General features: G+C 47.0%; 85 protein-coding genes (2 of these 85 cut by a window edge). 53 read left to right on the top strand and 32 right to left on the bottom strand.

Features of this window, described 5'->3' with window-relative positions; all coding sequences use genetic code 11:
* Window positions 1-726, bottom strand: partial view of a polysaccharide deacetylase family protein gene (locus tag NFI80_RS08740; protein WP_235163394.1) — the 5' portion only. It extends 210 nt beyond the left edge of the window; the window shows 726 of its 936 coding nt (coding positions 1-726); it begins with the start codon at window positions 724-726; its stop codon lies beyond the left edge, outside the window.
* 32 nt (window positions 727-758) lie between these two features.
* On the opposite strand from NFI80_RS08740, the gene NFI80_RS25690 reads away from it, so the two are divergent.
* From NFI80_RS25690 to NFI80_RS08710, 7 genes are all read left to right on the top strand, one after another.
* Window positions 759-1079 carry a DinB family protein gene (locus NFI80_RS25690; RefSeq protein WP_374760343.1) on the top strand — a complete coding sequence of 107 codons (321 nt, stop codon included), beginning with the start codon at window positions 759-761 and terminating at the stop codon, window positions 1077-1079.
* 133 nt (window positions 1080-1212) lie between these two features.
* The gene (locus NFI80_RS08735; RefSeq protein WP_235163395.1) at window positions 1213-7110 is read left to right on the top strand and encodes an Ig-like domain-containing protein; all 5898 of its coding nucleotides are present in this window, start codon (window positions 1213-1215) and stop codon (window positions 7108-7110) included.
* A 372-nt stretch (window positions 7111-7482) separates the two neighbouring features.
* Window positions 7483-8142 (top strand): RNA polymerase sigma-70 factor, encoded by a 660-nt coding sequence (locus NFI80_RS08730; protein WP_235163396.1) that lies wholly within the window; start codon window positions 7483-7485, stop codon window positions 8140-8142.
* Window positions 8143-8241: 99 nt separating this feature from the next.
* Entirely contained in the window at window positions 8242-9252 is a 1011-nt protein-coding gene (locus NFI80_RS08725) for a FecR family protein (RefSeq protein WP_235163397.1), read from the top strand.
* Window positions 9245-12766 (top strand): SusC/RagA family TonB-linked outer membrane protein, encoded by a 3522-nt coding sequence (locus NFI80_RS08720; protein WP_235163398.1) that lies wholly within the window; start codon window positions 9245-9247, stop codon window positions 12764-12766. Before NFI80_RS08725 ends, NFI80_RS08720 begins: the two co-directional genes overlap by 8 nt.
* Window positions 12767-12796: 30 nt before the next feature.
* Window positions 12797-14380, top strand: a complete 1584-nt coding sequence (locus NFI80_RS08715; protein ID WP_252172109.1) for a RagB/SusD family nutrient uptake outer membrane protein — start codon at window positions 12797-12799, stop codon at window positions 14378-14380.
* A 176-nt stretch (window positions 14381-14556) separates the two neighbouring features.
* Window positions 14557-14751 carry a hypothetical protein gene (locus NFI80_RS08710; RefSeq protein WP_235163400.1) on the top strand — a complete coding sequence of 65 codons (195 nt, stop codon included), beginning with the start codon at window positions 14557-14559 and terminating at the stop codon, window positions 14749-14751.
* On the opposite strand, the gene NFI80_RS08705 is transcribed toward NFI80_RS08710, so the two are convergent.
* Window positions 14741-15169 (bottom strand): response regulator, encoded by a 429-nt coding sequence (locus NFI80_RS08705; protein ID WP_235159135.1) that lies wholly within the window; start codon window positions 15167-15169, stop codon window positions 14741-14743. The two genes, NFI80_RS08710 and NFI80_RS08705, sit on opposite strands and share 11 nt — an antisense overlap.
* Before the next feature lie 204 nt (window positions 15170-15373).
* Here NFI80_RS08705 and NFI80_RS08700 point away from each other — a divergent pair, with 204 nt between their 5' ends.
* Window positions 15374-16855, top strand: coding sequence for a glycoside hydrolase family 130 protein (locus NFI80_RS08700; protein WP_235159134.1), 1482 nt, complete (start codon window positions 15374-15376; stop codon window positions 16853-16855).
* Here the strand turns inward: NFI80_RS08700 and NFI80_RS08695 are convergent.
* Both NFI80_RS08695 and NFI80_RS08690 read right to left on the bottom strand, forming a co-directional pair.
* Window positions 16844-17854 carry a glycosyltransferase family 4 protein gene (locus NFI80_RS08695; protein WP_235163401.1) on the bottom strand — a complete coding sequence of 337 codons (1011 nt, stop codon included), beginning with the start codon at window positions 17852-17854 and terminating at the stop codon, window positions 16844-16846. The genes NFI80_RS08700 and NFI80_RS08695 overlap by 12 nt on opposite strands.
* Window positions 17851-20094, bottom strand: a complete 2244-nt coding sequence (locus NFI80_RS08690; RefSeq protein WP_235163402.1) for a glycosyltransferase family 4 protein — start codon at window positions 20092-20094, stop codon at window positions 17851-17853. Before NFI80_RS08690 ends, NFI80_RS08695 begins: the two co-directional genes overlap by 4 nt.
* 215 nt (window positions 20095-20309) lie before the next feature.
* Here NFI80_RS08690 and NFI80_RS08685 point away from each other — a divergent pair, with 215 nt between their 5' ends.
* Complete coding sequence (locus tag NFI80_RS08685) at window positions 20310-21242, top strand: heme-binding domain-containing protein (RefSeq protein WP_235163403.1); 933 nt, start codon at window positions 20310-20312, stop codon at window positions 21240-21242.
* Window positions 21243-21253: 11 nt separating this feature from the next.
* Window positions 21254-21715 carry a hypothetical protein gene (locus NFI80_RS08680; RefSeq protein ID WP_235163404.1) on the top strand — a complete coding sequence of 154 codons (462 nt, stop codon included), beginning with the start codon at window positions 21254-21256 and terminating at the stop codon, window positions 21713-21715.
* A gap of 247 nt (window positions 21716-21962) precedes the next feature.
* Here the strand turns inward: NFI80_RS08680 and NFI80_RS08675 are convergent, their stop codons facing one another.
* The 3 genes from NFI80_RS08675 to NFI80_RS08665 form a co-directional block, all read right to left on the bottom strand.
* Window positions 21963-23552, bottom strand: a complete 1590-nt coding sequence (locus NFI80_RS08675) for a M12 family metallopeptidase (RefSeq protein ID WP_235163405.1) — start codon at window positions 23550-23552, stop codon at window positions 21963-21965.
* A 186-nt stretch (window positions 23553-23738) separates the two neighbouring features.
* Entirely contained in the window at window positions 23739-24293 is a 555-nt protein-coding gene (locus tag NFI80_RS08670) for an alpha/beta hydrolase (RefSeq protein WP_235163406.1), read from the bottom strand.
* A 107-nt stretch (window positions 24294-24400) separates the two neighbouring features.
* Window positions 24401-24901, bottom strand: a complete 501-nt coding sequence (locus NFI80_RS08665; protein ID WP_235163407.1) for a DUF3291 domain-containing protein — start codon at window positions 24899-24901, stop codon at window positions 24401-24403.
* A gap of 243 nt (window positions 24902-25144) precedes the next feature.
* On the opposite strand from NFI80_RS08665, the gene NFI80_RS08660 reads away from it, so the two are divergent.
* On the top strand, window positions 25145-25540 hold the full coding sequence (locus tag NFI80_RS08660) for a DUF4406 domain-containing protein (RefSeq protein ID WP_235163408.1): 396 nt from the start codon (window positions 25145-25147) through the stop codon (window positions 25538-25540).
* Window positions 25541-25555: 15 nt separating this feature from the next.
* Here NFI80_RS08660 and NFI80_RS08655 read toward each other — a convergent pair whose 3' ends face one another.
* The 4 genes from NFI80_RS08655 to NFI80_RS08640 all read right to left on the bottom strand — a co-directional run bounded on the left by NFI80_RS08655 (window position 25556) and on the right by NFI80_RS08640 (window position 29497).
* On the bottom strand, window positions 25556-26287 hold the full coding sequence (locus NFI80_RS08655; RefSeq protein WP_235163409.1) for a DUF2490 domain-containing protein: 732 nt from the start codon (window positions 26285-26287) through the stop codon (window positions 25556-25558).
* A gap of 19 nt (window positions 26288-26306) precedes the next feature.
* Complete coding sequence (locus NFI80_RS08650) at window positions 26307-27494, bottom strand: chromate transporter (RefSeq protein WP_235163410.1); 1188 nt, start codon at window positions 27492-27494, stop codon at window positions 26307-26309.
* A gap of 121 nt (window positions 27495-27615) precedes the next feature.
* Window positions 27616-28461, bottom strand: a complete 846-nt coding sequence (locus NFI80_RS08645) for a chromate resistance protein ChrB domain-containing protein (protein ID WP_235159121.1) — start codon at window positions 28459-28461, stop codon at window positions 27616-27618.
* A gap of 154 nt (window positions 28462-28615) precedes the next feature.
* Window positions 28616-29497 carry an SDR family oxidoreductase gene (locus NFI80_RS08640; protein ID WP_235163411.1) on the bottom strand — a complete coding sequence of 294 codons (882 nt, stop codon included), beginning with the start codon at window positions 29495-29497 and terminating at the stop codon, window positions 28616-28618.
* A gap of 74 nt (window positions 29498-29571) precedes the next feature.
* Between NFI80_RS08640 and NFI80_RS08635 the strand changes: the two genes are divergently transcribed.
* Window positions 29572-30414 carry an AraC family transcriptional regulator gene (locus NFI80_RS08635; protein ID WP_235163412.1) on the top strand — a complete coding sequence of 281 codons (843 nt, stop codon included), beginning with the start codon at window positions 29572-29574 and terminating at the stop codon, window positions 30412-30414.
* An 11-nt stretch (window positions 30415-30425) separates the two neighbouring features.
* On the opposite strand, the gene NFI80_RS08630 is transcribed toward NFI80_RS08635, so the two are convergent.
* Genes NFI80_RS08630 through NFI80_RS08620 form a run of 3 tightly spaced genes read right to left on the bottom strand, consistent with a single transcriptional unit; the run spans window position 30426 to window position 34252 of the window.
* A complete protein-coding gene (locus tag NFI80_RS08630) occupies window positions 30426-31874 on the bottom strand; it encodes a TolC family protein (protein ID WP_235163413.1) in 1449 nt (482 codons plus the stop codon).
* Between the two features lies 1 nt (window position 31875).
* A complete protein-coding gene (locus NFI80_RS08625; RefSeq protein WP_233798786.1) occupies window positions 31876-33255 on the bottom strand; it encodes an HlyD family secretion protein in 1380 nt (459 codons plus the stop codon).
* Entirely contained in the window at window positions 33248-34252 is a 1005-nt protein-coding gene (locus tag NFI80_RS08620; RefSeq protein ID WP_026629139.1) for an ABC transporter transmembrane domain-containing protein, read from the bottom strand. The genes NFI80_RS08625 and NFI80_RS08620 overlap by 8 nt, the downstream gene beginning before the upstream one ends.
* Before the next feature lie 414 nt (window positions 34253-34666).
* Between NFI80_RS08620 and NFI80_RS08615 the strand changes: the two genes are divergently transcribed.
* The 4 genes from NFI80_RS08615 to NFI80_RS08600 all read left to right on the top strand — a co-directional run bounded on the left by NFI80_RS08615 (window position 34667) and on the right by NFI80_RS08600 (window position 41924).
* Window positions 34667-35551 (top strand): DUF1684 domain-containing protein, encoded by an 885-nt coding sequence (locus NFI80_RS08615; RefSeq protein ID WP_235159117.1) that lies wholly within the window; start codon window positions 34667-34669, stop codon window positions 35549-35551.
* 124 nt (window positions 35552-35675) lie between these two features.
* Window positions 35676-38786, top strand: coding sequence for a SusC/RagA family TonB-linked outer membrane protein (locus NFI80_RS08610; RefSeq protein WP_235163414.1), 3111 nt, complete (start codon window positions 35676-35678; stop codon window positions 38784-38786).
* Between the two features lie 17 nt (window positions 38787-38803).
* Window positions 38804-40168, top strand: coding sequence for a RagB/SusD family nutrient uptake outer membrane protein (locus NFI80_RS08605; protein WP_235163415.1), 1365 nt, complete (start codon window positions 38804-38806; stop codon window positions 40166-40168).
* 25 nt (window positions 40169-40193) lie between these two features.
* Window positions 40194-41924, top strand: coding sequence for a tetratricopeptide repeat protein (locus tag NFI80_RS08600; protein WP_235163416.1), 1731 nt, complete (start codon window positions 40194-40196; stop codon window positions 41922-41924).
* 50 nt (window positions 41925-41974) lie between these two features.
* On the opposite strand, the gene NFI80_RS08595 is transcribed toward NFI80_RS08600, so the two are convergent.
* Together NFI80_RS08595 and NFI80_RS08590 are read right to left on the bottom strand one after the other, a co-directional pair.
* Window positions 41975-42697, bottom strand: a complete 723-nt coding sequence (locus NFI80_RS08595) for a LytR/AlgR family response regulator transcription factor (protein ID WP_235163417.1) — start codon at window positions 42695-42697, stop codon at window positions 41975-41977.
* 63 nt (window positions 42698-42760) lie between these two features.
* On the bottom strand, window positions 42761-43393 hold the full coding sequence (locus NFI80_RS08590) for a hypothetical protein (RefSeq protein WP_235163418.1): 633 nt from the start codon (window positions 43391-43393) through the stop codon (window positions 42761-42763).
* Between the two features lie 224 nt (window positions 43394-43617).
* Between NFI80_RS08590 and NFI80_RS08585 the strand changes: the two genes are divergently transcribed.
* Window positions 43618-45819, top strand: coding sequence for a tetratricopeptide repeat-containing sensor histidine kinase (locus tag NFI80_RS08585; protein ID WP_235163419.1), 2202 nt, complete (start codon window positions 43618-43620; stop codon window positions 45817-45819).
* Between the two features lie 124 nt (window positions 45820-45943).
* Here NFI80_RS08585 and NFI80_RS08580 read toward each other — a convergent pair whose 3' ends face one another.
* A complete protein-coding gene (locus NFI80_RS08580) occupies window positions 45944-47980 on the bottom strand; it encodes a BspA family leucine-rich repeat surface protein (RefSeq protein ID WP_235163420.1) in 2037 nt (678 codons plus the stop codon).
* A gap of 282 nt (window positions 47981-48262) precedes the next feature.
* Here NFI80_RS08580 and NFI80_RS08575 point away from each other — a divergent pair, with 282 nt between their 5' ends.
* The 9 genes from NFI80_RS08575 to NFI80_RS08535 all read left to right on the top strand — a co-directional run bounded on the left by NFI80_RS08575 (window position 48263) and on the right by NFI80_RS08535 (window position 59261).
* Window positions 48263-48787, top strand: coding sequence for an RNA polymerase sigma-70 factor (locus NFI80_RS08575; protein ID WP_235159109.1), 525 nt, complete (start codon window positions 48263-48265; stop codon window positions 48785-48787).
* A 74-nt stretch (window positions 48788-48861) separates the two neighbouring features.
* Window positions 48862-49533 (top strand): hypothetical protein, encoded by a 672-nt coding sequence (locus NFI80_RS08570; protein ID WP_235163421.1) that lies wholly within the window; start codon window positions 48862-48864, stop codon window positions 49531-49533.
* 6 nt (window positions 49534-49539) lie between these two features.
* On the top strand, window positions 49540-50751 hold the full coding sequence (locus tag NFI80_RS08565) for a DUF4374 domain-containing protein (RefSeq protein WP_235163422.1): 1212 nt from the start codon (window positions 49540-49542) through the stop codon (window positions 50749-50751).
* Between the two features lie 83 nt (window positions 50752-50834).
* Window positions 50835-53228 carry a TonB-dependent receptor gene (locus tag NFI80_RS08560; protein ID WP_235163423.1) on the top strand — a complete coding sequence of 798 codons (2394 nt, stop codon included), beginning with the start codon at window positions 50835-50837 and terminating at the stop codon, window positions 53226-53228.
* A gap of 32 nt (window positions 53229-53260) precedes the next feature.
* Window positions 53261-54487: a DUF4374 domain-containing protein gene (locus tag NFI80_RS08555; protein ID WP_235163424.1), complete on the top strand. Its 1227-nt coding sequence runs from the start codon at window positions 53261-53263 to the stop codon at window positions 54485-54487.
* On the top strand, window positions 54487-55617 hold the full coding sequence (locus NFI80_RS08550) for a PepSY-associated TM helix domain-containing protein (protein WP_235163425.1): 1131 nt from the start codon (window positions 54487-54489) through the stop codon (window positions 55615-55617). The genes NFI80_RS08555 and NFI80_RS08550 overlap by 1 nt, the downstream gene beginning before the upstream one ends.
* The gene (locus NFI80_RS08545; RefSeq protein WP_235163426.1) at window positions 55607-58048 is read left to right on the top strand and encodes a TonB-dependent receptor; all 2442 of its coding nucleotides are present in this window, start codon (window positions 55607-55609) and stop codon (window positions 58046-58048) included. Before NFI80_RS08550 ends, NFI80_RS08545 begins: the two co-directional genes overlap by 11 nt.
* Before the next feature lie 157 nt (window positions 58049-58205).
* On the top strand, window positions 58206-58841 hold the full coding sequence (locus NFI80_RS08540; RefSeq protein WP_235163427.1) for a hypothetical protein: 636 nt from the start codon (window positions 58206-58208) through the stop codon (window positions 58839-58841).
* Window positions 58842-58883: 42 nt separating this feature from the next.
* A complete protein-coding gene (locus NFI80_RS08535) occupies window positions 58884-59261 on the top strand; it encodes a DUF3253 domain-containing protein (RefSeq protein WP_235163428.1) in 378 nt (125 codons plus the stop codon).
* 10 nt (window positions 59262-59271) lie between these two features.
* Here NFI80_RS08535 and NFI80_RS08530 read toward each other — a convergent pair whose 3' ends face one another.
* The gene (locus tag NFI80_RS08530) at window positions 59272-60537 is read right to left on the bottom strand and encodes an erythromycin esterase family protein (protein WP_235163429.1); all 1266 of its coding nucleotides are present in this window, start codon (window positions 60535-60537) and stop codon (window positions 59272-59274) included.
* Between the two features lie 365 nt (window positions 60538-60902).
* Here NFI80_RS08530 and NFI80_RS08525 point away from each other — a divergent pair, with 365 nt between their 5' ends.
* Window positions 60903-62900, top strand: a complete 1998-nt coding sequence (locus NFI80_RS08525) for a sensor histidine kinase (protein ID WP_235163430.1) — start codon at window positions 60903-60905, stop codon at window positions 62898-62900.
* A 15-nt stretch (window positions 62901-62915) separates the two neighbouring features.
* On the opposite strand, the gene NFI80_RS08520 is transcribed toward NFI80_RS08525, so the two are convergent.
* From NFI80_RS08520 to NFI80_RS08510, 3 genes are all read right to left on the bottom strand, one after another.
* Window positions 62916-64283, bottom strand: coding sequence for an MATE family efflux transporter (locus NFI80_RS08520; RefSeq protein WP_235163431.1), 1368 nt, complete (start codon window positions 64281-64283; stop codon window positions 62916-62918).
* Between the two features lie 85 nt (window positions 64284-64368).
* The gene (locus NFI80_RS08515) at window positions 64369-64794 is read right to left on the bottom strand and encodes a helix-turn-helix domain-containing protein (RefSeq protein WP_233798772.1); all 426 of its coding nucleotides are present in this window, start codon (window positions 64792-64794) and stop codon (window positions 64369-64371) included.
* Window positions 64795-65028: 234 nt separating this feature from the next.
* Window positions 65029-65466 (bottom strand): PH domain-containing protein, encoded by a 438-nt coding sequence (locus NFI80_RS08510; protein WP_235163432.1) that lies wholly within the window; start codon window positions 65464-65466, stop codon window positions 65029-65031.
* A 429-nt stretch (window positions 65467-65895) separates the two neighbouring features.
* On the opposite strand from NFI80_RS08510, the gene NFI80_RS08505 reads away from it, so the two are divergent.
* Window positions 65896-66249 (top strand): SdpI family protein, encoded by a 354-nt coding sequence (locus NFI80_RS08505; protein ID WP_235163433.1) that lies wholly within the window; start codon window positions 65896-65898, stop codon window positions 66247-66249.
* A 205-nt stretch (window positions 66250-66454) separates the two neighbouring features.
* Here the strand turns inward: NFI80_RS08505 and NFI80_RS08500 are convergent, their stop codons facing one another.
* Together NFI80_RS08500 and NFI80_RS08495 are read right to left on the bottom strand one after the other, a co-directional pair.
* Complete coding sequence (locus NFI80_RS08500; protein ID WP_235163434.1) at window positions 66455-67636, bottom strand: hypothetical protein; 1182 nt, start codon at window positions 67634-67636, stop codon at window positions 66455-66457.
* Window positions 67637-67722: 86 nt separating this feature from the next.
* Window positions 67723-68061 (bottom strand): winged helix-turn-helix transcriptional regulator, encoded by a 339-nt coding sequence (locus NFI80_RS08495; protein ID WP_235163435.1) that lies wholly within the window; start codon window positions 68059-68061, stop codon window positions 67723-67725.
* 119 nt (window positions 68062-68180) lie between these two features.
* On the opposite strand from NFI80_RS08495, the gene NFI80_RS08490 reads away from it, so the two are divergent.
* From NFI80_RS08490 to NFI80_RS08435, 12 genes are all read left to right on the top strand, one after another.
* Window positions 68181-68591 (top strand): DoxX family protein, encoded by a 411-nt coding sequence (locus NFI80_RS08490; RefSeq protein WP_235163436.1) that lies wholly within the window; start codon window positions 68181-68183, stop codon window positions 68589-68591.
* Between the two features lie 67 nt (window positions 68592-68658).
* Window positions 68659-69993, top strand: a complete 1335-nt coding sequence (locus tag NFI80_RS08485) for a hypothetical protein (RefSeq protein ID WP_235163437.1) — start codon at window positions 68659-68661, stop codon at window positions 69991-69993.
* A gap of 81 nt (window positions 69994-70074) precedes the next feature.
* Window positions 70075-70500, top strand: a complete 426-nt coding sequence (locus tag NFI80_RS08480; RefSeq protein WP_252172108.1) for a hypothetical protein — start codon at window positions 70075-70077, stop codon at window positions 70498-70500.
* 290 nt (window positions 70501-70790) lie between these two features.
* Window positions 70791-71750, top strand: a complete 960-nt coding sequence (locus NFI80_RS08475) for a phytanoyl-CoA dioxygenase family protein (RefSeq protein ID WP_235163439.1) — start codon at window positions 70791-70793, stop codon at window positions 71748-71750.
* Between the two features lie 15 nt (window positions 71751-71765).
* Window positions 71766-72683, top strand: coding sequence for a beta-1,6-N-acetylglucosaminyltransferase (locus NFI80_RS08470; protein ID WP_235163440.1), 918 nt, complete (start codon window positions 71766-71768; stop codon window positions 72681-72683).
* Complete coding sequence (locus tag NFI80_RS08465) at window positions 72683-72832, top strand: hypothetical protein (RefSeq protein WP_233798835.1); 150 nt, start codon at window positions 72683-72685, stop codon at window positions 72830-72832. Before NFI80_RS08470 ends, NFI80_RS08465 begins: the two co-directional genes overlap by 1 nt.
* Before the next feature lie 80 nt (window positions 72833-72912).
* A complete protein-coding gene (locus NFI80_RS08460; RefSeq protein ID WP_233798759.1) occupies window positions 72913-73719 on the top strand; it encodes a DUF4198 domain-containing protein in 807 nt (268 codons plus the stop codon).
* Window positions 73720-73773: 54 nt separating this feature from the next.
* On the top strand, window positions 73774-74331 hold the full coding sequence (locus NFI80_RS08455; RefSeq protein WP_235163441.1) for an RNA polymerase sigma-70 factor: 558 nt from the start codon (window positions 73774-73776) through the stop codon (window positions 74329-74331).
* A gap of 82 nt (window positions 74332-74413) precedes the next feature.
* Window positions 74414-75388, top strand: coding sequence for a FecR family protein (locus NFI80_RS08450; protein WP_235163442.1), 975 nt, complete (start codon window positions 74414-74416; stop codon window positions 75386-75388).
* Between the two features lie 152 nt (window positions 75389-75540).
* On the top strand, window positions 75541-79038 hold the full coding sequence (locus tag NFI80_RS08445) for a SusC/RagA family TonB-linked outer membrane protein (protein ID WP_235163443.1): 3498 nt from the start codon (window positions 75541-75543) through the stop codon (window positions 79036-79038).
* Window positions 79039-79080: 42 nt separating this feature from the next.
* Window positions 79081-80682 carry a RagB/SusD family nutrient uptake outer membrane protein gene (locus NFI80_RS08440; RefSeq protein ID WP_235163444.1) on the top strand — a complete coding sequence of 534 codons (1602 nt, stop codon included), beginning with the start codon at window positions 79081-79083 and terminating at the stop codon, window positions 80680-80682.
* A 104-nt stretch (window positions 80683-80786) separates the two neighbouring features.
* Entirely contained in the window at window positions 80787-83483 is a 2697-nt protein-coding gene (locus NFI80_RS08435) for a PQQ-dependent sugar dehydrogenase (RefSeq protein ID WP_235163445.1), read from the top strand.
* A gap of 38 nt (window positions 83484-83521) precedes the next feature.
* On the opposite strand, the gene NFI80_RS08430 is transcribed toward NFI80_RS08435, so the two are convergent.
* The gene (locus tag NFI80_RS08430; RefSeq protein ID WP_235163446.1) at window positions 83522-84130 is read right to left on the bottom strand and encodes a DedA family protein; all 609 of its coding nucleotides are present in this window, start codon (window positions 84128-84130) and stop codon (window positions 83522-83524) included.
* A 274-nt stretch (window positions 84131-84404) separates the two neighbouring features.
* Here NFI80_RS08430 and NFI80_RS08425 point away from each other — a divergent pair, with 274 nt between their 5' ends.
* From NFI80_RS08425 to NFI80_RS08415, 3 genes are all read left to right on the top strand, one after another.
* The gene (locus tag NFI80_RS08425; protein WP_235163447.1) at window positions 84405-84959 is read left to right on the top strand and encodes a dihydrofolate reductase family protein; all 555 of its coding nucleotides are present in this window, start codon (window positions 84405-84407) and stop codon (window positions 84957-84959) included.
* 84 nt (window positions 84960-85043) lie between these two features.
* Complete coding sequence (locus NFI80_RS08420) at window positions 85044-86039, top strand: TolB family protein (RefSeq protein WP_235163448.1); 996 nt, start codon at window positions 85044-85046, stop codon at window positions 86037-86039.
* 131 nt (window positions 86040-86170) lie between these two features.
* Window positions 86171-87988 (top strand): response regulator, encoded by a 1818-nt coding sequence (locus NFI80_RS08415; protein ID WP_235163449.1) that lies wholly within the window; start codon window positions 86171-86173, stop codon window positions 87986-87988.
* Window positions 87989-88001: 13 nt separating this feature from the next.
* On the opposite strand, the gene NFI80_RS08410 is transcribed toward NFI80_RS08415, so the two are convergent.
* Together NFI80_RS08410 and NFI80_RS08405 are read right to left on the bottom strand one after the other, a co-directional pair.
* Entirely contained in the window at window positions 88002-88373 is a 372-nt protein-coding gene (locus NFI80_RS08410) for a VOC family protein (protein WP_235163450.1), read from the bottom strand.
* 38 nt (window positions 88374-88411) lie between these two features.
* Complete coding sequence (locus NFI80_RS08405) at window positions 88412-90853, bottom strand: T9SS type A sorting domain-containing protein (protein WP_235163451.1); 2442 nt, start codon at window positions 90851-90853, stop codon at window positions 88412-88414.
* Window positions 90854-91229: 376 nt separating this feature from the next.
* Between NFI80_RS08405 and NFI80_RS08400 the strand changes: the two genes are divergently transcribed.
* The 6 genes from NFI80_RS08400 (at window position 91230) to NFI80_RS08375 (ending at window position 98044) form a co-directional block, all read left to right on the top strand.
* Window positions 91230-93164, top strand: coding sequence for a KUP/HAK/KT family potassium transporter (locus tag NFI80_RS08400; protein WP_235163452.1), 1935 nt, complete (start codon window positions 91230-91232; stop codon window positions 93162-93164).
* 194 nt (window positions 93165-93358) lie between these two features.
* Window positions 93359-94255, top strand: a complete 897-nt coding sequence (locus tag NFI80_RS08395) for a carboxypeptidase regulatory-like domain-containing protein (RefSeq protein WP_235163453.1) — start codon at window positions 93359-93361, stop codon at window positions 94253-94255.
* A 44-nt stretch (window positions 94256-94299) separates the two neighbouring features.
* Window positions 94300-94632: an outer membrane beta-barrel protein gene (locus tag NFI80_RS08390; RefSeq protein WP_235159068.1), complete on the top strand. Its 333-nt coding sequence runs from the start codon at window positions 94300-94302 to the stop codon at window positions 94630-94632.
* Window positions 94633-94734: 102 nt separating this feature from the next.
* Window positions 94735-95907, top strand: coding sequence for a glycosyltransferase family 4 protein (locus tag NFI80_RS08385; RefSeq protein ID WP_235163454.1), 1173 nt, complete (start codon window positions 94735-94737; stop codon window positions 95905-95907).
* Entirely contained in the window at window positions 95904-96887 is a 984-nt protein-coding gene (locus tag NFI80_RS08380; RefSeq protein ID WP_235163455.1) for a lysylphosphatidylglycerol synthase transmembrane domain-containing protein, read from the top strand. Before NFI80_RS08385 ends, NFI80_RS08380 begins: the two co-directional genes overlap by 4 nt.
* A gap of 50 nt (window positions 96888-96937) precedes the next feature.
* The gene (locus NFI80_RS08375) at window positions 96938-98044 is read left to right on the top strand and encodes a glycosyltransferase family 4 protein (protein ID WP_235163456.1); all 1107 of its coding nucleotides are present in this window, start codon (window positions 96938-96940) and stop codon (window positions 98042-98044) included.
* Here the strand turns inward: NFI80_RS08375 and NFI80_RS08370 are convergent.
* Window positions 98023-99024: an exonuclease/endonuclease/phosphatase family protein gene (locus NFI80_RS08370; RefSeq protein WP_235163457.1), complete on the bottom strand. Its 1002-nt coding sequence runs from the start codon at window positions 99022-99024 to the stop codon at window positions 98023-98025. The two genes, NFI80_RS08375 and NFI80_RS08370, sit on opposite strands and share 22 nt — an antisense overlap.
* Before the next feature lie 203 nt (window positions 99025-99227).
* Between NFI80_RS08370 and NFI80_RS08365 the strand changes: the two genes are divergently transcribed.
* The 4 genes from NFI80_RS08365 to NFI80_RS08350 all read left to right on the top strand — a co-directional run bounded on the left by NFI80_RS08365 (window position 99228) and on the right by NFI80_RS08350 (window position 106354).
* Complete coding sequence (locus NFI80_RS08365; RefSeq protein ID WP_235163458.1) at window positions 99228-100871, top strand: tetratricopeptide repeat protein; 1644 nt, start codon at window positions 99228-99230, stop codon at window positions 100869-100871.
* A 259-nt stretch (window positions 100872-101130) separates the two neighbouring features.
* Window positions 101131-103890: a TonB-dependent receptor gene (locus NFI80_RS08360; RefSeq protein WP_235163459.1), complete on the top strand. Its 2760-nt coding sequence runs from the start codon at window positions 101131-101133 to the stop codon at window positions 103888-103890.
* A gap of 39 nt (window positions 103891-103929) precedes the next feature.
* Entirely contained in the window at window positions 103930-105189 is a 1260-nt protein-coding gene (locus NFI80_RS08355; RefSeq protein WP_235163460.1) for a right-handed parallel beta-helix repeat-containing protein, read from the top strand.
* 70 nt (window positions 105190-105259) lie between these two features.
* The gene (locus NFI80_RS08350; RefSeq protein ID WP_235163461.1) at window positions 105260-106354 is read left to right on the top strand and encodes a phytase; all 1095 of its coding nucleotides are present in this window, start codon (window positions 105260-105262) and stop codon (window positions 106352-106354) included.
* Window positions 106355-106483: 129 nt separating this feature from the next.
* Here NFI80_RS08350 and NFI80_RS08345 read toward each other — a convergent pair whose 3' ends face one another.
* The 5 genes from NFI80_RS08345 to NFI80_RS08325 all read right to left on the bottom strand — a co-directional run.
* Window positions 106484-108022, bottom strand: a complete 1539-nt coding sequence (locus tag NFI80_RS08345; RefSeq protein WP_235163462.1) for a RagB/SusD family nutrient uptake outer membrane protein — start codon at window positions 108020-108022, stop codon at window positions 106484-106486.
* 10 nt (window positions 108023-108032) lie between these two features.
* Window positions 108033-111392 carry a SusC/RagA family TonB-linked outer membrane protein gene (locus tag NFI80_RS08340; RefSeq protein ID WP_235163463.1) on the bottom strand — a complete coding sequence of 1120 codons (3360 nt, stop codon included), beginning with the start codon at window positions 111390-111392 and terminating at the stop codon, window positions 108033-108035.
* A gap of 153 nt (window positions 111393-111545) precedes the next feature.
* A complete protein-coding gene (locus NFI80_RS08335; RefSeq protein WP_235163464.1) occupies window positions 111546-112940 on the bottom strand; it encodes an alkaline phosphatase in 1395 nt (464 codons plus the stop codon).
* Window positions 112941-113038: 98 nt separating this feature from the next.
* Window positions 113039-114595 (bottom strand): alkaline phosphatase family protein, encoded by a 1557-nt coding sequence (locus NFI80_RS08330; RefSeq protein ID WP_235163465.1) that lies wholly within the window; start codon window positions 114593-114595, stop codon window positions 113039-113041.
* A 30-nt stretch (window positions 114596-114625) separates the two neighbouring features.
* On the bottom strand, window positions 114626-115343 hold the 3' portion of the coding sequence (locus tag NFI80_RS08325; RefSeq protein ID WP_235163466.1) for a SusD/RagB family nutrient-binding outer membrane lipoprotein. The gene runs 761 nt beyond the window's last position; the window shows 718 of its 1479 coding nt (coding positions 762-1479); its start codon lies off the right edge, out of view; it ends in the stop codon at window positions 114626-114628.

Here is a 115343-nt window from a genome sequence, read left to right as displayed (position 1 = left end):
GCCAAGTGCTTTGCTATTGAGCAGGTTAGCATGCATCAGCAGAATGTGCGGAATGCGCCGGTGGAACAGCGAGTCGGCCTGGGACTCATAGTAATGGACATAATCCATCATATAGTTGACATATGTCTTCGAGATAGAATCGGCCAGGAGCTGGTTTTTGCCGCCCATCGCCTTGTCAAAGGCAGCGGCAAAAAGGTATTCGTCGTTATCGACCGTCACGGGTGCCTGGATGTATTTGTGTTTGGCCAGTATCATTTCCAGCGAATCCCGTTTCTCAGCCGTATTTCCTCTGTGGAGATAAGGGTGCCGGAAATATTTGAGTTCAGCGCCTTCTTTATGGAGAAAACCTCGAAGCAGTGTATCGGCACCGAGCACATCCGCTTCATAGGCGGCTGCCGAAATATTGTTGATGCCTAAGTGTCCGAAAGTGTGGTTTCCGAGTGAATGGCCGGCTTTCAGCCATTTTCTTAGTAAACCGTATTGGGCGGGAATGATTTTTCCGTCTTTAACAAGTTTCTCCCCGATGACATACCCCGTCGCCTGGACTTTATGTTGTTTCAAATGGCCTAACAGCTGATCTGTCAATTCCGCTCTCAAGGCATCGGTATTCATGATTCTGCTGACCGTTGGCAAGTCGTCAATGGTAATGGCAATTTGCTTTTGAGCGAAGACTTGTTTTGCAAAAGATTGAAGAATAATTAGTAGCAGCAGTATATGCAATTTCATGAGGGGCTCAGGTTTAGTATAAAATTAAAAATATGCGTTCAATGATGTTCATTTGTATTTATTTCATAGCCAACACATTCGAATGGATACGTTTAATAAAGACACTGCTTGAAATCGACCGGGCAAATAGCGAAGCGACATTGGCGGCACTCGAACGCTTTAGCACTCAGCAGCCCGTTACTTATAAAACTGGTTCCGGTACCACCTTTACCCACTCCGTTCAGGAAATATTCTTTCAAATCATTACTCATTCCACTTATCATAGAGGACAAATTGCTACTGAACTTCGAAGCATTGGCATTCAGCCTCCGATGACTGATTTTATATACTACAAAATGATATCAGGCACCTAGTATGCGCACCTCATTGATTTAATAATATTCATAGCTTTAATGGTAAAAAAATAAGTTTAGTGTATGGGGATTTTCCTGACCTACTTGTCTGTACGAAGATGTCAAAAACTACTTCTTACCAAAATCTTCAAGTATGAAAGGATTATTCCGAATGCTGCTGCTGTTGATTGCACTGACAGGAGCCCTGAATTTTGTCGCAAAAGCACAGACCTACAACTGGAAACCGGTTAGAATTGGCGGCGGAGGTAATGTAACCAGTATCAAAGCGCATCCCAAAGTGCCTAATCTTTACTTTATCACCACGGACGTAGGCACACCTTACCGCTGGAACCACGCCGCCCAGAAATGGGAGGATATGATGTGGTCCGGTAAGATTCCGACCACCTACTGGAACTGGGAAGCTGCCGCCAAGAGCGGTGATATTGCTTTTGACCCCAGCGACGTAACGGGTAACATTCTTTACGCAACACATCAGACGGGCATGGGCACGGTGCCGGGAGGTGGCACTTCGCCGGGAACGGTCATGAAGTCGGTGGACAGGGGCAATACCTGGACCGACTGCCAGCTTCGCATAACAGTTTTGCCAAATAGTGACCAGACTTACACAGACCGCATCGCTGTTGACCCAAACAACAGTAATGTAGTATATGTAACAAGCCGGGCAAATGGTACCCACAAAAGTACAGCCGCGGGCGCAGTAGGGTCATGGACGAAAGTGAATACTACTTTGCCGGATTCGGTATCAGGCAGATTTATCTTTTTTGACAAAAGCGGTGGAGTAGTCAATGGCGTGACCCGGAACATTTTCCTGGGTGGCAAGGCCGGCGTATACCGCAGTACGGACGGAGGAAATACCTTTGCCTTAATGCCTGGAAGTCCGGCCGAACCGCGTCGTGCGAGCATCAGCAACGACGGTACCTTTTTCGTAAGCCGGCTGCCGAAAGCCGATTACCGTCCATCAGGTGGGCATTCTTTGCATAAATGGAATGGAAGCAGCTGGATCGATATCACACCGGTGGCTGGCAAGGAGTTTAGCGGCGTGGGCGTCAACCCGTCCAATAGCAACGAAGTGATCGTATCAACAACGAGTACGTGGAACCATGATGTGGCTTACCGCAGCACTTCGGGTGGGAGCCAGGGTAGCTGGACGTCGATGGCACCGGCAACCCGCGATGTCTCGGAAGCGCCGCATTCAGCCGGAGATGGAGCGAATGGAAATATCGGCCATAATGTCAATGGTTTTGCCTGGGATCCTTTTAATGCAGGTCACGTCTGGTTTTCGGATATGCTCGATGTGGGCCAGACGACCAATGTGTGGGCAAGCCGGGTAACCTGGAAATTGCGCGATAACGGACTGGAAGAAATTGTCGTAGCCGGCCCAATGGTCTGCCCGCCGTCGGGCCCCAATTATTTGGTTTCGACAACAGGCGACGTAGGTGGTTTCGACCACAAATCGCTGGATTCACCACCTTTGAAAGGAATATCCGCCTGGTTTGCAACCCAAACCGGTTGCAATACATCCGGAGGCGCCATTCAGTATTCAGATCCCAATTTTATAGCACGGGTAGGAAGCGATGGCTGGAATGGTACGGGAATAGGAGGCTATTCGACCAATGGCGGGGGATCTTATGTGAAATTTCCTTCGATTCCGGGAGCAAGAGGCAGGATCGCAGTTTCTGCGACCAGCCGCAAAATGGTCTGGGTTACGCAGGGCGGGCTCACTTATTATTCCGACAACCTGGGTACCACTTGGACAGCCTGCAATGGTGTTCCTAATGCGGTTTTAAAGCCTGGTGATATTTACCAGATCTGGGCAGGAATGCAGCCATTAGCCGCTGATAAAGTGAATGGTAATGTCTTTTACATTTATGCCAATGGTAAGATTTACAAGAGCACCGATGGAGGGGTCAATTTTGCGCCGACTGCGGCAAGCAATCTGCCTAATGTTGGAAATGTGGCGCAAATGAGTGTGGAAACTACACCGGGCGTGGAAGGAGATATCTGGATTTCGTTCTCCGGTGACGGCCTGTTCCATTCCACAGATGCTGGCCAGAGCTTTACCAAAATCAATCCGGATGTGATCAAAAAGCCGAAATGGGTTGCGGTTGGCAAGGCAGATACAACTGCATCTGCCAGTCCAGTGATCTTTGTAAGTTCGGAAGGCACAGGGATCAATGGCGTTTCGTATGGTGTTTTCCGGTCCGATGATAATGGTGTTACCTGGACAACGATCGCTAACCCGGTTCCGGGTATTGTGAGTAATATGGCTGCTGATTTGCATGGAAGAGTGTATTTGGGCATTGGCGGCAATGGCATTTTTGTGGGTGAGCCCGCAGGCGGCCCGGTTGTTTCTGTGGCCGTAACACCAGCTGCTGACTCTGTCATTGTTGGTTTTACAAAACAATTAAAAGCTGCACTTACCCCGACTTATCCCACCAATAATGCCATCAGCTGGGCATCATCTGACGAGGCCATTGCAACTGTGAATGCAACAGGATTGGTTACCGGAGTCGCTCCCGGCGTTGCTACCATTACGGTAACGACGCAGGATGGTGGAAAAACGGCCCAAAGCAGCATCAAAGTTACGCCTACCACCGGTGTGACGAGTGTTACCCTTGACCCGGCCATCAACATAGGATTAGGCACGAGCCGAAATCTGACTGCAACTGTCCTTCCTGCCATCGCAACCAATAAAAAGGTAAGCTGGGCTTCGTCGGATACAACGGTTGCCAGGATAAATTCCAGTGGCTTGGTAACCGGCTTAAAGCTGGGTACAACCACCATTACCGTCACCACGGAAGATGCAGCAAAAACAGCGACCTCGGTGCTGACCGTGGGTACTGTCGTGGTTGCAAACAACTGCGGAGGGCCTACGATTGGAAATTTTGTTGCCGACTCACCGCAGTCGGGCTACCAATGGACTACCTCTACAACAACAGCTATTGATTTGAGCGCCATCAGCTCTCCTGCTCCGGCGGATGTATACAGATCACAGCGCCACAGCGGTCATCCGCTTATTTATTCCTATGGAAATCTGGTGCCAAATAGTCTGTATACAGTCAGAATTCATTTTGCTGAGATCACTACAACCGTTACTGCTGGAAAAAGGAAATTTAATGTGACCGGCACCAGTGTAGCTGACACATTGCTTAAAAACTTTGATATTATCGCGCAGGCCGGTGGAAGATTTAAGGGTATTGTAAGAGAATTTTCGGTCCGTTCCAATGCGTCAGGATTACTTAATGTTGTTTTCAGGCCTATACCGAATTTTGAGTTTCCTGTCGTTAGTGGTATCGAAGTAGGACTCACACCTGTTGCTTCTGTGGCCGTAACTCCGTCCAATGCTGCTGTGGGTGTAGGCGACACAACACGGTTGTCGGCTACGATACTACCCGCCATTGCTACCAATCAAAAAGTCGTTTGGAGCTCCTCCAATACTTCTGTTGTAAGCGTGGACGGAACAGGGCTGGTGAGAGGCGTATCACCTGGCACTGCCACTATCACAGTTACCACGAATGAGAGCCAGAAAACAGCCTCAGCGACTATAACTGCTTCCAATATCGCTGTGAGTGGTGTTTCGCTCACACCTACAACTTCGGTTGGCGTGAATAACTCAGTTACGATTGTTGCTACTGTACAACCCGCCAATGCTACTGATAAAACGCTTACCTGGTCTACATCCGATGCGGGCATTGTTTCAGTGAGTCAAAGTGGTGTATTAACCGGCGTTTCCCCTGGAACTGCAAATGTTACCGTCACTACGCAGGATGGGAACAAAACCGCTAGCAGTGTAGTGACGGTTTCCAATGTTCTGATCACATCGGTTACATTAAATAAAACGTCAGCCACTGTGGGCGTGGGGGATACAACTTCCATTAAAGCAGCGATTGCGCCTGCCAATGCAAGCAACAAAACGGTGGTATGGAGCTCATCCAATCCAAGTGTCGCTACGGTAAGTGCAACCGGAATTGTAACAGCTGTCGCCGTCGGTAATGCTACGATTAATGCCACAGCACAGGATGCAGGCGGTGTTTCTTCCGGTTCGGCGGTAACGGTTGTCAGCGCGGGTTCATGCGGTGTGCTTACCAACAATGGTTTTGAAAGTGGTTTTGTAAACTGGATTAGGAACCCGAATGCAGCGGCTGCGACCATTGGTACATCAGCGCAAAGCGGATTGAAAAGTGCCGTGATCACAGCGGATCAGGGAGCCATTAATTATGGAAAAACAATTCCGGTAACCGGAGGCAGAGAGATCACTTTTGAGGTTTGGGCCAAAGTAGAAGCGACGCCAAATCCCTCAAACGCATCGCAATTTATCCTGCCATGGTGGGCTGGGATAGGAATCGATTTCTATGATGCGCAGGGAGTAAAAATTACGAGTGGTACCACGCAGTTCCAGGTTCACCCATTTGATCCGGCAAAAACGGTTTATACCAAATATTCAGTAACCAAATTAGCACCTGCAAATGCCGTAACGATCGGCATATGGGCATCAAAAGCCGGCCCTAGCGGAAAGCTAATACTGGATGATTTCTGTCTGACGATAGCAGCTCCTCCGGTCGTTGCACAAACGGTTTCACTGGATAGCTTGGTGCGCAAAACAGTGGGCGATGCCGACTTCGATCCGGGCGCAGTAGCATCATCTGGTTTGCCGGTAACGTATGCAAGTTCAGACACTTCTGTGGCCCTTATAGCCAATGGAAAAATCAAAGTTGTTGCGCCCGGAACCACAGTAATCACCGCTTCTCAGAGTGGGAACGAAACGTTTAGTCCTGCGGAGCCATCGAGCCGGACACTGGTCGTTTCTTCCGGTTTGAAAGTGCTTTACATGGATGGCGACAATGGACAGGTGAACAACAATCACATCAAACCATACCTAACCATTGCCAACGAAAGCACCGTTGCAGTTCCGTACAGCGAACTTACTGCCCGCTACTGGGTTACTGCCGAGAATTTTGCGGGCATTAACAAATGGGTGGATTTCGCTGAAATGGGAAACAGCAAGGTTTCTATGAACTATGTGGAACTGACCAAACCGCGCAATGGCGCATTGGGTTATGTTGAAATCGCTTTCAATGTTTCTGCGGGGAATTTGAATCCGTCGGCCAATTCGGGAGCTATCCAAACCAGATTTGCCAACACGAACTGGGCCGATCTTTCGGAAAGCGACGACTACTCTTTCAAAAACGCTTCTGCCTACGTTGCCAACGATCACATCACGCTGTATCGCAACGGCAAACTCTGGTGGGGCGTGGAACCCGACACGGCAACGTCGGTTATGGACTTGAAAGTTTATTCGGAAAACAAAAATACCAATGCGTCGCCAGCCTCGCTGAGCACGTGGATCAAAGTAGAGAACAAAGGCAATGTACCTGTAGACTACGCTGATCTTGCGATACGCTACTGGTTCACATCAGACGGCACTGCCAGTCTGAACCATTGGATAGACTTCGCCGCACTGGGTGCTGCAAACGTGAGCGGCCAGTTCGCTGGCAACCAGCAGAAAGTGAATGCGGACACCTATTTCGAACTGAAAGGTGCGCCTTCGCTCGGAAAATTGTATCCACTAAGCAGCACCGGCAATATTCAGTACAGGATCGCGAAGTCAAATTGGTCAGCATTTGATGAAAGCAACGACTATTCCTTCAAAGCAGCCGCGCCATTTGCTGAAAACAGCAAGATAACGGTTTACTACAAAGGACAGCTCGTGTACGGCGAGGAACCTGCTGCGCAGACTAACGGCCGGTTCGGAATAGTCGAAAATGAAGTGGAACCAGCCAAACTAACCGCCACACTAATGGGAAATCCCGTTAGCAGCGACCAGGCCGAGGTTGTCATCACCGGTGCAAATGCATTGCCTCTCAACGTAACGGTTATCGACGTGAATGGCCGTTCTTTGTTCAGCAAATCAATCCCAAAACCAGCCGACCAAGAGCGTCACACATTGCCGCTCGGCAAAACAGCAGGGCTTTACCTGATCAGGGTAGGTTCTTCACGGGAAGCGGTTGTATTGAAGGTTGTGAGGCGGTAGGAATACTGATTGAATCCCGTAGGGATGAAATATCGGCCGCCGCCGCGCGGTAGCAAAAAGATGATTGTTGAAATTTTAAAATCCCGTAGGGATGAAACGGCGTGTATGTTGTTTCATCCCTACGGGATTTTAATGTTACTACCCATATTTCTCTGCCGCGGCGCGGCTACCAATATTACATCCCTCCGGGATTTTTAAACTCAATCCGCATAAACCATTGCGGTAGGCAGAGCTATATTGTTATGCACCTCAGAAATGGATCAAATAGAATTATTTTCTGAAAAAAAAATATTATTTATAGTATGGGGATAGAGCTTGTGGTTTTGTCTGTGTGAGAGAACTGCAAATTTGCAGCCGCGTTAATGAAACGATATGGCAATAAATTCTATCAACAAACTACCGTCAGCCGAAAAGGACGTAGCGGATATGTCTGCGCAGGATAACGGCCCCATGATGCTCGACGACGAATACCTGATCCGCAAGACGTTCAGCCTGGACCCGCAGAAAGGTTGCGAGCTGCTGTTTAAAAAGTATTACACCAATTTATGCAACCACGCGATCCGGTTTGTGCATTCCAGCGAAGTCGCGGAAGATATTGTGTCAGAGGTATTTGCAGCTTTCTGGCAAAGCCGGACTTTTGAACTCATCAACACTTCCTACCGCGCTTACCTGTACAAATCTGTCCGAAATCGGTCCTACAATTACCTGAAATGGGACCTGAACCGTACGTCCCCGATGGACGGAATGACCACGCCTTTCGAGGCCCATACGCTCAATCCGTGTGACGCTTTGTTATACAGCGAGTTGCACCAGCAGGTCGAGCGCATTGTACAGGATATGCCGTCGCAATGCCGGAAAGCCTATCTGCTTAAACGCGTTGAAGGCAAGTCGCTAGAAGAAATTGCAGCTGAGCTTCAGATTACGCCCAAGTCGGTGGAAGCGCTCATTACCCGCGCCATCGCAAGGCTTCGCACGGGCTTGAAAGACAGCTGGTTTATCTGCCTCGCGCTGATGATTTCAATTAAAGTATAAACCCGACATGGGGTTCGGGCCACTGCACTTGTCTGTTGTTGACTGCCGCGAATCATCCAAGACAGCCCTCACAGGACTGTAAAAGCTAAAAAATATAAAATGAAAGAATCCCTATCCAAAGACGTCCTCTTCGATTTTTTTGACGGAAGGACCACATCCATTCAGCGTAAGCTCGTCGAAGACTGGCTGGCTGACCCGCGGAATGAAGAGCTTTATTATCAGTATCTCGACGAATGGGAAAGCCGCCATCCGCAGTTTTCACCGCAGGTGGAAAGCGCTCTCTCTGAATTTGTTGCGCTGGTCAACGATCAGGATGCAGCCCGGGAAATCCCTTTGCAACAAATAGAACAAACGCATTTCAGCATCTGGAAAAGTGCATGGGCTTACAGTGCCGTGGCTGCTTGTTTCCTGGTGGTGGGCGGCTTTGTTTTCAATCAGGAATTGATGTACAAATCATTAACATCCGATAACGGCCGTATATCTGCCTTTGAACTCTCGGACGGAACGAAAGTCGTGCTTAATGCCAATTCAGTTTTACGCGTTCCGAGGCTCGGTTTCGGATCGGGCAACCGGGAAGTAGTGCTGGAAGGTGAGGCAGAGTTCAAAGTCGTTCATACCGAGCAGGATAGCCGGTTCATTGTGAAAATGGATAAAGATTATTCTATCGAAGTCCTTGGTACTGAGTTTGTTGCTTACTCTCGTGAGCGTGGTACGAAGGTTTTTCTAACAAAAGGAAAGGTAAAGCTAAGCCTGCCGAAAGGAAAGCAGCTTTATATGAAACCCGGCAATCTGTTTTCAACCGAAAAAGACGGAAAATTCACGCTTACATCTTCATCGACACCAGCAAAGTTCGTGGCCTGGAAGCAGGATATGTTTTACTTCGACAATACGCTCTTGTCAGAGGCGGTGCAACAGCTGAACGAACGCTTCAAAGTGGATGTGCGTATACTTGACCCCGTTCTTGGTAACCGTCGGATCGGCGGCGTCTACAAAGCGAGGCAAGCCGACGACCTCCTGGCCATCTTATCTGAACTGCTTCATTTGGAAGTGGTAAAACACAACGAATTTATTGAATTGAGAACATCAGTAACCAACCCTAATCATGAGTAGCAGATTTCTACAAAAAACCCGTATCGTGCTGACCATGTTATTTGTTCAGCAGCTTTGCACGGCGCAGGCTATTTCATTTGCAAGTCGACCGACTCAGCAGAATGCCGCCCAACGGAATGCCGTCCAACGGAATCTTTCCCAACGCGAAGAAAGCAGCGCCAAAAACCTGAAAGATTTGTTGGTAGATTTGGGCAAGCAGCACCAAGTAAGCATATTGTTTGAAGAAGAAACCGTTAAAAATATCACCATTACCGGCGCGGATTTCCGTCAGGAAGGCGGCAAGCTGGAAAAGCAGCTGACAGATCTGCTCAAACCGTTCAATCTTCGTTTCAAAAAAGCAGGAAAAGAAGCATATGTGATCGTTTCACGATTTGAGAAAAAAGTATCTGAGGCCGGAATAGCCACGATTGAGAGCGCTACCATCGCCCCAAGTGCGGCTCCTGAATCGTTGAGCCGGACTGAAATTACTGTTTCCAAAATAACAAAGGAAAATCCAGCGGAAGAGACAATCAAGGGAAGGGTTACAGATGAGCGAGGCAATGGACTTCCGGGAGTGAATGTGGTGATCAAAGGTTCGCAACGTGGCGTTACGACGGACATTGCGGGCAAATATGAGCTGACAGCAGCAGGTCCCAACGATGTTCTGATATTTTCTTTTGTAGGATATCTGCCAAAGGAAGAGATCGTTGGGAATCGTTCTGTCGTGGATATTTCGCTTTCGGTGGATACAAAAGCATTGGAAGAAGTGGTGGTTATCGGTTACGGAACGGCCAAGAAAAAAGACCTGACCGGCGCAGTTGCCGTGGTTGGGCGCAAGGAATTCGGGGATGTATCGGCTACATCTGCCCAGCAACTTTTGCAGGGTAAAATCGCCGGTGTACAGATCGTGAATACAGGCGGATTACCGGGCTCGAATGCCAAAATCATCATTCGTGGCGTTGGTTCGCTCACCAATTCCGATCCGCTTTATGTGATCGATGGGATCCAGGGCGGCGATATCAATTCAGTAAGTCCTTATGATATTCAGGACATTACGGTGCTGAAAGATGCTGCTTCCGTGGCGATTTATGGCGCATCGGCAGCCAATGGAGTTGTGTTGATTACTACCAAAAAAGGCAAAGCCGGAACGCCAAAAGTGACTTACAATGGCTATGTAGGCGTGGCACAGGCCTGGAAAAGGCTCGATATGCTGGATGCGGCGCAGTATGTGCAGTTGGTAAAAGACATTGATGCAGTACAGGGAAACAAAGTGCCCGATAAACTCAACACGCCCGACGTGCTGGTAACCCGGACCGACTGGCAGAAAGAGATTTTTAGGAATGGAAAAATCACCGAGCACCACGTGAACGTAACAGGCGGAAGTGATAAAGCGACCTATAACTTCTCGGCTGGTTATACCAATCAGGAGGGTATTATGCGGGATTATGGTTACCAGCGGATCAATTTACGCACGCAGCTCGAAGAGCAGATCGGCAAAAGAATTCGACTTGGACAAACCATTAACTTTAAATACAACAGGACAACGGGCAATGCAGCCAGCTTTGTAGAGGCGCTCCGGATGCCACCCTACGCACCGACAATGGACCCAGCCAACCTGGGAGGATATAGTAAAGTGACGACGATCATCGACCAGAACGATGCGCTCAATCCGCTACCAGGCATTTATCTCACGGAAAAACTAGGAAGAGGCGTCTCGAATCTGTTTCAATTATGGGGTGAAGTGGACATTATCAATGGCCTCAAATTCAGGACACAGGCGAACATCGGCCTTTCCAATGGCAACAGCTATAATTACACAGGCGAATATCTGAACGGAAATACCAAAATTGACCGCAAGATCGAGGAAAGCTATTCATTCTCAGTGTCGCCGATCATTGAAAATATCCTGAGCTACACGAAAACAATAGGCCGTCATGATTTTTCACTCATGGCCGGTAACACCTACAATGAAGGCACCAGGAGCCGGAGCGTGAATATGACCGGTTCGGGTTTTACCAATGACCTCATCAAGCAAATCGGTGTTTCCAAATCCAACAGCATTACCGGCACTGGATCGAGTATTTATGCTTCCCGCTCGTATTTTGGCCGTCTTACCTACGCTTTTCATGACAGGTATCTCGTAAATGCATCGATCCGTCAGGACATTAACCCTGCATTTGGAAAGGCTTACCGCAAAGGGAATTTCCCGTCAGTTGGGGTGGCTTGGAAGGTTGCGAATGAAGATTTTATGAAAAATATCTCCTTTATCTCCGACCTTAAACTGCGCGGCAGCTGGGGCATTACCGGCAATGCGAATATCGGCTTGTTCCTCACTGACCCGACCGTTTACCGAGGCTATGGAAATAACAACATTGTCTATTCTTTTGGCGAAAACAAAGCATTCCAACAAGGAGCGACCGTTACCCGCGTGCCTAACCCTTTCCTAAAATGGGAAGAAACCACGCAGATCGACTTTGGAGTTGATTTCGGCCTTTTGCAAAACAGACTTCAGGTGAGTCTGGATTACTACAAACGCGATAGCAAGGATTTACTGCTGGATGTGAAACTGCCCGTTTCCACAGGTTTGGGAGATGTTTATAATGATGCGAGCATGGTTCAGAATGCGGCTAATGCAGTTAATAAAGGTTTTGAAGCCGCATTATCTTATGCAGGGCAGTCAGGAGATTTCAGTTACAGCATTTCGGCCAATACGGGTTATAATAAGAACAATGTAGTGTCACTTGGCAATGGCGCGCCGATCGTGAGTGGCAGCACCAATGGTGGAATTAATATCACCAAAACGGATGTAGGCGCGGCGATTGGTTCATTCTACGGATACAAGGTGGATCATGTGGTGTCCAGCGCTGCGGATGTGGCCAGGTATAATGAGCAGGCGGTTGCGAAGGGGTTTGCAAGTTATCAGGACGGTTTAAAGGCGGGTGACATTGTTTATCAAGATCTGAATGGCGACGGACGCATTACCGATGCAGACCAGTCGTTCCTCGGCTCGGCGATCCCCGTCTGGACTTATGGTGGCTCGGTCAATTTATCCTACAAAGCTTTTGACCTTTCGATGGGTTTGGCGGGGATCGGCGATGTGAAAGTTTACAATGCATTGCGTTACTGGACAGAAGGCACAACGCGCCCATTCAACTCTTCAACGGCTGTACTCAATGCCTGGAAAAAGGATGGAGACGTTACCGATATGCCAAGATCCGGCCAGAATACACCTTCCAACCTGCGTGCTTCCGACCGCTTTCTGGAAAACGGCTCGTTCATGCGGTTGCGCAACCTCACCCTTGGATTCTCGGTCCCGAAAACAATTTTGAATTCCACAGGCGGAAAAGTGTTTTCGAGCTTCCGCATTTATGCCACCGCGATGAACCTGCTCACATTGACCAAATACAAAGGATATGATCCCGAAGTAAGCGCGAGTGTGAACGATGCCAAGTCTTTTATTTTCACCAAAGGCGTCGATACAGGTCAGTATCCACAGCCGAGGACGTTCCTCGTCGGATTGCAGGTCGGGTTTTAATTTTCTCTATTCAAATTCATTTTCATCATGATGAAAAAGCAAATACTTTCGCTGGGAACGCTGGCCTGCCTTACCCTTGCCGGCTGCGACAACTCACTGGATAATGTCAAAAATCAGTCGAGCTACAACGACGATACTTACTTCACAACGCCCGCCACGATTTCAGAAGCTGTTACAGCGACTTATGGGCTGCTACTTTACAAGGGGTTGTATTCCAGGGATTTCTATTATTTAATGGATCTTACCGGGAATGAAGCCGAGGCAGATGCGCCGTTGCTGGGGGACGTTTTGCAGCTGCACGATTACAGTTATGCACCCAATCATGCGCAGATCAATGACCTTTGGTCTACCACTTACAAAATGACTTTCCGGGCGAATCTGGTGATCGATAAAGCTGCGAAAATAACACCTGCAAACGATGCAGAGAAGTTAAAACTGGCCCAATATGTGTCCGAAGCCTATTTTTTGAAGGCTTATGCTGAGTTTTTGCTTGTAACGCTTTGGGGCAGGGTGCCGATCCGCAAGGATTACAGTGGTAACGACGAATTTTATCTTCCAAGGGCGAGTACTGAGGAAAGCTGGAAAATGGTTGAATCGGATCTCACCAATGCAATCAGCGGACTGCCTGTCACGTACGCCAGTGCGGGCGACCTGGGCCGGGTTACCAAAGGTGCGGCCATTGCATTATTGGGCAAAACCTATTTATACCAAAAGAAATACGCCGAAGCTGCCGCGCAATTTGAGCTACTGACCAAGGCGCCTTACACGTATGATCTGGTCAAAAACCTCGACGAGCTCTTCACTAAATCGCCTGTGAAAAACGCAGAATCGGTTTTCGACGTTCCGCACAAAGAATGGGGGGGCTGGGCCGAAGGAAGTCCATACTATATGTTTGGATCTCAGGAAGGATCGGGAAGCGGTAAAAATACATTGACCGGCCGCGCCATGGAATACGGCTGGAACGACTGGCGAAACGTGTTTATCTCAGACGCAGCCGTGAAAGCATTCACTTATAAAGATGAAGCCGGCAAGGCTTATGTCGATCCGAGAGCCCAAAACACATTCTACGGAGATAAAGCCAGCGGAGGCGACGTAACCTATTGCGACAAATGCGCTGCCGGGGTAAAAACGTATCCGTTCGCAGAGAATGGCAATGGCTACCGGTGGAGGAAATACGAACCTTACGAATACAAGGAAAAAGGCGAACTACCCCAATCGGACATCAATTCCCAGATCATCCGCTATGCCGATGTACTGCTGATGCTCGCCGAAGCGCAGATCCAGGTCGGAAAAATAGGTGAAGCTTTGCCATTGATCAACAAAGTGCGCGCCCGCTCCGGCGCATTTGCCTACACTGCGCTGGGTAGCAAGGACGAGGCAATGAAAAAGCTCATGTTGGAACGCCAACTGGAACTCGTCGGTGAGCAAGTGCGCTGGTTTGACCTCATCCGCTGGGGCATTGCCAAAGAAACCTTGAATGCTGAAAAGAAAGCGAAGTATCCGGCGTCAAGTCAGTCTTTCTTCCAGGACAAACACGTATTATTTCCTATTCCCTTAACTGAGAAAAACACCAATCCGCTAGTCGCGAAAGACATTACCAACGACTGGAATTAAATGAAACGAAATCCAGCATGCTGGCTCTCACACTATTTTCAGCGCTTTTCAGGCGCGTAGCAAAAGACGAATGGCGCAAAACTGCATTATACCGTTGATCCCGGAAAAGTAACCATAACGGACAAACTATACGGAATATAAGAAGGTTTTGCGCCTGAATAAGGCTACCTTAGCATATGAAAATCAAGATATTAGGAAAAAAGGATCTCCCGCCGTCAAATTCGACACTAAAATTCAGGATCAAAAATACAACCAACTGGCGCGTTGGCTTTACAGATGGTGAAACCGGTGACTTTGTACAGGAAGTATCCGGAATTACTTACAGCTATTCCTGGAACCAGATTGATGAATACTATCTGATTACGACTTAAAATTATTCGGAGCGGCACATCGCTTCCAGTATTCGACGATGGATTTCAAAGTTTGTTTGATTTCATTGAAGTCTGACGGTTTTACAAAGAAACCCTGCGCTGATGTGCTGTAAGCTTCAATGACCACATCCTGATTCAGCGCAGTCGTAAAGAACAAATAGGGGATGCACTTTAAGTTTAGCGATGCATTCTCTCGCAACCTTCTTCTTAGTTGGATCCCATCCAACCTGGGGAGGTTGATATCAGATAAGATGATAAATGGCAACGGTGTTTCACTATTTAAATATGCCAACGCCTCGAGCCCGTCGGGAAAATAAATTCTTTTGTTTGCATAACCCAGCTCTTGAAAAGCTTGTTCAATTAACAGTTGGTCATCTGGATCATCTTCAATAATGATGATATCGCCACCTTTATTCATTTTGGCAAAACATTAAATTTTATAGCAAGCAAAAGAATGCAACCTTTTCTTTGACATGATCTTTTCGTTTTATGTAAGATACCCTTTAATAATGGACATTCAACACCATTAGTCGCGGGACTCCTGCGAGGGGCCTCAGGGATGGACTTTGGACAAAGGCATTGACATTCCGGATTAAAGGCTCACCTTGCTGCAAAACTTCAAATGTCAATCAACATAACCAGGAAGGACATTGTCTTTCAACCAGATTCAAGCCGCGTAATTGCCCGTTTTATGTTTAGCAGTGAAGAAAGGGCCAGGCAATTGATCACAATGATCCTGAACCTTTCCCAGGAGCAGCAAAAACAGGAGTTAAGCAATGTCCTGCGCAAATATGCCAAGCGGCACCGCAATATTCTGAGAATTTTTGAACGGCATTTTCACCGGCTCCACCACGTGCTCAGCTCGATGGACATTGATTTGAAACAATTAGGAACCACAGCGGAAATGTTGATAGGTTCTTTTTTTACAATGGAATATTCTATTGAAGCTGCTGCCTTCTTTAATCCATCGATTGTTGAAGATCCGGACCAGTCACGGATAGGTTTTGGGGAGCGCAGGGTTATCCTGAGTTTCCGGGCAACGGGCGAGGGCCATATTTCTTCGATTGTTTTCAGATCGGCCATCATTGACCGGGATAACCTGATCACTGTCGAGCCTCCTGGCCGAATGCTTGATTCGCCTGCACATGTGCGTAACCATGTGTACAAAAAGAAGACTTTCCTGGCAAAACTGGGCGAAATGCAGAACCTGGAAAACGCTGCTTACCCGGTTATTGAACAAAAACTGACCGAAACCTTTACATATGAGGAGTTGAAACGCTACGTCGATGAAACAAACAGGGTCATTGAAATGGACGAGCCTAGCCGCATTTTTCTGAGGGAAATGATGTGGCTGGCATCATCGCATTACGAAATGGATTTTTCCCTGGACACTGATATTTCCGAACGCGTGATCTTTCCCATTGCTGACACAGAAAAACGGGGCATTGAAGATGCCCGGTTTGTTAAATTCATGCAGGGAGACAACGAGCCGGTGTACTATGCAACTTACACCGCATATGACGGAATTTCGATCCTGCCCAAAATCCTGATGACAAAGGATTTTTATCACTTCAAAGTGTTGCCCATTCATGGCGAAATCGCTCAAAATAAAGGCATGGCGCTTTTTCCCAGGAAAATCAATGGCAAATACGCCATGCTTTGCCGGATCGACGGGGTTAATAATTACATTGCTTTTTCTGACAACATCAGTGTTTGGAGACAGGCGACCATGATCCAGTCGCCCAAATTCCCCTGGGAATTCGTGCAGATTGGAAACTGCGGATCGCCGTTGGAGACAGAGGCTGGCTGGCTGGTCCTGACCCATGGCGTTGGTCCTATGCGTGAATACGTTCTGGGAGCGTCCCTTTTTGAGCTGGATAATCCTGAAAAAGAAATTGGAAGACTGAGCCAGCCATTGTTGATCCCAAATCGCAAGGAACGGGAAGGCTATGTTCCTAATGTCGTGTATTCCTGCGGCGCGCTTATTCACAACGAGAGCCTGATTATTCCATACGCGATGTCAGATTACGCATCGACTTATGTAGTTGTGGATCTTAAAGATTTATTAAAAGAGCTGACACAAAATGCGGGATTATCTGTTTAAAATTGATTCATAAACCGCTAGATAGCCATCCACCATCTTATCCTTGGTAAACATGGACTGTGCCCATTCGGCGCAGTCCTTTCTGTTAATCGTTTTTACAAGCCCCACGGCCTCTACTGCCTCGGACACCGTACTTACTAAAAATCCTGTTTGACCGTGCTTGATCAATTCGGACATTGATCCGCGATTAAAAGCGATTACGGGCGTTCCGCAAAGCATCGACTCAGCCACACTGAGTCCAAAAGGTTCTTCAAAACTGATTGGATGCAGCATTGCATAAGCCATGCCGAGCAGCGTGCTCCTCCTTTCTGGCCCGACATTCCCGCAATAAAAGACATTTTCAGAGTCGATATGCGGCTCCACTTCTCGCTTGAAATACCCCTCATCCTGGACCAATCCTGCTATAAGAAGCTTCCTTCCACTTTTCCGAGCGATCTGAATAGCTTCACTTGCACCTTTGTCGGGGTGGATCCTTCCAAAAAAAAGCAGATAATCGTTCGGAAAAGTAATGTAGGGAAATGCTTCTTCGTCGATACCATTATAGACCGTGGCCGTATAACTCAGAGTCTCATCCCGATCCGCATTACTGATTGAAACGTAATGTGTGTCATCATTATATTTCCGGTAAACCTCCCTGATCTTGTCCGACGAAAAACCGTGTATAGTAGTCAACATTGGCGTTTTGATCAGCCTGGAATACGTCAGTGGCAGGAAATCAAAATGATTGTGAATTAAATCAAATTGATCTGCTTTTTCCATTACATTACTGATATGCAAGCATTCAACCACCTTAGGGTCAACGTTCTGATCTTCCGCATAAGGGACAGGACAAGTAGCATCCAATTTCCCTTTGGTAACTGAATCGGCAGTAGCAAATAATGTTACATTGATTCCTTTTGCTACCAAACCTTCTGCCAGATGGGACGCAACTTGCTCCCAGGGCCCGTAATTGCGTGGCGGCGTGCGCCAGGCAATGGATGATAAGATCGCGACTCTCATGGGTGAGCCGCTTTTAACTTGGTCAGCTCTTCAAATGCTTCCAAAACGCTTAGATGAGAAATCAAATAAGCCAATGTGCTCTCTGCTCCCTGGTTCCTGTTTACGCCATATCTTTCCAGACCATCACAGCAGCCCTTGGTTTCAAAGTCATAAAGACTGATACGGAGATCGTTTTCACCTAAAAACCACATAAAACATGTATTAAGCTGTTGGACATAAGCGGGATCGCTCGTCAGCCGGAACGCCTGGTGGAACATGAGCACCATAGCCAATGCATCCAGTGGCTGCTGGGCAAACATTGAACTTTCGCCATCTTTAAGATACCACTTTTCATTACCTACAATAGAAAGATAGCCGTTGTTTAAAGTGATTTTCGAAAGAAATTCCATGCTCTCCAAAGCAATTTGATTGACTCTTTCATCATTCAAAAACTCGGCAGCGTGCAGCATTGCGAGAGGCAAAAAAGCATTATCATAAGCCAGAAGCGATTCATACCAATGCCAGTCATCCGTCCGGTTCAGTTCATAATCCACCATGAGCCGGTTTGTCAACTGCCGCAAAACCTCAATCATTCCTTCGTCCCCTGAGTTGCTTTTCAGATAATGACATATGCCTACGATGGTGTTGGCAATGCTCCGGATGGATTGCAGCTTCACGAAATTGGGTGAAGCGTCAAAGAAAATATCCCGCCCGGTTTGATAATAAGCGTCATTAGGTGCATTTCCTAACAGATAGCCCAATGCCCATATTGTCCTGCCAAACGAATCTTCTGAACCCACTTCATCCAGGAAATTACGGTTGAAACTCAGGAAATTCCGGAACGCGCCGTCCGGGTTTTGCATGTAATTGATATAGCTCAGGTAAGTAGGGGATAATTTGAGTGCCAGCGGGTTTTTATTCCTTTTATAGGTCATCAGCACCATCAAAAGCGCCCTCGCATTATCATCCAGGCAATAACCTTCTTTCAAATTCGGAATGCCGTATTTGGCGTGTTGAATGATTCCCGTATCGTCGGTGAGCCGTTGTACATGGTCCAGCAAAAATGGAGGCAAGGCCAGCAAATCCAGGATTGTTTCCGTTTCTGCCTGCACATCCGGCTGTTCCGACACAATTTTTTCAGCAAGCTTCGCATATTTTGCACCGATCTTGGGCCAGGTAATCTCTCGTCCGTAATTAAATGCGTTACTACGCAATTGCATCATTGTATCCGGGTGATCAAGCAAATCAAGAAATACTTCACTTAGAGCCTGGACATCGTTGAACGGAAACAATCTGCCGCGGCCTTCGGAAAGCAATTCGGCAGCATGCCAGTAGGGCGTAGAAATCACGGCAGATCCTGCACCAATGGCATAGGACAATGTTCCGCTTGTGATCTGTGCCTCATTGGTGTAAGGTGTAATGTAAATGTCAGAGGCGGAGAGATATTTAAAAAGCTCAGTCTGGTCAACAAACTCGTTCATGAAAATGACATGCTTTTCAATGCCTAGCTTTTTAACCAATCCTAGCAGGAAAATCCGGTATTCTTCACCTGAATGCCGGATCACGTTCGGGTGCGTTTTGCCTAGAACGATATAAACCAGCTGCGGATACTTTGCAACCACCGCAGGCAGGGCTTTCAGCGCAATTTCAATGCCTTTGTTTCTCCCGATAAATCCAAATGTGAGAAGGACTTTTCTGGATAGAAGCTTGAATTCTTTTTTGACAGACTGTTGGTCAAATTGTATATCCGGAACGCCGTGCGCAATTTGCTCGATTTTACTTTCGGCAACACCATATTCTTCCATCAGCATATCAACCGCCTTCCTGGTCATTACGACGACCCTTTGGGCGATTTTGCAGATCTCAATCATCACAGCCCGCTCATTATAGGAAGGGTTTTTCAGCACTGTGTGCAAAGTGACGATCAACGGAATTTTCAGACGGTAAAGGAACGGGAGTATATAAATGCCGTTTTGCCCCCCGAAAATCCCGAACTCATGCTGCAAAACGCAGATGTCGGCCCCGCTGATATTGATAAAACTTGCGGCTTCCAGGTAATCAGCTTGTTCTTCTTGCCGGATGGTCAGTTTCACCTCTTTTGGATAGTCATAATGCTGCCCGTTGTCATCCATCGCTACCACTAGCGCAGTATTTGGGCCATCTGCCCCTGGTGCGGAGTTGACAGCATCATACAGATTTTTGGTAAAGGTGCCAATTCCGCATTCCCGTGGCGGGAATGTGCCTACAAACGAAATCTTCATAAAGTGCGGAGTTGATTTCTTCTAAGTTAACCCTATTATCCCGCATTGTTAGGGTTGAAAGCGGATCACCTGTCACACTCGGTGCCGTTTACTGTCCGGTTCGCCTTCGTCGATGTCTGGTTTACGGTCAAGTTTGCCTGGTACGAGGGCCTGTTGCTCGGAAACAGGGATGAACAGAGCTATATTTGAGCTATGAGAATCAGATATTATACAGAATGAAAAAGCCAGGGTTAACATTTTACAAAAGTGCGGCGATCGTGCTCATCATCATTTTTGTAGCATTGCAAATCGGCTCTCCAGCCATTAAAAATCCGCCGGTGACCAGCGAAATTGTGGTTCCAAAGGAGGTAAAGCAGATCTTGGAGCGGGCTTGTTATGACTGCCATTCCAATGAAGCCAAAGTAGAATGGTTTGATAGGATCGCCCCAGCATCCTTCCTGGTGGCGCATGATGTGAATGAGGCGCGGTCGCGGTTTAATTTTTCGGAATGGGACAGAAACCCGCCTGCTGTGCAGGAGTTGTTGCTTTGGGAAATGGTGAACGCAATCGATCAGCAGAAAATGCCTCTACAACGTTATCAGCTGGCACATCCCGGCAGCAAAGTGTCTGCATCCGAACTGACGGTTTTGAAACAATATGTCAATACACTTCCGGGAAGGCATAAAGTGGACACCGCCAGGATCGTTGCCCGATCTTTAACAAATGATAAATTTTTGACTCAAAAAACGCCGGTCTCCTTGAATGGCATTCCCTATTCTGCGGAGTACAAAAACTGGAAGATCATCAGCGTGACCGATAAGTTTGACGGGGGCAGCATGCGGATCGTTTACGGAAATGATGTTTTGGTGAAGGCTCTTAAAAACCATCAACTTCCTTTCCCCGACGGATCCAGGGTGGTAAAGGTCGTTTGGGGTAAACAGGCGGAGGATAAAGACGGCAATGTGCTGCCAGGCAATTTTCAAAATGCACAGTTTATGATCAAAGACAGCAAAAAATACAGCTCAACCGAAGGCTGGGGATTTGCGAAATTTGACGGACTCGATCTGAAACCAGCAGGCAAAACGGTCCTTTTTGAACAGACTTGCGCGAATTGCCACCGGCTGCTTGCACCTGAAAACGATTTTGTATTCAACATTCCGACCAAATAAATAGCACCAAAATGAAGTCAACTATTTCACTATATATCACAGCGCTGGCACTTTTTGTAATGTCCTGCAACGATCGCAACACTGCCGATCTTGCACCTGAATACCTGTACGATGCGGGAAATGAAAAGGTGATCAAATCCATCATTAATAACAAGAAAGGCACGATTGCAATGCTTTACGGCAATGACATTGCGCTGCAAACGGCTCAGGATTCTTTGCTCAAACTAAGCCCAGGAGCACAGTATACCCTGGTAACCTGGAAACAAAAACCAATGCCGCAATGGTATGGGACCAATATAAATGCCGAGATTTATTCCGTAGAGCACGTGAATGTTGCTCATAGAAATGTGTCAGGATTGGCATTTGACTATGATTTCAAAACCGGGGAAGGCTTTAAGCCCGGTGACGCCAGGCCCGGAAAGGATCAGCAGATCGAATTCATAACTTCCCAGCGAGCTGCCGTTTTTCCATGATAAAATGCGGAATCGCACCTGGACAGAATGAATATGGTAACAGAAGTGCCGTTTGATGCATCGTTTCACCATCATAATACTGGCCATTAATGAATAATGTTCGTCGATCAAATCAGGATGCCAGCTTATTCTGTTTTCATACAATTATAAGGTTAGCAAAAGGCGCATTCGTGTGTGGATCGCTAGCAAAAAAAATCTCTGCACAATGAAAAGTGTGCAGAGATTTTTGTCATTTGCTATGTAGACATTAAGGTTGATCTTCTGAATTGACGGCTGAAATATCGGTTACATTGGCCCAGCCGCCTGAAATTGGTTTTGTAATCCCTGCTTCATCTACGCTGTATAATGTGCCCTGGCTAACAACCAGCAGATTTTTACCCGTGCATGTCAATTGGGCATTGGACGAAAAAGTTGTGGTTCCGTGTTGGACAATGTCGCCGTTGGTCGGGTTTACTTTATAGAGCTTGCCGCTCGGTTTGATGACATAAAGCCAGGCTTTCCAGCCCACCATTTCGGTAACCCCGCTGTATCCGTATGCCATGACACTATTGTTTTTACCATCAATTGAAATAATGTGGAGCCTGTCGCCAACCACCGCGTAGGGAAGCCCGAATGCGTAGGCCAATGCGGTTCCGCCGGTGAAAAATGGCCCTGTGTATTGCTGTCTAACACAATTTGTAGCTTCGGTTTTCCATACGCTCCCATCTTGCAATGTGAATATATTTCCTTTGTAGTAAGTCATGCCATTTACGGGTCCTGTGCCTGATGTTACATTATAAGCCCAGCCAGATTTCGATCTGATCTGCGTCACCTTATTGCCTTGTGACAGAAAGAATTGATCTTTCAACGCATAAATCTCACCTGCTCCGGTGTAAAGCGTTGCCAATGGTGCATTTTTGCCCGTTGCCGCGTCTCCCGCCAGAATGCCGGTAGGCGTAACAGCAAACACATTGGAATACATAGCAGTAATGCACTGGGCATCGCCTACTGACAGTTGGCTTCGCTGCACGGTAAATGCCTTGTTATCCAGCGTTGTCATGACAGGCTGGCCGTTTTGTGAGTATGCGTACGAGTCGAGCATCATAATAGAGCCGAAATCGAAGGAGCCGTATTTTCTGTTGTCATATCCCTCATTATCGAGGATTGTAAAGTTCGGTTTTGCGGCTTCGGCAACATTGTTGAGATTAACCTTAACATTAGCGTTCCGGTCGTAGCGTGTATGCTCGTGCAGCAGGCCCGCTGTGTGTCCGATCTCATGCAGAATACCACCTTTGGTCGGGAAAAACGGAATCCCTATAAACTGCTGGCCGCCTATGCGGCCAATAGAAGATGAGTAGCCCCGGCTGCGTGTAAATGTCACATAACTTGTCTGTGCAAATTGATAACCCGGAATCTCAGCAAGAGAACGACGACGTATAAAACGCAATGGCGTAGCAGCTTCCACATCAGCAATCGCTGCGAGAATGGCACTGTCATCCGAAATGCTTGGGTCCACGATATACTGGATGAAGTTGTTGGGCCAGAGTGAATGTATCTTGGTGAAAGCCTGGGTCCTTGCACCAGTGTTTTGGCCCAGTTGTTCCGGTGTCAGGATGATATCGCCTTCGAAAACCGCCTTTCCATCGATTTCTGAATAGGTTATTTCTTTGCCAAAAAGCTTTCCTCGTTTTGTGATGCCATCTTCTCCGGGATAAGCCGTTTCCGGCGCCACGACATTCACTTTCGCTTCTGCCGACGCGCCTACCGCTTTTTCAGGCTCCATTTCCTGGCACGAAGTAAGATAAAGTGTCGCACACAATGCAATTGTTGTCTTGGCTAATAAATGGTTTGTTTTCATGATTGCCCGATTTTAAAATGATTTGGTTTCAATGAATGTTTCCCACATTCGAATGATCAAAACTAAATCTGGTTCGGGCAGCAAGCCTGAGATAATCGGTGAAGGGAGGGTTAAAATCGCTAAACGTAAGGCATTACTTTTCCTGCGAAGCAATTTGCTAATAGTCGCTATCGGATATATGCCTGATTACGCCAGTTTGAGCGATAGAAGATCTTTTGCTACGACATGAAGGTCATTATTCAACTGGTGCCCTCCGGATGGAATTTCTCGGAATGTCGCCCATGGAAGTTCCCGCTGATAATTAGCAAGTTGAATAAACGGAACTTCCTCATCGTCCTGGCAATGATACAAGAAGAGCGGAATATTCTTATCGATTGTTTCTGCAAAGTCCTGACGCAATTTAAAAGGCACCACCCAGTCTTCGCTTCCTGCCCAGAAAGGTGTCGCAATCAGAAAAATGCCTGCAATCCTTCGCTCAATGTTGAATTCGGAAAGGCATGCCAGTAACATGGACGCACCTAGGGAGTGGGCAACTAAGATGACCCCATCTTCACTTTCTGAAATTGCTTCCTTAATTTGGTTTCGCCTCCCCAGATCCGGTGATCCGTCATTGGGTAAGAAAGGATAATGGATGGAGTAGGGAGCCCCCAGGCTGTCTTCCAGTGATTCGACCAGTTTTTTGTCGGCGTCATAATCTTCTTTCGACCCGCCACCGTGAAAGAATATAATGCGATTTGCCATAAGCTTTTATAGTTTGAAATCAGACTTTAATTATCAACCCATCAAAGTTATTCAAATGATATCTCTGCCAGGCAGGCAAAACCGGACATATGCAGGGGGAATGTCGGTCAGCATTGACTGGGATAACTACTACTCAGTACGATCTGTTCAGCGCCGTATAATGGTGCTGGAAAGGGATGTTTAAAGCTAAAAGCATAAAAAGAAGGGCCATTTGTCGTCAGATAATCAAGCCGCTCAATGGCTTGTTCCATCGTAGTCAATGCTCCTGCGGGAACCCACCACATTGCCATGGATACCTTTCCGTAGTTCAAAAACCACTCGCGCCGTCTTTTTAAAAATTCAGCATGAAAAGAGCGGTAGGTAAATGCCTGTAAAGTCGGTATATCCCGCCAAACAGAAACATTGGTGATAATGGTCAGGTCTTGAAAGGGATCAAGCCCGGTTGCGTTGTTATTCTCTGCTTTCAAACGCCACACAAAACCTTCACTTACTTCTGCAAGTGCATTAACTGCATCGAGATTGTCTACAAACTCTTTCATCACAGGATCATTGATATCAATTCCCTTCATCTTGGCCACATTAATTTGGGCCAGTTGGTATTGCTGCATTGCTATGGATTTTATCAGTTTTATTTCAAAGCACTTATAGGTATTGATCAGAAATGATCTAACTTGCGCAAAAGTAATCAGAATTAGGCGTCGAGTTATCGGATAGGGAAAAGATAATAGGGAAGTTCGTGAACGGCTATTGATCTGGTTAGCCGGGCCTGGTCAGCGGCCGAACTGGATTTTCTGCTCACATTTTCATGAGAAACACATATTAATTAACATAATAACAGAGGTATGAATCAAATGATGATCTTAGTAGCCGGCCCTTATCGTTCGGGAACAGGTGATAATCCGGAGCTGATTGAGGCAAATGTAGATGCTATGACAAAGGCGGCTTTGGAGGTTTATAATAAAGGCCACCTACCGGTAATGGGGGAATGGTTTGCATTGCCATTGATCGAAGCCGCAGGTTCGCAAACCATGGGGGACGAAATATTCAATAGGATCTTTCATCCTGTGGCTGTTGATCTAATTGCTAAATGTGATGCAGTTCTCAGGATTGGAGGCCCTTCTGCCGGGGCAGATGAAATGGTGACTACGGGAGCGAATCAAGGAAAAGCCATTTTTAGAGGCATCAATGAAATCCCTGGATTGGTAAATAAGAGAGCCCTTTCCAATTTAGCCGACCGTCGAGCATAGCAAAGGGGAAAACTATTACTTTTTGGCCCGGATATCCAGGTTGTGAAACACAAAAATCCTTAGCACATTGTTGCTGTTAAAATGGTTGCCGGAAGGAAGTTGCTGAAACTGGTTCATATAACCGACTTGTAAATTGAGCCCTTTGGTAAACTGGTAACCCAGGCCCACGAAAAGGCGGTTCTGGTCAAAAAGATTATAAGTAATCTGCTTGCCGGCATTGATATGAATTTCATCATTGAATGCAAAGAACACTGTCCCCGGCTCGATGAAATCACTGTTTAGGGGAACCATCAGATTGAGCAGATACCTGAACCGGAAGTTGAAATTGTAACCTTCCTGCAAAGCGTCATTGGCAATCTTGCGGTTAAATCGCTCTTCCACCCGGATCCACTGCTGGGTTTGCAGCCGCTTCTGACGGCTCGTCCAAAGCACCTGCTGCCAAAGCCTGTTCTCGGGCCGAACAGTGTGCAGGCCAGCCGCGGGATAGCTGCGCGCATAGGCATAACCGGCCGTGAACCTGAGGTGGTCGTTGGCATAATAAGTAATTCCTGGCCGAATGATCTGTGTGGACCAGCGGTCTAAAAAATCAGTTCTTCTTGCATGCAAATCCAGCCAGATACCCCATTTATCTGTTATTCTGGTCTGGTTGAAATAACCTAACCACACGCCATTGAGCTTATTGACTTGTTTTTGTGCTTGGGACGGAACTGAAAACAGGACAAGCAGTAGTAAAGCTAATCTTTTCATAAAAGCAATTAATCAGAATTTATAGGTACGTTTTCAGGCAAAAACCAATGAGCGCCGCAGCCACGATAATGTAAGGTTCTTGCAGTTTCTTAAAATAAATAAGTGCAAGTATGGTCACAACTGCGAGGATGGCCGATGCAATATCAACAATTGAGCGGGTCGCAATTACAATGACCGACCCGACCAGCGCGCCGACCACAGCCGCTGTAATCCCATCGACAAATGCTTTGATACTGGCATTCTTGGAGATTTTTTTGAAGTAAGGTGCGGGCAAAACTGTGAAAACAAAGCAGGGAAGAAAGACGCCCAAGGCAGCGACAGCCGCCCCGGCAAACCCGGAAACCAGGAAGCCGATAAAGCCAACGGTTATCACAACCGGTCCGGGCGTGATCATGGCAACCGCTACGGAATCCAGGAACTGCTGCTCATTGAGCCATCCCATTTCGCCAACGACACCTGCCTGCAAAAATGGAATAATTGCCAGGCCGCTTCCAAAAACAAAGGCGCCTGCCTGAGTGAAAAATAATCCGAGTTTGACGAGCTCGCCAGGCTCATATTGCCAGAAGCCCGTGCCAGCCAGGAGGATGACAGACAAAGATGTATCCCTTCGCTGCAGCCATTCGGGCGGCGCTTTCACGACCATATAAATGAAGCCCAGAAGAATGAAAAGCCACACTTCTTCCCGCTGCGTGATCGCAGTAACGAGGGCCATTGTAAAAAAGAAAATCCAGAGGATCCATCTGCTTTTGATCGCTTGTAGCTCTATTTTACTGATTGATTTGATAGTGAGTTTGTAACAACTTAGCGTAATGATACCGATCACCGCTGCGCCAACGCCATAAAACACAGATTGCATCCAGGGAAGCCCGCCGTAAAGTTTGTAAGCCATCCCCAACAAAACTACCATGACAAAGGACGGTAGCACAAAGGCAAGTCCGGTAAGGGTAGCGCCCCAAATCCCGTGATGCACATAGCCCAGGTAAATGCCGAGCTGGGCAGCAAGCGGGCCAGGAGCCAGTTGGGCAAGGGCCAGGCCCTCGCGGTATTCATCTTCACTAATCCACCTTTTGTCTTCCACCAAATCGCGGTGCATGTAGCCGATCAGGGCAACGGGACCGCCAAAGCCCAGCGTACCGAGTTTCAGAAAATAGCTGGTCAGCTCCGCCAGGCTGTATTTAGTTGTTTGTGGCTGCGTCAGGGTTTCCATACATGTTTTTTCTTCGAAGACATGAATGTCTCTAAGTTTACACTCGTATTTGCTTTACAATGCAATACTAGCGCAGCCAGTGACCAAATGATAGAATGGAAATGACGGATTTGTACGGAGATTACTTTTTTGGCAAATTTTTCCGGAAATCCGACGGATTTTGTCCCGTTTGAGCTTTGAAGATCCTGTTGAAATGGCTTTGATCTGAGAACCCTGTCAGATAAGCAATCTCGGATAAGGTATGGTCGGGGTTTGCAAGCAAATCGACGGCTTTTTCGATGCGCAGCTTGCGAATGTATTCACCAAAGGACAGGTTGCTGAAATACTTCGAAAACTCCCGGGACACGTAGGAAGGATGTATTTGTAAACCCTCCGAAATCTCTTTCAGGCTTAAACTTAGGTTGGTATCGATCTGGTCCTGAATGATTTCTTTGAGTTCTTTTGCCCATTTAGGGGTTTTAAGATGCTCAGATTTCTGTTTATCCAGGTAAGTATTAAAAACAGCCAGCAGCAGCTTCTCGGTTGGGTTTTGGGTGTGCTTTTGTTTCTGAAGGTGCGTTGCCCAGCTATAAAGCGCATCATAAATCAGCATTCCTTTTTCAAGCAGTTCCTGATCATCATTGATATTATAAGCGAGGCCAGCCGATATTGCCCAGAGTCCGGATGACTGAGCAGCCAGCGAATGGTCGTCAGTATCAGCCCCGCGGATGATGACAGCCATATCCTTTAATGCAGGATCTTCGATCTCATATCTTTCGAGAAAAAAGTCGAAAGTGCAGCGGTCTTCATAATGAGTAAATTCGGTGTCCGGAATATCGAAGGGCGTAGCGCCCAGTTCCGCTGCTTTGGCTTTAACCTGATCAAATGGGAAGAAAAAGATCTGTGCATCCGGATCAATGAACCGTTTGATCAGCCAGGGACAGGCGATGCGGTCAATTTTTGGGCGTTCGCGGGTGATCCATTTCATTCTGACTATACAAACTGACTATACAAAAATGTTTTGTCCGTCAAAGGTAACGATTGACACTTGACAAAACTTCGGAATATAATGAGCAGTATGTGATTGAGGTCCAAAATTCACTTTTCTGCTCTATAAACATACATCAGCATTCACACAACCGCTACGGTCGGAACAGCGCCGCGTGATCTTTTGCAAAATCGCTAAATGTGCGCGGTGCTGTTCCGGTTGCATCCATAATGCCCGGAGCCACTTCCGAAGCTTCGCCTTTCTTATAATGCGCATAGTCTTCCACAAGTCCCTCAGCCTGCCAGGTTGGGAAGCCGACCTTCAAGAGCATTTCTTCAAGCATTTCAGAAGTAAGGTCTATAAATGTAACGGAGTAGCCGAGGACAGCAGAAAGCGTATCCGCCAATTCGTGGTGCGACAATGCTTCCGGACCGGTTAATGCATAAACCTGATTTTCGTGCCGTGGATCGGTGAGCGCTGCTGCTGCGGCGGCGGCTATGTCACGTACGTCCACAATGCTGATTTTAGCATCGCCAATGGCACCGTAAAACTGTCCCTGAAAACGAATCGAATCCCGGAAACCGAGCAGTCCTTGCATGAAAAGGTTGGGTCTTAGGAAGGTATATAGCATGCCTGACTTGTGGATATGTGCTTCAACCGCAGCATGGTAACGCAAAAAGCGCACCGGTGACTCAGCGTCTGCGGCCCATTGAGACAGCTTAACAATGTGCTTAACACCAGCTTCTTGCGCTATGTCAACAAATCTAATCTGCTGCTGTTCTGCCTGCTCCGATGAGTTCGTCAGCAAAAATGCCCGTTCGACTCCGGTTAATGCTGACTTTAATGATTCGGAATCATTGAAATCGCCGGTTACAAGTTCGGCTCCGGCCAGATCGTCCATGTTCTGCGCACGAGCGACCGAACGAACCATGGCTTTGTAGGGTACGCCTTTGGCTGACAATATTTTGCATAATTCTTTTCCAATCGTTCCCGTTGCACCGGTTACCAATAATTTTGTTAATTCTGATGTTGCCATTTTGGATAAAGTTTTTGTTTTATTTTAGGTCAAAATTAAGCGAGCTATGGTCGGTAAAATTGTAAGAAAACGAAATGACTAAGCGATCCATTGGTACGCACTTTGACGCTCCGTCTGCATTGGCTGACGTGATCAAGCACTTTTACTGTATTCAAACAGACCTCAATTTTGAACGGACGCCACAGAACTTGTCGCCAAGTTTAGAAATCATGCTGATATTTAATTTTGGTGTTCCTTTACCATTGTCGTTTGGTAATGGCGCGTTTCAGGAGCACGAAACGAGAAAAGTTGTAATGCTGGGCCCGTTGCGGAAAATGCTGCATTACGAGGTGTTGCCGGAAACGGACATCATTGTAATCACATTCAACCACAATGGCTTTTACAGGCTTTTCAACATTCCGGCGGAACAAATGGAAACCGAAAAAATCTATGATCCCGACCAGTTGCTGGGCATTGCCGGATTCGACGCGTTATGGAACGCACTTGCAGGAATGCCCACAACCGAAGACCGCATTGGGTTGCTGATCGCACACGGTCATGCATTTATCAAAGCACCTGAAAAAGAAAGCATTCCCTTGCTGGCAGGTTTTGAAGATAGCAACATTGATTTTGCAAAACCTTCAAAAGCAATTGCCGCTGACGCCAATCTATCCGAGCGGATGGTGCAAATGCGTTTCAAAAAATACATGGGATTTTCTACCAAAGAACTTACCCGCTTGCTTCGTTTCAAACAGGTTATCGAATTTATTCAAAAACAAGAAGACGAAGTGGACTGGCTAACCCTCGTCGCCCAGTTCGGCTATCACGACCAGAGTCACCTCATTAAAGACTTCAGGTATTACCTCGCTACCACACCCAGGAAATTTGTTCAGGAGTTTTTGGGAAAAACCTTTTGCGTAAGCCGGGCGCGAGCATAAGCGACAACCAATCAATCCTGATTCACCCCGGCTTCGTAGTAGAGGTCTGCCAGGGCTTGCTGGTATTTGGTTACAAGTTCTGCTTGTTTCATCATCATGTCGATGAGCTTGGATTCGCGGCTGTTGATTAGAAATAATGTGCTTTCGCCCAGATCAAATTTTTGAAGTTCACCGCGAACCAGGAATTTTTGATTCACAATGCTTTGCGTCTGGATAGTGAGTTGCGCCTGGTATGCTTTCAGGTTGTTGAACGAGCTGCGGATGTTGGTTTGAATGGTTCGTGCTTCGTTTTGAACATCGAGGTTCAGGTCCATTTGCTTCACTTTGATCTCACTCAGTTTACCCCGTGCCGAGCGCAGGAACAGCGGGAACGAGAAATCAAAACCGACTTTATAGTTATTCCATCCAATGTCGTAGTAATCAGGTACATAAGAATTAAAATCCCTGCGTGTAGTCAGCAGCGAGCCGCTGACATTGAGTTTTGGTTTCAGCATTTCGCGCAGGTAATTGCGTTCAATAGCGAGCTGGACTCCCTTATTGCGAAGCATTTGAAGCTTGGGGTGGTTGTCTTCGGCACGGTTCAGCAAATCATCGAGGTGGTTGGCCGATACAATAGCCACAGCGGAGTCGGCGTTGACGGGAACGGCGTCTTCCGGCAATTCGAGCGGATTTCCTTTTTCGTCCCAGATGTGATTGGAAACAAGCAATCTGGAATTCTGGATCTCGATTTCAATCTTAGCCAGCTGGATCGATCTTTCCTGCACCGTAATAAATGCTTCTACGGAGTCAATTGCAGGCTTTTCGCCCAGTAATGCCTGATTACGCGTGGCGGTGTAGCGCGTGGTTGCCAACTCGACGCCACGACGGATGAGCTGGTATTGCTGATGCGCATAAAACCAGTTCCAGTAATCTTTCACAGCCTGAAACCAAACTTTGTTGATCTCATTGACCCTTTCTGCTTCGGCATACGCTACCATGACGCGCGATTGACGCAGGGTATTTCGGCGAGCGTCAATCAGCAGCCCCTGGCCAATCGGCACACTAATGCCCACGCCACCCAGACCTGTCAGCGGCGTGGTAGTTTCTGGATTAGTGTAACTGCCCACATTTCTGTCAAACCCGATCTTTAAATCAGCTCCTGCCAGCCACAATGGCACTTTTAGTTCACTCGTCCAATGGTTATAGTAATTTTTTCCACCAAATTGTTTCTGGTCGAATGATGCTTTAAGGTTTGGGTCAAAACTGCCAAGCGCCTGGGTTACCCTCGCCCGCGCGGCATCGCTCAGTAACCCGGCTTGTTTAACGACCGGATTGTTCTGCATCACTAACTCACGCAGGTCTGCTATCGAAAATATTTTTGTAGAGTCGGGGACAGATGTTACGCTTGCAAACACACTCTGGACAAACAGCAAGAGGCTTAGCCAAAGTGCAAGCATGACCCGTCTTATTGTCATGTTCATTTTAGTTCGCTTTATCCTTTTTTCCACCACCATCTGCTTTATCAGGCTCATTTTCCAGACTGGGCGGGAAGCCGTTCAATAACCGCCATATTTCGTACCATATAGGCACAGAGCGCAAGATCACCCTCCCGTACACGCCAGAGCCTTGTCGCAGCTGTTTCGGCCACGGCTCGTCATTGTAAGGTGCCGGATTTGAAGGGGTTACCAGTATGCGATATTTACCATTATTGCTGCTTACCAGGTCTATGACCGTCACTTTGCCGGCAAATGTGCCCACCGCCACCGATGGCCAGCCTGCAAATTGCACGGAAGGCCACCCTTCGAACTGGAGGCGAACCTCGCTGCTGTCCAGGATTAGCGGCACGTCCATGGCATCCACATATAATTCCACCGCTACGCTCGGTTTCGTGGGTTGCAGCGTGGCGATGGATTCACCCTCCTTGATGTTTTCACCAATACCGGCTTTCAGTGTTTTTACCACAAAGCCGCTCTGCGGGGCACGCACCACATACAGCCCGCGCCGAATGTTAATATTGGAAATCTCATTCTGCAGCTTTGCAATTTCTCCCTGCGCGCTCACCCGGCTGGACAATGCAGAACTTAAATCGGAACGTGCTTTGGCAACGGATTCCATGTATTTGGCGCGAATGTTATCCAGTTCAATGCGCGCATTCAGAAGCGACTGCTGCGAGTTATTCAGCTTGTTGACCTGGCTTACCACTTTGGCATTATCCTCCTGTAACTTCAAACGGCGGCTTTCTATGTCGGTCAGTGAAAAAAGGCCGTTCCGATAACCCGCTTCGTAACGTTCGAGCCGGGATTTACTGATTTCATAAAACTTCTGGATTGCTACCAGGTCCGCGCTGTCAGCCTGCACATAATTGACAGCCTGGTCTACCTTATTTTCTGCCGCCGTCAGCTGAAATTTCAAGCCATTTGTCATGGCAGCGATTTGGTCGTTGGTAGCATCCATTTTTTGGGCTGCAGCAATCTCGGATCCTTCTTTTGCTCTCAGTTGTTCCTGCAAACGCTGAGGCAGATTGGGATCAAAGTAAGACTGACTTGTTTCTGAAAGCACCAGTATCGTATCTCCTTTCTGGACCTGCTGCCCCTCGCGAACGGCCCAATGCTCAATGCGGCCACCGATCTGGTTCTGAACCGTTTGCGGCCGGTCTTCCGGGGTCAACGCTGTTACTGTGCCACGCCCGGGGATCGTTTGCCGCCAGGGCAGAAAGAGCACAATGATGAACAAAAACAGGAGGATCAGCATAACGCGGCCGAGCAATCTTGGCCCGCGCGTTTTCAAAATCTGTTTGTCTGAGAGCACGCCGAGTTCCTCCCAGTCAACCCGGCTGGTGACGTCAATTCCATATCTAGCCATGGTGCACCTCACTTTCTACCAATTCCAGATCAGTTACAGCGGCAATTTTTTCGCTTCCCGTCACCATATCAAAAATGGTATCCAGACTGGTCATAAATTTCTCAATGGCGTAGCTGATCTGTACAATGATCACTTCTGCGGCAACAAACTGCCCGAGTGTCATTTGTCTTTGCACTACATAATAAGATCCTAAAAAAAGCAAACCGCCCATCAGCAAGGTTCTCAGGATAACCGAGCTGGCAAAAAATTTGCGAAGCACCCAGAAATGATCGTTTCTTGCCTGTAAATAGTCTGCTGTAATGCGGTCGGTATTCACAATCACTTGTCTCATCTTGTCGGGTTGTCCGCGGTAAAGATCGAGGTCACCCGCCACAGATTCGAGGTAAGCCACCACTTCATACTTATAATGCGACTCCTCAATGCTGGTTTGGACGCCTCTTTTGTAATAGAGGAAAAGTACCAAAATGGTAGCCATCACTGTCAACAGTCCGAAAGTCATAAATATGGGGTGATAAAATGAAAGCAAAATCGCAGACAGCGCAATCTGAACACCGGCTGCTACAATATCCACAAGAAGTTTTGTCAGTCCCTTTTGAATGGTAATTACATCAAAAAATCGGTTTACCAGTTCCGGCGGACTTTCACCCTCCAACTCCGATTTTTTGATCCGCGGAAATCTGTAAGCAAATTCGAGCGTGGCTTTGGTAAATATTTTTTGCTCGATGAGTTCCACCAACGTCAGCTGCCCGATGAGCAAAATCCCGCCGACTATGATTCCGATCAGGACAACGCCGATCAGCACGTATGTCGAACTGTATAATGCACCATTGGAAAGCAGGTTGAAAACTGCCGTAGTCCCGAGTGGAAGTGTGAGTCCGATCAAGCCGATCAGGATGGCGTAAATAAATATGTAATTGATTGTCGAGCGTTCGACATAAAGCATTCCCATGAGCCTTTGCCAGGGGGTTGGCACTTCGACCTTAAATTTTTTACCCATTAATATGCAAATGTGATAGAGACGGCTATTTACGGTTTCCGTAAAGGACAGTATATCACTGAACCGGATTAATAACGAAAACACGCATGTCACAATTCTCTAAAACCATTCCAAAACCATCACTTTCTTTATGTTGTACATCACATTTACGATATAATACCAAAAATTTATACACTGGAAACGAGTCACCGATAGTCACCAAACGTTGTTCTAATCTCATTCTAATCAAATTCCAATTCCATTTTAATGAGTGGGTATTTTGGTCAGCGAAGGTATCTTAAAAAAATAACTCTATTAAGTTGATAGATTAAACTGATTGTTTACATTTGTACCACAGCCACCATTTAGTTTTTGCCAGCGGACTGGACGTCATTGCGCGCCAGGCGTTAGCGTTCATTTTAATTTATCCAAAAAATGATGAAAAAGTACTCCTATTATTTACTCTTGCTGGCTGGCATTTACTTATTGCCTGCATTCACATTCAACGACACGGCTTACGAAGAACAGATCCAGCAATGGCATCAGAAACGGATCGAAAGCCTCAAAGCGGAATCGGGCTGGCTCAATCTGGCCGGTTTGTTCTGGCTTGATGAAGGAAAGAACACTTTCGGCGGAGATAGTAAGAACAATGTTGTGTTCCCGGCAGATAAAAGCAACCCTTTCCTGGGTGAAATCTGGCTGGATAAGGGAAAGGTCATACTCAAAGCAAGTCCAGATGCAGCCGTTTTCAATGGCGATGAGCCTGTGACGGAGCTGGATATTTTTCCGGATGAAAAGCCTGTAACGCTCAAACACAAGTCGTTGCGGTGGTTCATTATCAAGCGCGGCGACAAATATGCGGTGCGGTTACGCGACCTCGAAAGCGAATATCTGAAAGGGTTTACAGGCATTGAGCGCTATCCTGTTCAGGAAAAATGGCTCGTCAAAGCACGCTTTGAAGCCACCACCGGTAAGAAAGTTTCGATCACAGACATTACCGGCCGCACCGCAGATCAGGAATCTCCCGGAACATTGATTTTTTCTGTAAATGGCAAGGAATACCGTCTGGACGCCGTGGGATCGACTAAAAATCTGTTTATCATCTTCGCCGACCAAACCAATAAAAAGGAAACATATGGCGCCGGACGTTTTCTCTACACTTCCGTGGAAGAAGACGGGACAGCCTGGCTGGACTTCAATAAATCCATTAATCCACCCTGTGCGTTTTCGCCTTTTGCAACCTGTCCGCTTCCTCCCAAGCAAAATAAGCTTGCCCTGGCCGTCTCCGCAGGTGAGAAACGCTACGGCGATCACGAATAGCAGATGCCATTCCTGAATCCATAACCGCATTATTTCATTCTGATTTCTTCGGAGGCGCCTTGTCTCCGGAAGAAATCGTCTGCTCCAATCACTCCACTTATCACTCATTTAATTCTCTTTTACCATGAAACACTACTACGCATGGCTTTCGCGTATATTGTATTACGTTAATGAGGTGCCAGTCGTCACATTGATTTTTATTTCCCTTTTTCTGCTGCCGACGGCCAACAGTATTTCGGCAGACTTAACTTTTGCATTGCAGACCGAGAGATCGGTTTCCGGTAAGATCACAGACGACAAGGGCGATGGCATTCCCGAGGTGAACATTGTTTTAAAAGGCACCAGCACGGGTACATCCACCAATCTGGAAGGCGGTTTTCAATTAAATGTGCCGGAGCCTGCGCCGGGAGAGAATCCGGTACTTGTGTTTTCGTTCGTAGGCTTCAAAACGCAGGAAATCCCGCTCGCCGGCCGCAAATTCTTTGAAGTGCAACTCGAATCCTCGGACAAGCAGCTGAACGAAATTGTGGTGGTAGGATACACCCAACTGAAAAAAGGGGCCGGAACCGGTGCGGTTTCCAACATTAAATCCGGCGAGATCGCCAACCAGCATGGGGTTAGTTTTAGTGAAAAAATCCAGGGACTGACACCGGGGCTCCAGATATCCTCCAACTCGGGCGTAGAAGGCGGGAGCGTGCTTGTACGCTTGCGCGGGGCGACGTCTATCAATGCTGGAAATGATCCTTTGTATGTGATTGACGGTGTTTTTATAAACAGCCAGTCGTTACAAGGCGTACGCACCGGCGGGCAAACGACCAATCCGCTGGCCGACATTAACCCGGCTGATATCGAGAACATTGAGGTGCTTAAAGATGCTAATGCCACAGCCATTTACGGCGCGCGGGGTGCCAATGGCGTAATCCTGATCACCACCAAACGCGGTGCAAAAGGTGGGAAGACTAAGATTTCGTTCAACACTTCCCTCGGCATTGCCAAGGCACCCAAATTATGGGACCTTACCACCGGCCCGCAACACGCGCAGATCATGAATGAGCAGTGGATCAATGATGGAAACCCTTCGGCGACGCGGCCATTCCGGCCGGTAAGCGAAGGAGGGCAGGGTAACCCCGAAGACCAGGGAACCTACGACCGGTTGAGCCTCGTTTTCCGCACGGCTGTTCAGCAATCCAACAATTTGTCCGTAACAGGCGGCAATGAAAAAACGCAATTTTACCTCGGCGGCGAGGTTACGAATCAGAACTCCATCCTGAAATTACAGGATTTCCGCCGGCTGGGTTTCCGCATTAATGTGGACCATAATATCAACAGCAAAGTGCAGGTAGGGGTGAGCACTTCTTACAGCGCCACCAAACGCCAGCTCGCACGCACGGGGGATACGGGCGGGATCCTGAATACCGGTTTACATACGCCCACATTGACGCCGATCTTCGCCGCCGATGGCTCCTACAACCGCGGCGAGCGATTCAATAACCCTTATGTGTTGCTCGAAAACAGCAATAATCACGCGTATGGAAAACATTTGATCGCCAACGGTTATTTCAAATGGAACCTGACGGACGACCTGACATTCAAAAGCTCATGGAGCCTGGACGACAATTATTACAAGGAAGCGGTCTACTACAATGCTAACCTCACCGAAGGAAAGGCTTCCAACGGCAGCGCAACGGACGCCACTACGCTCGACCGCACCTGGATCGCCGAGCAGCTTTTGAACTACAATGCACCGCTGGGTGAGCGTCATTTCCTGTCGGTGTTCCTGGGTAACACATTGCAGAAAAACGAATTTCAGCGTTCGGTGATCACGGGCACGAACTTCCCGGGCACGCAATTCACAACCATTTCGGCAGCTGCGATTACCACCGGCACCACCACCGGCGTGACGAACTCGGGACTACTTTCTTATTTTGGAGGTGCAAATTATAGTTTTGATAACAAGTATAGCGTGGATGTGAACGTCCGCACGGATGCTTCATCGCGCTTCGGCGCGGACTACCGCTGGGGCACATTTCCGTCGGTGGGCGCTTCGTGGCGCATCGGTCAGGAAGGTTTTGTAAAAGATCATTTCGCTTTCCTGAACGATCTCAAACTCAAAGCGAGCATAGGCTGGACTGGTAACCAAAGCATTCCTGACTTTGCATCGCTGGGTCTCTGGTCGGGCGGGAATAATTACCTCGACAAGCCAGGCGTAGCACCGGCACAGTTGGGTAATGGCGGTCTGAAATGGGAAACGACGCGCCAATGGAATGTAGGGCTCGAAGGCGGCGTGGCCAACAACCGGCTGATATTTGAATTCAATATTTACAACAAATACACCACGGACCTGCTGCTCTCTGTGCCGACGCCTGCTAAAACCGGATTCTCATCCTCCTATCAGAACCTCGGCGAAATGAGCAACAAGGGTTTCGAATTCCAGGTCACTTCCACCAATCTTTCCAATAAGGATTGGGAATGGACAACGAGCTTTAATCTCGCCCACAATGCCAACCGCATCGAGAAACTCCCCATTTCATTTACCCAATACAACCGCGATTGGGTGCGGCTGGAACAAGGCTCGCCGATGTATTCTTTCTGGCTCTACAAACAGCTTTATGTGGATCCGCAAAATGGCAATGCCGTGTACGACGATTCCCGCACCGGCGATGGCCGCATTACCACCGCCGACCGGCAGATTGTGGGCAATGCATGGCCAGCCTACTACGGCAGCCTCAGGAATGCGGTGCGTTTCAAAAACTTCGATTTTTCGCTCAATTTCTATTTCTCTCAGGGCAACAAAGTGTTTAATATGAACCGATATTTTCAGGAGCACGCAGGTTCGCGCGGAACTTCCTGGTCGATGCTGGCGAGCATGATGGACCGCTGGGAAAAACCGGGCGATGTGACGGACATCCCCCGCGTTACCATTCTGCCTAATGAAGACGGCAGCAACAACCACAATTTCGAAAGCAGCCGCTTTTTGGAAGACGGCTCATTTATCCGCCTCCGCAGCGCCTACCTGGGTTATTCATTGCCAAAAAACTGGCTGTCGAAGATCCGGATCGATAATGCCAAGGTATACGTGAATGCAACCAACCTGCTCACCTGGACTAAATATTCCGGCCCGGACCCGGAGATCAACACTGCCCAGGACACTGCTAATGCCACTGTACAGGGTCTCGACTTTTCGATGCCTCCGCATCCGCGTACGGTAGAGTTCGGTATCAATCTTACTTTTTAATCATTGCCTGAAATATCATGCGAAAGTTCACTTCTTATTTCCGATACAACATTGCGCTGCTGGCGCTTACCGGCCTGCTGGCCAGTTCCTGCGAGTCGTACTTTCTGGACGCGGAACCGCAGCAATCCATTTCCGACGGTTCGGTGATCATTGATGCTGCCACTGCTGAAACTGCCTTGCTGGGTGTGTATGACAAGGTTCAGAGCAGTAACTATTACGGCGGCGACGGCTATCAAGCCGCGGCTTATCTTGCCGGGGGCGATAATATCTGGGTAGGGACATTGAATTACTATGCGACCTTCATTACCCACACTTACCGGTCTGATAATACGCTTCTGAACAACGTCTGGTCCACCATTTTCACCGTGGTCAACGGCGCGAACAATGTGATCGATAAAGTTGAAAAGCTTGATTCCAAGACCATTACCGACGCACAACGCAAGCAAATTTCGGGCGAGGCTTATTTTCTGCGGTCACTTGCCTACTTCGACCTGGCCCGTGCGTGGGGCAATGTGCCTGTTGTGCTCAAACCAACCACCGCACCGGACGATTTTGATGGGGTAAAACAAAGCACCCAGGAGCAAGTATACAGGCAAGTGCTGGAAGATCTTACGAAAGCCGAAGGTTTGCTGGGCAATACAGTGGATCGCAACCGGGTCACGCAAAAGACTGTTTCGGCGTTCAAGGCGCGGCTGCATTTGTATTTGGGAGAATATGAAAACGCTGAGGAATATGCTACCAAGCTGATTTCCGACAGTAATTACGAATTGATCAGCTGGGCCTCATTTATAAATAGTAAAAATTCCAGGGAATCCATTTTTGAGCTGGCATACAGCACGGCCGACAGAAGCGCACATTATGGCGCATGGTCGAGCGACGGTTACCGCAACCAGTTTGGGCCCGGGCCTGCACTTTTCAAGCTTTTGCAAGATCCCGCAACAGGCGGCGACCGCAAAGCGCTGATCAAGGATATGTCCACGCCGGCCATTTTGAACTATTATGTGCAATTGCTTTACTGGCGCGCTACAAACGACAATCCGACTTACCTGTTCCGCATAGCCGAGCAATACCTGATCCGCGCCGAAGCCAGGGCCAAAAAAGCGACGCCCGATCTCGCAGGCGCAGTAGCCGATCTGAATGCAGTAAAAACCCGAGCAAAAGTTCCTGTTTTTACTTCTACTAACAAAGCAGCTATCGAGCGCGCTATCGAAGATGAGCGCCGTGCCGAATTTGCATTGGAACCGCACCGCTGGTTTGACCTCGTTCGCACGGGCAGGGCAGGGGCAGTGTTGGGCGTAGGCAATGCAGACAAATGGATTTTCCCAATCCCATTCAACGACCTGGCCGCAGATAAGGACCTGGTTCAGAATAAAGGTTATTGATTATCATTGTTTTAAATAAAAAAATATGAGATTTTCTTTTGTATTGTGTTGTCTGATCTCCGTTTCCACATTTGCCCAGCGTGACCGGCAGGGACAGACAAAAAGCAGCGGCCATGACCACGCGAACCACGTGGACGAAAACGAATTTGCCCATAACCACCTTGACCATATTCAGGCTTATCGCAAGGAAACCGCCTATGTGCACAACCTCCCGCCCGCGCAGTTCCTGGAAGGCATTGGCACTTCCACCATGAAGATCAGCACGAAATCGGATCAGGCACAGAAATATTTTGCCCAGGGCGTGGCGCTGCTGCATGATTTCTGGGATTTTGAAGCATATCGATCATTCAAAGAGGCGATCCGGCTGGATTCTTCGGCTGTAATGCCCTATTGGGGGCTGTACAGCGCTATCGGCGCCACAGAAGGGCCGGATTTTGATGATGATAAAAAGCTTGCTGTCAGAAAGCTCAAAGCGTTGAAGGATAAGGCAAGCGACCATGAAAAGCTGTATGCAGAAGCGATTCTTCTCCGCGACGCACCTGGCGACGGCAGCCGGAAGCTATATCAGCAAAAGCTCGAAATCATCGTGCATAAGTATCCCGGCGATGTAGATGCAAAGCTCTTTTTGGCATTAAGTAAAATGAGCGGCTATGACGTGGAACTAAACCCTCGTGACGGTCAGATTTACAGTGAATATCTGCTCCGGGACGTGCTGAAAAATGATCCGGACAATGCTGGCGCACACCATTACTGGATCCATCTGATGGAGAACTGCTGCCCGGAAGAAGCAATTAAAAGTTCAGAAAAAATGAAACAGCTCACACCTGGGGCGGCACATATGGTGCATATGCCAGGCCATGTGTATTTCAAACTCGGACAGTATCAGAAGGCGCACGAGGCGTTTGTGGAAGCTGTTGCTGTGGATTCTATTTACATGAAAAAACAGGGCATCCCCGAAGTGGATACCTGGAATTATATTCACAATATCAATTACCTGCTTTCTAACAGTGCAGAGAACGGCCATTACAAAACTGCTCTCTATTACGCCGAAAAGTTGCAAAATATGCCGGTTACCAAGGAGCGCAAAGCTAAATATGAAGGTCGTTTTTTTTACCAGGGAATTGTTGCTCCCGCGAAAATGGAGCTCTGTTTTGGCTATTACAAAAAAGCCGCTGACCGCCTGCAACTGATCAACGGCAAAGACAGCATCTTTACCACAAAGGCCATTGCATATAAGGACGGCCTGTATCTTTTTGCGTTGGGGATGGATGCCGTAAAAAGAGGCAAAGCCGCAGAAGCCAAAAAATATTCCGACGCGCTCGACGCGCATTTGTACCGCAATGGCAACCAATCTCCGGCCGACGACGCCATAGCAGCGCGAAGGCTGGGCGACCTGAATGTGGCATCACTGGAATTGCAGGGCTTAATCCAAAACCTTGAAAATAACAATGCGGAAGCCATCCGCCTGCTTAAAATTGCACAAAAAAAGGAACATGATCTCGGTTACAGCGAACCGCCTTCATACGCAAGGCCCGTATTGATCAGCCTGGGAGAGGTTTATTTGAAGGCCGGGAAATACGATCTGGCAATACAGGCATATGAAGACCTGGCTAAAAAACGTCCCAACAGTGCAAATGCGCTTTGGGGACTTTACAAAGTATATCAGAAAAAAGGGGATCTGGGGAAGGCAAAAGAGCTTGCTGCACAACTGAGCGAAGTGATCAAAGAAGGAGAAAAGTCGTTGTACCCGCTGTAACTCACAGAGAATTTACCTTAGCCTGTCAACAGAAGCTGCGATCGTAGTTTTCAAAACAACCAAGCCAGCAGCGCTTCCTTTTTTTGTGGAGAAACCTCGATTTCAGAACCGTCGGACAATTCCAGTGTGCCCCCGTCGCCTTTGCGATATTTAACCGCAAAGTCCAGATTGACGATAACGGATCTGTTAATTCTCATGAATTGAGCGTCGTTTAAAACGGGCTCAAACTCTTTAAGGGTTTTCGAGACGACGATCTTTTTCGCTTCGGTAAGCAAAAAAACACTGTAATTGCTCATGGCCTCCACCCTGATAATGTTGGCCTTGTCAACAATGTAAACACCCTCCGCAGTGGGTAATGCCAGGCGGTTATTCGATTTCTTTTCTGCTTTAACTGTTTTATAGCTTGCTTTCTCATTTACCCGCTTTTTCAAGCGGGTAAATGCAGTTTGCAGTTCTTCTTCGTCAATTGGTTTGAGCAAGTAATCCACGGCACTTAATCTGAGGGCTTCCAATGTATAACTATCGTAGGCGGTAGTAAAAATCACCTCGAAATCAAAACTTCCTAACCGCTCCAAAAATTGGAATCCATTCAGGACGGGCATTTCAACGTCCAGGAAAAGTACATCTATGCCCAGTCCTGTAATGGCCTCGGCCGCCGGGACCGGTTCATTAAACACGCCGACCACGTGAAGCTCGCTTTCAAAAACTGCTAATTTTTGGGCAAGTAATTTACTTCCCCTGATCTCGTCGTCTAAAATTGCGGCTTTCAACATAATCGGGTTTTTATAACTCAATTTGGCTATTTTATTCGATGCTGGCAACTCCCGGTTTACTGGTCATTCCTTTTCTGCGATCCAAATCTTATCTTCCTGTTCAATCAACATAACCGGTTTGGCTATTCCTCGCCAGTTTGGAACTGCTGCACCCATTAATTCATCCTGATTTGATTTGAATCCCACATTAGCCAACTTGTAAACAAGGTAACTTCTTCCCAACCACCACAATGTCTCCGCATCGTTGTCTTTAATGAATTTGAGACGTTCCGAGTTTACTTTAAAGGAACTATTGTCAAATGAAAATGCATCCGATTTTTTGGCCAGCACTGCATAGCTTAGTTGGTTGCCTTCACCATTATATATAAAATCGTAGGATTTCAATTTCAGGCTTCCATCAGCATTCTTTTCCAGTTCGAAAGAATATATCGATTGCCCGTTGGAGTGAAAATCCAGACTGAGCGTTGAACCTTGCAAGGTTCCTTCCAGTATTCTCAACATGCCCTGTAAATGTATATCCGCCTTTACTACATCCCCATCTTTGGCAAAAGATATGATTGTTAATTTGTTTCCGCCCGTTTTGTGTTCGGCTACCAGGTAATAATCGGTAAGGTCGCTCATGGTTATGGGCGTATTTTGCGGATCCGGCGATTTGGTCTTGCAGCTCCCAAGCACCAATACAAGTATCGGGAGCATTTTGCAGATGTTAAGTAAGTTTCTCATGATCTTGTTTTTATTGTGACTGTTTAGTTGAGATTAAGATGTCCCAAACTTATGGTCGTTTCCGGTGGTATTTTATGACAATGAGCGAAGCAGGCTTTCAGGTTAGCAGAGCTGGGTGATGGCCTAGCGGCAGCATCATGTTACTTAGCAGATTATACATAACTTTATTGATCCGCCAGTTGCTTAACCCGCACAAAATGTTTAATTCAAAATCCTGCTTATTAAGAATTCTTTTTGCATCAATAGGCTTGACCATTATAGGTATGGTGCCCGGCAATGCGCAAACAGGTAAGATAGATTCGCTCACACAGCTTCTGAAAACTCACACGCAAAAGGATCAAAAAAGGGCTCAGATACTTTTGAATCTTGGCTCGGAAAATATGAGATTGAGTCCGAAACTTGCCTTGCCGTATGCGGAAGAAGTTTTATCCTTTCAAGACAATATGAAGGACAAAACATACATTTCCAATGCGCACCGTATGAAGGGAATTAGCCAGTTCTACCTGTCGATGTATCCCGAAGCACTGGAATCTTTAAATAAGGCCCTAAGCATTGATAACGCAGTGAATAATGCGGTGGGGACTGCCGCCGACCTGAGCAATATCGGATTGGTTTACATGACACAATCCAAATTTGCTGAGGCACTTAAATATTATCTGGAAGCGCTTCAAAAACACGAAGTTTTGAAGAATGAGCTCAATGTTGCGATCACACTGACAAACATTGGAACTGTTCACAATGAAATGAGCGACTATAAAGTGGCTATGCAGAATTACCAGAGAGCACTTCCCATTTTCAGAAAATACAAACATGCTGTGGGTCAATCCAGCACGCTCACTAATATCGGGACAATTCATTTCAAGAATAATAATATTGATGAAGCGATTAAGTATAGCAAAATGTCATTGGCGATAACCGATTCAATAGGGGATACGCGCGGAAGTGCGCGTGAAAATGGGAATCTGTCGGCATACTATTCCAAATTGCGTCAATCAGATCTGGCTTTAAAATATGGTTTTAAAGCAATCGAAGGAAATGAAAAGCTTAGCAATACAAAGAGCCTTGGATTCAATATGCAGAATATTTCAGACGCTTTTTATCAGCAGCAGGATTATGCAAAGGCAAAAACCTACGGCCTTAATGCTTTGAAAATTGCCAGGGATCTCGACGTAGCTGAAATTAAAAGGGACGCAAGCCTGGGATTGAGTGAAATTTATAATGCTTTGAAAGCGCCGGATAGTACGCTGTTTTATTATAAGCTTTTTAAAGAATACGGAGATAGCATTAGTAATGACAAAAAGAAAAATGAGATCACCCGAATGGGAATGAAATATGAATTTGACAAAACCGAAGCCATTTATAAGCAGAAACAAGTTTTAGCTGAGGGACAACTCAAACAAAATCAATTACAACTTGCCCTTAATAATGCGGAACTACAACGAGGTTTGCAACTAAGGAATTTGCAAAATGCGCTTTTAGAAAATGAAAAACTCGTAAGAAGGGAAAAAGAAAGGCAGTTGCTGATCTCTAAAAATAACGAAAAACTGCAATCCAGTAAGTTAAATGCCCTCTCTCAGGAGCAGAAACTTAACCAGCTGGAAATCAGGCAGCTCTGGCTTTACGGAATTCTGGCGATTATCACGTTGGCTTCTGTTTTGATTTATATTTTAAACCTTAACAGGATCAGAAGATTAAGGTTTGCCAATATTCTGCAGCGGCAGGAGGCCGAACAAAGCACATTAAAATTAGAATATCAATATCAATTATCAGAAAGTGAATTAAGAGCAATTCGCTCCCAGATGAATCCGCATTTTATTTTTAATGTATTGAATTCAATTGAGTCTTACATTATGGATAATGACAAAAGAACAGCTTCCAGGCTGATTCAAAAATTCGCTTCTTTAAGCAGGTTAATCCTGGAAAATTCGACTAAAAGTTTGGTTCCGGCCGATAAAGAATGGAAATCGCTGCAATTGTATACAGAACTGGAAGCAATGCGTTATAATAATTCTTTCACTTACAGTTTTGTGCTTTCGGCCGATATTTCGCTACCCACAATCCTTTTACCGCCCATGCTGATTCAACCCTTGATAGAAAATTCGATTTTGCACGGGATCATCGGTGCGGGTATCCCGGACGCTTATATTGCCGTTGCCATGCAGCGATCAGATCAAACGCTGCTTATTACCGTAACAGATAATGGAATTGGGCTGCATGGCAAGACAAACCGGACAGTAATTAATGTTAACAAAGAAAAATCAATTGGCTTAAAGTCTATTAAAGAGAGAATCGACTTGATTAATACGCAATATCCCGGTTCAGCCAGCTTTTCAATTGAACAAAGGACCGATCAGCAAGGAACCATTGCCCATATTTCGTTGCCATTGCTGAGCCAGTAGCAGGGAAAGCGTTAAGACTATTTCGCTCTCCATAACATTTTTTCACTGCATTGTTACATAGGAAATTCTTCTTTTCCAGGTGCCGGGCCAACAATCTGCCCCTGGTGATGAGTGATAAGGCAAGTCATTTCCGAATGATAATTTTCTGGCTTTTGGAAGAACCATTTTTTTGAAACATTGTGATCAGGTAAACGCCGGATGGTAAGTGAGTCGTCGAAATTTCCTCTCCACTGAGATTATTGTTTGTAGTGCTTTTTTTCAACATGGTACGGCCAGTTACGTCCGTAATGCTCAGCGAATGGATAGTGCCGCTGTTATTTTTAATATAAAGTTTGTCTGAGGCAGGGTTAGGATAGACGAAATCCGCATCGGTTATTATCTCAGATTTTGAGAATTCGTCAAGATCTTGCTCGTTGGAAATTGCTGCCACATCACCGGATTCTGTACGACATCCTGAACAATCCGAACAGTCCTTTTTGTCTCCAAGTATCACCCAACCATACCGGTAAACAATCAGATTACGAAATGTGGAGCCTTTGCAATACGTGAGCGTAGTTGCACCGAGAACCACGCGGGGCTGCAATGTCTGACGTTCCCAATTGATAAACATCTGATCATAGTTATCCTTTGACATATCGGTGGAATCCAGCATCATGTACATGCTTTGGACATTACCAACCTGCCAGTTTCCCAAATGTTGATCAAAGGCGAATGCACTACGAAACATATAGGCCATACTGGTAACGGCAGCCGTATTCCAGTTCTTTACCGGTTGATTAAAGGAAGTGGCATGATCAAACATATTTGACATATCTGCAACACGGGATGTATTCCAATTTTCCAGAGATTGATTAAAGGACGCGTTACCATAAAACATATAGGCCATGTTTGTAACAGCAGCCGTATTCCAGTTTCCTAACGGTTGATTAAAAACCTTATTTCCGTAAAACATGGAACGCATATTAGTTACTTTCCCCGTATCCCATCCTCCAATGGGCTGATTGAATGCGGACGCCATAGAAAACATCAGGTTCATATCTGTAACATTTCGGGTATTCCAGTTTCCAATGGGCTGGTTAAACACGTGATTATAGCAAAACATGGCTGTCATGTTGGTCACGTTACCTGTATCCCAACTGCCCATGGGCTGGTTAAATGCCATGGCAAAATAAAACAGGGAATGCATGTCTGTTATCTTTGAGGTATTCCAGCTGTTAATCGGCTGGTTGAACAGCTTCGTAGAAGAAAACATATTATTGATATCCAGCGCATTTGCTGTATTCCAATTTCCAATGGGTTGGTTGAAAGCCTGCGCACTTTCAAACATGTGCGACATATTGGTAACATTTGCTGTATTCCAGTTTCCAATGGGCTGATCAAAAGCATTGGTGTAAGCAAACATGTAGGACATATTGATAACTTTTCCGGTGTTCCAGTTTCCTATTGGCTTATTGAATCTCCAGGCAAACTGAAACATATTGCTCATATCGGTAACATTGCCTGTATTCCAATTCGAAATAGGCTGGTTAAATAGCTTCGCAGTATTAAATAAACCCTTCATTGTTTTCACATTGGCAGTATTCCAGTCGTTAAAACGCGCATTGCCGGTAAGAACGAGACAGGCTTCGAACATGCTACTCATATCAATCACCTGCGAAAGGTCCGGGATGTCGGTTGCCACGACGTCCATATTGTGGCAATTTTTGAAAGCCGAGCCCATAGATGACCAGACCACACTTCCCCACTGATCCACCCGAAGGAGTTTAGTCCTTTCACTTTCATGCATCATGAACCGATAGAAGGTGCCGCTGCCAGGACCCACCCGGACCTGGTAAGTGCCCGGTGCAGGAAAGTCTATTCTAGTTGCACCATTCCCCGCTAATTGGCCATACACCGTTCGTCCGCCGACACGGCCGGTCCAGAATATCGTATAGTTCCGGCCCCAGCCTGGAAAGATAATGTGTTTGGAAGTCGGGTTTTCCCGCGTGGTTGTTTGCCAGGTAGTGATAAAAGGCAACGGTATGCGTGGGGGTTTTTGCGCATGAACCGTAGTAATCTGTAACAGTAATAATGCCATAATGAAAATCGCAGCGCTGCCATGCAGCCGCTTGACCGCAAATACAGTCAGTTTAATAATTGAAATGCTCCATTTATTTCTCATGATCTCGCGCATTTAAGTATCCCTTATGAATTTTAAACTTGAACTTACCGGAGCATACTGGCACTGGTCGCGCCCGGGCCGACGATTGTGTTAGTTCAAACATACAGTGCTCTTGTGAGGGATTTTAAGGCATTGATTGAATGGGCCTTATTAGTTAGTCAACAGGGCAGGGCAATGAGGGAAGCTTAAGGGAACACGGCAAAGAATTTATTTAGAATTATTCCACATAATACAAGAAGGTTATTATATTTGCGCAATTGCAGACTTAAATAGCCCTTTTTAGTGCAGCTTCAAACCATTCGCATTGACGAAATAACTTTCAAAGAGCTATATCAGCTCCATTGGGAAAGGGTGTTTGCGGTTTGTTATAATAACCTGCAAGATGTAGAAGTGGCGAAGGGAATGGTGCAGGAAATTTTTAAATCACTCTGGGAGCGCCGCCAGGAGCTTGAAATTACAGTATCGGTGGAACGATATCTGCTTCGCGCTGCCAAGTTGAAGGTATTCGAGCATCTGAGAAACACAAAGGTGCGCCGCGAACACATTCAGCACATTCGCATGCTGGAATGCGGCTCGGCGCATTGTACGGAAAACGATGTGATGTACAACAGTCTCAAAGAAAAGGTCTCCGGACTTGTTGATACGCTGCCCAATCAGTGCCGGAAAGTATTTAAATTGAGCCGGGAACAGGGTCTTTCCAATAGAGAAATTTCGCAATCGCTGCTGATATCAGAGCGCGCAGTGGAGTATCACATTACCCGCGCGCTCTCTACCCTCAAGGCCAATCTGACCGAATACCTGGCATAGATTCCTGCCGATACTTACGGTTAAAGGTTATTTATGCTACTTTTACCAAAAGCAATATTTGGTAAAAGTGCACCATGAACATTACAAAGGAAGTAATTGAAAGATATCACCAGGGGCTGTGCACGCCTGAGGAGGAGCAGGCTGTGGAGAAATGGCTGGAAGACGATGAGGAGGGTGTCTCTGAAATCGCCCCGCTTCCTTCCGGTGAAAGCAAATTCAAGATACAGGATGATATGTGGGCAGATATTTCCGCTTCGCTGCCACAACCCAAACAGTCCCCTTTTACAAGTTTTTTCAAACCGCTTTGGCGTCAGGTTGCTGCCGTTTTACTTGTGACTATTGCTGCCGCGCTGACTATTTTTACAAAAAACCGCTCTGCACACCAAAATGTCATCGTTGTTAACAATAGGTCTGAAATTTTCAACCAGGACCTGCACGAGCGTGCCTATTCTATCTCCATCGGCCCGAAAAGCAATGTTGAGATCAACAATGAAACCGGACAATTTGATTTTTGCGGAGCGGTTTTGATCAACCCCAAACGCGACATTGAGCTCACGATCCATGGCAGCTGCGCGCGGCCTGATGCGAAACGCGGCAAAATGGTTCTGAAAAAGGGGCTTCAGTACATCGCGCTGAACTACGGCAGCGCATCGCAGCCCGGCGAGGTGGTCATCTTGCCTGAAACTTCCCTTACCGGCCTGCCGCCTTTGATGCAGCGCCAGCTTATGTCGCAGTTCGATATCTAAAAGCGTATGAAGGAAAGTTTTTTGAAATGTTTATTTACATTCGCGCTCTTTTCGGCTTTCTGGCTTTCTGGTTGTGACGGTTCAGGCGACAATTCTTTAAGAAAAAAATACAGCCTTTACCTGATGATGAAAGACGGTTCCGAATACATTGTTCAGACCGACACAATCATGTCCGGGGAGATGCTCAATCCTGAGAAGTCAGGCACAAAAGTAATCCCGCCGCGTATTTTTTATGATTTGATCGTCCGCGAAAACAACTATTATCGGCTCAACTGGAAAGACACCCGCTTTGTACGCAACACAATTGAAAATCAGGAGTTCAAAGAAACCGGCTCCATTCAGTTACCCGGGCAATGGAGCGTTGACACTTATGCCTGGCAGGGTGACACGCTTTGCATTTTCGGGTATGATACGAAAAAAGGTGTGGCACGCTTTGCAAAAATCACATTGGATAATCTGAAAGCACAGCAAAGTGTTGTAAGTCTTCCTAAACCGGTGGCGCCATTTAATTCCATGTCCATCGGCTTTGCGAATTTCATGAATGGTAATTTGTATCTCGGCTACACGTATCACAAAACGGACTTGAAAAGCTATACAACAAGCGATACATTATACGTTTCACAGCTCAGTTACCCGGACATGAAAGTAGTGCGGACGTTTAAGGATACCCGCTCAACTTATCCTGGCGGGGTCAACACCCGGCAATCGCATTTTTTTAATGATGAAAAAGGGGATTTCTATTTTATCGCATGTCCCGGTATTGCGTTGGGGGACAATCGTTTCAAACCTACCGGCATTTTCCGCATCAATAAATTGACGGGCGAGCTTGATAAGGATTACTTTTTCAACCTCTCTGCATCGCAAATCCAAAATCATGGTTATGGTTTCTGGTATTTAGGAAATGGAAAAGCAATTGTCCGCACGGAGCGAAAAGGTGTGTTCAAAGGCATGGAAGACCACTGGCTCGTCCCGCATTTCGATTTTTATGTGATTGATCTTGAAAAACAAACTACGACAAGGCTAAACCTGCCGCTCGACAAAGGGACCGCGCGAAATTGTGTGCTCGTTGAAAATGGATTGGCTTATATTACCGTCAACCCCAATAAAGGCGGGAATTACGTCTGGATTTATAATCCGGAAACAGGTGCTCTTAAAAAAGGACTACATTTCAGCGACGAGGTTGACTACATTTTGCGCCTCGAAACGCTAAATCCTTAATAAATTCTAATTTTTTTCGAAAGGCACCTTCGGGTAAAGCTTTTTGCCGCTACTAGGTGAATGGTATCTCATTTCCATCATCCATGCTTTCCTGCAAAAACCTTTACCTACTTCTCATTACAATCATTTTCATTTCCAATGTCGCCATCGCCCAGAAAGCGGCGCAGCTGTCCGGCTATGTCCGCACACAAAACGGCGACGCGATTCCCGGTGCAACCGTTTCGGTGAAAAACGGCACTTTCGGGACAACGACCGATGGAAGCGGTTTTTTTGAACTTACCATTAACAGGTCCGGAACGTATATGCTGGAAGCGTCGGCACTGGGTTATATGCTTTTTTCCAAAGAAGTAACCGTCAAATCCGGCAGCAAAACCGACCTGAATTTTGATCTGAAAGAAAACCAGCGAGAGCTGAACGAAGTCAGCGTTTTCGGTAAAACGGAAGTGCAGGAGGTAAAAGAACAACCGTTCACAGTCAATGCGATCGAAACGCGGCAATTTGCCAATACTACTGCCGACCTGAACCAGGTCCTGAACCGAAGTGCAGGTGTCAGAATACGCGAGCAGGGTGGGCTGGGTTCTAATTTTAACTTTTCGATTAATGGACTTTCAGGTAAAGCAGTCAAATACTTCATCGACGGTGTGCCGCTCGAAATACTTGGCAGCGCGGTTTCGCTGAACAACATTCCGGTGAATCTGGCCGAACGCATTGAAGTGTATAAAGGTGTGGTGCCGGTGCAGCTCGGCTCCGATGCGATGGGCGGCGCGGTGAATGTAATCACTAACCAAAACCAGCGCAACTACCTCGATCTGAGTCACAGTTATGGTTCCTTCAACACCCACCGTTCTTCGGCTAGTGGCCAGTATGTGCACAAGCCGACGGGTATTACTGTGAAAGCCAGCGGTTTTTACAACTACTCGGATAACAATTACAAAATGAAAGGCGTAGAAATACTGGAAGGCGGCACGCGTGTCGGCAACCAGATCACCGACCTTTCGGGCGCAGCATTTACGACTGCCGATGTGCGCCGTTTTCACGACCATTACCAATCGGCGATGGGCCAGCTGGAAGTGGGTATCTCGAACAAACGCTTGGCCGATGTGCTCTACGCGGGTATTGGCTATTCCGAAGGCCGGCAGGATTTGCAGACCGGCTTTGAGCAGGCGATTGTCTACGGCAATGTGACCCGAAAAAGCAAAGCTACCACAGCGACGCTGCGTTATAAGAAAAGCGATTTGTTCGTCAAAGGTTTGGAGCTGAGCCTGTTTGGCTCTTTGTCAAAAGATAGCTTCGTTACCGCCGACACACTTTTCCGGCAATACTATTGGGATGGTGCCTGGACGGTCAAGAGCGCCAGCGAGATGGGCGGGATCAAATCGGTTTCGAACATTATCCGCCCGCGCAGCTTCATGCGCGCCAATGTGAGTTACCTGTTGAATGACAAGCACTCTTTCAATGTAAACTACACATTTGACCACCTTAAAAATGAGAACTTCAATGCATTGCAGACGTCGTTTGACGATATGCCCGGTTTTCTAAATAAGCAGATCCTGGGCGTGGCTTACCAGCAGGAGTTTTTTAACAAAAGATTAACAAATACCTTTTTTAGCAAATATTACGGACTGGGACTGGAAAGGAAAAAGTATGTCGATAATGCCTATCAATCTTTCAATACACAGTTTGACATGTTTGGTTACGGGGTTGCGTCACGCTTTAAACTGCTGGCGGATCTGGGCGTGAAAATATCGCTTGAGCGGGCCTACCGTTTACAAGAAGTGGAGGAGGTTTTCGGTGACGGCCTGAATATCAATCCAAACCCCGACTTGAAACCAGAAAGCAGCTACAATGCGAACCTGGGCGGATATTATGGTTTTAGGTTAAATAAACACCGCTTTTTTGTGGAAGCTGCTACTTTCTACCGCAATGCGCAGGACTTCATTTTCGCGGTACCCGACCAGCGTTCCAAAGCGTTAAAGAACGAGAACAAATCCAGCGTACGTGTGACCGGCTTTGAAGCGGAGGCACGCTACGATTACGGCGACCTGCTTTCGTTTAATATTAATGCGACTTATCAGAGTGCGGTGAATATGACCCGGTTCGGCAGCACCGAATCGACTACGCCGGAAGCCACTTACAAAAACAAGATCCCAAACCAACCCTGGCTATTTGGCAATGCTAACCTGAGTATTGGTAAAAACAATGTGTTCGGGAAGGATACCCGCCTGCAATTCAGCTGGTATACCCAATATGTGCACTGGTTTTACCTGACCTGGGAGGCTTTCGGCAATGTGAATGGAAAATCAACCATTCCCAACCAGTTGCTGCACAATGCAACGCTCAGTTATTCATTCAAAAACGGGCGCTACAACATCTCCGGTGAGTGCCGCAACCTGACGGACGCGCTCGCATTCGACAACTTCCGTTTGCAGAAACCGGGCCGCGCCTTTTCGGTGAAACTGCGCTATTTCCTCAAATAAAAACACCAACTAACTTTCAATAACCTAATCCAATGAGCAAATTTTTCAACCTCCCTGTAAAAACATTAATGGTGGCTTTGGCCGCGTTCGTATTAAACGGTTGCAGCGACGACCCAGGCGGGAATGCGCCTGTGGAAGAGTCGGGCAAATATTCGGCAGTGGTCTGCGTAGGCAGCTGGCCGAACACAGCCTACTACATTGCCGACGTGCCTTCCCTGACTTCGGGACAGATCAGCCTGCAAGGCAATGGCGCCGAAATGACGGGCAAAGTGTATGCGCAGGACATTATCCAACGTGACGGATTTTATTATCATGCTAATGCAGGCAGTGGCCGTTTTGGTAAATATCATGTTGAAAAAGGCGCACTGGTAGTTGACAAAGAAGTGCCTTTCACGCACCTGGATTGGAGCTCTTTTGTATGGATCGACGATGCTACATTGGTCGTTTTCGGTTCAGGCGAAAATGCGGCTGGGGTAAATGAGGCGCGTTATGCGATCGTCAAAGTGGCGGATATGTCGGTAACCTTGGGAAAACTTGCATTCCAGGCTTTCCCAAGCAAAACGATGGACGGCTTCGCAATTGGTTTTGCTGAATACCGCGACGGGAAAATTTTTGTAGGTTACAGCTTCGCAACTTCCGATTTCTCCAAATGGCCGGTTGTAGAAAGTATTCAGAACTTCAATGTAGCTGTTGTGAACGCTTCCGACATGGCGGTGGAAAGCAACATTTTCGAATCCCGTTCCTCCGTACCGGGCGGCCCGATTGTGTACGCGCCGGTATCGTTCCAGGACGAAAGCGGCGACATTTATTTCATCACTGATCCGGTCTATAACTACGATTACAAATCGCATTCGGCTGTATACCGCATTAAAAAAGGTGCAACCACGCTCGATAACTCTTATTACCTCGATTTTTCAGCCAAAACCAGCAATGGAATGGGCGCAGCGATGTGGTACATCGGCAATGGCAAAGCCATCGTCCGCACCCGTGTAGCCGGCGAAAGCATTGACGCCGAACATTCATTTTCGATCATTGATGCTAAAAACGGCACTTTCCTGAAAAAGCTCGACCTGCCCGCCGACAAAGGCGAACGTATGGTAAATGCCGTCGTGCTTGAAGATGACAAGGTTTACATCGCGGTAAATGCTGCGGATAAAGATTACATATGGGAATACGACACTGCTACCGAAAAGCTGACACCGGGGGCGGAGTTTGTTGGGGGGATTGATTATATACTCAGGCTGGAAAAGACGAAGTAATGCTTAAAAAAATAAATGCCTGGCTGCATCTGTGGCTGGGCCTTGCCTCCGGGATTGTCGTTTTTATCGTCTCCATTACCGGCTGTGTGCTGGTTTTCGAGCAGGAATTAAAGTCGCTGACCCGCCCGTGGTCCCATGCGAAGCGGGTTAATAATGAAGCCTATCTCCCGCCGTCGCAGATTGCCGGGCGGTTGAAAACGGCACTTCCCGGGCGAGAAACGCACAGTATCTGGTACTATGGGCACGAGCAGGCCGCGAAGGTGACGATTGATGCCGATTCGATGGTTTTTGTTAACCCGTACACGGCCGAGGTGCAGGCCATTGTGGCAGGAGATGATTTCTTTCACTTTATTCTCGACGGGCACGTAGGAGTTTGGATTGAAGGAGAAGTCGGGCATCAGATTGTGGCTTGGGCTACGCTGATTTTCTTCATTTTACTGGTGACCGGACTCATTTTGTGGTGGCCAAAAAAATGGACGAAAAGCGAAAAGAAAAAGGCGTTCAGCATTAAGTGGAAAGCTAAATTCAGACGCGTAAACTATGATCTGCACAATGTGCTGGGGTTTTATTCGCTTATTTTGGCGATGATCCTGATATTAACAGGACTGATCATGGGTTTTGCGTGGATCAATGATGGCGTTTACTGGCTGGCGTCGGGGGGCAGCGAGCCGGCAAAAAGAATCAGCAGCTTTTCCGATACGACGCAGATCATCACGCCGGATAGTATCCCTGCTGTCGACCGGGCTTTCAGGAAAGGGTTGGAAGAAATTGCGGTTTATAACAAAGACGCAATCATTGTCGGCTTTCCCGACGAGCCGAAAGATGCGATTTACATCTGCACGGACATGGACCGCGGTGCCTGGCGGGACGTTTATCTGGACCAGTACACGCTCGCAGCGCTTCCCTCGTCAGCCGTACAGGTCGACAACCTGAAATTTGCTGACTGGCTCAGGCGCAACAACTACGGATTGCATGTAGGCGCGATCGGGAATATGCCTACAAAGATTATCTATTTCATCGCAAGCCTCGTTTGTGCCAGCCTTCCCGTCACCGGATTTTTTGTATGGTGGGGTAAGCGAAAAAAAACCAAGCGTGTCAAGCGCCTAATTCCATTGCATTATGATTCGTAAACTTTTGCTGCTCACAGCATTTCTTTTTTGCTTCATCAACATTTTAAAAGCCCAGACGCAGAATGGACCGGCTTACCTGGTCAAAGGTGTCATCACCGATTCTGTCAGCAGGAAGCCTGTCGAATTCGCTACAATTGGAATTCTGGATAGTGAGAAAAAGGTAGTTGCCTTGACTTATTCTGATGAAAATGGTTTGTTTAAATCTCCTGATATCAAAGCAGGCAGCTATTTTCTAAACTTGTCCTTCATGGGTTATGCCCAAAAAAACTTAGCATTTAATATTTCCTCAAAATCACCCGTGTTCGATGCCGGCAACATTTATCTCAAACCCGAAGTAACGCAGCTGAATGCCGTGAATGTCACCGGCACGCGCGCGCTTGTGGAGCAGCAGCCGGGGATGCTGGTTTATAATGCAGAAAAAGACATCAGCAACCAGGGTGGCACCGCGGCCGATGTACTTCGCAAAGCACCTGTATTGAATGTCGATGCGGCGGGTAATGTTACCATGCGCGGAAATAGCAATTTGCGCATTTTAATCAATGGAAAATACTCCGGCCAAATGGCGCGGTCCGCGGCGGATGCATTGAACATGATGCCTGCTAATTCCATCAAAGCAGTGGAAGTAATTACCAGTCCATCTGCGCGTTATGATGCAGAAGGTGCCGCAGGTGTGATCAACATTATAACAAAAAAAGGCCAGCAGAATGTGAGCGGAACAGTGGAGGTTGTGGCCGGAAATCTTGAACAGGCGCTGAATCCGCGTCTATCGATCAGCCGTGAAAAATGGAATATCAATACCACTCTGCACGCACACAGTTTCCGGAACCGGGAAGAAACTGCGCTGAACCGCCTGACTTTTGAGAATGGCGAGAAAACGGGAATGGTACAACAGCATATAGTACGCGACAATACCAAGCCGCACGGGTCGGGCGATGTGCAGATTGAGTTTGCGCCGGATTCTGCCAGTATATTCAATTTTTCAGTCAATGCCTGGTTTGGGAAATGGCCCGATAACAGCGCGCAGCATAACCAGCGCTTTTCTGCCAACGAAACTTTGCTGGAAGATTTTCGTCAGAATGTAATAACACGCTCACCGACATTAGGTGTTGATTTAAATCTGGGTTATACCAAAAAATTCAGGAAGCCGGGGGAGGAGCTTTATATTATGGCGCAGCACAACCGCTCGTCTGATGGTTTCAATTATGACGCCATGCAGCGCGATCCGGACAATGCATTGTTATACCGCGAGATCAACGACAATAAAAATCTCAACCGCGAATGGACGGTGCAAACGGACTACATTTTTCCCTTTGGAAACAGTTATAAAAATGCCTGGGAAAGCGGCGCGAAAATGATCCTGCGCGAAAACAGCAGCGATTATCAGGTAGCTGCCAGCGGTGATAGTAACCCGGGCCAGCTTGTCCCGGTAAGCTCCCGCACAGATCTTTTTAGCTACAAGCAGAATGTATTTGCAGGTTATTCTCAATTGAAATTCAAATGGCAAAACGGCTGGGCGCTACACGCCGGCGCGCGGATGGAAGGGACTTACCTCGAAGGAAATCAACGGAACCAGAACAGCACCTTCAAGAACGATTTCTGGAATTTCGTACCGAGTGCAACTTTGTTTAAAAAGCTGAATGCTAATAACAACCTGACATTAAGCTATACCAAACGCATTTCGCGGCCCTCGATCTGGGACCTGAATCCCAATGTAAATGCACAAGATCCTAAGAACCTCGAAATTGGCAACCCAAACCTGCGCCCCGAGCAGGTAAATCAGGTAGAATTTACCTACGCATTACAGACGGATTCTGACTTTTTCCTGAATGCATCGCTCTTTTCCCGTGAAACGACGAACTCGATCGAAAGCATCGTCACCATCGGCCCCGGTGGCATTACGACCACTTCCAAGCAAAACCTCGCTTCGAACATTCAGTACGGATTGAATTTGTCGACCTCGGTTAGCGTAATGCCGGGCTGGAAGATCAATAGTAATGCCAATGTACGCCGCGCGCGCTACCGCAGCGGCGCACTGAATATCCTGAATGAAGGGTGGGCGTGGGGCCTGAATGTGAACAGCAGCTGGAAGTTACCGGACAATTTCAGCGTGCAGGCATATGCCAATTACGACGGTCGCAATGTGAAATTGCAGGGTTTTGAGAGCTACTGGTTCTATTACAGTTTCTCGGCCAAGAAGGAACTGCCTGCGCAAAAGCTAACGATCTCACTGACAACGGTAAGCCCGTTCGGCGGCTACATCGGTCAAACGGTCGTAACGCGCGCGGCAGATTTTGAATCGACACTTGCTTCCCACTACCTGATGCGCTCGGTGCGGCTGTCGCTCAACTGGGAGTTCGGCAGCATGTTCAAGACTGTCAAGAGCCGCAAGGTTGAAAATGATGATCAAAAGAATGTGAAAAGCGCGGGATAACTACAATTTCAAGGCTAAAACCCGGCATTTGCCGGGTTTTTTGCGTTAATGCAAAGATCCACGGTTTAAATAGTACACCAAGAAATTATTTTGTAACCGCATTTGACTTTACAGGGATATTTTTTATAAATTTCTGTGCAAACAAAAACTCAAAGTCATGAAAACACTTCTTCTTCTCTGCCCTATTTTTCTTGCGGTAATGTTGGGCTGCAAAAAAGATGATCCTTTGGTAGATCCTGAGATTATCGAAACTCAAAAAGTTGCTGCGCTGCAGGAACAGTTCCATGGAAAATATGGTATCGTCAGTTCGGTCAGTAGTGAAGCCGTCGATGTAAATATGGATGGTGTAAGTTCCACCGACTTGTTCCAGGAAATTGATATCCTTCCTTCTGAAAAGAATTTTCATTTTGACGTAGAAGTGCGTATATACCCTAAAAATCCATTGTCTGCCAAACCTGCATATCTATTCAGTCAGTCCTGGCCCGAGCAATATATCCGCCTTGAAAACGAAGAATGGACAGGCGGTCCGGGTTTAAATTATGACCCATCATTACGAATGGATTTTTTGCGGCAAGGCACCGCGCGCCAGTTCCACTTTTCCGATGATCTCAAATTGCTCAATGTGCTGCCAAGTGAACAGGAGAATCCATATCGATGGGTAAAACCCGAGTCGGTGACCGTAGATCCGGCTGGCAGGCTGGTTATCGTCAATAAGCGGTATTTGTATACAAAGAATGGGGTAAAACAAGTATCAATTACTTCCGTTTATCAGCGTTTTACGAAAGAGACTTAGGCACTATGCCTCTTTGTTATTCCGCTTACCAACTGAAATTATGTGGTTACCAGCACGAATTGGGATAATGGTTCAATAAAGGATGGAGGTGCTGCGACCTGGTGCAGTGGGACTAACGCGCCCACAACTGGTCCGATGTTTATAGTATTTCTGCAAACCTATTTACGCAGCATACGCATGCAGCATTACGAGAAAATAGCCGAAACCATCCTGTCTACTGCCATTGACCGTGGTGCTGAGAAAAGTACGTGCCCCTCAGAAATCGCGCGTAAGCTGTTTCCCGACGACTGGCGGAAGTATATGAAAGATGTACTCGGGGTAGCTATTGACCTACACAAAAAAGGCAGCGTAATGATAACACAAAAGGGAGTGCCGGTTGATGTCCATGATATTAAGGGGCCGGTCCGCATTAGAATTTAATTTCCTACCCTTATTTTAGGTAAAAACTTTGGTTTCCAAAAGTCTTCTCAATGTGAAGTACGTAGTTGAAGTCGTCCAGCAGATTTCCGCTTACAAATGGCTGGTTTGTTACACCAAATGGGAGCAATTTGTATTTATCTGGCAAAGTCCCACTGCCATGCTGCTTTTTGACCATTGATGTGTTAAAGAAAAACACTGATTTTCGGATTTTAGAAAACTCATGTTCGAAAGTGCCGACCTTCGCATCAGGGATTGGATTTTTGTCTGTAACCTTCCCGGCTGCGGGCGTGAACGCGGTATAATATCCGGTGGACGTTGTCATTGCCATACATTGGTATTGAGTGCCAAGTTTCTGAGATAAAAAGTATCCCATACTTTTTGAATAGGTATTTGGCGTCCTTTGTACGTGACCATTATGCGCCAGAACGATCATCTTTTGACCGGGTTTTAATGCATTGAGAACATTTTCAGCCATCAGCGAATCCCGCAATGTCGACTGCGCCTGGAAGTCGTTTTCCGGATTGTTGAGCATTAGGAACTGCTTGTAACTAGCTATGCTTTTGAGAATAATATCCTTCTGAAGGCAAGCGGCCTTGTCTTTGGTTAAGGTGTTAAATATTTGATTGCTTAATGTTGAGAGCTCAGCAAAATCCTGCTTATTGAACATGTGGTTGTACATCTCATTGTCTAAAAGCTTATAGTATTCTGTGATCTTGCTAATCGAATCCGAAGTGGCGTTGCCATTTGCATTACAAGATTCTGCTATATTTTGCAATGCCTGAAACGGAGTTTGCATATCGATGCCAAAGAAAGTCAGCGGGCTTTTCAGAGATTTGTTTAAGTGTTTCACGTTCTCTGCCAAATCCACAAATTCCTTGCATTCATAGTTAAACAATCTGAAAGATTTTAGAATTTGCGGAAGGTCTCCTTTCCCTTCCAAAACATACGCATTCAGGTTTTCCACTTCTGCGAATGGTGCTTCGAGCCCTATTTTGGTTACTCCGCTTGATTTGACCAGCGAATTGATCAAAGAAATCCTCGTCTTAAAAAACTCAGAAGTACCGTGCGACTGTTCGCCGATCCCCATTACTTTAAATTCCGGATTAATCCCAAATCCCAGATCGAAGGGCGCATAACTTGATAAAGTTGATGAGTCAAGAACGATCGCAACACGCTTAATGTGCTCTGAGAGACTCTTATCCTGGCCGTGCACGTGCTGAGTGACAGAAAGTACTATCAGCAATAGAAAAGTTACAGAAAATCGGATAGCTATCATAATAGGTCTGTTGTATAAGTAAACTACATATTAAAGAAAGATTATGAATTTTATACTTATGGTAGCATTGATATAAGTTGACTTTCAGTTACTACTATTATAAATCAAATATATCCGGAAAAATAAAGCCACGGATCGTCACGGAAGCATAGTTTACACCCACCTTCCCGGTTTTAATTATAAACAGAGATTGTTTAACTTTCCGAAACGATAAATACGATTGTCCAGGGTTGAATAGTAATTACGATTTCCGGTTTTTAAAGGGTGGGGGACAAATGGGCGAATTTGCCCGAAAGTTTGATTGGTCTGATTCGCCAATCGGCACACCAAATCATTGGCCAAAGAGCCTTTGTACACTTGTCCAGATGATGTTGAGCGCCCGTGTTCCAATGCTCATATGCTGGGGCCCGGAACTTGTCACTTTGTACAATGATGCATTTCAGGCATATCTTGGCAGCGGTGAGGAGAAATCCTGGTTTGGCAGGTCTTTGGATAAAAATATTGCATTCTGGACATCCCTTGGCTCCGTAGTATCCTCAGTAATGGCTGGCTCTGATGCGGTTAACCTGCCAGATCAAGACCTCCATCTGGCTGCACACGCAGGCTCCGAACGAATCGGTTTAAAGTGCAGCGTCAGCCCTCTCATGGATGATGATTATTCTTTAAATGGTGTTTTAATAACCTGCTTACCAGACGGTTCTGCTGTCGGCACCCGGCAGTTGCAGCATTCAGACCTGGAAAAAAGCGCGGCCCGCTTGCGGAATCTGGTAGAAAGTGCACCATTCCCGATTGGCGTGTACGTGGGCCGGGAGATGCGGATTGAACTGGTGAATCAGGCTATCATTGATGTTTGGGGCAAAGGGAATGATATCATTGGTAACTGTTATGCTGAAATTCTGCCAGAACTGGCCGGGACGGGGATTTATGAGCAGCTCGACTCCGTTTACACTACGGGAAAAGCATACGAGGCCAAAAATCAGCGGGTTGATCTCATGATTGACGGGCATTTAAAACTCTTTTATTTCAACTATACATTCACCCCGCTTCGCGATTCGGACGGCCGGATTTACGGTGTAATGAACACCGCCGCCGACGTGACCGACCTGGTAGTGATCCAACAAGACCTCCGGCATGCCGAAGCCAGCCTCCGCGGTGCCATCGAGCTAGCCGAACTCGGGTCTTGGGAACTGGATATTCCTACCGGTAAAGTGACCTATTCACGAAATATTCAAAACTGGTTTGGCTTTGGCGATCAGCAGATGCCACTGGATCAGGTATACGAACCCATTCACCCGCAGGACCGTGACCGGGTAAATTCCGCCATTGCACAGGCCCTTCTGCCCGGATCCGATGGGATTTACGACGCTGAATACCGGTTGATCGCCTATAAGTCGGATGTGCAGCGGATCGTGCATGCAAGAGGTAAAGTCATCTACGATAACCAGGGAGTCGCCTACAAATTGGTAGGATCGGCCCAGGATGTTACGGCAGAAAGGCAACAGCAGCAACAGCTTGAAGGCCTCGTGGAATTACGGACAAAGGAGCTGGCCGCAGCCAATGAAGAATTGGCAGCCCAGAACGAGGAGTATATTGCTATCAATGAGGAGCTTGAAAAAGCTAACCAATTGTTTATCCGCTCGAACGAAAATTTGCAGCAGTTTGCCTATGTCGCCAGTCACGACTTACAGGAGCCCCTTCGTAAGATCCAACAGTTCGGGGACCTGCTTCACAGACAGTACGGAGCCGAAATTGGTAATGGTTTAAACTATCTGGAGCGAATGCGGGCAGCAGCAAGCCGGATGTCTACGCTCATCGAAGACCTTTTGAGTTTTTCAAGCCTTACAAGCCAGGGCAGTGACAACCAGGAGATATCGCTTCAAGCCATTATTAAAGGCATTTTGCCAGACTTTGAACTGACCATTCTTGAAACCGGTGCCATCGTTCAAATAGATGAGCTGCCCGTGATCTACGGGAATCGTTTACAATTGGGACAACTATTTCAAAACCTACTGAGCAACGCCCTCAAATTCCGGCAAGCCAATGTGGCTCCTATGGTGCAGATTAAGTCTGCCAAACTTTCCTCGACCGATTTACCGCCTTCTGTCAAACCTGCCCGACGGACGGATTTTTATTACCAGATTGAAGTTACCGATAATGGTATTGGTTTCGATGAGCAGTACCAGGAACGCATATTCCAGGTTTTCCAACGGTTGCATGGTAAAAACGAATTTGCCGGAACGGGTATAGGTTTAGCTATTTGTGCAAAAGTAACGGAGAACCATGGCGGGGCGATCATGGCGACGAGCAGCCGGGGACACGGCGCGTCGTTCAAACTATACTTTCCTGTTATCGGCCATGCATAAGGCTAAGCGTATCGATTAAGTATTCGGCACAATTGCATTGACGGCAAAATACCGATCCTTATAGTAAAATGTGTACGCTGCGACGATGATTAAAGTCAGTATTTCGGCCAAAGATCTGGATAGCCAAATGCCCGGCAGGCCAAGATATTCAGGAAGGATCATAAGCGCTGGCGCAATGAGTAAAAATCCTTTTAATAAATTAATAACCAGGGATATGACTGTTTTGCCAGTGCTTTGAAAAAAGGCTGCAAGCAGGTAATTCGGCCCTGCCGCTAAAAAAAGCAAAAAATATAATCCCATCGCCTGGCTTGCAATTTTCCGGTAAGCCATGTTCTCAGCTCCCGAAAATAACATTATCAGCTGATCCGATACAAAAAAGCCGATTGCGGTCACCACAATCCCCAGCAACAGTGTAAAACCCAGCGCGAAACGCAAAGTCTCTAACACGCGCTGCGGTTGTTTTGCACCTATATTGAATGACATAATGGGAAGTGCGGCGATCATTGCAGCGGTAAAAGGTCGGATGAGCAGGAAACTGAGATAGTTCACCAAACCAAATGCAGCCACTGCCGTGGCTCCGAAACCGATCAGCGACTGGTTAATCAACAGCAAACCCGACGAAAATGCGATTTCGGACGCAAATGAAGGAAGTCCTATTTTAAAATAGTCTTTCCACTGCGGAAGTTTCAATGTGAACCGAAATGTTGAAAAACTCAGGTGCGTATTCCCTTTTTTAATGTATACAAAAAGGTAGGCTGCGCCAGTGGCCAATGCCACTGCTGTGGCAATGGATGCGCCTTTAACCCCCATTCCGCAAGCCACAATCAGTATCAGATCCAGAACAACATTAACGCCGGCAGCCAAAATGGAAGCATTTCGCGAGACTTTCGGCGCGTTGTTCGCACGCACAAAGTTTCCCCATATCATTCCCAGAAAGAAAAACGGCAGCCCCACCAACTGCCAGAAAGCATAGTCCGCCGTGTTCTCCGCCAATGTAACATTAGCCGCCCCAGCCAGGAACTGGGCAAGAGGGACTGCTGTAAACGGTGCAGTGATGGATACACAAGTGCCAAGTAAAATAACAATCGTCGTAGCAAATTGAAAAACCTGTTGAGCCTGCTTAAAGTCTCCCGCTCCGATACTCTTGCCGATCAGCACGCCGCCGCCAATCATAATAGGCAAGCTCAGTGCTACCAGAACAATTTTTACCGGGCCGTACAACCCAACAGCCGCCAGGCCATCCTTTCCTACTTGTTGTCCGAGTATAATCCCATTAATGACCTGATGAATGATAGACGACAGCAAACTGATGATAGCAGGACCATAATTTTGAAAAAAAAGCGTCCTGATAGGCGCTTCTCCTAACTGTTTCGTGGCGGTCATGGCGGAAGGTTGAGCTGATTGAGATTAAGGTGGGGTGAGTTAGTAAGTTAGGTTTTTTGCATTTTGATAGCACGCCAATTTCCTATTAACTGTTCCCAATCAACCGCTCCAACCGTCCCATCATTTCATCCTTTTCCTTTAACATCCGTTCATAAAGCTCCATTTTCTCGACATGAAGCTTTCTGATTTCTTCAATTGGATTGATATTGAATGTTGGCGTATTTCCGACATTCACAAATGAGCTATCTTGAAATGTATTTGAAATAATATTCACAGCCTGCTGTTCATCAAAATTGCGGATTGCTTCCGCTGGAATCTTCAAAATTGCTGCGACCTGTTCCAAAATATCTGAATCGATCTGTTCCTTCTGTTCGAGGAGGGAAACTTTCTGCTGGTTCCAGTCCTCGCCAAGCTCGATGGCCAACGCCTCTTGTTTTACAGCAAGCATTTCCCTGAAACGCTTTAAGTTACGGCCTTCGTGGATCTTTGGATTGGCGGTAGTATGTGTCATGTGGAAAGGTTGTTTTGTTAAAAAAAGCAATTTATATAAATCTCACGGGAAGTCCCCGGATATCTTACAGGCATTGCAATGTATGTTACGCGACGGATTTGTGGCGTACTGCATCGAAGCACATCGAATGCGAAAAAAGAAATGGTTCAGGCGAGGATACTACCGACGCGCTTATTTCTTTTTGATCAGGCAACGGCAACACATTGCAGGTTATTGAGCTTCGGACATTAAAGTTCAGTGCTTCAAAATGTAAGAAGACGGAACTTCAATGTGTTCAGAGATTTCCAAAAGGTCAGCAATGAAGTGAGTCCGGTCTTTGGGAGAGACCATTATGCTGTCATATCGATTATACTTCAACTCTAATCTGTTTAACGACAGTGCAGGAGAACTTAACGGGTTGCGGGTTTCCACGATTTTCGTGATCGATTTAATGGGTATCCTCCTGTCCATCAAAAACCCGGATTTAATCCTGAGCTGATCGTCGAGAATCTGGTAATAGGTAGTTGAAAACAAATGCAAAAAAAACACTGCTAGCAATGCAGCAATTGCCAAACCGGCCCAGCCTCCTTTTGTAATAAGTAAGATGCTGACAATCATGAGCACGCCTGAAATTGAAATGGATAGCTCAGGGCCTATTTCAGATTTGTAAGTTTTTTTCTTTGCTTCTAACATCGTAATAGTTCATTAATGACTCATCAATATACAAATATGTGAATCAAAATCTTTGAAGCTCCTGACACAAAAAAGCAACCACTTTTTTGGCATTTACTCATCTTTTTACTATTTTCAGAAATAACCGAGCATTTAAACAGCGTTAATCATGAACAAGCTTCCTTGAGCAAAATACTTACTCAGCATTTGGATAGTGGCTATATCAGCCAGCATGATGGTTAAATTCGTCAGCAGCAGCATATTTATTCTGGTGCCATTTTGCATAGGGCTGTATTGGCTTTCGGTCAGGGGTTTAGCACAGATTAAGGGTTATGAATAGCTATCACGGATTCCTTCATTTTATAGAAATTAAATCCATATAGGAAATAAAAGAACTGCGCATGTAGTCGTTCAGCATTGTCGCATTCTTAATCAATATCTGAGTTAACTATGAACATAATATTATTAGGCCATATCGGATTTATGTTATGCAGTGTGGTTGTGGTAATGTTGGTGCGGCTTGTTAAACCTGGCAAGATCAATTCCTTTGTTGGATACCGCACGCCCTTATCCATGAAAAATGAAGAGACATGGCGGGAGGCGAATCGCTTCAGTGCGAGGATTCAGGTTTGGGTATCGATCATTTTTTGTATGCTCACTGTTAGCTCTTATTTTTTGGTTGGCGGCATGACTTCATTTTATGTGTGCAGTTTCTTGCTTGCCATTATGTCCATTTCCGTTATCCCAATTACCGAGTACAATCTTCGCAAGAAATTTGACGCTGACGGTAAGTATTTAAGTTGAAGCTTAGCATCATATTAATCATTATATAGAAAATATGAACTGGTTCCTGATCTTAATCGACATACTGATTATTTGATTTAGGAGACAAAGCCCCACTAAAAATAAACCTACAAAAGCGCGATCCCTTCTTTCAAATTTTTCTCTGATAACGAACCATATCCCAGCCTGATCCCATTGATCGACGGATCACTTCCGAAATCAATTGTTATAAAGTGCTTCTCAGGATTGTAAGCAATTCATGACAGGAAAAAACGGTCATTGGGATTTGTCTTGGGAAAAAAATTAAAAATTGGGTTGGTGTAAACAGGCATAATGCGCTCGCGATGGTTAAACTATTTATGTTTTCACCAAAATTGTATTTAGTAAATATTACGAAGCATACAATTATTAATGGAAATGAATAAGTCAGGCTTCTTGTGATATCGAACACGCTATAAGCCACGATTATTTGGGATAATAGTAAAAAGATAATGACGAAAGCAATTGTTTTTTTTGCTTTAATTAAAAAATAAATTGTAAAGCAAACCATTATCCAAAGGCCTTCAAATGTCAGGAACACTCCGATTAATCTGTGCGCCAATTGATAGGGTATTAAAACCAGACTAACACCGGCTTCCTGTCCATATGGAGTGCTCAGACTTAAATAGCCTGAAACGAAAAGGCGAATTACAATATAGACGATTCCGGCAGCTAATGTTGCAATAGGCCTGAGGCTGCGGATATGCTTGAAAAGATCACCCAGTTTGTTCGGTATTTCAAATCCGGCTTCTTGCAGCAGGTGGAACAAGAGTATGCCAGGTAATGCTATCACAGCCCGCTCATCTGTCCAGCAAGCCAGATTCAACATCACAAAAACCAAATACGGATTGCGGCAATAAAGGCCCGCCAGCATGAAAAAATAGGCATAGCCATCAAACCAAAAGTCATAGTCCCAGAAAAAGGCTTTGCAGAGGTAAGTAAATGAGCATGCAAAAACGAAGATCCATCCCTGCAATTCATCGGTAAACCGGAATACAAGCTCGGCTAACATAACGAGAAACGGATAAAGCAGCAGGGATTGAAAAATGTAAAGCCAGACTATGTCTTTGCCAGTTCCATCGGCGGCAATGCCAAAACCTTTCGCCAGGAGCGGCACCGTGAGCCTGAACGCTAATTTTGAAGCATGGTCCTTCTCATTTACCGATTTTATCACAGAAAAAGGATGCTTTATTTTCTCAAAATAATAGGCATATGTAGTCGAAGGAGCAGGATCTGTGAGGATTTCCAGGTATTTGGGGAAAGTGGTCGCAATGATCAATAACCATAGGACACAAACAATTTTATAAGTATTCCGTAGACTGGACCGTCGGCCTGATACCATAGAAATAGCGGGAGTAGTAAGGTGCATCAGGCAGTTTGTTTTGCTCTGTATTCCTTAGACCCATTATGAGAATTAAAACGTTGCTTTGTACAATAACTTTGTATGGCGGCAGCTTATTCTTCTATCACCATAGCGCGGTGCTTTAAGCCCCAGTAATGCAAACCTTCCAATACATTTTCAAGCGATCTGCCGTGATCTGTGATGGTATATTCAACAGTAGGCGGGAATGTGTCGTAGACGTTTCTGGTGATCAGCTTATTGCTTTCCAGGTTTTTCAGCTCTTTGGATAATGTCTTATCTGTAATGCCCGGCACTTCCCGCGAGATCTGCTTGAAACGCTTGCTTCCGCCGGATAGTGAGAAAAGGATAAGTAATTTCCATCGTCCTTCGAGGGCTTCCAGAGCATCCTTGATTGAGAGTGCCGTTTTGGGGCAGCGGCCATTGGTTAACATCCTGTGATTATGTTTACTTCCCGTTACTTCCTGTTTGGATAGTGCTATCCAAACAGGAAGCGCTGTCAAATGGAAAGTAAAGGTAAATAGTTTTGCTTTTGGATTTACAGCAAAACAAAATGGAAAAAAATCAACTTAAAGTCAGGAGCCTTAACACATTGCTATGGTCGTTGCAGGCCCTTTTAGCCGCAACTTTCTTATGGGCTGGGTATGTCAAACTTTTTACACCCGCTGAGCAACTCTCGAACATGTGGCCCTGGACAGCAGACAACCCAATGCTTGTAGGAGTTGCAGGAATCGCGGACACGCTGGCAGGAATCGGCATCATCTTACCGCGGTTACTACGCCTATGGCCAGCCCTGACCATTTACACCTGCTACGGCATTATCCTGTTGATGATCAGCGCAATTATTTTCCATGTATCAAGAGGAGAAACTTCGCAACTTGGGATCAATTTCGTGGTAATGTTGGTAGCTGCGGGGGTGTTATTTCTCTGGAAATATAAAATATCTGCAATAGCCTCGCGGTGACACTTGCACTGGTTTAAGGGTTTTATTCATATATTTATTCTTTCTTAAATATATAAATAAACGCTATATGAAATCTACTGTGTACATCATCTTTTTATGCCTGGCGAATTTCTCTTTTATATTAAATGATAAGCCCAACATTGAAAAAGCGCCAGTTACTTTCCAATCAACATTAGATTCAAGTCAGGTCCCTAAGGCTTATGAGTTATTCAGCTTTGCGGATTCCGTGATTGGCGTGCATGGTTATAAACAGGCGGTGGATATGCTTCTTCGATATGAAAGTTCATATAGTGATCCGATGGAGAAAAGTATGTTTAATCAGGTGATGATGACTTATTTATCATATGCTGGTGATATAAAGGGAGCACTGCAATATGAGGCGCAGCTGAGTTCAAAGAAACAGCCGGAAAGCTATTCGTTCGCTGAGAACTTTGTGATAGAGCCCGCCAATGCGGTCATTAAAAAAAGGAGCGCTGACAGGCAGGTCGTTATGTTCAATGAAGCGCACCATCGTCCGCATCACCGCGCCTTCATCCGCGCTTTACTGAAAGATTTTTATGACCTTGGATTTCGGACTTTGTTTGTAGAAGCATATTTCGAGAATCAGGACCCGCAGCTGAATGAGCGGGGATATCCCATCCAGAATACTGGCACTTACACCCGGGAGCCTGCCTTTGGAGAAATGCTGAGAGAGGCCAAAAAGCTTGGTTTTACAATTGCCGCTTATGATAATGACACTGCCGCCTGCGAATCTACCGAGCCATTCGTTTGCGCGAATCAGCGGGAGAAAGTCTCGGCCGATAACCTTTTCAATTTCATGAAAAACAACCCCAAAGCCAAGATCCTGGTGGCAGCAGGATATGCACATATTGTAAAAAAGTCGGATGATGGATGGATTAAAATGGCAGAACAATTCAAAAACGTTTCTGGCATTGATCCGCTATCGATTGACCTGGTTGGCATGAGCGAACGGTTTACCGGGGATCAGGAAAACAAGTTTTACAGCTCCGCAAACAAACAATTTAAGATCATAACGCCATCGATAATCCTCGATAAGAATACGCAAGATGCATTTCTTGCCAATTACCGGCAGGAACAGATCGATCTACAGGTTGTTTTTCCAAGAACAAAATATACGAACGGGTATGCCGACTGGTTGGCGACAGGTTATCAAAAAGAAATCACGGTAAACCTTTCCGAAACGAATTATAAAGCCGGAGACCTATTTCAGGTTTACATTAAAAGTGAGTTGGATGCGGAGCAAAAACAAGCCGTCCCGATCCTCCAGTTCCCGTTGTCCGGCCAGAAACAGCAGAAGCTGATGCTTCCGGCTCATTACACTTATCAAATTATGGTTGACCATGGCACCTCGAAAACCAATGTAGAAGTGGGTGTAAAATAACTAACTAATCTGCCCAACCACCTCACAGGTGTTCCAACCAAAAAGGCTCAAACAGCATCCTTAAAGAAAAGCCCATACATGATGAAAAAGCTATTCTTTGCCCTGATGATCTCCCTTACTTTGGTTGCGTGTAAAGAGGATGATCCCGAACCACAACCTGAAATTGCAACCATTGCGGACACCTGGAAACAGACCGCTTACGAGAAAACGGTCGATGAGAAAAAAGTTTGGATCCCTGTCGATGGCGAACCGACTTATATCAGTTTCAGGTTCGATGGAGTGGTACTCGATGGAAAAGGTTTGCCTATATGCTGCCCACCGGATGCATACTATGTGAATGGCGTGCTGTTTGAAGTAAAACCGAAGGCAGAAGTACCGGTCAATAATGTTTGTATGACTGTTGATTGTATTGGCTGCGCCACATGGGATATTGAGCAAACAGGAGATGAAATGATTCTGACCTATTGTAAGCCCGTAAATATGAAGCTTAAATTTATCCGGCAGTAAAAGAGCCTTAATTCTTTCGTGTTCAGCACCCCGTATTTTAATTAAAAACCAAACATTACATTTGATAAATTAAAATAAATTTACTTAACGGTAAATTTGAATTATTTGTAAATATTTTCTGGTAACCATAAGATACAATAAATATATTTGATAATACATTTGATCAGATCTGAGAGATTGCAAAACGATTTATAGTAGAATAGTTCCGGGGCTTTTGCCGGAAAGAAGTTTAGATTCATTAACGGTAACTAAATAGTCGGAACTAAGAAACACCTTTTCTACATAATCATATGTCCTCTTTACAAATGCAGATTCCCTGGGTGGAATCCCCCTTTTTTGAGGCAGAGCTCGATAGGGCAGATTTTGATAAAGAAACGAAGGAAATGATCCGTTTCTACTCCGAATATGGTTATGTAATTATCGACCCGCAGATCGACGATGCTTTAATAGATCGGGCCATTGATCAGGTAAAACCCGACTTTGCAACACATAATACAAACCGCCTCCAGGATTCCTGGAAAGATCATGACGCAGTCAAAGAAATCGCGACTGCTCCCCGGGTTTTAGAAATATTACAGATACTGTACGGACGAAGACCTATTCCATTTCAAACGCTCAACTTTTCAACGGGAAGTCAGCAGCGGACGCATAGTGATTCAATTCACTTCAATTCTGTTCCGGAGCGTTATCTAGCCGGTGTGTGGGTAGCTTTGGAGGATGTTCATGATGGAAACGGGCCGCTTCACTATTATCCCGCAAGCCATCGGTTGCCTTTTTATGACCTCTCCATTTTAGGGATTAAAGGTTCAACCAGCGAATCCATTGAGGATATGCTTGCCAATTATTATGCACGTTATGAAGACTTCATTGAGCAGCTGGTGGTGCAGAAACATTTAGAAAAGAAAGTGCTGAATTTAAAGAAAGGCCAGGCATTAATCTGGTCGGCAAACCTGCTGCATGGAGGAGAAAAAATTACGGTGCCGGGCTCAACAAGATATACGCAGGTAAATCACTTTTATTTTGAAAATTGCGCCTATTACAGGCCGATGAAAACAGACATGGCTTTGGAAAGGATATCAATACAAAAGGTCATGGATATATCAACCGGGAAAGAGGTTCAGAGCAATTATTTAGGAACCCCGATTAAATACGTTGGCTACTCCTACAAACTGTATTTGCCGGAAGGAATTATGCGAAAGCTGATCCCCGCCAACTTCCGGCAATGGGCCAGGAAAATGATCAATAGATGAAACTTGTAACAGGATATGGTTACCTGCCAAAGCTATAAAGTTGCATATTTACTATTGGTGCACAAGCTACCAAAACAAGTGCGCAGGCTTATTGAACGGCTTCAATTTGAGGGAAGTGCATTCTGGATTCACGTGGATGCAAAAGCAGATGCAGCTCATTTTGTCAAAGAGCTTTCAGGACTGGAAAATGTGTATTTTATCAAAAATAGATTCAATGGGGACTGGGGTTGGTTTCCGTTTGTGCAGGCAAATATTGAAGGAATCAAAGCCATAGATGACAGTGGATATGGATATGATCATTTAATCATATTAAGTGGTCAGGATTATTTACTTTGCAATAATGCTGATCTGATTAATTTCCTACATAATCACCGGGAATCGAGTTTTGTTCAAAACGTGCCAGTGACTTCGGAATTAAATCCGCATGTTTCTGATCGTGTCACAAAATATCATGTAAAGCTTCCCCTTAAAAAGAAAATTGTTTATCCCTATTCCAGCAAAGCCTTATCCAAAAGACTTATTAATGAAGTCCTGAATATATCGGGGAAATATCCTCTTCCAAGGATTATTCCAGGGGACAGGCAACTTTACTTTGGGTCGAACTGGATGAGATTTACTAAAAAGGCGGTTAGGTTTTTGATTGACCGTATAAATGCAGAACCGGATTATACCACTTATTTTAAAAGCACATGCCTCGCGGAAGAGCACTTCTTTCATACACTTTTGTTAAATGCCAATGAAGAAGAACGCGGGCCCATTATCAATAACAATTTTACATTTTGCCATTGGAAACGCGCATCTGAATTATATCCGGTCCCGCTTAATATGAGCGATATCGATAGCTTATTACAATCCGGAGACTTGCTAGCCCGTAAGTTTGACTGCGACTTCGAAACTGAAATCCTGGATTTTCTGGATAGGAAATTTGCTTAGTGAAGCCCGTAAGGCAGCTCGGCAACATTGCCTGGCGCGTAGGCCGGGATCTGAAAATAGACCCGCAAAATGGTCACATTATCGGAGATAAGGATGCGCAAAAGCTGTGGTCCCGAGAGTATGAGAACGGCTGGAAGCCTACTGTTTAGCTTATTTCAACAAAAAAGCCCGGAGGAATAAAGATTCCTTCGGGCTTTTTGTTGTTATTTTATGGTTTATACAAATTTATATGAAGATCAAGAAACTCCTTCCCCTAAGCAGCTTACTGCTTTTTTGCTCGCTTGCATTTGCACATGAATTCTGGCTGGAGCCTGTGAAATTCTGGCTCGAAAAGAATGAAAAAGTCCGCATTGACCTGATGGTGGGGGAAGACTACACGGGGGAACATTCGAACGGGCATAAATATAAGATTGTTAAGCTGGACCATTTCGCTCAGGGTAAGAAGGAGGATATCCGCAGTCAGGTATATGGGGATAGTCTGAGTAGTCTCGATTTAAGCTTTTCTACGGAAGGCAGTCACCTGATCGCCTTCAATAACACCAGCAAATTCATCGAGCTCGAAGCCTTGCAATTCAATGATTATCTCCGTACCGAAGGTCTGGATCACGTCGCGAAGCTTCGGCAGCAACGAAATGATACTTTGAAAGCGGGAAGGGAAATGTATCAGCGGTGCGTGAAGACATTGATCCAGGTAGGAAAACCAACCGATGAAACTTACGCCATCAACACGGGCATGCAGCTTGAAATCATCCCTGCCAAACACCCTTATGCGCAGTCAACAAAAGGTTCGGTCACTTTTAAGGTGCTCTTTGGTAACAAGCCATTGCGGAATGCACTGGTGCTGGCCTGGCATAAGGTGAAAGGAAAAACCACGCATGAATCCATTAGAAGTGACAAAGACGGCAATGCAAGTTTTTCAATAGATCAAAATGGAAAATGGATGATTAGCACCGTGCACATGGTTCCCAGCAACGACCCGAAGCAAGCCGACTGGCAAAGCTACTGGGGAAGCTATACATTTGGCTTTCAGGAATAAAGAGATATCACCTGCATCATCGATCCAGACAACCCTCACCGGCAAGAAGAAGATTTGCTTTACCGTTTGCGGCAGGGCGACAGGAATGCTTTTGCCGAGCTTTATAAAAAGTATTGGCGGCGATTGTTCGATTCGGCTTACAAACGCTTGCTGTTAAGAGAGGAATGCGAAGAAATTATCCAGGAGATTTTTATCGACATCTGGGAGAAACGGGAAACGCTTGTCATTACGGTGTCAATGGAAGCCTATCTCTTCGGTGCACTTCGTTACCGTATATACAACCTCATCCGTTCCAGAAAAATCCGTAATGCGTATCTGGACCATCTCACTAACACCCAGGAGATTGAAAAAAATTACATTGAAGACAGCCTGTACTACGACGAGCTTGCCGGCGCATTGGCCAGAAGCATCGAAAATCTGCCCGAAAAGATCAAAAAAGTATATCAGCTCAGCCGTCGTGAAAACCTGAGCTATAAAGAAATTTCATTGCAATTAAATATTCCCGTGGATACCGTGGAAAAGCAGATGGGCAAGGCGATCAAGATCATCCGGGCCAGTTTGAAAGATTTCATATTGATCCTCATCTTGCTGGCAGAGAGCGGGTTTGAGTAGGTTATGCTAAAAAAAGCAGGGATTAAATGACGGAAGTCAGGCTTGAATGTTACTAACAACTATTAAAGAAGTTTGATCATCAATGAATAGGGAGCGGTTACAATATTTATTGGAAAGACAGGGAGTAGGGATAGCTTCCGACGAAGAACAGGCGGAGCTGGAAGCATGGTATATGACTTACGAAAGCCAGCCCGATTTCACCGAACGCCTGTCGGAAAGTGCATTGCCTGCCCTGGAAGCGAAAATGTTTGAAAAAATCCAAACTGCATTAGAACAGGAAAATCTGCACCCGATCCAATCGCAAAGACGTACATTATTTACAAGAATGCTGCGGGTTGCAGCTTCTATTCTGCTTGTTGTTATGGCGGGTGGAGGTTTATACTATTATTTCAGCCTGACTGGATTGATCAGGGAACAAACGGGTTACGGCCAGGTGCGCACTGTAATGCTGCCGGATGGCTCGGAAGTGACGCTGAATGGGAACTCAGAAATTACTTATCGTTCAAACTGGGGGAACGAACAGCTTCGCGAAATTAACCTGAAAGGCGAAGCCTATTTCAAAGTAATCCATACCAAAGACAACCGGAAATTTCGGGTCCGTACCGGGGAAGATTTTAGCCTGGATGTCCTGGGAACACAGTTTACCGTAGCCAACCGAAAAAGTGGAACGCGCATTGTCCTCGACCAGGGTAAAGTGCAGTGCAATTTGAATGATGAGGAAAATGAAACGCTGATTATGAAGCCCGGGGAAATGGTGAAATTCGCCGGTAATCCTTCCGACTATGTCCGGGAAAGCGTGGAAACGTCCGTATACTCAGCCTGGAAGGAGCATAAGCTGATTTTTAATAATACTACCCTGCAAGATGTGTCGCTGATCCTGGAAGACACTTACGACTTCAAAATACAAGCGGAGACGCCCGAATTGCTTACCCGCAAAATTACCGGCTCGGTGCCGACAGACAACATTGAAATCCTGATCCAGGGCATCGCCGAAGCGTCGGGCGTTATCATAGCCCGGAACGGAAAAGTATTAACAATTACAGATCGGAAAAGATAAGCAGGCCCGTTACCGCACTTATTTTTTAAAAATTTCACGCTGAAATGGCGGTAGGGTGGAGGAAATGTTACTATACATTCACAACGCAGAATTATATGCTTGTGATTGAACAGATTCCTTACTTAAAACAAACCCTTTTACAGCCTTTGCCTATGAAACGATTAATTATTACACTCAAACTTTTTGCGCTTTGCAGTTGCTTCCTGCCGCAAGTAACCGCGCAGTCCGTTGCGCTCTCGCGCGTGGACAATGTCAATGCTCCAAAAAGTAACCCGGAGCAAGCCGTCACGCTGGAAAGTAAACTGAGGGACCTGGAAAAGCAATTCAATGTTTCTTTTCTGTACAATTCCGGGTACGTAGCCGGTATTACAATTAAGGACTCGGGAAAAGCTTCATCCCTCGAATCTTACCTGAAAAGGATTCTGGAACCGAACAAGCTGGCCTTCCGGAAATTGAGAGACAACTTCTATGTAATTTACACCAAAGAAGAAATTGAAGACAGGGAAGGGCAGCAATCGGAAAAGGATCAGAAGACTTCGCGCATTCAGCATTCCCAATCCAATGCAGTGGCTTCCGCACGCGGTACCAGAGCCGATTTGGCAGCATTGACAGTGTCGGGCGTCGTTGCTGATGCGGTCACAGGTGAGCCATTGCCGGGAGCAAGCATCATTATCAAGAATACAAGCAACGGCACAACGACCGATAACACAGGTCATTACACGCTGTCCAATGTTCCTGAGGACGGAACGCTTGTGTTTTCTTTCATCGGCTACCTTTCCTCGGAACTTCCCGTGGAAGGCAGATCGGTCATGGATATGAAGCTGTCGGCGGATTCGAAAGCACTTTCGGAAGTGGTCGTAGTGGGTTACGGGTCTGTTTCCAAAAAAGATATTACCGGCGCGGTGTCATCGGTAGGCGGAAGCGAAATCCAGAATATGCCGCTTCGTACCGCATCCGATGCATTGCAGGGAAAAGCAGCCGGGGTAATGGTGACGCAAAGCAGCGGCAGTCCGGGATCTGCCGGTGTGGTGAGGATCCGCGGAATCGGTTCGATCAATAATTCAAATGAGCCCTTGTACATCGTCGATGGCCTTCCCCAAAGCGGGATCGGCTGGCTTAATCCCAATGACATCGAGACGATGGACATTCACAAGGATGCTTCTGCTGCTGCTATTTACGGATCGCGTGCATCCAATGGCCTGGTGATTATCACGACCAAAAGAGGCAGCAAATCCGAATCCGTTAATGTTTCTTTTGACAGCTATTACGGGCTGCAATCGCCCTGGAAGCGTCCCCAGATGCTTAATGCAGAGGAGTTTATCACATACAAAAACCGCGCTGCTGAGGCCGTGGGCGTAAATCTTCCGATTTCCCCGGCGATGAAAGACGAGGCTTTGGCATTTGTACGCGCCAACACAGGCCCGGAAGGCACCGACTGGTGGAAATACATCACGCAGAAAAACGCACCGGTGCAGAGCTATAACATTACGGTATCGGGCGGAAGCAGGAAAGTGGATTTTGCCTCATCGGTAGGTTATATGGATCAGAAAGGCATCGTGCGCGGCTCCGACTATCGCCGTATTTCGTGGCGAAACAATGTGAATGCTGATATCAATGAACGCGTACGGCTGGGAAGCAACATTGCTGTTGTGTACGAAAGCCGCCGCAACATTGATGAGAATAATCCTTTTTCAGGGACCATTTTCAGCGCCATGACCGCCGATCCGATCACGCCTGTTTACAGGGATAACCTTACCAATGTCCCTGCTTTTTACCAGACGATCATGCAGAATTACGATGCGAGCAATCCTTTTTCAAAATATGCAGGTGTACTTTATTCAAACAAGCCCAACCCGGTTGGTCAGATCGAAAGAATGCGTCAGAGTATCTGGGAAGGGATCAGTCTGAAAGGCGGCGCGAATCTGGAAGTGAAAATCATCGAGCCGCTCAAATTCAGGAGTAATTTCGGCCTGGACATTAACCGTGCATTGTCGAACGGATTTACGCCGCAGTATTATCTCAACGGATATGATTACAGCACATACAATACGGTGAGCAACTATTCGTATTGGTCCAATTACTTTGTCTGGGAAAATACGCTGGCTTTTGATCAGATATGGGGACAGCACCGGGTTAATGCGCTGGTGGGTACATCCGCAGAGCAGACAAAAGGACTCGAATACGGTGCTTCCAAGCAAGGCGTGGTTAACAACGACCCGGATATGCGGATCATCAACTCCGCCACGATCAATCCGGCTGCCTCAGGTTACACGTATTCCAATGCGCTGAATTCATTCTTCGGAAGGGTTAGCTATTCATATGGAGGTCGTTACGTTGTGACCGCCAATGTACGCCGTGACGGAACTTCACGTTTTGCGAAAGATTACCGCTGGGGGACTTTCCCTTCCGTTTCCGCCGCATGGAATTTCACGCAGGAGAGCTTTATCAAAGACGCCGCTCCGAAATGGCTGACGAGCGGAAAGCTGCGGGCGAGCTATGGTATGATTGGAAATCAGAATGTTTCTAACGGCGCCTATCTTTCGACATATGGAAACAACGGCCGCTATCTCTTTGGTAACAATACAACCGCTTACCTGGGTGCAGGCCGGAGCAGCATAGGGAATGCTATGCTGCAGTGGGAAACCTCTACGCAGACTGACCTGGGTCTTGATCTTGCATTTCTTGATGGTAAAATCAATTTCACTGCTGATTATTTCAATAAGGCAATCGACAACATGCTCCTTATCGTCCCATTGCCGACCACGCTGGGATATCCCAACTCACCCTGGTCGAATGCAGGAAAGATGGTGAATAAAGGCTGGGAATTTGCAGTTGGATACGACAATGCGGTTGGTGATTTCCAGTATGGCATCAAGGCAACTTTCTCGACTTTTACCAACAAAGTAACGACACTGGGCGGCGGAGAGCCGATCTATTCCACAGCCCACCTGGGTGAAACGATCAGCAAAACAGAAGAGGGCATGCCAGTGGGTTATTACCTGGGCTGGCTGACAGACGGGATTTTCCAGACACAGGACGAGGTAAATGCAAGTCCGCAAAAAGGGCTTTCTTCGCCCGGCGACATCCGTTTCCGCAACATTAATGGTGACAATATCCTCAATGCAGACGACCGCACCAAAATCGGGAACCCATGGCCGGATTTCATCTATGGATTTACGCTGAATGCAGCTTACAAAGGATTCGACCTGAGTGCATTCATCCAGGGCTCGCAGGGAAACGACGTCATGAACATTCTGCGTTACGACACCGAGGCCGGAACAGGCTGGTACAATGCTCCCAAAGGCTTTCTTGAAAAAGCGTGGAATGGCCCCGGTAGTACCAATGAATACTATAAGATTTCGCAGAATGCAGGTCTTAACACAAATGTGTCCTCTTATTTTGTGGAAGACGGATCTTACATGCGGATGAAAAACTTACAGCTGGGTTACAGCCTTCCGGCAGGGCTTTTACAAAAGGTTAAGACCAAGCAGGTGAGGTTGTATGTAGGCGCTCAAAACCTTTTTACCATTACCAAATACAGCGGACTTGATCCTGAAATGGGATCGACAGACCCCAAGTTAATGGGTATCGACCAGGGATATTTCCCACAGGCTCGCACCTGGATGTTTGGTATCAATGCAAAATTTTAAATAGATCCACTCTCGAATATATTCTTAAACAGGAATAGAAATATGAAAAAATTATCATTCATTATGCTTGTTTGGTGCCTGGTAATGACCGGCACATCCTGCTCCGATGAGTTCTTAGACCGTACCCCTCCGGGCAACCTGACCGACGAAACATTTTACAAATCACCCGATGCAGGATTCAAATCACTGATAACCTGTTACCGCGGATTTTACGATTTCTGGGGTTACGAGGCTGCACGTGCAGAATTGGGGAATATGACCACCGACGACAGCGACAAAGGCGGCTCGGATGCAGGTGACCGTCCGTTCGTGACCGACCTGGGCTTCGGCCGCGCGATCGCATCCAATGAAACGCTTACAGGCTACTGGACAGCACGTTACAATGCCATCGGTAATTGCAATGTTGCACTGGAAAAATTGCCCGAAGCGGATCTGATCGATGCCAGCGGAGCACCGCTGGATGAGACCCTGAAAAACCGCTACCTGGACGAAATCCGCTTTTTGAGAGCGATGTTTTACTTCGAGCTTGCCGAGGTTTTCGGGGGCGTGCCTTTGGTGACAAAAACGCTTACAGTGGATGACCGCACAAAGCTGAACCGTGCGTCGAGCAAAGAGATATTTGCATTTATCGAATCGGAATTGCTGGCAGTTAGCAGTGACCCTGCCATGCTCTCTGCCACGAGCATTCAGCCAGGTGAGATCGGTAGAGCGACGAAGGAAGCTGCGCTCGCGTTGCTGGCGCGCAGTTATTTGTTTTTCGCGAAAGACGACACTGCATTATATGCAAAAGCCCGCGATGCAGCCAAGAAAGTGATTGACTCCAAAGCATTCGCATTGCATCCACAATTCCAGGAAATTTTTCTTGAACATGGCTACAAGACCAAGGAAGCCGTGTTTTCCATTATAATGGGAGATGATCCTGCCATACCCATCAACGGAAGCACAACACCTGTATATTGTTCGCCTCGCGGAGCCACCGGCGGCTGGGGCTTTGATATGCCTACGCAGGACCTGGTAAAAGAATTTGAACCGGGTGATCCGCGTTTACTCTTTACCGTAATCCAGCCGGGCGATGTATTTCCAAAAGTAAACGGAACGAAAGAAGTCCTGGATTTTTCAACCTATCCCAACACAGGTTACCACAACAGGAAAGTGTATCTTCCGGAGATCCGGCGTGGCCAGGGTTGGGGAAATGATGCCTGGACATACCACCCGATCCGCTATGCCGATGTGCTTCTCATGTACGCAGAAGCATTGATTGAAAGCGGAGGCAGCAAAGCCGAAGCCGCAGACTATATCAACCAGGTTCGCAAGCGTGCTTCTGGCAGCATGAGAAAAGACGTGGAAGCCGTGTCAAGGGTTACCAGCATTTCCGCAAAGGCTTTGCCGGATGTGAAAGCAACCGACGATCTGCGCAAGGCAGTCCGCCACGAACGCCGCGTGGAGCTCGCTATGGAATACCATCGCCTGTTTGACCTTATCCGCTGGAATACGCTGGTACCAACCATGAAATCCTATGCGCTGAAACCTGGGTCAAATGGCAAAGGCGGAAATTTCACAGCAGGTAAAAACGAGATTTTTCCTGTTCCGCAAATCGAGATAGACAGGTCAGGCGGTTCTATCACGCAAAATCCAAATTATTAGAAATTACAGACTTGCCATGCTAAAATGTGGCAAGTCTGTATGCCTGAATTCGTACATTAGTCCAGCGTATCGGACTCATCAGTTACATACCTAATATGTTTCAAGTGAAAAAAATCTTGTATTTGAGCGGGCTGCTGTCGATTGGCCTGTTAAGCATTGCCTCTGTTTCCAGGAAAGAAAAACCGTTGTTCAGGGTTGTTGATGCCGGACCATCCGTTCCGGTAAATGGACCGGATTCGAGCCGGTTTACCTATACGACGGTTGTTTCGGGCTTAGACGAGCCGATGGAAATGGCCATTTTGCCTAATTATGACATTGTAGTTGCGGAAAGAAAAGGTGCTGTCCGTTACTTTGATAACAAGACCAGAGAACTCTCGACGATCTCTCAGTTTAATGTTTTCAGCGGCATTGAGGATGGTTTGCTAGGTGTAGCGGCGGACCCTGATTTTAAGAATAACAACTGGATATATTTCTACTACGGCGTAGGCGGCGATAGGCACGTCAGTCAGTTAACGCGTTTTGAACTGAAAGACCGTAAGTTGATACAGGAATCTAAAAAGGTGCTGCTGGAAGTGCCGACCCAGCGGCAGTATTGCTGTCATTCAGCCGGTTATCTCACATTCGACGCAGCGGGGCTTTTGTATTTATCAATAGGAGATAATACCAATGCAGAAGAAATAGAAGGGCATAACCCGATCGATGAAAGGCCGGGAAGAGAACTGGCCGACGATCAGGCATCGACGGCTAACAGCAATGATTTTCGTGGAAAAATATTGCGCATCAAGCCGGAAGCAGATGGAACTTACAGTATTCCTGACGGCAATCTGTTTCCGAAAGATGGTTCACTCGGCAAGCCCGAAATTTTTGCAATGGGGGTAAGAAATCCATTCAGAATGTCGGTGGACCCTAAAACCAAGTATGTATATTGGGGAGATGTGGGCCCGGATACCGAAGTGCCGGCCAGTGAAGGGAAGCTGAGCTACGACGAGATCAATCAGGCACGCAAGCCGGGCTTTTTCGGATATCCCTATTTCCTGGGTGATAACGAGGTTTTCCCGGACTATGATTTTGAAACAAAAAAAGAAGGCCCCGGAAAAGATCCGAAAGGCCCGATCAATGATTCGCCGAATAATACAGGAGTGAAAGAGCTGCCAGCCGCACAGCCTGCATTCATATGGTATGGTAAAGGTCCTTCCAAAAAGTGGCCGTTGGTGGAAAAAGGAGGAGCGAGCGCCATGGCCGGGCCGGTGTATTACAGTGATCTTTACCCCAATGCTCCCTATAAATTGCCCGATTATTACAGCGGGAAGCTATTTATCTACGATTGGATCAGGAAATGGATAATGGCTGTCACAATGGATCAGGAGGGAAATTATGTAAGTATGGAGCCTTTCCTGCCTCAACTGAAAGTGGTGGCGCCCATGGACATGCAGATCGCTCCGGACGGCGCCGTTTACCTGCTGGCATATGGAACGAACTGGTTTGCAAGAAACACCGATTCAGGCATCATTCGGGTTGAATATTCGGAAGGTAACCGCAATCCGGTCGCATCATTGAAAATTGATAAGACAATAGGAGCGGCCCCGCTTACTGTTGCGCTGTCGGCCAATGATTCGAAAGATTTTGACGCAGGCGACAAGCTTTCCTACGCCTGGAAAATCGGTGGTAAAACTGCTTCCGGCAAGGAACTGAAGCACACATTCAGTAAGCCCGGAACTTACAATGTGGTATTAACCGTGTCCGACCAGAATGGCGGCAAAGGAACAGCCACGACCCAGGTCAAAGTTGGCAATACGCCGCCTGACGTGACAATAGCGACAAAGGCAAACCGCAGCTTTTATTGGGATAATTCAGCGTTTGACTACCAGGTAAAAGTGAGCGATAAGGAAGACGGGAATGTTGATCAGCAGCGTGTTAAAGTAAGCTTTAATTACTTGCCCTACGGAAAAGACCTCGCCGGCGCCCTGACATCCGACGGAGAAACCGATCTCCGTTACGCCAGCACCGCTAAATTATACGCTTCGCTAGACTGTAAGGCCTGTCACACGCCGGAAACCAAATCAATCGGGCCAGCATTAAAGGAAATCGCAAAAAGATACGCTGATAAGGAAGGTGCTGATGCGCTTCTCGCCCGCAAGATCATTACCGGCGGAAGCGGTAACTGGGGATCATACCCGATGCCGCCGCACGCGGATTTATCCGAAACGAATGCGAAGGAAATTGCTGGCTATATTTTATCAATAGGGCGGGAATCTCAAAAAACGCCCCGTTCGAATAACGTGAAGCTTACGGAGCATATCGGAAAAGGAAATGAAGGCGCTTACGTTTTACAGGCCTCATATGCAGACAAAGGTGGCAACGGGATTGAATCGCTCAAAACCGCCAGCCACATTGTGCTCAAAAATCCGCTGATTCAGCTGGAAGATTACCATGAAGGCAATGTGAATGTGGTGATTGCCACCAAGAACACGGGATACATTTCTTACATCTCGCACATTACGCACGGTAAGTACACTCGTTTCAACGCCATTGACCTTAATCACATTAAAAAAATCCGGTTCCGCATTCAGGAACAAGGCATTGGCGGTACAATTGAAATGCGGCAAGGCTCGAAAGACGGTTTGCTGCTGGGCAGCTTAACAGTGCCGGAAGGAAAAGTCGCTGATCCGAAAACGGATTGGAAAGAGTTAGTAATGCCCGTTAAAGCGTCTGGTGGCATTCACGATCTGTTTTTTGTTTTTAAAAATGAAAATAAAAAAGGCCCGCTCTTCCATGTAGACTGGATGTATTTCGAAAATTGATCAGTTGTGGCAATTATTTCCGGATACCCGGGATAGGTTCACTTGCGCCTCTTCTGAACCCAGCTCCGGATAACTTTTACGACATAAAACAGCAGCAGTCCGGCAAAGATGATATTGAAAACTTTCCCGACCGTATCAAAAGCGCTTTGGTATTTGTTGCCAAAATAATAGGCTATGAAAAAGACGAGCGACGACCAGGTGAGCGTTCCGATGAAGGTGTAGATCAGGAACTTTGTAAGTTTCATTTTGACGAGCCCTGCCGGAATGGAAATGAAGGTTCGGAACGTCGGCACCATTCTTCCCCAGAAAACAGCCGCGGTAGAGTGCCTGTGGAAGAACCGAAGCGCTTTTTGATACGATTCGTCCGAAAGACCGATCCACATGCCATTTCGGCTAACCCACTTTTCCAAACGGTCATGCCCCACTTTATTCCCAACCCAATACCAGAACCCCGCTCCCGCCAGGGAGCCTGATGTAGCGGAAAGAACGGCAAAGAACGGATTCATTTCACCCTGAGCTGCGGTTATACCGCTGATAGACAAGATAATTTCCGACGGCAAAGGCGGGAAAACATTTTCCAGGAGCATGAGAAGAAAAATGGCAATGTAACTGGCTTGATCAATAAATTTCTCAATCAGGGAAGTCATATGGGAACGCGTGCAATGTTAATTGGAAGTTGAATATGGCTAATGTGTGGATATGTGTCCAAACAGAAGTATGTCAGGAAAATACACCCTTTTATTCGGTATCCCAATCGGCTGCAATCGGCTATGGATTAAAACTAGTGCACATTTTCAGTCGGGCGCGTTTCAAATTTGTCTCAAATACCCCCTTAATATGTTTGAAATGACCACAGTTACAGGATCTTTGGTTTGGTAATTTTGCTGCTGTTCAATCTTTACTAACCAAATCTACTTACGTATGAGAAAGATAATCGCCGCTATCAATATGACGTTGGATGGTTTTTGCGACCATACGGCGGTTTCCCCGGATGAAGCAGTGCACGATCATTATGGAGAGCTTCTGAAAAGCGCCGGTGTTGCATTGTACGGCCGGAAAACTTATCTGCTGATGGAATTCTGGAAGGACCTGGCAGAACATCCGAGCGGGGAAAAATCGATGGATGATTTTGCACTGCAAATGGATGCGATCCCCAAAGTTGTATTTTCCAGAACATTGCAGCATGTGGATTGGAAAAGCGCAAAAGTCGCTGCCCGCGATCTGGAAACCGAAGCGCTGGCGCTCCGGGAGGAAGACGGCCGCGATATTCTGGTTGGCAGCCGCAGCCTGATCATCGGCTTGCTGAACCTAGGCCTCGTAGACGAATTCCAGCTGATGGTCCACCCGGTTGTTGCACGAAAAGGGCTGCCTCTTTTTGAAGAACTGGCCGACGGGGTTATTTTAAAATTGACAAAAACCCAGACATTTGCCAGCGGTGCGATATTACTTTACTACGCTCCATCGAAGGAATCATAGCAAGGTTAAGTAAAATAAGTTTTTGTCCGGTTACAACCTTTCGGGTGTTTTTTGTACCTTTTAAAGGAACAATTAAACTTTGATATGAAAAGATATATCGCCCTGGTTTTGTTGATGCAAAGTTGCTGGCCGATCCAACCGGGCAGCAGAAAGAATGGTGAATTTTTGAATGATGTGGTTCGTCTGGACGAATTCAATTCTGAATTCGACGACTATAATTCCGATCTTCCCTATAATAAATCCGGACATACTTACCTGACATTTTCCTCTAAACGGGACAGAAAGAATGTGTTTAACCTCGTCAGTTTTCCGGCGCAGTTTACGTACGACAAACGTCTAGGTCTGGAAAAATATAATCCGGGCGGCGTTCAATATGACAGTTTTGTGGACAAAGGTGCCCTTGAAGGCATGATTAACAGGGCAAACGGCACTTTTAATGTGTTCGGGCCAAAGACATTGAAATTCGGATATGACATTCAGAGTGATTATACGAAAAGAAATTTTTTTCTCTTCTACGCAGACGATTCGGAAGGGGATATGCAGATCAGATATTTTTTAAATGACGATAAAGGGATCTCAGGGCCATTCAACTTTGATATTTTAAATTCCAAAAAGGACGATGGTTATCCCAGCTTTTCATATGCAGGCGACAAGATCTATTTCAGCTCCAACCGGGATGGTAACTTCGACATTTACGAGCTAAGTATACCAAGAAAGGAAGGTGAACAGGTTACACCGGAAAGTTTGCTGCACCCTGAATCTTACAAATTGCGGAAGGTAGAAGAGCTTTCAAGCCCTGGCGATGATAAATGTCCGTATTTTCAGGATGGTATGATGGTTTTTGTGTCGGACCGCTCTGGTGGTTTTGGAGGATCTGATGTTTACTATGCGAAGCTTGATGGCGAAAAATGGAGTGAGCCGGTTAATGCAGGTCAGCGAATAAATAGCGCCAACAATGAATACAGGCCCATTCTTCCAGCTCAAATGCATTTCAATTATCCCCTTATGATTTTTTCCTCCGACAGGCCTGGCGGCAAAGGCGGTTTTGATCTTTACATGTCGGGATTGACTAAGCAGTAGCAAAGCCTCACGAATGTAAAGCGTAAAGGTCAGGATGCGGGCAATATTTATTTGCGGTTCCGGTGCTTACAAAGCGGAATATGAATTGCAAATAACTACTTTGCAAAGTTTTAGATCTAGTTTTACAAACAGTGGCTGCAACTATCTTTCAGAATGCGATAAAGGGCGATCCGCATGGCTTAACGAACCTCTGGAACGAGGCATTCGAGGCCAGGGCATTGTGGGGTAACAGGATATTTTGTTTGACCTTTTTGGTTTGCTATCCATCCACGTCCATTCTTTATTACCTGAATGGCAATCCCAATTACCGGTCTATTTTTCTGATACAACTGGCTTGCAGCGGCTTGGTAGCAGGGATCATTTTCCTGCATTTCAGAGGGAAATTAAATAGTCAGCATGCTTCCTTTTACAGCCGGATCCTGCTGATTATTTTTCATTCGTTTATCCTCGCCCGTTTTCAGACTCTATATTATTACGACCTGAGTATCAACCTGACGTTGCAGCTGATATTCTCGATTTGGGTTTTGCACTGGAAGTTCAGCTATGCCCTCATCAGCTCGGTTGCCACCATTCTTTTTTTCTCATTAGCGCTCTATATCAAAGGAGCGGATGTGTTGGTTCACTTTCTGAAAGAGGGCGGCTTTTTCTATTTTCTGGGCCAAAGTGTGTTTCCATTGGTATTGCAAATGCGCTATAACAAGCAGTATAGGGAGTTTATTTATTTCAACAGCTTACAAAGACAAAATAAGGAGCTGGAAAAGCAAAACCAGCTCGCCAGAGAGGCAATGCAGGCCAAATCCGATTTCTTGTCAACTATGAGCCATGAGATCAGGACCCCGCTGAATGGGATTGTAGGCGTTATCCACTTGATGTTGCAGGAAGAATTGCGAACGGATTTTCAGAGAGAATTGGTCGGGACGTTGAAGTTTTCGTCCGATCACCTGATGGCCGTCGTCAATGATGTTCTTGATTTCAATAAGATAAATTCCAATCATGTCAAGCTTGCCAGGGAGCCGTTCGACCTGTATGTTTTGCTTAAAAATCTTGAAAAAACCTTCATTCCCCGGGCCCAGGAGAAGGGGTTGAACCTGATCTTTGACATTGATCCAGCATTGCCTGCGCAACTGACCGGCGACCAGGTCCGTCTCAACCAGGTTTTTACCAACCTGATTCATAATGCGGTCAAATTCACGGAGAAAGGATTTGTAAAACTGGCGGTGAAGGAGCAAAAAAGGGATGAAACCCGGATATCCTTGCACTTCGAGATCAGCGATTCGGGAGTTGGCATTGCGTCGGAAGACCAGTCTTCTATTTTTGAAATATTTATCCAAAGTAGCAGTGAAGCAAAGCGGGGTAACCGCGGAACGGGGATCGGGCTGGCGATAACCAGAGAGCTTTTACGGCTTTTCGGCAGTGAAATTAAATTAGAAAGTGAGGAGGGGCTAGGGTCGAATTTTTCCTTTGACATTGAATTCGACTATTCTAACCAGCAACTGGTGGTGGAGAAGCCGGCGCGCGTAACGGTCGCTATTCCCGATGCCCGGATTCTGGTCGTCGATGACAATGCAGTTAATTTACTGTTTGCCACCAATCTGCTCAAAAAGATCGGCTTGCAATACGATAAGGCCCAAAATGGTTGTGAAGCGGTTGAGCGGTTCAACAATCAACATTATGATTTGGTATTAATGGATCTTAAAATGCCCGTAATGAATGGTTTTGAAGCTACCCAGCTCATCCGTGCACAAGGCTCCACTACACCCATAGTCGCCCTGACAGCCTCTGCGTTTACAGATGAGCGTGACAAAGCATTAGCTAACGGATTTTCCGGATATCTCGCGAAGCCTTATGTTCCGGGTGACCTCTACGATATCCTGTTTACTTTTCTCAAAACGGAGGATGACAGCAGTTTGCCCAAACCGCAAGCACAAGTCCTGGCTCAGGATCATTAATGCGCATTCACCGCTATTTTTTATCAAAGAACTCCCCGAAATGCCATAACACTCCGGACGGATCGTGGACAAAACACTCGCGGCCCCAATGCTCGACACGAACAGGTGTGAGCCGCACGCCGCTGTATTTCGCCGGAAGATCGAGTGCAACAAGCTCGTCCCACGTGCTTTGCACATTTTTTACTTCCATGAATATCATTGTGTTGTCGATCCAATCCCGGACAAACGCGTCCTGCAGGTAAAAGCCAACATTGTCTGTTTTGAAAAGAGACATATCCGGTGAGATCACAACTTCTTCAAAGCCCATATCGCGATAGAAATTTCGGGATATTTCAAAGTCTTTGCTCCCTATAAACGGCCTTATGGATAATGACGATTGTTTCATATTTGTGAGTTTTCAGACCCCTCGCTGTGCGGCAAGATTTAACGGGTTAGTTTAATGAATTTTTTCACTTCTTTCGTTCCTGAGCCGTTGGAAACCTGGATCGTGTAAAGTCCGTCGGGCAGTGCCGAAGTTTCAAACTGATAAGGCTTCCCTGAGAAGTTAACATCTCTCGAAAAGAGCATTTTACCGGCTGCATTGAAGACTCGAAGGTTTCCCTCAGGTGTATCCTTGCTTGCCTCTACTGTTAGCTGTTCTGCAACCGGATTCGGGTAAACCGAGAATCCATTCGCCTGGTTAAATGTAACATTACGGATCATACTAAGCGCAAAAGTTCCGTCCTGATCTACCATGCTCAGGCGATATAAATTTACGCCACTTGAAGGATTAAGATGGGGGAACTCATATTTTTTAACCTCAAAGCTTTCCTTGCTAGCCTGCACTCTGCCAATTATTTCCCAGGACTTGCCGCTGTTAAGGCTGTGTTGTATTTCAAAATAGCTGCTGTTCACTTCACTGCTGGTCGACCAACGGATTTGCACAGCATTTTCCTTTTTCTCTGCCTTGAACTCAACCAGCGTAACCGGCAGGCTCGCGCAATCGGTCTCAATTTCTTCCTGTGAGTTGCATCCGGTGTTATTTCCGTAGATGGTGACAACGTCCGGACTGCTAGTTTTCAGGTAAGCGCATATGCCGGCTACCGCGCAGGTGCCCAGGCTTACGTTGTCGGTAATGGTGAGCATTTGTTGCAGCAAAGTGAGATTGTTCAAATCGCTTAAACTTTCAAGTGCTGGGTTGGAATCCAGCAAAAGATGTCCACCTATCGTTGTTAGATTATTTAACCCTTTGAGTGAGGTCATGCCATTGTTACCTATAATGCTTAAGACATCGGTTACTGAGCCTAAGGATTCAAGCCCTGAAAGGTCCGTCAGTGCCTCATTTTCGGAGATAACAACATTATTTACACTCTGGAACTTACCAATGCCGGCCAAACTTGTTAATGATGGATTTTGACCAATCCATAATGTAGAATACGGCCCGATAGATTCCAGGTTGTCTAAGCCCGACAAGGACGCCAGTGAACTGTTATTTATGATCAGTAAGCTGCTGTTCATCCTCGTAAAAGCCGAAAGGTTGCTGATATCAGTCAGATTGGCGTTACCGGATAGGATAAAACCAGGCTCATCCGGAACGATCCCGTCAACTGTGGTGAGGCCGTCCAAACCTCTCAAACTGGTTAATCCATTATTGTCTAAAATCAGAAGCTGCCCGTCAATTGTGGTAACATTTTCCAGTCCTTGCAGGTCAGTCAGCGCGTTGTTGGTAACAATCTGCAGCATTGTCAATGAAGTAAGTTGGGACAACGCCTGAATGTTGGTTAATGCGCTATTATTGGCAATGATTAAAGAACCAATGTCAGTAAGCCCGGCAAGCCCGGTAAAGCTCGTCAGGGCGTCGTTATCCGCAATGGCCAGGAATTCCGACACAGCAGTTATACCATCCATACCGGTCAGATCAGTAATTAAATCATTGTCTTCGATGATAACCAGGTTGGCGCTGGACAATGCCAGATCGCTTAAAGTCGTGAGTGCGGCGTTTTGGTAAATGTATAGCGTCCCGACAGAAGTAAGGTTGTGCAATCCGTTCAGATTCGTTAACAACGGCATTTCGCTGATGTTAAGCTCGCCCCCGATCGTTGTTACATTTGAAAGCTGCTGAAGCGTTGCGAGGGACGCGTTGTCACTGATGATCAGGTCGCCGCCGTATGTTGTAAAATGTTCTATACCGGCCAGGCTGGTAAGTAAGGGATTGGAAATTATTGAGATATCATCCTTAATAGCGGCGATGCCTGAAAGCGCCTGAATGCTCGCCAATGCCTCATTGTTCGTTATATTAAGTTCGTCGCCGAGGTTTACAATATTCTGCAATCCTTGCAAGTCAGTAAGCAGTGGGTTGTCTTCTACGTACATGTCGTCGCCCACGGACGTCAGGGTGAGGCTGCTCAGCGTGGTTAAGGACGCATTATCATAAATATCGAGATCATTGCCCACAGCCGTAACGTTTTGCAAGCCAAGCAATGTTGAAAGGGCACCATTTCCCGACACCAGCAATTTCCCCGGCACATCTGTAATCCCTGAAAACCCTGTTATATCTGTCAGCAACGGGTTCTCAGAAATTTCGAGGTCGTTTCCGATTGCTGTAATGTTCTGAAGACCGTTCAGAGTGGCTAATCCCTCGACAGTCTGGATGTAAATTCCTCCGCCCACACCGGTAATGACGGCCAATGGAGAGAGGTCAGTAATGTCAGGAGTGAGGGGCTGGCCAATAATGGACAGATTCTGCGGCAATGTAACGCATCCGGGATGATCGGTGGGAAAGGAGTTGACTTCATCCTGCGTAGTAAGAACAACATCACCCGCAGGGCACTGGGCAAATGAGGTAAAAGGCAGCAAAAACGCAACGAAGCAGTAAAGTTTTTTCATGAAAAAGGGTTGAGTATAATTGAATTACGAAAAGTACAGCTAATATTATGTATTCCATATTAAAGTTTCGGAGACATTGCTGTACATCACCGTCTTAACCGTCATTGCCTCTCATTCTTAGCAGCGGGCACCGCCTTTGAGGGATTCGCCGGGATGGGCGCGCGGCGTGAGCGTAATCATTGTCCCTTGCGAATGTTCTCCTGGTACGAAGAATCCCGAAGCACAAATGGTTGCCTGGTGGAATCGATTGTACTAAAAATTTTTCGAAGAATCGTAATCCTGCAAAGCATGATGAATGCGAAATATCCTAATATTGTCAAATTTATATGCCCTGATAAAGGCGAGGTCTGTGTGATTGCAGTAATTAACAACAAGAATGAGTTTAAAACATAGTGACAAGGCATCTGCGGCAGGTCTGTTAGTCGCGTTAGGGATTATTTTTGGAGATATCGGAACCTCCCCATTGTATGCAATGCAGGCCATTATCGGCGGTGAGGCCATCGCATTGGATGTTGTTTACGGCTCGGTGTCCTGCATTTTCTGGACATTGACATTGCAAACCACTGTAAAGTATGTAATTCTGATCCTGCGGGCCGATAACAATGGTGAAGGCGGCATATTAGCCCTTTACGCCCTGGTACGGAAAAATGCAAAATGGCTCACTATTCCAGCCATAATCGGGGCCAGTACTTTGCTGGCAGATGGGATTATCACGCCGCCCATCTCGGTTTCGTCGGCCGTGGAAGGTCTTCGCATTCTGTATCCGCATATTCAGACCATTCCGATTGTCATCGGGATTCTCACATTGTTGTTCATCATCCAGGTTTTTGGGACCACAATTGTAGGTCGGGCATTTGGGCCGGTGATGCTTGTCTGGTTTTTAATGCTGCTCGTCCTCGGGCTTTCGCAGGTGCTTTACCACCCCGAAATCTTCAAAGCATTCAACCCTTACTATGCTTATCAGCTTTTGGCGAACCATCCGGGAGGTTTCTGGCTGTTGGGGTCCGTTTTCCTTTGTACGACCGGAGCCGAAGCATTATATTCTGATCTCGGACATTGTGGCCGGGGCAACATCAGGATCAGCTGGATCTACGTTAAAACTTGCCTGGTTATCAACTATTTCGGGCAAGGTGCGTGGCTGGCGATGCACGTTGGAGAGACATTGAATGGACGAAAGCCATTTTATGAGATCATGCCCGACTGGTGGTTGTTGCCAGGGATTTGCGTCGCTACGATGGCCACCATTATAGCCAGCCAGGCGCTCATCAGCGGCTCGTTCACCTTGGTTTCGGAAGCCATCCGGCTAAATCTATGGCCCAAAGTCCGCCTGATTTATCCAAGTGATCAGAAAGGACAGCTTTATGTGCCGAGTGTAAACTGGCTTTTGTGGGCGGGATGCATTGGTATCGTATTGTATTTCAAAGAATCATCGCATATGGAAGCGGCATATGGGCTTGCCATCACGCTCACCATGATCATGACTACTTTGCTATTTTCGTACTATCTTTTTGTACATAAAATAGCAAAGCTCTGGGTAGGCGCATTCATGGTTGTTTACCTGGCTATCGAAGGCTCGTTCCTTGCCGCCAATCTTTTGAAGTTCCCGCATGGCGGCTGGGTTTCCCTGGTACTGGCAATCGTCATCGCAGACCTGATGGCCATGTGGCTGCGGGCGAATGTTATTAAACTCAGACTGACAGAATTCGTGGATCTGGACAAATATATCCCTGCGCTCAAAGAGCTTAGCAATGATATTAGTGTTCCCAAGTATGCCACGCATCTGGTGTTTATGTCCAATGCGGCTGCGGACGACCAGATCGAAAACAAAATCATTTATTCAATATTTCAAAAGCGGCCTAAACGGGCGGATATCTATTGGTTTGTGCACGTGGAGACGACCGACGAACCGTACACCATGGATTACCACGTTAATGTAAGGGCCGAGGATGATGTGATCAAAATCAATTTTATTCTGGGTTTCCGGGTCGAGCAGCGCATTAATATGTTCTTGCGCAATGTGGTGCAAGATATGGTGCGCAATAACGAGGTCGACATTACCAGCCGGTATGAGTCACTCAACCGCCAGAATGTGACGGGTGACTTCCGTTTTGTGGTTCTTGAACGTTACTTGTCTGTTGAAAACGATCTTCCATGGCATGAGGAGTTTGTTATGAAGTTTTACTTCGCCATCAAGAGCATTACCAATTCAGAAGCCCAGTGGTTTGGCCTTGACAACAGTTCGGTGAAAGTGGAAAAGGTGCCGCTGGTTATCAGTTCTTCGAGCCAGATCAGAATGAGACGGGTATATTAGATTAGCGCAAAGATTTCTTCAATCATGGAAGTGCCGATTAAAAATAAGCTGAACGGGAGTGAGCTTTTCAGGATCAAGAGAATGAAGGGTATTTTTTGAATATACCAGAAATCGGCGCGAATGTTCAAAGTCTACCGCCGGTGTAGAGTTAATTTTGCCCGTCCGCAAAACAACGGACGTGCCTTTAACTCACCATGAAAGTTTTTGCTTTTACCTTACTGATTTTACTCACTTCGATTGCCTGTATACAGGCGCAAACCATCTCCGGCAGCGTAGCCGACCGGCAGACCAAACAACCATTGGCATATTGCTCAGTGGCACTTTTCAAAAGCCCGGACTCGACATTGGTAACCGGCTTGCTAACCTCTGAAAATGGCGCTTTTAAGTTCGAAAATGTTACACCGGGCCCTTACTATATCCAGACGCAATACATTGGTTACAGCAAGGCTACGTTTCCCGTGCCCGCTTTTAGGGCTCAAAACACCATTGAACTAGGCCAGATTCTCATGGACGCGGATCCCCGGACATTACAGGAATTGAATGTCACGGCCGACCGCCAGTTGCTCGAAAAGATTCCGGCCAACACCATTGAAAATGTTGAAGTGATCACATCTCCCTCGGCACGTTTTGATCCGGACGGCAAATCGGGGATCATCAATATCACGACAAAAGCGGCACTTTCGGGAAGCAGATCATTTTCAGCCAATGTGCAGGCAGGCCTTCCGGCCATTTACCGTTATGATAACCTGCACAATCCGCTCCGTTTTGGCGGCGATGTCACATTCAATGCGCGTTCCGAAAAATGGGACGTCAGTTTGAGCGGGAATTACCTGCGGAACGATATCGCAGGGCAGCGAACCGGCGATGTAAATACAACAATCGGCCAGGTATTCACTTCGTTTCCATCGGATGGGGAGCGGAGTTTTATCCGCTACAATTACACCGCGAGGGGTTCAGTATCATTTACTCCTCGTTCGAGCGATGCATTTTCGGTAGGTTTTTATACAGGGTTTCGTTCCCAGTCGAGGCGTGCCGATATCGTTTATAATAACACAAAAACGGACCTGCAAACGGGTGATGTGATCATATAATCAGCGTATCAAGAATGTGGTTAATAGGGTCAACAGTGTCTATAATGATACGATCCTCAACCGCATTTACACCAATGCTGGCCTGGCAACGTCCTGGGGACTTGAAGCAGGCAGCACATCGGACATTGCCCAACTTATCCGCCAGAAAAACCTTCCTGAAAGGTAAGCTGGCCGCAACATTACAATGGCAGAATGTCGATCTTGGCCTCCTGGGCTCAAACCGGCAACGGATCACCACATTTGGGAAAGATTTTTTCACAACAACCAACTACATTCAGGAGACAGATATCTTTCTTTTAAACCTGAGCTATAACCTCAACCAAACGTCCAAAAAAGGCAAGCTGCCAGCCAGCGAATTTGGAGAAAAGGAGTTCTGACGAGGCACCTCAATGCGCTGGCTTTTTGCACGATTTCATATTTAACATTAGGGTCATATTCGGGCGCTGCGGATGGGTTATTTTCGTTGCTTTGAAGCGCCCATGAAAAAAATTAAAGTTGTATTTTTTGCAGAAATCCTGATTCCCGACTTCGATGGCGCGTCGCGGACTATGTTCCAGCTGCTGGACAGGATTGATGCCAGTCGCTTCGATTTTTTGTTCGTATGCGGGAGCGGGCCGGACCGGATCAACCAGTTCGAGTGCATTAAAACGCGCTCATTCAGCATCCCGCTGAACCCCAAATACAAGCTGGCCATCCCGTCCTTAACGGCCGACGAAATCACAATACAGCTGGAACATTTCAACCCGGACGTGGTACACATTGCCACGCCGTCGATCCTGGGACACTTTGCACTGGCGTACGCCAAAGAGCGGCAACTGCCTGTCATCAGCATTTATCACACGCACTTCCCGAGCTACATGGCTTACTATTTCAGTTATGTTCCATTTTTGGTCAAACCCGTGGCAGATCGGCTTACCACAATCCAGAACAGGTTTTACAATGCCTGCGACCGGGTGTATGTCCCGTCTGTAAGCCTGGCCGATGAGCTGGTGTCCACCGGAATGTCTGCCATGAATCTCAGGATCTGGCAGCGTGGCATTGATACGGCGCTATTTTCACCGCACAAAAAAGATCCGCGGTATTTAGAACGGCTTACCAACAATTCGCTTCCTACGATCCTGTTTGCAAGCCGGCTGGTTTGGGAAAAAAATCTGGAAACATTGATTGCTGTCTATGCGCTTTTGAAAGCCCAGGGCTTTGCCTGCAATTGGATCATTGCAGGAGATGGTACGGCGGCAAAAGATTGCATGCGAAAAATGCCGGACGCGATTTTCGTCGGAAAACAGGACCATGACGCATTAGCGGTTCTTTACGCATCGGCCTCTGTTTTTATCTTTCCGTCCATATCCGAAACATTTGGTAATGTCGTGCTGGAAGCGATGGCGTCGGGTTTGGTGCCCGTTATCGCCGACGGCGGTGGCAGTAAAGATATAGTCGAAGATGGCATAAACGGTTTCAAATGCGACCCGGATGATGCCCATGCATATGCAGAAAAAATCCGTCGGGTCATTCAAAACCCAACATTGCAGCAGCGTATGTCTGCCAATGCGGTAGATCATAGCAAAGCGTTTAACTGGACAACACTGGCTAAGACCTATTTTGATGACCTGCATGAGCTGGCAACCTCATTTACGAAAAACCTGAAAGTTTGAAATTACATCCGCTTCTCATAAAAATCCTTAAAGCGTTGCTTCTGGTGAGTATGCTGGTGTTGCTCTGGCAATATCTGAAAGTCATCGACCCGCATCAGGTGCAGGCAGCTCTGGCGAAAGTGGGAGCGGGTTTTGGCTGGGTCTTACTCAGCACCTCAGTGGCTTATGCGCTGGGGACATTGGGCTGGTGGTATTGCCTCGGCAACGCGAAAGGATCCATCCCGAAAACCGATCTTTTCATGATCCGGCACGTTTGTGAAACCGTCGGCCTGTTCAACCCTGCAAGCTTTGCGGGAGGCGATATGCTCAAAATTGTGCTGCTAAGGCCTTACCCGGTGAACGAAACCAAAGTTTTAACATCCGTAGTCATTTCCCGGTTGTTGATGGTTGCAAGCCAGATATGCCTTCTGATTTTAGCATTAGTATGGTTCTCGCTTAAAAACCCATTACCGATGGCCGCGTTGTTACCATATAAATCTGTCCTACTGGTGCTTATCATCTGCCTGCTGCTGGTTTTTATTTTGTATAAAATTTATGGTTTTAATTTAAATGCTGACAAAAATCCAAAGTTGGCACGCATAAAATCCCGGCTCGCCAACCTACGCGCAGAGCTGGCTGATTTTTATCATGCATATCCCAGGCAACTCGCATTTGCATTTGTTCTGTTCACCCTGCATTGGGTAGTCGGTTCGCTGGAATTTTATATTGTGTTAAAACTCTTCGGCTACAATGTCACGATCGCCGACGGCCTTTTGCTGGATATGGGCGTTATCTTGGTCAAAGCAGCCGGTGCTTTTGTGCCCGGGCAGGTGGGGGTGGAAGAATTTGGTAATAAGATCATGTTGTCACTATTGGGAATCAGCAGCATTCCGCTGTGGCTGTCCGTTTCTGCTTTGCGCAGGGCACGTCAGCTGTTCTGGATCCTGGTAGGGGCCATTTTCTATTCGTTTTTTATATACAAAAAGCGCCTCTACTCCTGACTATGGAAATCCTGTTTGTCAGCCACAAATTTCCCCCAGCGGTTGGCGGAATGGAAAAACAAAGTTTCGAGCTGGTTACCGGGATGGAGCGTTACTGCCGCGTCCACCGCCTTGTATATGAAGGAAAAGGAAGCCGGTTTATGTTCTTCCTAACGCTGCGGCGCAATATCCTGCGAATCTGCAAAGCGCACCCCGGGATCACCGTTATCCACTTCAATGATGCCCTTCTGGCAACATGCTGCCTGCATCACAAAGGTTACGAGCATCTTAAACGCACAGTAACATTGCACGGGCTCGACGTCGTATTTCCAAGTGAAATATATAGAAAGCGCGTCCTCCCGAAATTCAACCGTTTCGACCTTTTCATCGCAGTAAGCCGGGCCACCGCAAACCGGGCGATTGCATTGGGAATTGATCCTCGTAAGACGATCGTTATCAATAATGGCGTGGATGAAGTGCGCGGAGAGGCAATTCAGCATTCAACAACCAGTCAGGAAGTGCTGGAACGATATGCCATTCCCGCAAATAGGCATTTGCTGGTTGGGGTAGGCAGGGCGGTGAAGCGCAAGGGTTTCTCCTGGTTTATCAGGGAAGTCGTTCCCAGGCTGGATCCCCGCTTTTTTGTGTTACTCATCGGTCCTTTTGATAACCGTCCGGGCTTTTTTGAACGCATATTATCGCTCGTTCCCGGCAAGCTGCGGGAACGGATCATGCTTTTCCTGGGCTTCGGGTCCGATGCGGCAATGATCAGGGCTCTGCTGAACAATGCTGACTTCACGACATCCGTAAGGCATCTGGGCCGCCTGCCTTCCGGGGATAAAAAAGTGATATTACAAGCGTCGGAAGCATTTATTATGCCGAATATCCACATCAATGGTGATATGGAAGGTTTCGGGTTGGTGTGCATTGAAGCAGCCCTGGCGGGAGCACTGGTATTTGCAGCGGACATGGACGGCATTCCCGATGCCATCCAGCACGGTAAAAATGGCTTTTTGCTTCCAAGTCAGGACGCAAATGCCTGGTCAACAATGCTCAATGAAATCCTCACTGATAGGGGAAAGTTCGAGGGGAACAGGCAAGCTTTCCGGGAGTTTACAGCCGCAAATTACAGTTGGGATAAAATGGTTAGGGCGTATTACAGCGCTTTTGCCAAATGATCGGAACCATATTTTACACCGGTTTTGACTTGCCAGGAGAATCGAGCGCTTACGGGATGGTGGTCGGATAGGGGCAGGCCTTTTTCATTATTGAAATCATTGTTCAAAAAAGAATAGCTGGTTGCCTGGAGGTCTAGCGTTTCGCTGCTGCGGAAAAATATTTTGTCAATCGTTTCACTGCTGTCGCTCAGGTTCAGGATGTTGGCTAAGGGGATTACTTTGGATGCATCAGGCATTTTCCCGCTGTTCTTATGGTTGATCCACGCATCTTGCAGGCCGTTTTCCTTTGTCAGGATCTGAATGTTGTCATAGAAAAAACCATAACGTCCGTTTAAGTCACCCATCAGAACAACCGCATTACCAGCCGAATGTTCGCGGATAAATTTTGAAAGCTGTTTGATATTTTCACGACGTGCCGTAGCGGCAGGCTGCGTATTGTAAGCATTTGAATGAACATTATAAAAATCAATGAAAACATTCAGCGCTACTTGTATCCTGGTGTAGGAAAATCCCTTGGGAGTCAGGCAATCGGCACCGGTGCAATCATCCCAATTCACGCGGACAACATTGCTCAAAGGGAATTTCGACAACGTGTTCAGGCCATCGCCAAACGGGACGGGGCCTTTGGTTTCGGTACGGTAGTTGTGGACATCATCGCCGTCATACAATTGGGTATGATAATTAAAATCTTCCTGAACATGCACAATGTCAAAAGCCTGTAATTTCTTGCCAATGGCTTCAATGCTGGAAGCCCTGGGCGTTTTTGCGCTGGAAATGATCGCTGGCAGACCGGCAATGTTGTAGCTGATGGCTGAGAACTGTCCCCTGGTTTCATTTTTCATAAAACTGTTCTTTCCCATCTGCAAGTCAATCACGGTCGACCCGTTGGTGCGTTCGGTGCTGTTGCATGTCAATACAAGCACGAAAAGTCCCCACACGCTCAAAAATCTTTTGTTTCTGCAATTAGCTGGCATCGTCATTGAATTAGTTGATGCCAAATTACACTTGCAGTATGACCTCAATGAAGAGCAGGTGTTATTGAATCGTTAAATCTGTGACAAGCAGGAAAACAAATTGTATTTTTGAAAAAATGTTGATGGCGATCTGTAACGACTGCATGAAGGTCAAGCAAGAATTTAAAGCCGGACTAAGGCATGGATAAGCCCGAAATAGAATCTCTCAAATGAAGGTCTGGTTAGGTTGGGCGTGTTGCCTTTGTTTTATTTTTATATCCGCGTATGGTCACGCGCAATCCCGCAGTCCTTTCGCAGATGCGGAAAGCAGCCGTGAGAGGATCATCAGCGAATACACCAGGCCCGACTCACTGCTTGTTGTCACAAAAGAAAAGTATAACCAGGCAATTGCTGAAAATAATGATCTCACAGCGGCGGGATACCTGCAGCAGATCGGCCGTATTCTTTTTCTCTCCGGTCACTATCCGCAATCGCTGGAATATCTGCTCAAAGCAGATAAAATTTACCGGGCCAAAGGCGAGAAGAAACTGCTCGCAGAAAACCTCGCTATGCTCGGCGAGCTTTACTACCGGAACAGGCAATCACCCACTGCCCGAAAGCAATATGACGAAGCGCTTGACCATTATGAGGAACTGAAAAGCGGGGCAGGCAGGGCGGACATTTTCGGCCGGATAGGGCATTTATATGAAAAGAAGCAGGATTATGACAGTGCTTTTTACTTTCAAAACAAAGCCCTGGAAGCATATCAGCAGGAAAATATGCGGGAGGGAGTCGCCAAGATCTATGAAAACCTGGGAAGCATTTATGAAGATCAGGAACGTTATGATTCGGCTTATGCCAATTTTGACCGGGCTTACAAGATCAACCGGCAGCAGGGACATGAGCAGGCGCAGATTGAAGTGCTGAATAACCTGGGTGATGTTTTGCGCAAAACGGGCCAGTATCGGAAAGGGCTTCATTTCAGCTTTCAGGCCATGGAGCTGGCGCGCAGGAAGGATGATTTTTACCAGCTTTCGGGCGCATACAATGATATCGCAAAGGGATACAACTTCCTGAACAAAAATGACAGCGCCTTCTATTACCTGGCATTAAGCCGTGAGTATTTAACCAAAATCTATTCGCAGGAAAGCAACAAGCAGCTCGCACTACTGCAAACGCTCTACGACATTGAGCAAAAAGATAATGAGATTGAACAACTAACACAGGCCAGAAAAGCCGATCTGATGGTCTCTGTCGCTATTGGTGTAGTGGTGGTGCTGGTTATCCTCATTGCAGGGCTGGTCATCAGCAGGCAGCGTCTCAAATTCAGGAACGAGCAAAAGCTGCATGCACAACACAAGCAATTCCTTGAAGCCCGAAACCAGCTGATGGAAGTGGATTTGAAAAATAAAAAGTTACAGGAAGAAAACCTGACACAGCAACTGGAGATCAGGACAAAGGAACTCAGCAGCTATACATTGCACGTCATCCGTAAAAACCAGCTGCTGGAAGATCTGCAAACAAAACTCGACGAGCTGGGCAAAGAAGACAAGCGCGACCAGAAAAAGCAGATCCGGCAACTCGCCGAACAGATCCGCCTTGGCCTGAGCGACGACCAGCATTGGGAAGAATTCAGGACGATATTCGAGCAGGTGCACCAGTCCTTTTTCGACCGCTTGCAACAGCAATCGGACTCGCTCACCTCCAACGACCTGCGCGTGCTCGCATTAATGAAGATGAACCACACTTCCGCCGACATTGCAACACTCCTCGGTGTTTCCCAGGACAGCCTCCGCGTCATGCGGCACCGCCTGCGCAAAAAGTTGAACATCCAGCAGGGCGACAACATTTCAACCTTCATTCAGTCGATTTAGGGACTTCACATTAAGATAACATTGTGGTAACAGAATGTTAATGGTGGAAAATTCATTTGTACTTGCCTGAAAATCAGTGTTTTGTGTATTTTAAATGCGCTGTGTTTCCTTTTTGTAACGCCCGTCAGGGTAGCGTTGCTTTTTTGTAACGCCGTGCATTTGGCCAGCTCTTCATTCTTTTATCACCTTCGCATTGTCAACGCCGGGCATTTCATTGGCCGCGCCGACAGGATTTAAAAAGTCGAATGCGAATTGATATATGCTGATAAAGATTTACACATCCCTGTTGCTTGCAATGCTCTCCTCGTCACTCTTGCAGGCAGGAACTGTTAAAGGAAAATTACTGGAAGCCGCAACCGGCGAACCCGCATTGGGCGTGGTTGTGATGATTGAAGGAACAGACTTTCATGATGTATCCGGCCTGGACGGATCTTTTATAATTCCAAACCTGCAAAGCGGTTCCTACCGGCTCATTGTCCGGCATATTTCCTATGCCTCAACCCAGAAGGAATTTACAATTGATGCCAATGAAGTCGTGCAGCTGGACCTGTTACTGCAAACGGCGAGCGATCACGAACTGCATGAAATTGAGGTTTATGGAAAGAAAGACGGGACAAGCGATCAGTCGGCCAGGTCGCTGGAACGCAATGCAGGGCAAGTAATGAACATTGTCTCCGGCAAGTCGATCGAGATTTCGCCGGATCTGACCGTGGCCAATGTGATCCAGCGGATTTCAGGGGTTACCATTGAGCGCAACAGCAATGGTGACGGCCAGCATGCGATCCTGAGAGGCATGGATAAACGTTACAATTATACACTGGTAAACGGGGTGAAAATCCCGAGCCCGGATAACAAATACCGTTATGTGCCGCTGGACATTTTCCCGTCGGATCTGCTGGACAGACTGGAAGTGTACAAAGGATTGACGCCTTCGATGGAGGGCGATGCCGTAGGCGGGGCCATTAATATGGTCATGAAAGATGCGCCCGACCATTTCACTGTTTCCGGCACCATTTCCACGGGTTACAATGAGCTTTTTCTGAGACGTAATTTTATGGGTTACGATTTCAAAAACATTCAATCCAAATCTCCTTACGAGCGGGGTGGAAACCAGTATAATGCCACTCCACAGGATTTTACGAAAGCTCCGGTTGATTATTCTTCTAAATCCCCGCTTCCGAATCTGCTCGGCAGCCTGGCCATCGGAAACCGTTTTCTGAACAATAAGCTGGGGGTTTTGTTGGCGGGCAGCTATCAGAATACATTCCGCGGAAGCAACAGCCTTTTCTTTAATTCCGAAAGTGTGGATACGCTTCGTGGCGAAACGCTTACAAATATGAGCGAGCGGCAATATTCGGAGCAGCAGACGCGCTATGGCCTGCATTCCAAGATGGATTACCGCATTAATGACAAACACAAGATCCAGTTTTACAATGCATGGATGAGCCTTACCAATGTGCAGGTCCGGGATGTGAAATCGACGCAGCTGACCATTGGCGGTTACGATCCTGTGCTGGGCAATGCAACACTCGGTTATACCACGCGATCGAGGCTGACCAGGCAGCGGATTCTGAACAGTACGCTGCAAGGCAAGCATCAGCTCACAGGCCGTTTTGCCGTGCAATGGTCGGCGGTTTATTCCAAGGCAACCAATGAAGTGCCCGATAATGCCAATGTGCCTTTGCTGGGAATTCGTGAGAATTTTATTGAAAAACGGACGACGGCAGGAGACGCTACGAGGCGGTGGGAACACAACACGGATCGCGACTGGTCAGGATATCTGAATTTCACTTACGCATGGCCCATAGGCAATGTCCGGACCGAATGGTCGGCCGGCGGACTATATCGTGATAAAGCCAGAAGCAATTTTTACAACAATTACCAACTGCGGCCATCGCGCCCATTTGACCAGTTCGGAACCGATTTTACGGATTACACCCAGATCGGATGGGTTGTACAAAACCCGAGAGGGTCCGTTGCGTCCGCATTGAACTATGATGCAAGCGAGCAGATCAAGGCGGGTTATCTCCAATTTAAAGCAGGCACGGAGACACTGGAAGTGCTTGGCGGCGTCAGGGTGGAAGCAACGGACCAGGGTTATAAGATGCTTTTCCCGATCGGGGAGGAGCGCCCGGAAGGCAAGCAGGTTTACACCGACGTGTTGCCGAGCATTCATTTTAAATACAAAACCCGGGAAAATGTAAATCTCAGGGCCTCCTATTTCAGGTCGCTCAACCGCCCCGGCTTTTTCGAAATCGTTCCATATCGCATTGTGCAGGAAGAATATCAGGAACGCGGAAATGCAGATCTGAAAAGGGCAATAGCCGACAACATTGACCTGCGTTATGAGCTTTTTCCAAAGCCTGCGGAGCAACTGATGGTTGGGTTGTTTTACAAACACATCAAAGACCCGATTGAATACACCCTGCAACGCGATGCAAACCGGGGCCAGGACATTTACTATGCGCCCGGAAACTTTGGAAATGCAACCAATTACGGTCTGGAAGTGGATTATATCAAATATTTCAGGCTCATAGGCATCAAGGCGAACTACACTTATACGCATTCACAGATCACCACCCCGAAATCGAAACGCATCAGGGATGCCAAAGGCGATCTGGCAACGATCAGCGTAGACCAGACCCGTCCGCTCTATGGCCAGTCGGCGCATGTAGGAAATCTGTCGGTGCTGTTAAAGGATGCCGATCGCGGCATCGATGCGCAACTCGCAGGCTCGTATACGGGTGACCGTATCAATACAGTGGCGCAGTTTCTGGACAATGATCTTTGGCAAAAGGGCTTCGTACAATTGGATGCTTCTCTGGAGAAAACCTTCAAAAACGGTTTAGGAATATTTATCAAAGCCAATAATCTGCTCAACACACCTATGGAAGTGTATATGAAAACGCGGAGTCCGAAGAATGAAGGTGCGCCGGGCCAGGACCTGAGCGAGGGTACATTAATCAGAAGGGATTTTTACCAACGATCCTATTTGCTGGGAGCAAGAATCAAATTTTAAACAATTCATACAAAACAAAAAAACATGTACACGTTGAAAATGAAAAACACAATTCTGGCGGCGGGTTTAGCCATTTTCGCGCTGGCCAGCTGCAGTGATGATGATACGGAGCCTACGCCCGTTGTTCCGCCGGTTGTTGAAGAATCGGTTTCGGGCGAAGTTTCCGGTGTCTGGACCAAAGGCGGCACATATAAAATAACCGGGCACATTCAGGTCCCCGCAGGTAAGTCGCTGACCATTGAGGAAGGCGTCACGGTGTTGTTCAGCGACTCGGTTGTGAAACCCGAAGTAGTTGTGCTGGGTAACCTGTATAGCCTGGGTACGGCGGCGGCGCCCGTCAAATTTACGGTTCCCGATGCCTGGAAAACGCCGGGTAATCAATTCGGAAATCTTTGGGGCGGACTGGTTGCCGGACCCAACACGACCGAGCTGGTCCTGAGTAACACAATTCTCGAATACGGCGGTGCAGTAACGACAGAAGAGTCTCCATCCGTAAAAGCAGGACTTTACAAAGCCGAAGCTGGCGAGCACGTTCCGGTGGCTTATTTTATGAATATCAATGGTAAATTCATTGTTGTCAACAGCACGATCCGCAATTTCAACGAGGACGGATTTTACATTGAAGGAGGAAAAGTGATCATTGCCAATAACATGTTCTATACCACGGGCGTATCGGGCGGTGATGCGATCAATATCAAGTCCGGGGTGCAGGCAGATGTTGCTTTCAATGTCGTGTATAGTCCCAATACCAATGCATTGAAACTTTCAAACTCTGGTGAGCGCACGCCGCAGGCTTATGTTGTGGGCTATAACAACACGATTGTGAATGCAGGCTGGAGAAGGCCTACCACCAAAGGCGGGTCGATCTGGGTGGAATCGGGTGTTCGGGCGGATTTGTACAATAACCTGCTTGCCAACGACCGCTACGGCATCAAACGCGACGCGGGCGATCCGGAAGATGCGCGTTCGGTAATTGCGAACACATTCTACTACGGTGCAGACCAGACTACAACCAATCAGTTTCAGCCATCGGCCGAGATCGTGAAGGGAGCGAATGACCTTATCTCCGCAAAAGCCGGTGAGAATGATCCTAAGTTTGTGAACTATCCACTGACCACAGCCATGAACAACGCGGCGTTCAACATGCAGTGGGACTTTCATTTGCAGGCAGGTTCGCCTGCATTGGGCAAAGGAAAAACCGATTTTACCCGCTTGTACGCAGAGGGGCTGCTTGTGAACGGTGTTACTTACAAATCTCCCGCGCCAGCGAGCTTTGCCGGTGCATTTGGAACAAAATAATTTCAAACCCTCCCGGTGTGCACATGGCAGCATCGGGAGGGCTTTTTTTTGCTTTTTTAACTGGAATTTTGTGAAAGGATTTATCATTTTACTTTTTGGCTGCGGCTGCGTACTAACTTCCTGCGGTGAAAAAAAACAACTTCATGCCGATCAGGCAGCAGCTGCGGAGGACACGCTTGCCGTCATCAAGCCGCGCTATATAACAGACACCGTTGCGCATGACACCGACGATCCGGCTGTATGGATCAACGCGGCAGATCCCGCGGCGAGCCTCATCATTGGAACAGATAAAGACCAGAATGGCGGCTTGTATGTGTTTGACCTGAAAGGCAAAATGCTGAAAGACAAGACTGTACACGGCTTGCAGCGCCCCGATAATGTGGACATCGAGTATGGATTGATGCTCAACGGCAAGAAAACCGACATCGCTGTCACCACCGAACGTTTCACCCATAAGCTCCGGATTTATGCTTTACCAGATATGAAACCCTTGGATGGAGGCGGCATAGCAGTCTTTGAGGGACAGCAGGGTGAAAACCATCGCGACCTGATGGGAATTGCGCTTTACAAGAATGTTTCAGGAAAGATTTATGCAATCGTTGGCCGGAAATCCGGCCCTACGGATGGCACTTATTTGTGGCAATATTTGCTGGAAGACAATGGTAAGGGTATCGTGAAGGCGACATTGGTCCGGAAATTCGGTGCTTACAGCGGGCTGAAAGAGATCGAGGCCATAGCGGTGGATGATAAGTTGGGCTATGTATATTATTCCGATGAAGGCAAAGGCGTGCGGAAATACTACGCCGATCCCGAAAAGGGCAATGCAGAGCTGGCGTTGTTTGCAACAACCGGGTTTACCGAAGACCATGAAGGCATATCCATTTATGCGCTTACGGACAGCACTGGCTACATTCTCGTTTCGGATCAGGGAGCCAACAGTTTCCAGATCTTCCCACGTGAAGGAGATGCCGATGATGCTAACAAGCACACCCTTTTGAAAAAAATCACTGTGCTCGCAAACAAAAGCGATGGTTCTGAAACAGTTTCCGTTCCATTGAATGCCGATTTCCCAAAAGGACTCTTCGTTGTCATGAGCGATGATAAGACCTTCCACCTGTATCGCTGGGAAGATATTGCCGGCAGCACGCTTCTGAAAATAAAGTGACTTTTTTCCAAAAGAAGAGGCATAGCAGATTCTGGATATAAATTGTCCCGTATTAGTCAAAAGGAATAAAGCCGGACAGTAATGTCCGGCTTTATTCCTTTTGACTAATTGAGATTTCATTTAACAGGATCAATACCCCGGGTTCTGGTACATTTTGGTTGGGTCCAGTTTGTATTCGTCAAATGGGATCGGGTAGTAGCGGTCTTTGGGCCCAAAGTTCGATAGTTTGGCAAGACCAAAATTATCCTGGCTTTTGGCCTTGAAATACGCAACCAGCTCATCGGTTGAGAAGAAACGCAGCAGGTCAAACCAGCGGTGGTTTTCAAATGCCAGCTCCGCACGGCGCTCGTGAAGGATTGCCAGTTTCAATGTCGGGTATTTGGCGCGGTAAGCAGTATTACGGATCGATGCCGCGTATAATGGCAGCCCGGCGCGTTCCCTTACCTGATCCAGAAAGCCGATGGCGGCGGGTTCATTGCCGAGATACATATTGACTTCCGCCAGCATTAAAATCACATCAGCATAACGAATCAAAATCCAGTCATTTCCTCCAAAACCCTGGTTGGTTGCAGCCGGACTGGCGTCCCGGAATTTGGTAATGAAATAATCGCGTACGATGGGGTCGTTGGCAAATTTGATGTTGAAATCCTTTCTAACATCCGCTTCCTCATAATCCAACACAAGATCAGGCGTAACATTGCCACCAGCCCCGGTTGAGTTGATCAATGAGTTGATCGTTTCGCCTTTTGCCTGATTATTCCGCGCAATGGCAGAAGAAAAGTTAATGTCGCCCTGCTTGTTAACCACCTGGAAAATGATTTCAGGCACCGTGGATTTTTTGGCTACATCGAAAACATCCGCATAAGGGATCTCCTTCAATGTCCCGAAAGTGCGCAGCTCATAGCATGTGGTCAGATGGTTTTTTGCTTTGTTCAGGTTCTCGGTCCGGTTTGCCGGGGCCAGTGTGGTCGCCATGGTCAGATAAACCTGTCCGAGTAATGCATTCGCCGCAGCTTTGGTCACTTTTCCTTTGGTAGCAGTTGTCTGGGCATTAGGTAATGTGCTGTTGACGGCGTCGGTTAAGTCTGTGACAATCTGTTGGTACACTATATCCTGCTTCTCCCGGAACGTGCTTGCCTGCACTTCGGCAAATGTCAATGGGCGGGTGATCAATGGCACGTCGCCCCATCTCCGCACCAGGTGGAAGTAGATGAGCGCACGCATGAATTTGGCTTCTGCCTTGTATTTTTCTTTCAGGTCATTGTCCGTGAAATTTACTTTTTCAATCCCCTCCAAAACCTGGTTCGAGCGCGTAATGGTCTGGTATAATGCCAGCCAGTGGCTTTTAAGGTAAGTGTTGCTGGGCAAAAGTGAAAAATCATTGAACTGGAACGGCTCACCCGCGTTGGACTGGTTGTCATTCCGGCCGGTATTGTCCGATCGTTCTTCGCTGTAAAGCGCGCTCGTTTCGCCGATTCCGTTCCCATTGCGCAACGACTGATAAATGCCATTCACGGCCGCTTCCACTTCGCCGGGAGACTGGTAGAATGATGCATTGGAAACCGCATTGGGATTTTCAAGGTCAATAAAATCAGTGGAGCAGGAGGTTAGCACGCAAAGTGCGAGCGCAGTAAGGATATGGGAAAATTTATATTTTGTGTCAAACATGGCTGCTGAATTAAAATGTGATACGGGCACCAATGTTATAGGCGCGGGCAAGTGGATATTTACCATAATCGACACCCGGCGTCAGGTTCGAACCATTGTTGTAATCAACTTCCGGGTTATAGCCGAGATATTTGGTCAGGGTAAATGCATTGTCTACTCCAACGTAAATCCGCAGGTTACTGATCGCATTTTTGCTGATCTGGGCAATCTGAGGGAAATTGTAGGCCAATGTCAGGTTCGTACATCTCAGGAAAGAACCATCCTGCAGGTAGAATGTCGATAACCGCGTGCTGTTGCTTTGCGTGCCTCCGCGTGCAGCGCGATAAATTTTTCCATCCCCCGGCTGAGCTTCGGAACGGTAACGGTTCAGTACTTTAGAATACTGGTTACCCGAACCTTCCATATTGAAAATGTAATAATCCTGTCCGTCCAGCACCTGGTTGCCGTAGATCCCGTTGAACGACGAGCTGAAATCGAAATTTTTGTAGCTGGCCGAAATAGCAAATCCGTAAGTGAATTTCGGATGCGGTGTGCCGATCACCTGCTTATCCGCATCATTCACAACCCCGTCACCATTGATATCTTCGAAATAAAGATCACCCGGACGCAGCGGGTTTGTAGAAGCCGTTGAACGCGCAGGGCCTTTCAACACATAACCGGCTGGGAATTTTTGGGTGGATGCATTGTAAGCAGCATTATCCGCTTCCAGGTTCTCCATATCCGCTTCGCGAACCATGCCTTTTACTTTGAACCCATAAAACATACCGATGGGTTGTCCCTGCTGTGTAATATGCGTTATATAGGAACGCTCAGCGCCTGTCGACAGGATCGTATTAGCACCTCCCATATCAAGGACCTTGTTGCGGTTTACCGAAAAATTACCGGTGATGTTCAGGTTAAAATCACGTTTCGAAATCACGCGTGCGTCGGCCTGGATATCAAACCCGGTGTTCTGCACTTTCGAGTTTTTCAGGTTTGTCAGAATGGTCGACGAGCCCGAAATCGCTGACAGCGGCTGGTTGAAAAGCAGGTTGTAAGAGCGGCTCAGATAGTAGTTGGCAATGATGGAAAGCCTGTCTTCAAACAATCCCAGGTCCAGCCCCACATTGTATTGCGAAGTAGATTCCCAGCCCAGATCCTGGTCCTTGATTCCCTCCGCCCACAATGCAGTATTCACCGATCCGTTCCCGAAAACCACGCCGCCCGGAGCGGCCATTGTTTGCAGGAAGTTATAGTTACCAATGTTGTTATTCCCGCTCAGTCCCCAGCTTGCGCGCAATTTCATAGTGGAGGCTTTGCCCAGCAGATCATTGTAAAACGGCTCATTCGAAATGTTCCAGCCTGCCGAAACAGATGGGAAGCTTCCCCAGCGGTTATTAGGACCGAAACGCGACGATCCGTCGGTGCGGAATGATGCCGTCAGGTAATATTTGTTGTCAAAATTGTAAACGGCGCGGGCCAGATAGGAGAGCAGCGTCCAGTCGGTTTTACCGGTGCCATCGCCTTCGGGATTACCCGTGTTGAGGCCAAAGTAAATGGCATCTGCGCCTTTCCCGGTAATCTCCTCGATCCGGTCATTCTGGAATCCGCGTGCTGTAACCGAAATCACATCACGGTTGTTCTGCTGCGCAGTATAACCTACCAGTCCGTCGAAGCTGTGCTTGCCCCATGCTTTTTTGTAATTAAGGGTAAATTCGGCAAGCTTATCCATGAAGTTTACCGTGCGCGCCACAGCATTTGCTGCCGCAATGGCCTGTGGCGATCCCGGCGGGTTGGCACCCTCGCTGAGGCTGGTGGGGCGGTAGAATTCGTATTTTTCGCTGTAAGTCTGCAAGCCCAGGTTAACCTTGAAATTCAGGTCCTTGACGATCTCAAACGTTGCAAAACCATTGTATGTCCCACGCTGACCGGTTCTATTAATGTGCGTTTCCGTGGCTAGTGCCACCGGGTTTTCAATGGATTGCAAACCAAACCCCGAGCTCAGTGCCGCCGCCTCGTTCTTGGCCAGAGAGCCGTCTTCATTATAAGCTTTGAAAATCGGCATATAAACCAGCGCGCCCAGTATCGGTCCCTGGTTGAAGCGCCCTTCCTGCACTTCGCGGTTGGTATTATAGGTAAATGCCAGGTTAGCGCCGACTTTCACCTTCTTGTTGACATCGGCATCGATGTTCGCCCGGAAATTGGTACGTTCCTGCTTGGTGCTCAGGATAACGCCTTGCTGGGTAAGGTGCCCGCCGCTAAGCGCATAGCGAAGTCCTTTTTGCCCACCGCTGAAACTGATGTTATGACGGCTTACCGGCGCATTGCGGTAAAGTTCATCCTGCCAGTCGGTGTTATATTTAGGTGTGATCACCCGCTGGTTTGCAAAATCATAAATGTCGTTTGGGATACTTACCGACCCTGCACTGCCGCCCAGGTTCTTGATCCGGGTTGCATTGTCGTCCGAAAACATCGCATCGTTCCATTGCTTGCCTCCGCTCACCATCAGGTCACGGTAAGTGTTGTTACGACCGTCGATCAGCAATTGGGCGAAATCCGACGAATTGAGCATATCCACTTTCTTGGCCAGCTGATGCACTCCGAACTGGTAGTCATATTCCAGCTTCCCTTTGCCTTCCTTCCCGCGCTTCGTTGTGATCAGGACAACGCCGCCTGCTGCACGCGAGCCGTAAATGGCTGCGGACGCAGCATCTTTCAGAATATCAATCGATTCAATGTCATTGGGATTGATAAATACATCATTACCAGCAGGATAGCCATCAACAACATAAAGCGGATCTGAACTCGCATTGATAGAGCCGACGCCCCGTACACGGATTTTAGTGCCGACGTAGGGCGCACCGCTCACTTGCGAAATCTGCACACCAGCCACTTTCCCGACCAAAGCCTGGCCTATGGTAGGCGTAGTCAGGTTCAATTCTTTTGCTTTTACACTCGAAACTGCACCTGTCAGATCGCTTTTTCTGAGCGTCTGGTAACCCACCGCCACAACCTCATCGAGCATCATTGCATCTTGCTTCAATTGTATATTGAGTGGTTTTTCATCAGATATCACCACTTCATGCGCAAGGAACCCGACGAACGAAAACACCAGGGTAGCACCCGCAGCGGCCTCGATTACAAATTCTCCGTTCACATCCGTAACCGCACCGCGGCTGCTGTTTCCCTTTTCAATCACCGTAACACCCAGCAAAGGATCTCCGTTGTCGTCAAGCACACGGCCAGTCACCCGGATTTTCGGGGCCTGGGTCCCGGCTTCCATGTTGGAGTCATGGCGCTTTGCTCCGGCCGCCCCTGCGGGGCTGAATGCACTGAAAACCAGAGAACCAGCAATTACCACATGGACAATGGGTAAAAGTAGTTTTTTCATAAAATGATTATAAATTTAATTTTAACAAGAAGACACTTTTTGTTTCTTGCTGTTTGAAACAAAAAAAGCGCCCCATAAGGGCGCAAAAGTAACTTTCCCGTGTTAAGCCACGAGGCGATAAATGTTAAGGTAATGTGAATTTTACAAGACAACCTAAGCCCTGGCGACTCCGGTCATATCAAGCATAAAATGGTGCAGCTCGGTGTTTTTGACAAAAGGTTTAAGGGTTTCGCTTCCCGGTCCGAACATCGCCAGTTCCACGTAATCCGCAGAATGATCCATTCCTGCCCAGCCTATTCCAGTATAATGTGTCTGGATTCCAGCCAACTCCCGGAAGAGCGGTTTGTTGGCAATGTACAGGCCCGACTCATTTTTGTTTCCGAACCGCGCCAGGATTTTTTCGGCTTCGGATTGCTTGATGGCATAACCCTGTGCAAATTCGATTCGCTCGATGAGCTGCGCCGCGGTGGGCACTTTATCGAGCTCACCCAGGATCCAGTTGTTGGTATGCTTAAACTTTTGCAGCAGATCAAACTGCTTGTCGCTGCCAAAAAGACCCGGATTGGCATTGCCATGATCTGTGGTAATAATCACAAGCGTCTCTTTGTCTTTTGAGGCAAAATCCAATGCTACCTGGACCGCCTGGTCAAACGCGACCTGGTCATACAGCAAACCGCCCGCATCATTGGAATGTGCCGCCCAGTCCACTTTTCCTGCTTCGATCTGGACCGCAAATCCCTTTGGGTTTTTTGATAATAGATCAAGCGTCTTTTGCGTCATTTCGGCCAATGTCGGAACAGCTTTTTGCAGCCGTTCATCCTGGAATGTATCCAGCGAGTAGGGAAGCGCACCTTCGCAGTACACACCCATGATCGGTTTTTGTGTATTGTTGAGGCCAAGCATTGCATCGCGGCTGCGCGCTACCGTGTAACCGGCTTTTTCGTAGGCCGCAAAAAGGTCCGTTTTATCCTTGCGTTTTTCAGCAGAAAAAAACTCCGCGCCGCCACCCATCATCACGTCGAATTTCAGGTCCAGATATTGATCTGCAATTTCCGACTCATCACCGCGAGACTTATTATTGATGCAAAATCCGGCAGGGGTGGCATGCGTGATCGTCACCGATGTTACGCAGCCAACCGATTTTCCTGCCTCTTTGAATTTTTGTAAAATTGGTTTGTTAAAACTCCCGTCCGCATTCACGTTCAGGTTTCCGTTCGGGACTTTTCTGCCGCCTCCCCACGCCGAGCTTCCGGCCGCTGAATCGGTAACGAGTGCATTGGAAGAAGAGGTTTCCATGAACGCCCGGCGACCGGTTTGTTCGGCATACAGCTTCATCCAGCTGCTCATGCGCCCGTCTTTCCGGTTGAGTAACAGGTCCGCCATGTTCAGCGTCCCCGTGCTCATGCCGTCACTGACCATGAAAATGATATTCTTTGCACCCTGCTTTCCCCTGGAAAATGTTTTGGCGTCGCTTCGCTCGCCAAAAAGCGTCATGTGCCCGGCAAGGAGCCCGGCAGAACCGTTTGTAAAAAAGTCCCTTCTGTTCATTTGAGGCTCGGTATATTCAGTTTTAGCTTACCGCAAAACTAGTCGAGCGCGTATTATCGTCAGGTTAAGATGTGGGTCCGGATATGAAGAAAGTGTTATCAGTTGGACTTGTTTCTTTCTGTTTTTGTAAAATCAAAATACTTGTAGTTGCCTAATACGGACATTTCAAGCTGTAACTTGTAAGTGCCCCAATCATACTTCGCCTCGGCTGTTATCACTTGTTTTTTTGCATTGTTGTCAGCTGCTTTCTGGTTTTGCAGAAACTCCGATAATGCGCGGCCGTCCATTTGTGACGGGGCTTTGAGACCATAAAGGGCGAGCACTGTCGGTGCTATGTCAATGTTTGAAGTCGGGAGCTCGCTGGTAAATGCATTTTTGAAGTCCGGGCCATCAGCAAAAAAAGCAATGTTGATCTCATAAGGGCTCGATCCGCCGTGCCCGGCAACGCCTCCCGAAAAGTCGGTTCCGGCAAAGCCTTTGTCATTTTTATCGTCGTTCCAGTTGGGTGCCACGAGGATATCGCCTGAACGCGTCGGGTGATTGTAGTGAATCGCGTCAAAGGACAATGTTCCCTTGACCGAGCCGGCCATATCACCTTTCTTTTTGGGTTTGGTAAAGACCGCGCCGATCCAGTCCGTTTTATGCATTAAGGCTACAATTTTTTCGATCTGGTTTTTATCATGGTTTTTTACATAAATAGCGCCCTCTGCAATCACCACGTCATCAGATTCTTTATCCTTTTTCAAACCCTCCGCAATGAGAAGGTCTGTTATGTCCTGCTTGCCGGTGTGGGTCACAAAACCATGATCGGTTGAGATCAGCAGATTGAACTTTTCCTTTAATCCCCTGCTGGACAGCGAATCCAGGATGCGGCCAAACTGCGCGTCCACATACTTGATCGCCGCCACTGCCTGGTCTGAGCCTATGCCATAACGGTGCGCAGCGCCATCGGGATCTGAGAACCAGATTGCACTCACGAGCGGGCCGTCATTTTTCAAGCCATATTGCAGCAATGCGTCTGCGATCCATTTGTGTTTGATAAAAACATCGCCGGTTCCTTTCGGCATAGGGCCAATGCCGGCCATCACCTGCGCCTTAAACGATTCCGGCAGTATCAATTCCTGATTGATAATCGCGCCCTTACCGACTTTATGGTTTTGCAAAAATGCCTGTCCTGTGGTTCCTGAGCTGAAAACCATCATTTTGCCGCCAGCCGCTTCCAGCACTTCACCCAGTGAAACAGCCGTTAGCAGACGACCATTCTCCGAATCCTGCGCTCTCATAAGATCCGGGTAAGTCGTGCCGATCGCTTTGTTAGGATTCACTTTCGGAAAGTAAACGGCGTTACCGAGAAGTCCGTGCGTGCCAGGATAGGACCCTGTTGCGTAGGACGATGAATTCACCCGCGTTACCGTCGGAAATACGCTGTGATGGTTTTTTCCGTACGAAGCTTTTTGTTTAAATGCATATAAATTGGGCATTTGCTCCTCCGTAATGTAGTCCGGACGAAGGCCATCGAAGAACACAATGAGCGTTTTGTTCTTGCCGTCCAAAGACTTTTCCGCGGCGGGATTTTGTGCTTGCGCGATAGGGGCAGCGAAGGCAGTCCAAACGATCAGGACTGCCCGGGCGGTGGTTATATTTCTGAAAATCATATAGTAATGAAAATAAACGGATTTGAAAAACTACTTATCCCACCACACTTTAATGTTGCTGTCGTCACCACCCATGGAAGCAACGGCTCCGGCCAGGGCCTCGGGGTTAAGCGATTGCAGATAAGTAGGATAGGGGACGCGCGAAGGGAATGTGTTTTCCGCCGGGATGCCCGCTCCACGCGGCAGCACAGGATATCCGGTTCTTCGTTTCTCGAACCACGATTGATAATCCACAAAAAAGAACGCATAATACTTTTGCAGCATAATTTGCTCCAATTGCTTTTCTGCGGAGGCCGCTGCGTTGAAGGCAATGCCCGGCTGGTCAGCAAAACCTGCCGGAACGGTCACTCCCCACTGCGCCATAGAGGCGGCAATGCCCGATTCATAATGCTGTCTGGCCGTGGAGCCGGTTTTGAAACCTTTCAATGCGAGTTCGGCTTTGATGAATTCAACTTCGGCCCAGGTCATCATTACGCCCAGCTGCGGCAAGGTTTTCAATGCATCCGAATAACTGGAATTGCTTCCCACGGCATATTCCAATGTGGTAGGGTAGCCGCTTTCAATGCCACGAAACACATTGTCACTCCCGGATTTCACCTGAGTTGCCCATGCGGCCCGACGCGGGTCGGCGAGGTCGTTCATGCGATCCATGAAAAATTTGGTATAATAATTCCCGTCACGCCAGTCCACCTGGCGGGCGTTGTAAAATGGATTGAAGAATGGAAATGTGCCGGGATAGCGGAAAATA

The organism is Dyadobacter chenhuakuii (assembly GCF_023821985.2).
Lineage (GTDB): Bacteria > Bacteroidota > Bacteroidia > Cytophagales > Spirosomataceae > Dyadobacter > Dyadobacter chenhuakuii.
The sequence above is the reverse complement of the archived record's forward strand: the minus strand, read 5'-3'. Positions and strand labels throughout refer to the sequence as shown.

What these genes read in the sequence shown, in the direction of transcription:
- NFI80_RS08330 (WP_235163465.1), bottom strand. Translation starts at nt 114,595, where the DNA reads ATGATTTTCAGAAATATAACCACCGCCCGGGCAGTCCTGATCGTTTGG.
- NFI80_RS08625 (WP_233798786.1), bottom strand. Translation starts at nt 33,255, where the DNA reads ATGGCTAGATATGGAATTGACGTCACCAGCCGGGTTGACTGGGAGGAA.
- NFI80_RS08375 (WP_235163456.1), top strand. Translation starts at nt 96,938, where the DNA reads ATGGAAAAACAAAGTTTCGAGCTGGTTACCGGGATGGAGCGTTACTGC.
- NFI80_RS08400 (WP_235163452.1), top strand. Translation starts at nt 91,230, where the DNA reads ATGAGTTTAAAACATAGTGACAAGGCATCTGCGGCAGGTCTGTTAGTC.
- NFI80_RS08475 (WP_235163439.1), top strand. Translation starts at nt 70,791, where the DNA reads ATGTCCTCTTTACAAATGCAGATTCCCTGGGTGGAATCCCCCTTTTTT.
- NFI80_RS08470 (WP_235163440.1), top strand. Translation starts at nt 71,766, where the DNA reads ATGGTTACCTGCCAAAGCTATAAAGTTGCATATTTACTATTGGTGCAC.
- NFI80_RS08630 (WP_235163413.1), bottom strand. Translation starts at nt 31,874, where the DNA reads ATGAACATGACAATAAGACGGGTCATGCTTGCACTTTGGCTAAGCCTC.
- NFI80_RS08460 (WP_233798759.1), top strand. Translation starts at nt 72,913, where the DNA reads ATGAAGATCAAGAAACTCCTTCCCCTAAGCAGCTTACTGCTTTTTTGC.
- NFI80_RS08610 (WP_235163414.1), top strand. Translation starts at nt 35,676, where the DNA reads ATGAAACACTACTACGCATGGCTTTCGCGTATATTGTATTACGTTAAT.
- NFI80_RS08345 (WP_235163462.1), bottom strand. Translation starts at nt 108,022, where the DNA reads ATGTTTGACACAAAATATAAATTTTCCCATATCCTTACTGCGCTCGCA.
- NFI80_RS08685 (WP_235163403.1), top strand. Translation starts at nt 20,310, where the DNA reads ATGAAAAAGCCAGGGTTAACATTTTACAAAAGTGCGGCGATCGTGCTC.
- NFI80_RS08510 (WP_235163432.1), bottom strand. Translation starts at nt 65,466, where the DNA reads ATGTTAGAAGCAAAGAAAAAAACTTACAAATCTGAAATAGGCCCTGAG.
- NFI80_RS08730 (WP_235163396.1), top strand. Translation starts at nt 7,483, where the DNA reads ATGGCAATAAATTCTATCAACAAACTACCGTCAGCCGAAAAGGACGTA.
- NFI80_RS08390 (WP_235159068.1), top strand. Translation starts at nt 94,300, where the DNA reads ATGATACGATCCTCAACCGCATTTACACCAATGCTGGCCTGGCAACGT.
- NFI80_RS08340 (WP_235163463.1), bottom strand. Translation starts at nt 111,392, where the DNA reads ATGAAAAAACTACTTTTACCCATTGTCCATGTGGTAATTGCTGGTTCT.
- NFI80_RS08395 (WP_235163453.1), top strand. Translation starts at nt 93,359, where the DNA reads ATGAAAGTTTTTGCTTTTACCTTACTGATTTTACTCACTTCGATTGCC.
- NFI80_RS08675 (WP_235163405.1), bottom strand. Translation starts at nt 23,552, where the DNA reads ATGAAAACAAACCATTTATTAGCCAAGACAACAATTGCATTGTGTGCG.
- NFI80_RS08490 (WP_235163436.1), top strand. Translation starts at nt 68,181, where the DNA reads ATGGAAAAAAATCAACTTAAAGTCAGGAGCCTTAACACATTGCTATGG.
- NFI80_RS08420 (WP_235163448.1), top strand. Translation starts at nt 85,044, where the DNA reads ATGAAAAGATATATCGCCCTGGTTTTGTTGATGCAAAGTTGCTGGCCG.
- NFI80_RS08620 (WP_026629139.1), bottom strand. Translation starts at nt 34,252, where the DNA reads ATGGGTAAAAAATTTAAGGTCGAAGTGCCAACCCCCTGGCAAAGGCTC.
- NFI80_RS08710 (WP_235163400.1), top strand. Translation starts at nt 14,557, where the DNA reads ATGAAAATCAAGATATTAGGAAAAAAGGATCTCCCGCCGTCAAATTCG.
- NFI80_RS08450 (WP_235163442.1), top strand. Translation starts at nt 74,414, where the DNA reads ATGAATAGGGAGCGGTTACAATATTTATTGGAAAGACAGGGAGTAGGG.
- NFI80_RS08500 (WP_235163434.1), bottom strand. Translation starts at nt 67,636, where the DNA reads ATGCACCTTACTACTCCCGCTATTTCTATGGTATCAGGCCGACGGTCC.
- NFI80_RS08480 (WP_252172108.1), top strand. Translation starts at nt 70,075, where the DNA reads ATGAAAAAGCTATTCTTTGCCCTGATGATCTCCCTTACTTTGGTTGCG.
- NFI80_RS08405 (WP_235163451.1), bottom strand. Translation starts at nt 90,853, where the DNA reads ATGAAAAAACTTTACTGCTTCGTTGCGTTTTTGCTGCCTTTTACCTCA.
- NFI80_RS08525 (WP_235163430.1), top strand. Translation starts at nt 60,903, where the DNA reads ATGATGTTGAGCGCCCGTGTTCCAATGCTCATATGCTGGGGCCCGGAA.
- NFI80_RS08335 (WP_235163464.1), bottom strand. Translation starts at nt 112,940, where the DNA reads ATGAACAGAAGGGACTTTTTTACAAACGGTTCTGCCGGGCTCCTTGCC.
- NFI80_RS08735 (WP_235163395.1), top strand. Translation starts at nt 1,213, where the DNA reads ATGAAAGGATTATTCCGAATGCTGCTGCTGTTGATTGCACTGACAGGA.
- NFI80_RS08430 (WP_235163446.1), bottom strand. Translation starts at nt 84,130, where the DNA reads ATGACTTCCCTGATTGAGAAATTTATTGATCAAGCCAGTTACATTGCC.
- NFI80_RS08515 (WP_233798772.1), bottom strand. Translation starts at nt 64,794, where the DNA reads ATGACACATACTACCGCCAATCCAAAGATCCACGAAGGCCGTAACTTA.
- NFI80_RS08550 (WP_235163425.1), top strand. Translation starts at nt 54,487, where the DNA reads ATGCTTAAAAAAATAAATGCCTGGCTGCATCTGTGGCTGGGCCTTGCC.
- NFI80_RS08505 (WP_235163433.1), top strand. Translation starts at nt 65,896, where the DNA reads ATGAACATAATATTATTAGGCCATATCGGATTTATGTTATGCAGTGTG.
- NFI80_RS08565 (WP_235163422.1), top strand. Translation starts at nt 49,540, where the DNA reads ATGAAGGAAAGTTTTTTGAAATGTTTATTTACATTCGCGCTCTTTTCG.
- NFI80_RS08440 (WP_235163444.1), top strand. Translation starts at nt 79,081, where the DNA reads ATGAAAAAATTATCATTCATTATGCTTGTTTGGTGCCTGGTAATGACC.
- NFI80_RS08640 (WP_235163411.1), bottom strand. Translation starts at nt 29,497, where the DNA reads ATGGCAACATCAGAATTAACAAAATTATTGGTAACCGGTGCAACGGGA.
- NFI80_RS08680 (WP_235163404.1), top strand. Translation starts at nt 21,254, where the DNA reads ATGAAGTCAACTATTTCACTATATATCACAGCGCTGGCACTTTTTGTA.
- NFI80_RS08690 (WP_235163402.1), bottom strand. Translation starts at nt 20,094, where the DNA reads ATGAAGATTTCGTTTGTAGGCACATTCCCGCCACGGGAATGCGGAATT.
- NFI80_RS08425 (WP_235163447.1), top strand. Translation starts at nt 84,405, where the DNA reads ATGAGAAAGATAATCGCCGCTATCAATATGACGTTGGATGGTTTTTGC.
- NFI80_RS08645 (WP_235159121.1), bottom strand. Translation starts at nt 28,461, where the DNA reads ATGAAATGGATCACCCGCGAACGCCCAAAAATTGACCGCATCGCCTGT.
- NFI80_RS08665 (WP_235163407.1), bottom strand. Translation starts at nt 24,901, where the DNA reads ATGCAGCAATACCAACTGGCCCAAATTAATGTGGCCAAGATGAAGGGA.
- NFI80_RS08715 (WP_252172109.1), top strand. Translation starts at nt 12,797, where the DNA reads ATGAAAAAGCAAATACTTTCGCTGGGAACGCTGGCCTGCCTTACCCTT.
- NFI80_RS08355 (WP_235163460.1), top strand. Translation starts at nt 103,930, where the DNA reads ATGAAAAACACAATTCTGGCGGCGGGTTTAGCCATTTTCGCGCTGGCC.
- NFI80_RS08370 (WP_235163457.1), bottom strand. Translation starts at nt 99,024, where the DNA reads ATGACGATGCCAGCTAATTGCAGAAACAAAAGATTTTTGAGCGTGTGG.
- NFI80_RS25690 (WP_374760343.1), top strand. Translation starts at nt 759, where the DNA reads ATGCGTTCAATGATGTTCATTTGTATTTATTTCATAGCCAACACATTC.
- NFI80_RS08360 (WP_235163459.1), top strand. Translation starts at nt 101,131, where the DNA reads ATGCTGATAAAGATTTACACATCCCTGTTGCTTGCAATGCTCTCCTCG.
- NFI80_RS08530 (WP_235163429.1), bottom strand. Translation starts at nt 60,537, where the DNA reads ATGATAGCTATCCGATTTTCTGTAACTTTTCTATTGCTGATAGTACTT.
- NFI80_RS08695 (WP_235163401.1), bottom strand. Translation starts at nt 17,854, where the DNA reads ATGAGAGTCGCGATCTTATCATCCATTGCCTGGCGCACGCCGCCACGC.
- NFI80_RS08590 (WP_235163418.1), bottom strand. Translation starts at nt 43,393, where the DNA reads ATGCTCCCGATACTTGTATTGGTGCTTGGGAGCTGCAAGACCAAATCG.
- NFI80_RS08705 (WP_235159135.1), bottom strand. Translation starts at nt 15,169, where the DNA reads ATGAATAAAGGTGGCGATATCATCATTATTGAAGATGATCCAGATGAC.
- NFI80_RS08650 (WP_235163410.1), bottom strand. Translation starts at nt 27,494, where the DNA reads ATGGAAACCCTGACGCAGCCACAAACAACTAAATACAGCCTGGCGGAG.
- NFI80_RS08655 (WP_235163409.1), bottom strand. Translation starts at nt 26,287, where the DNA reads ATGAAAAGATTAGCTTTACTACTGCTTGTCCTGTTTTCAGTTCCGTCC.
- NFI80_RS08585 (WP_235163419.1), top strand. Translation starts at nt 43,618, where the DNA reads ATGTTTAATTCAAAATCCTGCTTATTAAGAATTCTTTTTGCATCAATA.
- NFI80_RS08595 (WP_235163417.1), bottom strand. Translation starts at nt 42,697, where the DNA reads ATGTTGAAAGCCGCAATTTTAGACGACGAGATCAGGGGAAGTAAATTA.
- NFI80_RS08560 (WP_235163423.1), top strand. Translation starts at nt 50,835, where the DNA reads ATGCTTTCCTGCAAAAACCTTTACCTACTTCTCATTACAATCATTTTC.
- NFI80_RS08445 (WP_235163443.1), top strand. Translation starts at nt 75,541, where the DNA reads ATGAAACGATTAATTATTACACTCAAACTTTTTGCGCTTTGCAGTTGC.
- NFI80_RS08485 (WP_235163437.1), top strand. Translation starts at nt 68,659, where the DNA reads ATGAAATCTACTGTGTACATCATCTTTTTATGCCTGGCGAATTTCTCT.
- NFI80_RS08615 (WP_235159117.1), top strand. Translation starts at nt 34,667, where the DNA reads ATGATGAAAAAGTACTCCTATTATTTACTCTTGCTGGCTGGCATTTAC.
- NFI80_RS08520 (WP_235163431.1), bottom strand. Translation starts at nt 64,283, where the DNA reads ATGACCGCCACGAAACAGTTAGGAGAAGCGCCTATCAGGACGCTTTTT.
- NFI80_RS08495 (WP_235163435.1), bottom strand. Translation starts at nt 68,061, where the DNA reads ATGTTAACCAATGGCCGCTGCCCCAAAACGGCACTCTCAATCAAGGAT.
- NFI80_RS08660 (WP_235163408.1), top strand. Translation starts at nt 25,145, where the DNA reads ATGATGATCTTAGTAGCCGGCCCTTATCGTTCGGGAACAGGTGATAAT.
- NFI80_RS08545 (WP_235163426.1), top strand. Translation starts at nt 55,607, where the DNA reads ATGATTCGTAAACTTTTGCTGCTCACAGCATTTCTTTTTTGCTTCATC.
- NFI80_RS08570 (WP_235163421.1), top strand. Translation starts at nt 48,862, where the DNA reads ATGAACATTACAAAGGAAGTAATTGAAAGATATCACCAGGGGCTGTGC.
- NFI80_RS08725 (WP_235163397.1), top strand. Translation starts at nt 8,242, where the DNA reads ATGAAAGAATCCCTATCCAAAGACGTCCTCTTCGATTTTTTTGACGGA.
- NFI80_RS08540 (WP_235163427.1), top strand. Translation starts at nt 58,206, where the DNA reads ATGAAAACACTTCTTCTTCTCTGCCCTATTTTTCTTGCGGTAATGTTG.
- NFI80_RS08635 (WP_235163412.1), top strand. Translation starts at nt 29,572, where the DNA reads ATGACTAAGCGATCCATTGGTACGCACTTTGACGCTCCGTCTGCATTG.
- NFI80_RS08605 (WP_235163415.1), top strand. Translation starts at nt 38,804, where the DNA reads ATGCGAAAGTTCACTTCTTATTTCCGATACAACATTGCGCTGCTGGCG.
- NFI80_RS08720 (WP_235163398.1), top strand. Translation starts at nt 9,245, where the DNA reads ATGAGTAGCAGATTTCTACAAAAAACCCGTATCGTGCTGACCATGTTA.
- NFI80_RS08410 (WP_235163450.1), bottom strand. Translation starts at nt 88,373, where the DNA reads ATGAAACAATCGTCATTATCCATAAGGCCGTTTATAGGGAGCAAAGAC.
- NFI80_RS08365 (WP_235163458.1), top strand. Translation starts at nt 99,228, where the DNA reads ATGAAGGTCTGGTTAGGTTGGGCGTGTTGCCTTTGTTTTATTTTTATA.
- NFI80_RS08385 (WP_235163454.1), top strand. Translation starts at nt 94,735, where the DNA reads ATGAAAAAAATTAAAGTTGTATTTTTTGCAGAAATCCTGATTCCCGAC.
- NFI80_RS08600 (WP_235163416.1), top strand. Translation starts at nt 40,194, where the DNA reads ATGAGATTTTCTTTTGTATTGTGTTGTCTGATCTCCGTTTCCACATTT.
- NFI80_RS08580 (WP_235163420.1), bottom strand. Translation starts at nt 47,980, where the DNA reads ATGAGAAATAAATGGAGCATTTCAATTATTAAACTGACTGTATTTGCG.
- NFI80_RS08670 (WP_235163406.1), bottom strand. Translation starts at nt 24,293, where the DNA reads ATGGCAAATCGCATTATATTCTTTCACGGTGGCGGGTCGAAAGAAGAT.
- NFI80_RS08555 (WP_235163424.1), top strand. Translation starts at nt 53,261, where the DNA reads ATGAGCAAATTTTTCAACCTCCCTGTAAAAACATTAATGGTGGCTTTG.
- NFI80_RS08700 (WP_235159134.1), top strand. Translation starts at nt 15,374, where the DNA reads ATGTCAATCAACATAACCAGGAAGGACATTGTCTTTCAACCAGATTCA.